Source organism: Bacteroides sp. HMSC067B03, assembly GCF_001811315.1.
GTDB lineage: Bacteria > Bacteroidota > Bacteroidia > Bacteroidales > Bacteroidaceae > Bacteroides > Bacteroides faecis.
Map to the genome: position 1 here is coordinate 1 of NZ_KV804514.1, position 82,481 is coordinate 82,481.

Here is an 82,481-nt window from a genome sequence, read left to right on the forward strand (position 1 = left end):
ATACTGTGCAGCCATATAATACTCCGAAAGAAAATCGGGTAAGTATTTGTATTGCTGAGTAAATAAGGACAAAAATAGACAATATACCCTTTCTCATGAGAGATTTTTTTCCCCACTTCTTTATATATCATTTATATAAGGTGCTCTCTCATTGGGAACCTTAAGAGGTTCGCACTTGTGAAAGTCCGTGCTTCTGCAATAACCCTTTCTTCACTTAAATGTGAAGGTTAATAGTTAGGACTAGATGAAAAAGGGAACGCTTGTGAAAGTATACTTTTTCATATATCTATTCCTAATTGGAGGATGTCTTCCTATTTCCCACAGGCATTCTCTTATATGCAAAAAGGCGGCTCATATTGAAATGAGTCGCCTTTTCTGTTACTTGATTTCGATTTCTTCCTTCATATCGATTTCCTCTCCATGTGTATCATAGAACACATATTGCAGGAAAGCGAGTTTCTGACTTGGAATAATCTTGATACCGAGTCCGTACTTCATCTGCCATTTACGTTTGAGGGAGACAAGTCCCTGATTGATAAAGGCGGCGACATACGGATGGACGTGTAACGAGAATTTCTTTACCTTCAGTTTGTTGACCAGATAATCAATTTTACTCTCTAAAGTGTCCGTAAAGAGAATGGACGATTTGATAGTACCTTTTCCGAAGCAGGTGGGGCAGATTTCGGTCGTGTTGACGTCCATTGCCGGACGCACACGTTGGCGTGTAATCTGCATCAGCCCGAATTTGCTGAGCGGCAGAATATTATGCCGTGCCCTGTCTTTCTGCATGTTGGCACACATTCGTTCATAAAGCTTCTGACGGTTTTCGGCTTCATTCATATCGATGAAGTCCACGACGATGATACCACCCATATCTCTTAATCGCAGTTGGCGAGCCAGCTCGTCGGCGGCTCCCAGATTTACTTCGAGTGCGTTACCTTCCTGCCCGTTGGCATTCTTGGTGCGGTTTCCGCTGTTCACGTCTACTACGTGAAGCGCCTCAGTGTGCTCAATAATCAGATAGGCACCACTCTTGTAAGAGACTGTTTTACCAAACGATGATTTGATCTGCTTGGTGATACCGAAATTGTCGTAAATGGGAAGTTGGCCTTTGTACAGTTTCACGATGTTTGCCCGGTCGGGTGCGATCAGTGTTACGTAGTCTTTGATTTCATTGTACACAGCCTCGTCATTGACGTGAATATTCTCAAAAGAAGGGTTGAAGAGGTCGCGTAACAAACCTACGGCGCGGCTGGTCTCTTCATAAATCAACGTCGGATACTTGGTGGCTTTCTGTACTTTCGCCATTGCATCTTCCCAATGCTTGATCAGGACTTTAAGCTCTCCGTCGAGTTCGGCTACGCGTTTGCCTTCGGCTACTGTACGGACGATGACACCAAAATTTTTAGGTTTGATGCTCATCAACAGTTGTTTCAGACGGGCGCGCTCTTCGCTCGATTTAATCTTTTGTGAAACAGAAACCTTATCATTAAAAGGGATCAGTACCAGATAGCGTCCGGCAAACGAAATTTCGGACGTCAGTCGCGGTCCCTTGGTAGAGATAGGTTCCTTAACGATTTGCACCACCACTTCTTGTCCGACCTTTAATGTGTTGGCTACAGTACCATCCTTGTCAAGGTCAGGAAGTAGGGTTGCTTTGCTGATGGAGTTCAGCTTCTTTTTGTCGCTTAAAGTCTGCTTTACAAACTTTTCGAGTGAGTTAAATTGAGGACCCAGGTCAAGATAATGAAGAAAAGCGTCTTTCTCGTAACCGACGTCTACAAAGCATGCATTCAGTCCGGGCATCAATTTCTTGATACGTCCCAAATACATATTGCCCACTGAGAAAGAAATGTTTCTTCCTTCGCTTTGAAGTTCCACCAGACTCTTGTCTTCGAGAAGGGCGATGGAGACCTCTTTGGGCTGTACGTCTATTACAATTTCACTTGTCACTGTTTTGCTTTCTTATTATTGATTGAATCTCATTTGTATGAACAACTTTTTTGACAAAATGTTCATTTTGGGTTAGCTACTTAAACAAAGAACAAACTTGAAAGACATGTAGCTTCGCAAGTTTGTTCTTTATTCTGTTTGATCAGACTTAAAAATTATTTTTTGCTTTTATGTCTGTTCTTTCTTAGTCTTTTTTTACGCTTGTGCGTAGACATTTTATGTCTTTTTTTCTTTTTTCCGCTTGGCATAGCTTCACATTTTATGGGTTAATACTCTTGTTTATTATTTCTTTACTGAAATTGTAAATGTCTTAGCCGGTTTGAAGGCCGGAATGTTGTGCTCTGGAATGATGATAGTAGTATTCTTAGAAATATTACGAGCTGTCTTTTGAGCTCTTTTCTTAACTACGAAGCTACCAAACCCGCGAAGGTATACATTCTCATCGTTAGACAATGAGTCTTTAACAGCTTCCATAAATGCTTCAACTGTTGTAAGAACTGTTGTCTTATCAATACCGGTTTTCTTTGTAATCTCGTTTACAATATCTGCTTTAGTCATTTTTCCTTAAAAAAAATATTATTACTAGGTTCTTGCTAATTTTTTGGACTGCAAATATATAGCTTTTTGGTCTCCTAAAAAAATATATTCTGCACATTTTTCTAAAAAAATGGAGGCATTAAGTTTTCTTAGAGTCAAAAGAGTTACTTTTGTACTGCTTTTGGATAGTATATACAAGATAAATGTTAGATGATAGATCGAAATCAGGAATGAATATTTTTAGTGAGGCTATAGTTGAATGGTATAAAGAATACAAGCGTGATTTGCCTTGGAGAGAATCGTCGGACCCGTATCGGATCTGGATATCGGAGATTATTCTCCAGCAGACACGGGTGGCGCAGGGATATGATTACTTTCTCCGGTTTATCAAACGTTTTCCTGATGTGAAGACATTGGCAGACGCTGACGAGGATGAAGTGATGAAATACTGGCAGGGACTGGGATATTATTCTCGTGCCCGCAACCTGCATGCCGCAGCCAAAAGCATGAATGGAGTTTTTCCGAAAACATATCCCGAAGTGCTGGCGTTGAAAGGAGTAGGGGAGTATACGGCGGCAGCTATCTGTTCTTTTGCCTACGGTATGCCTTATGCGGTGGTAGACGGAAATGTGTATCGGGTACTTTCCCGTTATTTTGGCATTGATACTCCGATTGATTCGACGGAAGGAAAGAAACTGTTTGCTGCTCTGGCGGATGAAATGCTGGATAAGAAACAGCCGGCTCTTTATAATCAGGGTATTATGGATTTCGGGGCCATACAGTGTACTCCACAGTCACCCGATTGTTTGTTTTGTCCGTTGGCGGATAGTTGTTCGGCACTTTCAACAGGAAGGGTGGCTCAGCTTCCGGTGAAACAGCACAAGACAAAGACGACAAACCGTTACTTCAATTATATGTATGTACGTGCGGGCGCGTATACCTATATAAATAAGCGGACAGAGAATGATATATGGAAAAATCTGTTTGAACTGCCATTAATAGAAACTCCGGTTTCTTTGTCGGAGGAGGAGTTTTTGTCATTGCCGGAATTCAAAGCTTTACTGGTATCGGAGGAGAATCCGGAGATACGTTTGGTTTGCAGAAATGTGAAGCATGTATTGTCTCATCGGATTATTTACGCCAATCTATATGAAGTGGTATTGCCCGAGGGTACCAAAGCTTTTGCAGACTTTCTGAAAATACGGATAGAAGATTTGGATCAGTATGCGATTTCTAAGTTGGTGCAGAAGTTGGTAATTGGTAATAAGTATTAAGTATTAACCATCCGGTCTACAGCGCAGCTTAATACCTAATACTTATTACTTAATACTTAAAATACTTGCATACTATCGTTATTCTGTTTAATTTTGGCAGCAGATTTAAATAATAGAACATAAACTTGATGCATATATGTCAGTAAATAAAGTGATATTGATAGGAAACGTAGGACAAGATCCTAGGGTGAAATATTTCGATACCGGTTCGGCAGTGGCAACTTTTCCTTTGGCTACCACTGATCGTGGCTATACATTGGCTAATGGAACCCAGATCCCCGAAAGAACGGAATGGCATAATATTGTTGCATCCAACCGTCTGGCTGAGATTGTGGACAAATATGTGCATAAAGGTGACAAGTTGTATCTGGAAGGGAAAATAAGAACCCGTTCATATACTGATCAATCAGGTGCTATGCGCTATATTACTGAAATATTTGTGGACAATATGGAAATGTTGTCTCCGAAAGGGGCTAATACAGGTGCGGGAGCTCCTCAGCCGTCTGCAATACAGGCTCAACAGCCACAGCAGATGCAACAACCGCAACAACAGGTACAGCCTTCACAGGCACAACCGATACAAGATAATCCGGCAGATGACTTGCCGTTTTAGATACTGTGATAATGTGCCAATAGGTTGATTGCTGATTGGCACATTATCTTTTGTTTAACTAAAATATATACTCTTTGGACTCAGATGGTTATTTAAGCCAATTGGCTGAAATTTTCAACGGTATTACCGTAAACACTCCTTCAATCTCTGCTATTATTGCCATAGTACTGGCAGGTGTGCTCCTGCTTGCTTCCGGCTTTGCTTCGGCTTCTGAAATAGCTTTTTTTTCACTTTCTCCTTCGGACCTGAATGATATTGACGAACACAATCATCCTGCTGATGAAAAGATCAGCGCCCTTCTTGGAGATTCCGAACGCCTTCTGGCTACGATACTGATCACTAATAATTTTGTTAATGTGACCATTATTATGCTCTGCAACTTCTTTTTCATGGATGTATTTGTGTTTCATTCTCCATTGGCAGAGTTCATTATACTGACCGTAATCCTGACTTTCCTGTTATTGCTGTTCGGAGAGATTATGCCGAAGATTTACTCGGCACAAAAGACGCTGGCATTTTGTCGTTTCTCTGCTCCGGGCATCTATTTTTTAGAAAAGTTGTTTCATCCGGTCGCTTCCATGCTGGTGCGCTCTACCACTTTTCTGAATAAGCATGTTACCAAAAAGAACCATAATATCTCTGTGGATGAATTGTCTCATGCCTTGGAGTTGACGGATAAAGCAGAAATCTCCGAAGAGAATAATATTCTGGAAGGGATTATCCGTTTTGGAGGGGAAACCGTGAAGGAAGTGATGACCTCACGTTTGGATATGGTCGATCTGGATATTCGCACACCTTTCAAAGAGGTGATGCAATGTATCATTGAAAATGCTTATTCGCGCATCCCTATCTATTCCGGTTCACGGGACAATATAAAGGGGGTGCTGTATATTAAGGACCTTTTGCCGCATGTCAACAAGGGGGATAATTTCCGTTGGCAGTCACTGATTCGTCCTGCTTATTTTGTGCCGGAAACAAAGATGATTGATGATCTTCTCCGTGATTTTCAGGCGAATAAAATTCATATTGCTATCGTTGTCGATGAATTTGGAGGAACTTCCGGACTGGTGACGATGGAGGATATTATCGAAGAAATTGTAGGTGAGATTCATGACGAGTATGATGACGAAGAACGCACGTACGTAGTACTGAACGATCATACATGGGTGTTCGAGGCAAAAACGCAGTTGACCGATTTCTATAAGATTGCAAAAGTAGATGAGGATGAGTTTGAGAAAGTGGTAGGAGATGCGGATACATTGGCCGGTATGTTACTTGAAATAAAGGGGGAGTTTCCTGCATTGCATGAGAAAGTGACTTATCATAATTATGAGTTTGAAGTGCTGGAGATGGACAGTCGGCGTATCCTGAAAGTTAAATTTACGATTCTTCCCAAGGAAACGGAGCCATCGGAGGAGAAAGAATAACTGAAGGAAGATGGGATTGTTTTTGCAACATAAAACGAAAGATATACACTGGGCTATTTGGAAGATGGAAGAGTCTCAGGAAAGCTTATTGACTCTTCTTCCTGCTTTCCGGAGAATTTCTTGTGAGCAAGAGATGCAGCGTTTTACTTCAGAACGCAGGAAAATGGAGTGGTTATCTGTTCGTGTGCTTCTATATTCCATGTTGCAGGAAGATAAAGAGATTATCTATTCATCTGAAGGGAAACCTTCTTTGGGTGATCATTCTTTTTTTATCAGTATTTCGCATACCAAAGGATATGTGGCTGTGATACTAAGTCCGATTGCTCCTGTGGGTATCGATATCGAACAATATGGTCATCGTGTAAAAAGAGTGTATGATCGTTTTATCCGTCCTGACGAACAAGTAGAACCATATTTGGGAGATGTAACCTGGAGTATGCTGTTACATTGGTCGGCAAAAGAGACGATATTCAAATCAATGGAGAATGCAGACGCTGATCTCCGGAAACTTTGTTTGTCACACTTCGTTCCTCAGAAAGAGGGGACATTTCAGGTACAGGAATATGCTACGGAACAACAACAGTCGTTTGCAGTGGGCTATCGCATCTCTCCGGATTTTGTTCTGACTTGGACTATCATCAAATAACTGAGAATTAATCAATAAAACATAGTGACGCTATCCGGTTGGTATACTGTCACTATCTCTGTAGGATGGCGTCACCATCGTCACATGATAGCGTCATTATGTTTGTTGTGCACTATTGCCGTTTCGGGACTTGTGATTGCATATTGAAAAACGGTGAATAATGAGTGGTTGTTCCCCAAATTATTCACCGTTTATATCGGATTACTTATTATCTTTTTTATTAAGCCTGTAGCTTAATGCTCCTGACGGACATTTGCTGATTTGTGCAATTAATTCTTCCGTTGTCGCATTTTCAATTTGTACCCACGGTCTTTCTTTCGGGTGATATACATTGGGTAACATTTTTACGCATATTCCGGCGTGCTGACACATTTCCGGCTGCCATATGATGGTTAATTCGCCATTTGTGTATTCTACTTTCTTTCCCATATTTTCTACTTTTATTTAATATGAATACCACGCATTACTATTCGTTTCCATTCCGGATGCTTATGGATATATCCGGCTACAAATGGGCAAAGGGGTACCAAACGTAAACCTTGTCGTTCAATATCTGACAATACTTTTTCTGCAAGTTGAGAACCAACTCCCTTGCCTCCAAGAGAGGCGGGGACTTCAGTATGAACAAGGTAAATTTCTCCATTGTTTGATTTTATATAGTCTATTTCGGCTATTTTGTCATCGATTTGAAATTCATATCGATGTTTCTCTTCGTTATCTATAAGTTTATAATCTTCTGCCATAATTTTTACGTATTAAGTTCAATTGATTATAATATAAACACTTGAGAGTTGATTTTGTTTATATGGATTATCGTCCTTGCTTATGCTGATGATTCCTTTTTGCTGCTATGATAATCGTTCTAATTGAACTGTAAAATGGCGCATGAGAGGAGCTTCCCAGACGATACGAACTCCATGAGTAATAGATTCTCTTCGTTCATATACATTTCTGAGGGCGGCGGCTATTACATTCATATGGTTGTCGGTATACACTCTGCGAGGGATGGCAAGCCGGAGTAAATCGAGTCCGTTAAAGCGATTCAGGTGAGTAACCGGGTCGCGGTCAGCAAGGATGTATCCGATTTCGCATCCACGAATGCCGGCTTCCAGATAGAGTTCGACTGTTAATGTCTGTGCCGGAAATTCTTCTTTGGGGACATGTGTCAATACTTTGGATGCATCGACAAAGATGGCGTGTCCTCCGGCGGGGCGTTGATATGGAATTCCATATTCATCCAGTTTTTTGGCCAGGTATTCTACTTGTTTGATACGTGTTTCCAGATTATCGAATTCTGTATTCTCATCCAATCCGGTGGCAAGGGCATTCATATCCCGTCCGTTCATTCCTCCGTAGGTGAGGTAGCCTTCGTATTGCACACAAAAGCCTTTGGCACCTTCGTACCACTCTTTAAGTCGGGTTGCAATGAATCCTCCCATATTGACGATGCCATCTTTCTTGGCACTCATGGTCATTCCGTCGGCAAGATCGAACATCTCCCGTGTGATTTCTTTTATTGATTTCTGCTGATAGCCGTTTTCACGCATTTTAATGAAGTAGGCATTTTCTGCGAAACGTGCGGAGTCGAAAAGTACCGGTTTGTTATATTTATCAGCAATGGTACGAACCTCACGCAGGTTTTGCATGGATACAGGTTGTCCTCCCGCTGTGTTGTTGGTAATGGTAACTATGATAAAGGGAACGTGGTCAGCATGCTCGCGTAATACTTTTTCCAGTTTTTCCGGATCAACGTTTCCTTTGAAGGGAATTTCTAGTTGAGTATCTTTGGCTGCATCGATGGTACAATCCAATGCGATGGCATGACGTCCTTCGATATGCCCTTTGGTGGTATCAAAATGTGAGTTGCCGGGTACAATGTCTCCATCGTGTACGAGATAGGAGAAAAGGACATTCTCTGCTGTTCGTCCCTGGTGGGTAGGGATTATATATTCGAATCCTGTGAGTTTCGTGATTGTATTCTTTAGGTTGAAGAAGGAGGTAGCGCCTGCATAGCTTTCGTCTCCCAGCATCATAGCTGCCCATTGGCGGTCGCTCATAGCTCCTGTTCCGGAATCAGTGATAAGGTCGATATAAACTTGTTCTGATTTGAGTTGGAAGACATTGTAATGTGCTTCTTTGATCCACTGCTCGCGTTCCTCGCGGGTACTTTTTCTGATGGGTTCTACCATCTTTATTTTCCATGATTCGGCAAAAGGTAACTCCATTGTTGTAGATTTTAGATTTTGTCCGACTAAAATAGTAAAAGTAGGTGTAATAAGCAAACTTTTGATGACTTTTTGTTAATGTAGAGCAGGGAGATCTTGTTTGAAAGATTTGGTAAGATAGATTACAAAAGTGAGTTTATGATGAAAAAAGAATCAGGCTTCATCATTTGAAGTCTGATTCTTAAAATTATGTGTTCTGTTTGATACAATCATATGTCCTGTCTAGTATGATTATACGCTCTATTGGGTAATCATTCGTTTTATTTGATATAATCGAGCGCCCGTTTGTACTCAATCAAACAGTTGTTTTAGTCTTCAATAAGAGTGATGCCATCAAGGCAGAAATAAGTAGGAGTCATGGGCCCCCAATCATTAACTTTCGTTGAGATCATTGTAAATTTTAAGCCATTGGTTTCTCCAAGTGCTGTAAGATCTACCCATTTCCATGTTGTTAGAATATTCGTTCCTTCTGCTAAGTCACATTCCACCATTTTAGTTTTGTCAAAATTGTGTATTTTTAGTTTAAATGAGTCATTAGCTTCAAATTTGTCTAGTCCACTAAAAATAGAGCTACCTTCTTTCATACTCTTGTAAGCATATACACAATTAGTTACATATAGACCTTTTACTTGATAATCTTCTGTTTTATTTGGATTTTCATTGTCTTTGAATCGTATTGATACTTCTTTGTCGCTGTTTGAACCTACTTTATATCCGGCAGCACCCACAACAACATATGTATTGCTACTTACTCCTTTTTTAGGAATTGCACGATAGTCATATACAGAGAAGTCTGGACAATCGTTTATTGTACAGTTGGTGAATGCAAATCCATCGGAACCAAATCCATAAGAGTCAGACGAAATACAATCAAATTCGAAAATCTTACTATTGTCTGTCAGGAGAGTTTGGAAATAATTAGTGGTATAAGTTGTACCTTGATCTTCATAACTACTTGACCAAGTATCAATAGGATTTTCTACATCACCTAAATCAAGAGTATGAGTTTCATAGCTTGGCAAATTTAGTACATATGTTTTAGGACCATTGTCCTTGTCATCGTCACTACATCCACAAAAAATAAATGTGGATATCGTTAAAAGTAAAAATAATTTCTTCATGTTTCTGCTTTAATTTAAATTGTTGATTATTTAGTTGATTACTTCTCAAAATGTAAATCTTCTATTGTCATGATTTCTGTTGATATTTCTCCTGTCCAGCCTACATTCTGGTTTACAGCTGTATATATTCTAATGAAATCAATTTCATCCAATGCAACTGGTCTCCCATTTTGAGTTACTGCCCAGTCGATTTTAAATTGACAATGTTCCGTATTATAAGGATGATTATCTGCATACCCCCACGGATAACAGTAGCCTACCCATGTACCTCCTTCATTTACCGCATTATCTTTCAAGCGTGTTCCACGGAAGGTTATCTCATCTTCTTCTATCCAATTCGGATAATAAGAATCTTGTTGATGGTAGGTGTTTCTATAAATATAACCTTCTCCTCCCTGATTATCGGTCCAACGGACATCTCCATTAGCCGGTTGAGGTCGGTGATAAGTTATTTCATAACCACGTGTTTCCGTATCCTTTCCATATTCGCTCCCTGCCAGTTCGTACCATTCATCATCGGGTAATCCGTTTCCGTTTACATCTTTTGAAACCAAAACGATGCCCGGTTCGGCACTTCCTCCTAGAGCTCCCGTACCGGTATTTTGATTGTAGGAAGCATTACCCAGAATCTTGAAATCATATTCCCCTTTGATATTGCGTATTGGCTGATGGAAACCTACGGTGATTGTCCCGCCGAAACCGCCTAGGGAAATAACTGATTTCTTTTTTAGCTTTTCAGTCGCACGTTCCAGGACTTGTTCGGCAGAAAAGCCGTCCTCATAAGCGGAAGTTGTAGTATTTATAAACTGTCCGGGGGCAGGCATATACTCCAATACTTTGTTGGCAAAGGCGGAAGGAGCATTCGGGTCGTCCGGAATATCACTTGCGTCGTTTTGTGAAGCTTTATCACTGAATACAATTGTATTGGGATTTAAACCTATTTCATTCAGGCGATATTGAAGTTGTCCCTGCTGGTTGAAACAGAGGACATCCCCTTTGATGGTATAATTGTAGGCTTCCGTAATATAAATATTTCCGCTGAAAGGGTTTGTCTGGATACTGAAAGGAGTTTGAATGATTGTTCCATCCGTGATGAAGTTGTCTCGTATTACAGTTCCGGTAGTGAGGTCGAAAACTTTGATAGCAGAGGCTTTTGTCTGATAGTCGTATGTGTATAGATAGGCAATGGGGCCGTCGATTGTAAAGCTTAAAGCCTTTTCATCATAAGTGTTGGTAACAACATCTGTGCGACTGTCGATTCGTACCAGATGATAATCGCCGGCTTCGATGTCGGCACCCTGTGTTACTACATATACTGCATCTTCCAGTCCCGGAAGTATTTTCCCCGGATTGGGACCGACTTCGATTTTCTTGGTTTCTTTGAAAGTCGTGATGTCAATCACTGATACGGTGTTATCCACACCCGGGCCGGAATAATCCAGGCTGCCTGAGTTGGATACATACAGTTTGTTATTTTGCACACAGATATCGTCCGGGTTTCTTCCTGCTGTAATAATGGCTTCTATTTCCAGTGAAGTAGTATCAATTCTGGCTACTGTTCCGTCAAAAGAGCATACGTATGCCTTGTCTTTATCGAAAGCTATCGAACGGGGCTGGCGAGAACTGCCGTTATCACGCAGCATTTGTATTTGACGGATTGATTTTCCGGTCGTAAAGTCTATTACTTCTACGGTACTTGATACATTGACTACGATATATATTTTATTGCCATAGATAGCCATGTCATTGGCGGTATCCCCTAATCCCCGTTGGTTGTTTGCACTGAAATAATTGCTGGTACGTTTCTGCTGATTGAAAGAATAGCGGGCCAGTGAGCTGTTGTTCTGATTGAATAGTCCTTCGCTTAGAATATACATTTCCGCTGTGCCGGTTTCGTAGACGTCTCCGCTTTCTCCGGGCACCAGGCTGGGCTTGTCCTCCAAGTCATCACAGGCGATGAGGAAGAACAATAAAAGGGATAAATATTTCCCTGATTGATATATATTATAAAGTATGCTTTCTTTCATACACAAAGTTTAATGGCTCCATTATTAATATCTGACTCCTACCGTGACTCTGAAAGATCGTCCCGGCATGGGGAAGTTCTTTACAATCTCGTAATTCTTGTTCAGTAAGTTCAGCACTTCTACGTTTAATGATGCTGTGACATTCCGCATCTTAAAATCTCTGCCGGCAGAGAGGCTGTGATCGCTATAGCTGTCCAAACGGTTATCACTGATATTCTGTCCGAGCATGTACCGTTTGCCCGAGAACAGGAAGGAATAGGACAGATTCACCCAGGGAGTTTCTATTCCGGCATGTCCGGATGCGGAAACTCTGGGGGTATAGGCTATCTGATGTTTGTAAACTCTTCCTTCAGGAGTGTTAAGATCAGAGTTGGTCACATCCAGTGCCCGTTGGTAGGTGTAGTTGCCGGAGAGGTTAATTCCGAGCTTCTGCCAAGGTTGCAGGTTGATACTGGCTGTTGCATCTATTCCTTTTATATCTACCTTGCCGAGATTGAGCATGCTCCAGGTGAATAAATTCTTGGTTGGAACAGCTATAATCTTGTCGGTCACTTTATTATGATAAGCGTCTACAGTAGCCGAAATATAAGGTATAAAGTCATTTATTTCTTTACTATAGGTGATGCCTATGTTATACTGAATGGCATTCTCCGGTTTTAAGTTGATATTTCCCGTCTGGCTGTAATATAAATCGTTGAAACTAGGCAGGCGGAAGATGTCTTTGTAGAAAAAGCGGAACCTGAGTTCTTCATTCTCAAAAGGTTTGATCGAGGCGCTGACATTGGGAGACAGTTTCCGGTGATTGCCTGCACTCCCTCCGCTTTTGGCTTTTTCATTGATGACGGTTGCCAGGGCAGAGGCAGATAATGTCACCCAGTTATTCATGTATTTTCCGGCAAAGGCAGTCAGCCATGAGTACCGGGTAGGGGAGACAAAGTTATTTAAATTGGCATTCATTGTGTTGATGCTTCCGTCGGTCGACAAGGAGAAAGAGAGATTGTCCAGCATCCGGTAAAGAGTGGAGGCAGACAGGTAGTACTCTTGCTGGTAATAGCTGTTATTGATTTCCTTTGCCGCTACGGTAGGATTCGGGTCTTGGTAGTTCTGGTAACTCCAGTTCCATTTGGCAGATGTCTGAAATACCCATTTCCTGTTGAATTCTTTCTTGTATTGGCTTTGGATAAATGTATTTTTGTCTCGTAGATGTTGCAGGGCAAAGTCGTAATACAGGGTTGTCGCATTGGGCAAGCCTCGTGAAGACTGGTAATAGTAGGCTTTCAGTTTCCACTGTTCTTTGTCGGAGAAATTGCCGTAGATGCCTACTTCTGCACGGAGATTTTGTACATCGGTGTTGTGACGTTTCTCTTTGCTGGTTTGCATGTCTTCGCCGTTTCCGTAGTGCAGGATAAATGGATAATGACCGTCTGAAGACATCCATTCTCCATTGGCAGACATGCTCCATGTATTAGTGAGTTGTCGTTCCAGTAAGAGAGAAGGGTTTACTAAGCCCCATGAACCGGTTTTGAATTCGGCTGCCATATTGGTCTGCTTGTGGGCAGAGAAATACGGAGTGGGTGTTTGTATGTTCAATAATCCGGCGGAGGCAAAGGTACGGGCAGGTTGAAAAATATTATCTCCTTGTCCGTTGTGGAGTGAAAGGCGGTCGACGTTATTTAAAGAGAAACGTCCGATGTCTATTTGTCCGGTCTGGCAGTCGCTGATAGTAATACCGTCATAGGCTACAGCGGTGTGTTGTGCTCCTAGGCTTCGTATAGATACGGTTTTCAGCCCTCCGATACCTCCATAATCTTTCACGGTGACTCCGGCGAAATGCTTTACTGCATCCGATACTTGCAGTACATGCAGATTTTTGAGTTCCTCTTTTGAGAAGATTTGTTCGGGAGTGGTGGAGCGGACTTCCCGGGTCTGATAAGGGTCGGAGACCGTTATTTCGGGGATCGAATAAATATGAGTGGTGTCTACCTTTTGCTTTTGCGCAAAAAGTGATGTAGAAAGGAGCAGGCAGCAGAGTACCGCATATATCGTTTTACAAAATGTTCTCTCTTCCATTTTATCTTTGTCGTCCACCTCGTTTTAATTAAAAATGTCCGGGCGAACTCACTTCGACCGGACATCATAATAAACTTGGCAGAGTTTATTAGTTTGTACACACTTTCTCTGAATCAGAGTGGTGAATGAAATGATGGACGAAATGTCCGGGTCATTAGACTCAACGCTTTTTCCTCGAAAGCAGTGAAACGAGTTTGCATGGTAGGTCTTCTGACTTGTTCTTATTGCGAGCGCCTTCCCGGACTTTGCTTTCCAGTGGCTAGAAGTCGTTGCTCACAACATAATATACGAACTTACAGCAGCGGGACTGTTCAGGACTTGCACCTGATTCCCTTTTAATCGCTCCCCTCGTGCATGAGAGTTGCAAACCAATGCGCGACAAAGATAGAGAGTTTATTTGTCTTTTGCAAGAAAGGAGCGATAGTAAATCCATGATCTCTAATTGTTTTCTAGAATGCCTTGAAGCCCAATACTTCGGTAGAGACTTCACCGATTGACTCTACATTCTTCAAGATGGCACTTTGCACTTTTACGAAATGGATACGATCCAGCTTCACGGAGTTGCCGTTTGAATCGATTGCATCGTCCAGATCAAACTGGTTATAGCGGTAATTGCCGTTGTCGTCTTTTGCCATATCGCTTCCCCAGTTGTCGGCATATCCTTTGCCGAAAGACTGGTTTTTCCATTTACCGCCTTCCAGTACGGTACGTGGTTCAAGCATGCTTCCGGTCAGTGTATAAGAGTCTTCTTTGATCCAGTTGGGATAATACATTTGAGCATGATATTGAGAGAGAGACTTGATGACACCTTTCTCTCCCTCGCTATCTTCCCAAGGAATGTCTCCTATTTCGTCAGGTCTGAAATAGGTAACGGAGTAATCCCGTGTCGGATTGTCGCTTCCTTTAAGTTCGTACCAGACATCGTCTGCTTTTCCGTTACCGTTAGCATCTTCCGATACCCATACGATGCCGGGTTCCGAGCTTCCGTCAAAAGGATTGCCAATGATACCAAAGTCATATCCTTTGCGGTTCTTGATCTCTTTCGGCATTTTGACGGTAATATATCCGCCAAAAGATCCGAGAGAAACATAGTTTTTCTGCTTGAAGCGTTGCTCTGCATAGGCGTTTGCTTCTTGCATCGTCTGGCAGTTGAACCCCTCGTTAATGAATTGTCCCGGTGCCGGGCAGTATTCCAATACTTTGAGTTCATTTGTTTCTTCTGTGATTTCCTCGTCTTTGTTGCACGAAGTGAATATAACAGTTGTCATTACTGCTAAGATGTACCAATGTTTTTTCATTTCCGAATATTAGTTTAGTTGTTAAATAATACGTGAGAAGGAGAACTGCTACCACAGTCTACGGAATAGTTTAAGGAGCCGTCTTTATTGTAAACGGTAATCGTATACTTCGATTCCTGGTAATAAACTACGTATAACTCTCCGGTTTGTTGATTAAGTTGTGGAGTGGTAGTAATGGAAGATTTTAATTTGTCCACTGCAATAAAGGGTTGACTCAATGAATTGTTTTCACCTATTACATATTTGTATATAGCACCATCATTGGATACAATGTAGATTATGTTTTCACTTTCAGATGCTACCATACCGATGGTAGGTGTAGAGTAAGAACTTTTTGCCGGCTGGAAAGCCAATAATGTTTTTTCTACGGTAAAATCCTTATTGATCTTCACGAGGTAATTTCCTTCACTGGTTGCTTCGAGTGTATAGGCATTGCCGTCTTTAGCCAGTACGAAATTAGTTTTCTGGTTTTGATTGATATCCAATGGTGTGGCGGTAGGTTCTTCTCCTTCTTTAGCGGCAAGCAATTCGTTTACATCGTAGGATTGTACTGGGGCGTCACCTTGATAAGTTTCATTGGATAATACTTTACCGTTGAATACTAATCCGTTATAGATGCTGAACATATACTTGTCCTTGATCTTGATATTGCTAAGTGATTTAAGATCAATGCGATGTATACCGTCTCCTGTCACTAAAGCATATTGATCGTTCAGAATGGTCAGACCGTTCAGGTTGGCACCTACTATAGCAGAATTTTCATAATAAAGCGTTTTGGCATCAACGACAAAGAACTGATCTTTATTCGATGTACTGGTCTTTACCAGAACGTAGAACTTGCCATTGTAATTACTGATATTTGCATTGTCATAACTACCCATCCCTAAAGTTTTTCCAGCGTTCAGAGAGGAATAGCAATCCTTGTAGGTAACCTTCTTTTCCGTATCGTAGAAGTTGAATGTTCCGTCAGCCAGATAAAAGAAACCTTTGGAAAAGTCATGGTTGGAACGAAAACTTGTATTCATTTCTACTTTTCCGTACTTATTTGTGATAACACAAGTCAGATCTGCCCGACATGGATTATCGACCTGATAAGTAAATGTTTGTTCAGTAGAGATCTCTTTTCCATTGAGAAGCCATGAATATGTAGCGTCTTCGGGATTAAGTAATTCCGGAGTGATTTCTAATGTTTCTCCTAGTTCCAGCACCTGGTCTTCGGTTGGGAATGTCCCTTTTAATACGTTTGGATAGTTTGCCAGATTGCCAAGATGCAGATCATCGCAATCGTCGTCATTACAGGCAGTAAACCCTACTGCAATACATGCTATTAATAAAGTTGTATATAACTTATTCATCTTGTTTCTAAGTTTTGCTATTAATTAAAAATAAAGGTAGCGGGGAAGTAGTAACCGTCGTAGGTTATTTCTGAAATCTTTTCTCCTGTTGTGGCATTGAATCGGACTATGAGATTTTTGTTATATTCGCTGGTCAGATACATTGCAAGCAATTCATTTGTTTGGGGATTTACACGGATACCTGCACCATAAAATCCATAACCGTCTTTGGTGTAAGTGGTGAGCGCTTCTGTAGGAGCAGGATTGTCAAACGTTGCCCGGTAGATTTTTCCTCCTGCGATATAGTAGAACGTGCCGTCTGAGGTCCCGCAGAAAGTCGCTTCTCTGTAGGCACCGAAAGAAGAGGGAGAGTAATCACTCCGCATCTCCTTCTTTTCGAATGTAAGGTCAGGTTTTATTTGAACTAAATTGTTTATTCCTTCTTTAGTCGTTTCTACTGTATAAAGGTTACCATCTTTACATTGTACAAAACGTGTACCGCCGTAAGTTACTATATCCAGTTGCTGACATTCTACTTTATCTGTTGGTTGTAAACCGGGAGCAAGTAAGTCATTGATATCTATTACGTGAATGTTTGGGGTACCTCCCCACCTACTGGCGTTTACATTTAAAAGTAGTTTACCATTATAGACGATGCCACTACCTGTTCCTGCATAGGTGTTTCCAACAGTTGTAAGGGTTAGCGTTTCGAAAGTTTTGAGATTAATACGAGTGAAATATCCGTTGTGAGTAATCACTCCGTAGTCTTCGTTCAGGCCGATAAATTCGTATGCCTGATAATTGGTGAGTGTACCACTACTTTTCTCTGCATATAGAGTTTTAGGATCTATTACTACTAACTGATTGTTTTGCTTGGAACAGACGTATAACTTGCCATTCCACAAAGTGGCCGATTGTGATGTTACTCCTAATTCATCGCCGAAGTTCTGATTCTTGTAGCACCAATGCTCGATGCTGTTGTTTTCGTAGTTGTAGTATGAAATACTTCCTGACTCATGTCCATACCAGCCTTCGTTAATAATGAGGCATCCTTTGGAGTAGTCAGCTCCCCGAACGGTCACTTTGTTTTCTAACGTAACTTTTCCCAGATCATTGCTAAGTTCCAGGATAACTTTTGAACGTGACGGACGTTCGGCATTGAATGTGAATGAAGGGTCTGTAGACATGTCTTCTCCATTCTGATACCACTGGTAATATATATCCAGCGGACTGCTTGCTTTGGGGGAGTATACATATTTCTCTCCGACATTAAGTGTTAGGTCTTCTTCCGGGAATGTACCGGCTTTTAAGGCAGGCAGGCCTTGTAGTTTTTCCAAGTGGTCGAGGTCACAGTCGTCTGTAGAACAAGACGCAATTACGAATGCCGCAGTTAAGAACAAAAGCGGCTTGAACAGTTGTTTTAAATTCATATTTTATTTATTTGATTAAGAGAATATTATATCACATGATATATAATGGATTTGCTTGTATGAGTAAATGGTTGATTGCATGACGTATATGGAGCTTTCATGACTTTCTACTGATCGTAGAAAGTCATGGGATAGCGTTGGAGATGATGTAAACTTAAATATCTTTCCATATTAGCTAAATTCTTTTATTCATAAAAATGTCCGGGCGAAATCGCTTCGACCGGACATACATAATAAACTTGGCAGAGTTTATTAGTTTGTACATACTTTCTCTGAATCAAAATGGTGAATGAAATGATAGACGAAGGTCCGGTTCATTAGATTCAACGCTTTTTCCTCGAAAGCAGTGAAACGAAATTACATGGCAGGTCTTCTGACTTATTCCTGTTGTGGGCGCCTTCCCGGATTTATTCTTTCCAGTGGCTGAGAGTGAATTGCTCACAACATTATCTTATTGGAACTTACAGCAGCGGGACTGTTCAGGATTTACACCTGATTCCCTTTTAATTGCTTCCCTCGTGTGAGGGGGCGCAAACCAATGCGGTGCAAAGATAGAGAGTTTATTTGTTTTCTGCAAGGAGGTGTTCTTTTTCTTTCGTATCAAGACGAAAGAAAAAGGAACGCTCAAAGAACTGCCTCCGCCTAACGCTGAACAAACGAGGCGGGGAGACTTTGCGGTGTGGGGGCGGAGGTGTTATTGGGCGTGTATGTTTTTTATTGAGCGTTCGTCATTAAATATTCTTCTATAGCTTGTGCAGTGGCGTCTTTGAGCAGGACGGTTTTCTCCTTGTTTAGGAGGTATAGGGTTGGGATGGCTTTGAGGTCATATAGTTGTTGCTCTTTTATTGCAAATTTCTTGTCGTAGCCGTTGATCCATTCTTTGGGGAATTCGCTGAGGTGTTTTCTCCATTCGTCGAGTTCTTCGTCGGGATAGACGGAGAGGAGGATGAGTTTCTTTTCTTTTAGGAGTTGGTTGATAAAGGGGGCGTTTTTCAGTCCTTCTATTGTTTCGGTGCAGGCATGGCAGCCGGGGTTGTTGATGAATAATAAGATGTAATCGGCTTTCAGTTGATACAGATTGCCTTGGGCGCCGGAGGCAAGGGTGTAGGTGAAATTCAGGGCTTTGGTACCGATACGGTTTTTCTGTGCCAGTTGCAGGCGGGCTTGAGGACGTATCTTTTCTGTTTCGTCGAGTATGGGCGAGGCTATCATGGCTTCCAGTACGGGAATGTAGTATTCTTCATTGCGCATTGGAGAGTTCGGGTCGTACAGATATTTATCCGCGAGGTCGGTGAAATAAGCGAATACTTTCTTGTCTGCATTGCTGCGGTCAATCATTTTGCGCATTGCTTCGTGTGCAGTTTCAAGTGGTACGTGGTTTAGCAAGTCGCAATAGTCTGCCCATGCTTGTTCGGTGACTTCCGGGTGATGGATATAATTGGTGTCGGCAAAGTTAACGTTGTCCCAATAGTGCTTTACAAGAAAGTCGGCACGTTGTTCCGGTGCGGTCAGCATGGGTGGGATGGTGGGCAAGGTAAATGATTTGATGGTATCTTGTGGAGTTTCACTTTTGCTCTGACTTGAGGCGTTGCCGCTTTTGCAGGCGCATAGGAGAAGGAAACATAAAGCTAACAGATAATTTATATTCGTTTTCATAATTCACGGTTTTTATGTTGGACTTGTATCTAAACACGGAAGACAAAGATAATTCCCTTTTTATTTTAATCAAAGTATTCTCCTTTTTTTCTGTTCTTCTTTTAGGAAAGATGGGAGATGAATGGGACTGCAAGAGGATTTTTTCTGAGGGCTTCTAGGGGGAAGAATGGAGGGGGATGATGTGCTATTTTTAAGATATTCATCACAAATGTTCGTTGGAAAATGATTCAACCAGAGAAGGAATTGCATAAATCAATGCAATAATATACGGGATTGTGCATAGTATTGTATGTTAGGAGAGATAATATACACATTTTACAAGCAATGTAAGGTGGCTTAAGTCGGTGTGTAAAGCGAGTTTCCTCGGTGAGTAAGGTTGGTCTCCTCGGTGAGCAACTTAATTTAGGTCGGTGGGCAAGTAGTAACAGCCGAATTTATAGCTTTGGTCAAGCTGGTTGGCGCTTGTCGGATGATCGGAAGGAAGTGATAAAAGGATTGTCGGGAAGATGTGACGAGGATGAAAAGAAAGGAATATCGACGAGACTCTTTCTTTAGGACAGGAAAATCCCATTATATGTAAATAATGGGATCTGATTGTTGCCGAATGGAGGCGTTTTTTCGTTTATCTCTGTACGACGGATGAATAAATCGCTTTCTTGCCTATTTGAATATTCCTTTTTGAAGAATGGTCGATTTTTATGCAGATCGCGTGACTATCCTATTGAGGAGGAATAAGAATAGTATGGGGATTATTTCTCTTTCGCTAATGTGAAAACAAATTCCAGACCACCGCCTTGGTTATTCTTGGCTGAGATGTTGCCGCCGTGTATGATCACGGCATTCTTTACAATGGCCAATCCCAGTCCTGTGCCGCCAAGTTTGCGTGAGCGGCCTTTGTCTACCCGGTAGAAGCGTTCGAAGAGGCGGTTCAGATGTTCCGGCGATACCCCTATCCCTGTATCTGCAAAGCTGAAATAATAGTAATTCTCGTCTTCACGGAAACAGTTGATGTTGATTTGTATATTCGATCCTGCGTAGGCGATGGCATTGTCCATCAGGTTACGGAAGATGGAATAGAGCAATGAGTAGTTACCTTTTATCTGAATACCTTTCTTGAGTGAATCGATAACGGTGATATGCTTTTCTTCCAGTTCCAGTGAAACTTCGTTGATGATGTTTCCTACCAGTACGCTGATGTCCACTCGTTCCATATCTATCATGTTGGCGGCTTCGTCCATACGGGTTAGTACGGATATGTCACGTAGCAGACGGCTGAGGCGGTTGCTCTGTGCATAGCAGCGTTCGAGGAAAGTGTTCATCTTCTCGCGGGAGATGTTTTCGTTGTTGACAATCGTTTCCAGATATCCTTGGATACTGCTTACCGGCGTTTTCAGTTCGTGGGCGATATTTTGTGTCAGCTGGCGTTTCAGTCTTACTTGTTCTTCTTCCTGGGTAACGTCGTTGATGGATATCTCGAAACTGGCATCTTGGAAAATGATACATTCTACGATAAAGTTTCGTCCGTTCTTGTTGATGGTGACAGACATACGTTTTTCGTCTTTTCCCCGTGAACGTTGTTGCTGGTTTTTGTTGATGAAGTTGATGATCTCTTTCAGTTCGCTGATAGCGAAAACTTCTTCTGTCGTTTCCAGGTTAGAGTCTGAGATCAGGTTACTGTATTGGGTAAAGAGATTGTTGACCAGAATCTCCTTCTTATCTTTAGTGAATATACCCAGTCCTTCGTGTGAAATCTGAAGGTGGGTAATCAGCTTTTCGCGTTCGATGTAAAGAGCTTCCTTGGTTTCATGCAGACGTCTGTAGATCTGGATAATGTGCTGCGAAATCTCGCCCAGCTCGTTGTGGGGAAAAGCGGATTGCATTGCCATTTCAATCGGTTCGTTCCGGTCGGCACGCATGGCAAATTCGCGTAACTGGCTGATAGAAGTGCCCAGTTTATTCGTGAATTTGTAGAAGATGATGATAAGCAGCAAAGATATGGCAGCTGTAAACCAAAGGTAATGCGGGTCTGCTTGCAGGTTATTGATCAGACTTACATTATAAGGTAGTGCCGAACGGATCATATAATCTCCGTAGCGTGTGGCGGAGTAAAAATAAGGCAATCCGGTAGTTTCAGAAGTACGACGTACATCGAATCCGTTACCCTCTTTCAGGGCTTTCTGCACTTCCGGGCGATTGAGATGGCTCTCTAGTGGCTGATTCTGATTCTTATAACTGTCATAGATCACATTTCCCTGCAGATCGATCAGTGTGACACGTAAGTCTTGTAGCGCATGCTCACGAATATATTTGCTTGTGACTTCTTCGATAGCTGCGCTATTATTCAGGCGTTCATACAGTCGGCTGTTATAATCTTGTAACTGCGTATTCAGTAACTCGATTTTATATTCTCTTTCACGCTGATACTGGTAGGCTATAAAGCAGATGGCGAATACCAGAAACAACGAAATGACCGAAAGGAAAAGCTTCCGGCTGAAAGAAAGGAAATGTTTTTGGGTGACAGGTAGGTTCATAATCGTTTATTATTCTGCTTCAAAGCAATATCCATATCCCAGGCGGGTGACAATACATTTGCCATATTCGCCTATCTTTTTCCGCAGGCGGGTGATATTTACGTCGATGGTACGGTCGAGTACGTAGACTTCATCACTCCAGATGCGGGCAAGAATATCTTCGCGTGAGAATACACGTCCTTTGTTCTGTACCAATAGAAGCAGTATCTCAAATTCTTTTTTAGTCAGCGGTACTTCTTCGTCATCTATGCTCACCTTTTTCTTGGTGATGTCAATCACGAGTGACTGGTAGACAAGTCGTTCGGGCACTTTTTCCGTTTCCGTTGTGGCTGTGCGTCTCAATACAGCTTTCACGCGGGCGATGACTTCACGCAGGGAGAAGGGTTTCGAGATATAGTCGTCTGCTCCCAGGTTGAATCCGGTCACAGTATCATTTTCTGTGTCTTTCGCCGTGATGAAGATGATAGGCACCATAGCCGTCTTTTTGTCCTTCTTCAGCATGTTCGCCATTTTGAATCCGGAGATTTCTCCCATCATCACGTCCAGGAGAATCAGGTGGTAACTGCTGATGTCCATTTTCAGCGCTTCTTCGGCAGAGTTAGCGGTATCAACCTCGTAACCTTCATTCTCAAGATTAAATTTCAGGATCTCACAGAGGTCTTCTTCATCGTCGACAACTAAAATACGGTAATCGTTCATAAGATATATGTATTAATGTGATATGACAAAGTTAAGTTTTTATTTTATTCCGAGACAAAGATGAGGAGATTTTGTTACGGGCGGATGAAACAAATGTTACAATCATATTACATTCGACGGAAAGTGGCAAGTGAGAGGGGATTTAAAAGATTTTGTTGAATACTCAAGTAAAAAACGGTTGTTATTTGTTATCTTTGTTAGCGATATAAGGTAATAATACATATATTAAGGATATAGATAATGATAAGAATAGATCTGAAACGCTATAGACGCGAAATCATAGGAGCAGTCATTGTGCTCCTTATTTTAATTGGGGGAATATCAGTCTTTAAATATTCTGCTTTTAATTCAGGTTTCGAGATAGTAGATGATTTGGGAGGGAATATCTTTCCGTCGGCTATTTTGTCGGTAGCGACCACAGATGCTCAGGTTATTACTCCTACCGATTCTATGTATCTGGGAAATCCGAAGTCATGTATTGCCATCCGCGTAAAGTCGCGGACAGCTTACAGCAGGGTCCGGATTGAAGTTGCCGAAACTCCGTTTTTCTCACGTTCCGTATCGGAATTCGTACTGAATAAACCAAGAACAGAATATACCATTTATCCGGATATCATCTGGAATTATGAAGCATTGAAGAATAATGTGCAGGCGGAACCGGTGAGCGTGGCGGTAAAAGTAGAAATGAATGGAAAAGATATGGGGCAGCGGGTGCGTACATTTTCAGTACGTAGCGTCAATGAGTGCCTGTTGGGATATGTAGCCAATGGAACGAAGTTCTATGATACCAGCATTTTCTTTGCGGCCTATGTGAATGAAGAGAATCCGATGATCGACCAGCTACTGCGTGAAGCCTTGAATACTCGTATTGTAAACCGCTTTCTGGGCTATCAAAGTACGGCAAAAGGAGCAGTAGACAAGCAGGTATATGCCCTCTGGAATGTTTTGCAGAAACGTAAATTCCGTTATAGCTCTGTTTCTAACACGAGCCTTTCCAGTAATGTCGTCTTTTCGCAGCGTGTCCGTACTTTTGATGACGCTTTGGAGTCTTCGCAGATTAATTGCGTGGATGGAAGTGTACTGTTTGCGTCGTTGCTTCGTTCGATTAATATCGAACCTATATTAGTGCGTACTCCGGGACATATGTTTGTGGGATATTACACCGACAACTCACATAAGGATATGAATTTTCTTGAAACGACGATGATCGGTGATGTCGACCTGGACGACTTCTTTCCGGACGAACAACTGGACTCTACGATGGTAGGTAAATCACAGAATGAAATGTCTTTACTGACTTTTGAGAAATCGAAACAATACGCTAATAAAAAGTATAAGGATAATGTAGAAGGAATCCATTCCGGAAAGTTGAACTACATGTTTTTGGAGATTTCCAAAGAAGTGCGGAGGAAAATACAGCCCATAGGGAAGTGAGATTCATTTTTAATTTGTATTTTTGCCAAGTAATCATTTAACGAAAAAGAATGCAAGGCAAGAAATTTATCTCTCCCGGAGCTTGGTTTTCTATAAACTATCCGTCGGACTGGAATGAGTTTGAAGATGGCGAAGGCTCTTTTCTTTTCTATAATCCCGATGTTTGGACGGGAAACTTTCGTATATCTGCATTTAAAGGGAATGCCGGTTATGGCAAAGAAGCCATTCGGCTGGAGTTGAAAGAGAACGATTCGGCTTCATTGGTGAAAATCGGACAGTTGGATTGCGCTTATAGCAAAGAGATGTTTCAGGAAGACGGCACGTATTACACTTCTCATTTATGGATCACAGGCATTGACAATATAGCTTTCGAATGTTCGTTTACCGTCCCCAAGGGAGGAGCGGTGAAAGAAGCGGAAGAGGTGATTGCTACGTTGGAGATTCGTAAGGAAGATCAGAAATATCCGGCAGAATTGATTCCCATCCGTCTTTCGGAAATCTATCTGGTGAATGAAAGTTATGAGTGGACCGTGTCGATGGTGAAACAGGAACTGAAAAAAGATTTTCAGGGAGTGGAAGAAGACTTGGAGAAACTGCAACAAGTGATTGATTCCGGCAAAATAGGACCGAAAAAGAAAGAGGAGTGGATGGCGATAGGTATCACCATTTGCGCTATCCTTGCAAATGAGATCGATGGCATGGAATGGATGACATTGATTGACGGTAATCGTGAGGCACCTTTACTCCGGTATAAAGACCGGACTATCGACCCGATGAAGTTAACATGGAGCAGAGTGAAGGCAGGAGAGCCTTGCAACGTAGTAGAGGAATATAAGAAGTGTTTGGATTAAATGGCAGTACCTTATTTACAAGTAGACAACCTGACCAAGTCTTTCGGAGATCTGGTTCTTTTTGAAAATATATCATTTGGCATTGCCGAAGGGCAGCGTGTCGGATTAATAGCAAAGAATGGTAGTGGAAAGACTACTTTATTGAATATTATCTCAGGGAAAGAAGGACATGATAGCGGTAGCATCGTTTTCCGCCGTGATCTCCGTGTAGATTATCTGGAGCAGGATCCGCAGTACCCCGAAGAACTGACCGTTCTTGAAGCTTGCTTTCATCATGGAAACAGTACTGTAGAACTGATTAAGGAATACGAGCGCTGTATGGAAACCGAAGGACATCCGGGACTGGAAGATCTTTTGGCGCGCATGGATCAGGAAAAAGCATGGGAGTACGAACAGAAAGCAAAGCAGATTCTATCTCAACTGAAAATCAGAAATTTTGATCAGAAGGTGAAGCAACTGTCCGGCGGACAATTGAAGCGTGTTGCATTGGCCAACGCCTTGATTACCGAACCCGACCTGCTGATTCTGGATGAGCCTACCAACCATTTGGATCTGGATATGACTGAATGGCTGGAAGAATATCTCCGCCGTACCAACCTTAGCCTGTTGATGGTAACGCATGACCGTTATTTCCTCGACCGTGTTTGTTCGGAGATTATTGAAATAGACAATCAGCAACTTTATCAATATAAAGGAAATTACAGCTATTACCTGGAGAAACGTGAGGAACGTATCGAAGCGAAAAGCGTGGAAATAGAACGCGCCAATAATCTTTATCGTACTGAACTCGACTGGATGCGCCGGATGCCACAGGCACGCGGTCATAAAGCCCGTTATCGTGAAGACGCTTTTTATGAATTGGAGAAAGTTGCCAAACAGCGCCAGCGTAATGATAACGTGAAACTGGAAGTAAAAGCGTCTTATATTGGAAGCAAGATATTTGAAGCTGATCATTTATCCAAGAGCTTCGGTGATCTGAAGATTCTGGACGATTTCTCATATATTTTCTCCCGTTATGAGAAAATGGGTATTGTGGGAAATAACGGTACCGGAAAATCTACTTTCATTAAAATATTAATGGGACTGGTAAAACCGGATGGAGGAACAATAGACATCGGCGAAACAGTTCGTTTCGGTTATTACTCGCAGGATGGGCTTCAGTTTGACGAGCAGATGAAGGTTATTGATGTGGTACAGGATATTGCCGAAGTAATTGAACTGGGTAATGGCAAGAAACTGACAGCCTCACAATTCCTGCAACATTTCCTGTTTACTCCGGAAACGCAGCATAGTTATGTCTATAAACTGAGTGGAGGAGAGCGCCGTCGTCTTTACTTGTGCACGGTCTTGATGCGTAATCCTAACTTTCTGGTATTGGATGAGCCTACCAACGATCTGGATATCATTACCTTGAATGTTTTGGAAGAATACCTCCAGAGTTTCAAAGGCTGTGTGATTGTTGTATCTCACGACCGCTACTTTATGGATAAGGTTGTTGATCATCTGTTGGTCTTTAACGGTCAGGGAGATATCCGGGACTTCCCCGGTAACTACAGTGATTATCGTGACTGGAAAGAAGCGAAAGCTCAGAAAGAAAAAGAAGCAGAGAAGCCGCAGGAAGAGAAAACAGCCCGTGTTCGTCTGAATGATAAACGTAAAATGAGTTTCAAGGAAAAACGTGAGTTCGAACAGCTGGAAAAAGAAATAGCACAACTGGAAGCGGAGAAGGTACAGATTGAGGAATTGCTTTGTAGTGGTACTCTTTCTGTAGATGAACTGACTGACAAGTCTAAACGTTTGCCTGAAGTGAATGAACTGATTGACGAAAAGACAATGCGTTGGTTAGAATTAAGCGAGATAGAAGGTTGATGCCGATAAAGATTAATATGAAAACCGAAATAACCAGATAAAACCTATTATGCCCAATCTGACTAATTATCATAGCCACTGTCTGTATTGTGACGGGCGAGCTAATATGGAAGATTTTATTCGTTTTGCCATAAGTGCAGGCTTTACTTCTTATGGTATTTCGTCTCACGCTCCACTGCCATTTTCTACCGCATGGACAATGGAATGGGATCGGATGGATGATTATCTTGCTGAGTTTTCCCGCCTGAAAGAGAAATATGCCGATAAGATAGAATTAATCATCGGTCTTGAAATTGATTATTTGAATGAGGAAAGCCATCCCGCTTTGCCTAGTTTTCAGAATCTGCCACTTGATTATCGGATCGGTTCCGTGCATATGCTCTATTCTCCGGAAGGAAAAGTAGTGGATATTGATACTCCGGCAGATACTTTCCGGCAGTTGGTAGATCAGCATTTTGGAGGTAATCTTGATTACGTGATTTGGTCATACTATAACAATCTGTTTCATATGTTAGATTTGGGAGGCTTTGATATTGTAGGTCATGCGGATAAAATGCATTACAATGCTTCCTGTTATCGCCCCGGCTTATTAGATGAGTTATGGTATGACAGATTGCTACATCGATATTTTACGACAATTGCCGAACATGGATATATTGTTGAAATCAATACAAAGTCCTATCATGATTTGGGGACTTTTTACCCGAATGAACGTTATTTTTCTTTGTTGAAAGAGTTAGGTGTCCGGGTACAAGTGAACAGTGATGCCCACTATCCGGAACGGATCAATAACAGCCGCGTTGAAGCGTTGACTGCTCTGAAGAAGGCCGGTTTCTCCTCTGTAGTGGAGTGGCATGGCGGTAAGTGGGAAGATGTAGCTATTGAACTTTCATAAAATATAGCCTGATTAAAAACAGAGGCTCTGATTGGTTGTAACTGAACCTCTGTTTGATATAAATAAAGCCTCTGTTGAAGACCAACAGAGGCTTTATTTTATGATGAGCCTAAAAGTGTTTTTTAGAATGTTTATTCTGTCCGCTTGCAGGCATTTGCCATGAAGAACTCATTCAATGTATCTTCATAGTTACCATGAATCATGATGTGATGGTTGCCCAACGGATTTTTCAAGAAATATTCTGCCGGGGTATTCATCCGGATACGTACCTGTGTACGGCACATATTAATATAATTGGTATTTTCGGTCAGTGTTCCTGTAGACAGATAATATTCATCCAGACATTCACCACCACATTTAATGACCGTTACATCTCCGGTGGGAAGTAGTCCTTGTATGGCTATTCCTTTTTCCGTCTCAAAATGATTACGGATGATATATCTTTCCGTTTGTTGCAGTCCTACGGTGCAATGTGCTAATATCAGTTCGTTTGTCCGGGTATTGATCATAGAAGGATTTGCCATGAAACCTTCTTTGGTTGTAAGTGCTTTGACAGCCAGAAGGGTGAAGATGGATTGAAGGTCTCCTTCACATCCTGCCATTATTCCGTCGTCATTCAATAAGGATAATGCCAGGCAACCGGTAGTGTCTATCTGCTCGATCAACTTGAAGCAACTTAAAGTCAGTGCTTCCAGCTTTTCTTCTTTACATATCTTCTTTATCGCCCGGTATAATCGCATAGCCTTGATTAAATCTTCAGGACTTCCCTCGCGACAAGCAAGAGCTTGCGAAGCAACGGCAGCACACGATGCACCTACTTCTTCATCTGTAATTTGTTGAAAATGTTCATAGACTCGTTCCAGTGGAATATCTATGTATTCGATGCCCCAGCGGCGCTTAGCCAAAAGATAGTCAACATTACTGGCAACCAACCAGGAAGAAGGAGTACCGATGACGCCTATACGTTTACCAAACAAAGAACGCTGTGCCCGGAAATTGTTATAAAGTATATGTACCCTTTGAACGATAGACGGGAGTTCACCATGAAGAATTTCGCTCTTCATTCCCCTTCCTCGCAACCAAGTTGATATTTCCAGTGCTGCAGCAAGTGAGTTCTGCATGCCGTCTGCTAACAAAATGGCAGGTCGGGGCAGACGTTCGAAATGCTGGATAACCAGTCTTTCCACTCCTCCGGTAGCGACAAAAATGATCTTGAAATCATCACTGTTCAGCTTATCCATATCTTGATAATCGATGAGCCTTACAGTATAATATTTTTCAAGCTCACTCAAAATAGCTTCGTGTGAACTACGCAACGAGGCTTGTTTATGTAGTATTGAAGCGAATGCGATAAGGTGTATGGTCATTATGATATTGTTTTAAGTTTTCTGTATTACAAATGTATAGCTTTCTTTTCAAATTACCATAAGGTTTTTAACCTTGCTAAGGTTTTTAAAGTTTTTATGTCTCTGTATTCAAATAATTGCGTACATTTGCAGCTCCAAGTTAAATAGTAAATAGTAAATTGTAAAATAGTCAATAAAATTATGCCGACCATATCCATTCGCGGAAACGAGATGCCTGCATCTCCTATCAGAAAGCTGGCTCCATTGGCAGACGCTGCCAAGCAACGGGGAGTCCATGTGTTTCACCTGAATATCGGACAGCCTGATCTGCCCACTCCTCAGGCCGCGATTGACGCGATACGCAATATTGATCGTAAAGTACTGGAATATAGCCCCAGTGCCGGAAACCGTAGCTATCGCGAGAAACTAGTAGGATATTATGCAAAGTTCAACATCAACCTGACGGCTGACGATATAATTATTACATCAGGAGGTTCGGAAGCGGTACTTTTCTCCTTCCTTTCCTGTTTGAATCCGGGTGATGAAATCATAGTTCCGGAACCTGCATACGCCAATTATATGGCATTTGCCATTTCTGCTGGAGCAAAGATCCGTACGATTGCCACGACCATTGAAGAAGGGTTTTCTCTGCCGAAAGTGGAGAAATTCGAAGAATTGATCAACGAACGTACCAAAGCGATTCTGATTTGCAACCCGAATAATCCGACAGGATATCTGTATACCCGTCGTGAAATGAATCAGATTCGGGATTTGGTGAAGAAGTATGACCTCTTCCTCTTTTCGGATGAAGTATATCGTGAATTTATTTATACCGGTTCCCCTTATATCTCTGCCTGCCATTTGGAAGGTATTGAGAATAATGTCGTACTGATCGATTCTGTTTCAAAACGTTATTCCGAATGTGGTATTCGCATCGGTGCTTTGATTACCAAGAACAAAGAGATACGTGATGCTGTTATGAAGTTCTGTCAGGCTCGTTTGAGTCCTCCTTTAATCGGACAGATAGCTGCTGAGGCCTCTCTGGATGCTCCGGAAGAATATTCACGGGAGACGTATGATGAATACGTGGAACGTCGTAAATGCCTGATTGACGGATTGAACCGTATTCCGGGTGTTTATTCTCCAATTCCGATGGGGGCTTTCTATACTGTAGCCAAACTTCCTGTAGATGATTCGGATAAGTTCTGTGCCTGGTGTCTTTCTGATTTTGAATATGAAGGGCAAACTGTATTTATGGCTCCGGCTTCTGGTTTTTATACTACCCCGGGCTCAGGTACCAATGAAGTCCGTATCGCCTACGTATTGAAGAAAGAAGATTTGAACCGTGCGCTTTTTATTTTGCAGAAGGCTTTGGAAGCGTATCCGGGAAGAACGGAATAAGGAATAGATTAATAAGTATTAAGTATTAACCGTAGACGCTGATTGGCGTATGATGTATTATAAGGTAATGTCTTAATGCTTAATAAATACTTAATTCCTAATCTCTAAATAAGCTGTGGCTAATACTTAATACCTATTACTTAATATTTAAAAGAATTGTCGTTATCTCTTTTTATAGCTCGTCGTATTTATCGCGAAAGCGATGGTGGAAAGCAGGTTTCACGTCCTGCGGTCCTCATTGCTATGGCCGGTATTGCTATCGGGCTGGCTGTTATGATTATTGCGGTGGCAGTAGTTATAGGGTTTAAAAGTGAGGTAAGGAATAAAGTGATCGGATTCGGGTCACACATTCAGATAGCGAACCTGGATGCGGTTAATTCTTATGAGACTCATCCGATAGCGGTAGGCGACAGCATGATGACTGCTCTTTCCAGCTATCCCGAAGTAAGCCATGTGCAACGTTATTCCACAAAGCCGGGGATGATAAAAACGGATGATGCTTTTCAAGGAATGGTCTTGAAAGGTGTCGGACCGGAGTTTGATCCTGGTTTTATGCAAGAGTATCTGGTGGAAGGAGAGATTCCTGTGTTCAGCGATTCGGTTTCCAGTAATCAGGTACTTATCTCCAAGGCATTGGCTACCAAAATGAAGTTGAAGCTGGGGGATAAGATATATACCTATTATATCCAGGATAATATTCGTGCCCGACGTTTGACGATTGCAGGTATTTATCAGACCAATTTTTCCGAATATGATAACCTCTTTTTATTGACGGACCTTTATTTAGTAAATCGCCTGAATGGCTGGCAGCCGGAGCAGGTGAGTGGAGTAGAGTTGCAGGTGCATAACTATGATAAGCTGGAAGATATAACTTATGAAATAGCAGTTGACACTGACAACCAGCGGGATGAGTTTGGCGGTATATATTATGTACGCAACATAGAACAACTGAATCCTCAAATATTTGAATGGTTGAATTTGCTTGATCTTAATGTATGGGTAATCCTTTTTCTGATGATTGGAGTTGCTGGCTTTACCATGATTTCCGGTTTGCTGATTATTATCATAGAACGAACTAATATGATCGGAATATTAAAGGCTCTGGGAGCTGATAATTTTACGATTCGCAAGACTTTTCTTTGGTTTGCAGTCTTTCTTATTGGTAAAGGAATGCTTTGGGGAAATGTAATTGGACTGGCATTCTGCTTTATTCAATCTCAATTTGGAATATTCAAACTTGATCCGGAGAATTATTATGTGGATACAGTATCGGTTTCTTTCAATATTTGGTTCTTCCTTTTGATTAATGCAGGTACTTTGCTGGCATCCGTCCTGATGCTGATTGGCCCTTCTTTCCTAATAACAAAGATCAATCCTGCAAGTTCCATGCGATACGAGTAATCCCTTCTTTTTCTTTTCTTTTTTTGCTGCAAAAATAATTTAGACTCTTACGTGATGTAGAGTGAATAATATGTCTATATTTGCGCCCAATTTACTTAATATCCTCTTGTAGGTTTAATTTTTAACCATTATGAATAATGTGTTAATTCTGTTGGATAATCCGGATGACTGGAAACCGTATTGTGAGACAAAAAGTATCCTGACTGTTTCCGACTATCTGAAGAACAAGCCGGTTGAAAAAGACCGGAAGTTAGTTATTAATCTTAGCAATGATTACAGCTATAATTCCGAAGGGTATTATTGTTCGTTGCTTGCCCAAACGAGAGGACAACGGGTGATTCCCGATGTTGATATCATCAATAAACTGGAGACAGGGACAGGGATCCGTATGGATCGTAGCCTGCAGGCATTGTGTTATCAGTGGATTCAGAAGAATGGGATCAAAAGTGATATCTGGTATCTGAATATCTATTTCGGGAAATGCCGTGAGAAAGGGTTGGAAAGAGTAGCCCGTTTTATTTTCGAGAATTATCCCTGTCCATTACTGAAAGTTGCCCTGAATACTCATCCTAAGAATCAGATTGAAAGTATTCAGTTTTTGCCTTTGAACCGGTTGGATGATGAGGAACAGGACTTCTTTGCTAATACACTCGATAATTTTAATAAGAAGATATGGCGTGCGCCTAAGTCGACAAAAGCTCCCAGATACAGTTTGGCAGTACTTATTGATCCGAAAGAAAAATTTCCGCCTAGTAATAAAGGGGCTTTGCATAAGCTGTCCGAAGTAGCCAAGAAGATGAATATTCATGTTGAAATGATTACGGAAGATGACGCTATGCGCTTGCTGGAGTTTGATGCGCTGTTTATCCGTACGACGACATCACTGAATCATTATACATTCCATTTGTCGCAGTTGGCTGCACAAAATGGAATGTTAGTTATTGATGATCCGTTGTCTATTATCCGGTGTACGAATAAGGTTTATCTGAAAGAACTTTTTGAGAAAGAAAAGATTTCGGCACCGAAGTCTACATTGATTTTCCAGTCCAATGAAAATTCGTTCGAACAGATAAGCGAGCAGGTAGGTGCTCCTTTCATTTTGAAGATACCGGACGGTTCTTATTCCATTGGGATGAAAAAAGTATCCAATGAAGAAGAGCTGAAAACCAGCCTTGAAGTCCTTTTCGAGAAGTCGGCTATCTTATTGGCACAGGCGTTTACGCCTACGGAGTTTGATTGGCGTGTTGGTTTGTTGAATGGAGTACCTTTGTATGCCTGCAAGTACTACATGGCAAAAGGACATTGGCAGATTTATTGCCATTATGATTCGGGAAGGAGCCGCTGTGGATTAGTGGATACGATTCCTATCTATCAAGTACCACGTGTGGTATTGGATACAGCGATAAAAGCTGCCAATCTCATAGGAAAAGGTTTGTATGGAGTAGACTTGAAAATGGTGGATGATAAGGCTTACGTTATTGAAATCAATGATAATCCGAGTATTGACCATGAATTGGAAGATGCGATTATCGGTGACGAAATGTATTATCGTCTGCTGAATCACTTTGAGCAGGCTTTGGATATGAAACATTATTAGTGATGGAACAGACCGTATACCTTCGCAAAGCAAATTTGAGGGATATTCCTGCTATTCTGGAAATAGAGCAGGAATGTTTCCGGGAAGATAGTTTCTCGCGGGAACAGTTTACCTATCTGATCGGTCGTTCAAAAGGAATCTTTTATGTGGTGGTAGAGCAAGAGCAGATTATAGCTTATATCTCGTTGTTGCTTCATGCGGGAACTCGCTATCTGAGAATATATTCGATAGCTGTCCATCCGGATTTCAGAGGTCGGAAACTGGGGCAGTTACTGATGGAACAGACGATTGCTACAGCTCATGACTGTAAGGCGGCAAAGATTACACTCGAAGTGAAAGTTACAAATACTCCTGCTATCAGGCTATATATGAAAAATGGCTTTATTCCCGTGGGAGTAAAGCCAGCCTATTATCATGATGGTTCGGATGCGATTTATATGCAGCGAACCCTGTAATCTATATGATTGCTTATCTTCTCATAAAATCTCCTTTTCTCCGGAAAGAACGGTAGAGTTTAAATCTAAGTGACTGGATGGGTTGGAGAATATCGAATACCGGCAGAGAGAAATAATATTTTCTGCCTCCGCCCATTTCTTTGGCTGTTTGATTGATGACGACTGCCTGTACAATATAACGGAATATCCATATCAATAATGCAATTCCGGCAGACAGCCAGTGTAAATGGAGGATACCGATTACAATACCCGCTATACAGACAGCGTAAAACAGTAAACGGGAGAAAGTTTCAAATCCTGATAAATAGCGTTGTATGCCGCGATAATAGCGTGCGGTAGCCATGTAGCTAATCTTTTCTTCCTTCCATTCTTTGTAGTTATATACAGGTTGTATCCGCATGGTTGCATTGATATCCGTTTCTACCCGTGTGTTTGATGGAGTCGCTATCTGGTTGATGAACAGATCATCTTCTCCGCGTTGCAGATTCAGGTAAGTGGAGTAACCTTTTCTTTGGAAGAATAATTCTTTCCGATAAGCCATGTTACGTCCGATACCCATATATGGCTTTCCTGCCAGTGCAAAACACAAATAACGCAGGGACTGGAATAAAGTGTCAAAAGCTACTCGTTTGTGTAGCCATCCTTTGGTCCGGTCGTAACCGCTATATCCCAGCACTATTTGAGTCTGTGAAGTGAAATTGCGTGCCATTAGTTTAAGCCATTGGCGACTGGCAGGCATACAATTTGTTTCTGTAAATACTAACCAGTCATGTTTACTGGCTTTGATACCTAGCGTTAAGGCTAGTTTCTTGTGGCTGATATAGCGTGCACTGTCAGGAGTAAAGCTATGGTAGAGATGGGGGTATTTCTCTTCCATAAATCCCAATACATCCTCTGTCTCATCTGTAGAAGCATCGTTGATAACAATCACTTCGAACTGCGGATAGTCTTGTTCGAGAATGGCAGGTAAGATTTTACGTAAGTTATCAGCTTCATTTCGTGCACAAAGTATTACGGAAAGTGGAGGCATTTCCTGTGTGAAATGCACTTCTTCTTTGCGTACAGCTTTATTGCGGATATGTATTCGATTATACAAGCCGAAATAATAAATGAGCTGAATGATAAAAAGAATACCTGCCGCCGATAAAAGAATCAGTTCAACAGTGTTGAATGTAAATGCTTCCATTGAATTAAAGTGTCGTTTTTACGACTGCAAAAGTACGCATTTTTTTGGTAGCTCCGTCATCTCGAAGGAAGGTTATTTCGTAAATCCAGATATTCTTTCTTGAACATGTCAACAAAGAGAAAGAATAGTGAGAGTAGTAACGGACCAAAGATAACTCCCATAAAACCGAATAGCGGCAAGCCAATTACAACTCCGAATATGGTAATCAGTGGATGGGTATCGGCCATTTTCTTTTGCAGAATAAATCGGATCAGGTTATCAGATTGTGATACGACTATTGCTCCGTAGGCAGCGAGTCCGATAGCATTGAACCAGTCTCCGGTTACAGCAAGATAAGCGGCTACGGGAAACCATATCAGGGCAGTTCCTACCATCGGAATGATGGTGGCAAAGCAGGTAAGAAATCCCAGAATTAATATGTTCGGTGCTCCGAAGATGAGATATCCTATCATGGCTACTCCTCCTTGGATGATTGCTAATAGCGGGATGCCGATAGCGTTGGAACGTACAATCATGTTAATCTCATGAATAACTTCCTGTGTGTTTGCTTCATTAAATGGCAAAATATCATTCACATAAGCCTCCATTTTTTTTCCTCCTATCAGCATAAAGTATAGTACGAATACCATGACAAACAGATTGATGGCAAGGCTGCTGATGCTTTCCATAATGATCTGTCCGATGCGGGGAAGGATGGAGACAATGAATGATATGGTATCTTTCCCTAATACATCGTAACCGGTTTTTTCTTTGATAAACTCTGCCACTTGCTGCATAGGAGCGATGAATGTTTGAGGGTCCAGATTGATATCTTGAAGTTTGCTTACCAATAGCCAGACGGTTAATCCAAGTGGTACCAAAAATACCATAACCGTTTCTGCTGTGATCAGTAATGCGGCAACACTGCGTTTTATTTTCCATCTTTCTGTCAGGTGTGCCATTTGTTTACGTACTAGAATATAAATAGTGAGTGCTCCCAACAATCCCCCTAGAAAAGGGGTGATTTGACGGAAGATGATGATTCCCATAAATAGTATGATGACGATGAGGGAATATTTCCAGTATTGTTCTTTGATGCTCATATCGTGTATTTAGTTATTCTACTTTATAAACAAAAGAACTATGAAAAAGGTTTGGATATCCGGTGTGAGGTTTAAGATAGACAAGTGTTCTTTGGGCTGACGGTATTTCAGATTCTGTCAGGCATTAGTTAATATCCAAATGAATTATGTTAAATGTTAACGAATCTGCTGCTTTTATTAAACCATGTTATAAGATGCTCCGCTCTGCTCCGGAAATTTGGAGATATGCGGAAAGTCCGTATCTTTGTAGTGTGTTTTTCATAGTATTAGATTTAAGGTTAACAAAAAGATTGGCTGTCTGGGATAGATAGCCTTTTTTTATGCCTTTTTTTGTATATTTGAGGGACTTAAAACTTGAATGAATATAATGAGAACAATCCTATTAACTCTGTTACTCTCTGTTGTGGCAATATCAGCCTTTGCACAGACAAATACTTATCCGGAATGTACAAGTCAAGTTGAAGCTATTAATAAGATGCCGTTACGGATAGCGTATCTTGTACCTGTCGATAGTTTAGGTAAATATATGTATCTGGAGTTTGCAGCTCCGAGTATGTGTGATCACTCAGATGTGGTAGCTGATATAGACTATAGGCAGGTCACAAGTTTTGCGACTTTATATTATGATGAAAAAGGAAGGGTACGCAAGACTATCAAATGGTACTCGGATGGGGGTGACCTTAATAATGTCGTTTATTATGATGAACAGGGTAATATCTTATATGCTGTTTATGCGAGCACTTCTGAAAAATATGGGAAACTGTATTCATGCAATTCACAAATTCATATAAATCATTCTTTTTCGGAACTTGACTTCAGAGAAGGATTTCATATTTGGATTAATATGACTACGGAAAACTTGGCGAATGTATATAAGTCTGATTTGAAAATGCCTGAAAATTGTAAATCTGTTACCTTTTTGCCTATAAAGATTGGTGATCGGGCTTTTCTTTGTACCAATCGTGCTTATATTTCACCCAATGGGAGATTGATAAATAAAGATGATAATATGGCAGGTGCATACTTTGGCGGACGCGTTGTTATTGATGATATTAAAGGTGATTGGTGCAAAGTGAGATATACTCTTATAACAGAATCTGACGAAACTGTTGGATATGTACGGGTTGAAGACTTAGAGATTATAAAGTAATCCAGTCTTTTCGGTTTATTTCTATGAAATCTGTTATTGTTTCTATCTGATTATTTTAGAATGATTTCATATACACGAGAACTTTCTCCCCAAGGATGCCAACAATCTCCGATATAGGTGAAGCCTAATCGTTCGTAATACGAAGTATGACTGGTACTTAAGTATAATTTCGAAAAACCGATTTTTTGTGTATCTTTCTTTGCCCGTTCTATTAAAAGACTGGCATAGTTATTTCCTCTGTACTTTTCCTCAATGAATAAGGAAACGAACCAAGGATATAAATCCATACGAGAATTAAAATCATTGCTAACAAGTCCTGCACACCCTACAATTTCATCACCATTCATAAGAAGATACCATTGAGGTATGGGATTTTCGGCTTTTAGAGAATGTCTGAAACAATCGTCATACACCATTTTCGTGTTTTCATTAGCCCATTTACTTTGGAAATAGGCAATAGCTTTTTCTAAATATTGAGGTGAGTCTTTAAGAGAAATGATATTCATGCTTTATATAAAATTACAAGGATTCAATATCGCCAAAGTTATAAAATTATTTTTGAAAATCAACTGCTGTTTCTTTAATCCGGCTAATTCCATATATTTGCAATACATACTGCATTAAAAAATATCGTGATATATGGAAAATAAAGAATTGTGTGAAAGAATGCATTCAGGGGAAATGTATAACGACTTGTCTATAGAATTGGTTCAAAGAAGAGAACGGGCTGTCTTTTTGACTAATGATTATAATTCCACTTATGGAAGACCTAAAGAAGTTCGGGAGGCATTATTACGTAAACTATTGAAACATGTCGGTAATGGTGTTCATTTTGAGCCGCATTTCCGGTGCGAGTTCGGATTCAATATCAGTATTGGAAACAATTTCTTTGCCAACTTTGATTGTATTATGTTGGATGGAAATCTCATTACGATAGGTGATAATGTATTATTAGGACCACGCGTTGGTCTATATACGGCAAATCATGCGCTCGATCCGCAAGAACGTGTTATGGGGGGATGCTATGCTTATCCGATTGTAATTGAAGATAATGTATGGATAGGTGCCGGAGTTCATATTATGGGTGGTGTTACGATCGGGAAAAATTCTGTAATCGGTGCAGGTAGTGTAATCACAAAGAATATTCCGGAGAATGTAATCGCTGCAGGAGTTCCCTGTAAAGTAATCCGGGAAATAACCGAGAAAGATAAAACGGGTTTTTTACCTTGATGTTGATTGCCATTATTTACAATCAATCCGTTCCCATTTGTCGAATAGCCACACCTCAAATCAAAAAAAAGAACAGAACAAGTAGAATATTATGGGTAAAGTGAGGATTGCTCCGCAGCTACTGAAAAATGACCTTTCTTAAAAAGTGGATATTTACACGAGTTCTAAAGAGTTCACTAAGGGGAATAGAATATCTCAATGATTTGTAAGTGTGGATTTTCTTCTTTATGTCATTGGAAGAGATAATTGAATAAATAGTAATCATTTTCTGTTGATGCCTGTTATTTGGAAAGATTAATCATTCGATTTTGTTTCTTATGTCACGTTTTGATTTCTCGATATCTATGACAAACTAGAGAAAAAATAAGCTAAAATAGCCTTTTTATAACTTTCTCATCAAGAAAAAATAGGTTCCTCGGTGAGGAACGAAGTGTTGGTTTTAAAGGAACAAGGTGTTCCTTTAAAACCAACGAGTGTTATATGAACAAGAATAGATGCATATTTTACGTAGTATTATGCAGTGTGGGCTCGCTTTTCTGTATATTATTACATTAATTTATGCAGCATATCCTGTAGTTCATTATTTTTAGAGTAACCTCCTGTTGTTATTATATTAAATTTAGAACATTTAGAGGGGAAGGCATATTTATCTTATCAATCCTATATCTTGTCTACAAACGAGGCGTGTTCGTCTCATTTGAAAAACAGGCAATACTGTATCCCTTATCTTCGTGTCGAAATAAAAAACAAAATAAGTCATGAAGATGAATAAAACTATGTTATTGGGGGAAATAGCAACCCGTTCAGGTATTCCGGCAGATGAATGTGGGATAGTACTTAAAACTTTTGAAAAAGTTCTTTGCGAAGAACTCACACGGAAACTGTATCGCTATGGGGGATGGATATTATTATTGATTGCCTTATTTGTATCAGTTACTGTTTTGGGGCAAACATCGGAACGGAAAGGCCGTCCGGTACAGACCATTCGTGGAATGGTAGTGGATGGAGACTCAAAATACCCTATACCGTATGCGACAGTGAGATTGTCTGACAAAGCAGGGATGGGGACGACAACCGATAGTTTGGGACGTTTCATTATTCCGCAGGTTCCTGTCGGGAGACATACGATAGAAGCAGCATTTATGGGGTATGAACCGGGACTTTTTAGAGAAATACTGGTAACTTCCGCCAAAGAAGTCTATCTGGAAATCCCTCTGAAGGAAAGTGTAAACGAACTGAGTGAAGTCGTAGTTCGTGCCCGAACGAACAAAGAGGAAGCGATGAATAAGATGGCGACCACTGGGGCACGTATGTTAAGTGTGGAAGAAGCGAGCCGTTATGCAGGTGGTTTTGATGATCCGGCACGCTTAGTTTCTGCTTTTGCCGGAGTAGCACCCAGTGTTTCTTCCAATGGCATCTCTATTCATGGTAATGCACCCCATCTTTTACAATGGCGACTGGAAGATGTAGAAATCCCGAATCCGAATCATTTCGCGGATATTGCCACATTGGGTGGAGGAATTCTTTCTTCTCTTAGTTCACAGGTACTCGGTAATTCTGATTTCTTTACCGGAGCTTTTCCGGCGGAATATGGAAATGCTGTGTCCGGTGTATTTGATATGAAGCTACGAAATGGTAATAATCAAAAGAATGAAAACACGATTCAAGTAGGGATTATGGGAATTGATGTTGCTTCTGAGGGTCCTTTGAGCAAGAAACATAAAGCATCGTATATCTTCAATTACCGTTACTCTACCACAGGACTACTGAATCTTGACGGTGGAACGATGGATTATCAGGATTTGAACTTCAAACTAAACTTTCCTACGCAGAAAGCCGGAACTTTCTCAGTATGGGGAACCAGCTTGGTAGACAAATTTAAGAGTGACATGGAGAGAAATCCGGAGAAATGGGAATATTGGGGTGACCGTAGTGAGTCGCGTGACAAACAGTATATGGCGGCTGGGGGTATCAGCCACCGTTATTTCTTCAATAGTGACGCATCGCTGAAAACCACCGTTGCCGCTACCTATTCACAACTGGACGGAGGCGCTTCCATGTTCAATCACGCTTTGGAATCGACTCCTTACATGGATCTTGAATCGAAGCACACCAACCTCATAGTAACCAGTACCTATAATCGTAAGTTCAGCAACCGGTTTACTAATAAAACAGGCTTTACATATACCGTTATGTTCTATGATATGAATCTTTCTATAGCGCCTTACGAAGCCCAGGTACTGGAAACCGTATCTCAGGGGGACGGCAATACAAGTCTGCTTTCTGTCTACAATAGTTCTTCTGTCGGTTTGAGTGACCGTTGGACTCTCAATGCCGGCATCTACGGGCAATATTTGACATTGAATAATAAATGGTCGGTTGAACCCCGTGCCGGTTTGAAATGGCAAGCTAGCCCGAAAGCTACTTTTGCCTTAGCTTACGGAATGTACAGTCGGATGGAGAAAATGGACGTCTACTTTGTAAAAACAAAAAATACAGGAAATCAATCTGTTAACAAGAATCTGGATTTTACCAAAGCACAGCATATCATGTTATCTTTCAGCTACAAAATTACAGACCGCATGAATCTGAAAATAGAACCCTATGTACAGTTTCTGCATGATGTACCTGTGATGGCGGACAGTTCCTATTCTGTGCTCAATCGCTCTGATTTTTACGTAGAGGATGCCCTTATCAATAAGGGGAGAGGCTGCAATATTGGAATTGACATTACTCTCGAACGTTTTCTGGAGAAAGGGCTTTATTATATGGTTTCCGGTTCGTTGTTTGACTCTCGTTACCGTGGTGGAGACGGTGTGTGGTATGATACGAAGTTTAACCGGAACTACGTCATCAATGGACTTATCGGCAAGGAATGGATGTTGGGGCGAAACAGGGAGAATATCCTTAGTGTCAATCTGAAACTGACATTACAGGGAGGGGATCGGTATTCCCCGATTGATGTAGAAGCGACCCTGAAACACCCGGACAAGGAAGTGCAATATGACGAAACGAGAGCATTCTCCAAACAATATTCACCCATGTTTATCGGTAATTATACTGTCAGCTACCGTATCAATAAGAAGAAAGTATCTCATGAATTTGCTGTAAAAGGATTGAATTTCATGGCTACGAAAGAGCACTACGGACATGAATATAATGTGAAAACCGGAAAAATAGATGCAACTGACGGTTCCACGGTTCTGACGAATGTGAGCTATAAACTTGAATTTTAGATATCCGGATAGAAATCTTGAAGGAAAAAGTTTTATCTTCGTACCCAATGAAGCATATGGCAACTGAAACAGCTACAGCAGGCAACGAATCTGCGATTTTATATAGATTACTTGTTAGTCCTGAATTTCGATGGATACGGTATCTGATACTTGTCATGGTGCTGGGCACTATCTCTTTCAATCAGGTGTTCATCATTTTTATGGACTACCGGGATATATTGGGGGGATGGATTTATGTGTTCACTTTTATATACTTGCTTACTTATGTGGGTGTTATCTGCCTGAATCTTTTTTGGTTATTCCCAAGATATTTGTTGAAAAGGCATTATATGGTGTATTTATCATTATTGTCTGTGGCAATGATCGTTGCACTGTTGATACAGATGATTATAGAATATCTGGCTTATTCCTATTGGCCACAGCTTCATGCACGGGGATCGTATTTCTCGGTTCCCATGCTGATGGACTACATATCTTCTTTTATGCTGTCAATGCTTTGTATGATAGGGGGAACGATGACTGTGCTCCTGAAAGAATGGATGATAGAAAACCGACGTGTTTCACAGATGGAAAAGGCACATGTACTTTCTGAAGTAGAGCAGCTGAAAGAGCAGGTCAGTCCCGAACTTCTTTTCAAAACTTTGCATCATTCGGGAGAACTGACATTGACTGAACCGGAAAAGGCTTCGAAGATGTTGATGAAATTGAGCCAGTTACTACGTTATCAGTTATACGATTGCAGCAGGCACAAAGTATTACTTAGCGGTGAAGTTGCTTTCCTTACAAATTATCTGACATTGGAACAGAGTTCCCAGCCGCAATTCAGCTATCAATTTATTTCGGAAGGGGAGGTAAACCGGATGTTGGTTCCACCTTTGCTTTTTATTCCTTTCGTACAGCATATTATGAAGCTGATGCACGAACAGCAGATCGTTCTTCCTGTTTCTCTGAGTATTCATCTGAAAGTTGAAAAAGGCATGATTGTATTCATTTGCATGTGTCCGCAACTTAATCTCTCTGAAGACAGAGGGCTGGAACGAATCAGGCAAAGGCTGGACTTATTGTATGGTGACCGTTACGGATTGTTGTTAACTACTGAATGTATAAGACTGGAATTGAATGGAGGTGAACAATGATAATAAATATAGAAGATAGAAGTACGGTTGATAGAAATCCGTATGATGGAACTATGGATGACAGAGGTGTGACCGCTTTTCTGATAAGCTCTCATTACAGAATATACAGGCATATCTTGTTGCAACTGGTTGTTTTGCTGATTACCATCAATGTCTTTTGGTACGAGCCTTTGCAGACTGTCTCTTTCTGGCGACGCTTGGGAGGGTGTCTGGCATATTTCTTGTCTATGGATGCGGTGATTTATACGAACCTGCACGTGCTGGTTCCCCGTTTTCTATTAAAGAATCGTTTGGGTAGTTATGTTTTGGCAGCTATCATCACCAATCTGGTGGTAATCACTTTTCTTTCAGTTACGCAAGGATTGCTTTTTGAGGTTATTTTGCCTGTCAGGAACCCCGATGGATTTGCTACTTTCATCAATGCCTTTTCGGGCATACTTACTATGGGGTTTGTTACCGCAGGTTCGGCGGCAATTTCATTGTTCACTCATTGGCTGCGTTATAATCTGCGTATTGATAAACTTGAATCTACCACTTTGCAATCTGAACTGAAGTTCCTTAAAAATCAGATAAACCCGCACTTCCTGTTCAATATGCTGAATAATGCCAATGTGCTGATTAAGAGGAATCCGGAAGAGGCTTCCAAAGTTCTTTTTAAGCTGGAAGATTTACTGCGGTATCAGATTAATGACAGTTCGCGCGAAAGGGTCTCTTTAGCTTCGGATATTCGTTTTCTGAATGACTATCTGAATCTGGAAAAAATACGTAGGGATCATTTTCAGTTTACAGTGGAGCAGGAGGGAGACATTGACTCCATTTGGATTCAGCCGTTATTGTTTATTCCGTTTGTGGAGAATGCGGTGAAACATAGTTTTGATAGTGAGCATCCTTCGTCCGTACATCTTTCTTTTAAGGTAGAAGAAAACCGGTTGGAATTTCGTTGTGAAAATTCCACGCCGGCGGTTGCTGTCAGTAACAAGGTAGGAGGTATTGGGCTGGCAAATATTCAGCGTAGATTGGGGCTGTTATATCCCGATCGTTATGAACTGGAACAGATAGAGAATGAAAATCGGTATATTGTAATTTTATGTATAACGCTATGAATTGTATTATTGTAGATGATGAACCATTGGCACGTGAGGCAATGAAATTACTGATAGAGGAGGCGGAATGTCTTCAGTTGGTGGGAAGCTTTAATAGTGCTGCCACAGCTTCTGACTTTATGGAGCAGCATGTAGTAGACCTTGTATTTCTGGATATTCAGATGCCGGGTATTACGGGAATTGAGTTTGCCCGAACTATCTCCAAACGAACATTGGTAATCTTCACTACCGCTTATACAGAATACGCATTAGATAGTTATGAGGTGGATGCGATTGATTATCTGATAAAGCCGGTGGAGGCGGAACGCTTTCAGAAAGCGATTGAGAAAGCGCAGTCTTATCATTCCTTATTGTTGCAAGAGGAAAAGGAAGCGATTGAAACGATTGCGGCTGCCGAATATTTCTTTGTAAAGGCGGAACGCAGATATTTCAAAGTCAACTTCTCTGATATCCTCTTTGTCGAAGGATTGAAAGATTATGTGATCTTGCAATTAGGCGAACAACGTATCATTACCCGTATGAGTCTGAAAGCCGTTTTTGATTTATTACCGAAGGAGTCTTTTTTACGGGTCAATAAGTCGTATATAGTCAATACAGCCCATATCGATTCGTTTGATAACAATGATATATTTATCAAATCGTACGAGATTGCAATTGGAAATAGTTATCGGGATGATTTCTTTGAAGGCTTCGTGATGAAGCAACAAAGATGGTGATATTTCATGTGATGTTTTACACTGCAACCAGGTATTCTAATCACAATGGGACTGTTTTACATACCCCTTCAATTGTTTACCCATTTGAAAATAACGGATGAAGCCCAGAATGAACAAGATAACTCCGGTTGCGACACATACCCATGCGAGACCGTCCAGACGGGATATACTTTCGATCTGAAATATTCCGATTCCGGCAGTAAGAAGATAGAGTGAAGTACGGATATAAGAGAACAAGGTTCGTACATTGGCCAACTTTGTTCTTTCAATAGCCAGATAATCGCGGAGTATTAACTCCTCATTCTTGAATTTGTCGGTAGATTCCTGCATAAAATGATACTGTTTTTTTATTTTCCTTCGGATATTTCCGAGAATAGCAACTCTTTTATTATTATAACGGAAAATAGGTATAAATAGTTTGTGAAGCATTTTTTTTACCGGCTATTGATTTTCAGACACTATTGATTCTATAAAGTCACAAAAATTGTCTGTAGATTGTTCGGAACGAATCTTTTCGCCTAACTCTCCTGCATTCTTTTTATATACAGGATTAGCCACTAAATCATATATCTTTTCTTTTAATTCCCTGTCGGAATCTTTACCTATTTTAATTCGTTCCGGTCCTATCTTTAATTGCTGTACACGATAGGTCCATAAGGCTGGTCGATGATAAGCGGCATGATCACCTGTGGTTTGCCGGTGCGAGCTACACTATGTGTTGTGCCTGCCCCTCCGTGATGCATCACCGCATCGCAGTGGGGAAATCTCAGACTATGGGGAATCGTATGTGTCAGTAGGAAAACGTCTTTCTCGTTTGCTAACGTGTGTATCTTCGAACTCATCGAACGAAAGGAACTTCTTGTGCGTTTGGTTTTCATTTTATGATTAGCTTAAATTTTGGGTATATCATTTTTTATTCCTCTGGCAATGTCCTCATATCATCAAGTGCTCTCGGCAGATATTTTATTTCACTAAAATCCCCGGTAAATCCGTTCCCACGCGATCCGTGTACAGCAAACCCTACTTTAATTTACCAGTAGTATTGAGGTTGAAGTTTCGTACCATAGACCAGTTTTTATTGTCCGGGGAATAAAAAAATGAGTACTCAGAGCCTCTCTTTACGATTGCCATATACGCATAGTCACCGGCTGGCATTGAATTACAGTCATCTGAAAACGTACGAGTCACAACAGATACAATTGTCGGCATAAGATTGACAGAGTTCTCGTAACAGAACTTGGCCCAAGTCTCGTCATCCTGATAGACAACAAGTGCCGCCACATCATAAACAGCTTTTAGTTTGCCTGTTACTTTGGCACTAATAGTGAAATTCGCTTCCGGTTCAAAGAGTATAAGCGGAGCATTTACCACTTTGAGCTTGCCGGAAGGACTATTGAAAAGGTTAGTCTTCCTGCTGGCGGTCATACTGATTGAGTTTCCTTTTATTTTGTAATCAACAGGCTGATTGTGTATTAGTAAGTTATGTGGAATAGTGGAAATCTGCTCTGTTGGAAGCGGTTTCTGTGCTGATGTGGAAACAGCTAAAAGCAAGACAAAGATGGAGGTAATAATCGATTTCATAAATGTATTATATTGATTCCTGAACAAATGTATGTAAAATATTCGAATCTTGTATCGCTTTGATAGACACAATATTACCTTTTTTCTGTCAGATATATCTGTTGTTCTTCAATCTGATACCATATCGGAAAACATAAGAGTGGTTTATATACAATTAGCCCTCTATTAACCTTAAAGTACTAATAGAGGGCAACTACTTATCAAGAAAAAAGTTGAAGTTAGTTTATTTAGCTTCGTTGTTCTGTTTTAAAAGAAATTCGTCAATTGCTTTTTTTAGTTGGTCTTTCGGCAGCGCTCCTTGTGAAATTCTCGGCTCTTCCTTCATAGGGATCATCAGCAGGGTTGGAATACTGCGGATGCCGAATGCGGCAGCCAATTCCTTTTCTTTATCTACATCGATCTGATAGATATCTACTTTACCACTGTACTCCTTGCTAAGTTCTTCGAGAACGAGGTGAAGTGCTTTACACGGACCGCACCAGGTTGCGTAAAAATCAACGATTGCAGGTCTGCTTCCTTCAAACTTCCACTCTTTCGGGTTGGCTTCATAGTTATATACTTTCTTCAAGAAATCGGCTTTATTTAATGATACTACTTCCATTTTATTTTCCTCCTTTGTTGGTTCGTTACTCTTTTTATTTTCTCCGCTGTTTCCTGCGCAAGCTGTGCTTGCCAGTACAATAGCGAAAGCACTCATTAAGTTTTTTATTAGTTTCATATTCTTTTTCTTTCTATTTGTTATTTCTGATGCAAAGATAGGGTGATTGTAGCACTTGAGAAATGGCAATTTGGCTGGAACACTTGGCTAAATTTCCCACAGACAGTTACTGAACGCTAAAATTTGTCTTTTATTCTTTGGAAGGGATGAAAATTAGCATTGTTTTGGTCGCTCTAAAATAGGGCATTCAAACATGGTGACGCTATCCTGTTGTTATAGCGTCACTATGTATATAGGATAGCGTCACTATATCAACAGGATAGCGTCACTATAATTCTGTTCTCATTTTCAGGAGATTAACTGAAGATATAAACGATAATTCCGGTAATTACCACATAAGCCAGTGCATACGGGATAGCGGCTTTTAGAATTTCTCCTTCCTTTCCTTGTTGGTTTCCGGCAGAAGTTGCGATAGCAATACTTTGCGGAGAAATAATTTTACCACCTGTAGCACCTACTGTATTTGCAGCTGATAACCAGTCCGGACTGACATGGATCTGTCCGGCGACACTGGCCTGTAATTTTCCGAAAAGGATGTTGGATGATGTATCACTTCCCGTGATAAAGGTTCCTAAACATCCGATGACCGGAGCAAACAGCGGATACAAACTTCCGGTGGCGGTAGCCAACGCCGAAGCAATAATAGCAATCATTCCCGAAGCATCCATAATGGTGGATAACCCGACGAGACAAATTACTGTAATGAAGGTTTTCTTCAATTGTTTTACGGTATTCCAAAGTACAATGAACAGTTCTTTAACTTTCGCTCCCTGTATTAAGCCGCCGATAAAAGTACCAAGGAAAAGTAGTACACCTGCATGAGTCAGCCAAGAGATAGTATAGTTCACAGTGGAAGCATTGATAGGCAAGCTGATTCTTGTAATCCAGTTATTTTCTAATGTACTTCTCAATTCCGGGAAAAGCGGACTGGTGAGGATAATCAGGAATAAAATCAGTAAATAGATGCTCCATGCATTGAGTATGTCTTTGGTTCTCAGCGTACTTTTTCGTTCTTTTTCTTCTTTGGACGCAGTCAGCTTCCCATAGAGGACAATGACAATGATCGAAAGAATACTTCCGATGATGGCAGGTGACTCTGCTCCCATGTATCTGGCAGCCAGATATTGTCCGGCCAGAGAAACACCTCCGACTAATAAAGCCAGAAATATATTCTTAGGAAGAGCCTTTAATTTAGGATTAGTGAGGAAAAGCAAAACTAAAGGAATAAGGAACATAAGTACTGATAATTGCAATACGACATTGGTACTAAGATGCAGTACGTCCAGATTTGTTTCCTTTGCCAATACTAATACCGGAGTTCCGATTGCTCCGAAAGCTGTTGCTACGCTGTTGGCTATCAGGCTGACTGTAGCCGAGAATATCGGCTTAAATCCCAGACTGATAAGAATCGCTGCCGGGATGGCAACCGCCGTTCCGAATCCTGCCATCGCCTCCAGTAATCCTCCGAATCCCCATGTCAGTAATAACACCTGAATGCTTTTGTCTGTAGAGATAGAAGTGAACTGCTGTTTGATGATCTCCATTTTTTCTGTTTTCAGCAATACGTTGTAACTGAAAATAGCCATCAGGATAATGATTAAAATAGGAGAGACTGCTTTTAGCGCTCCATATAAAAAGGAATAAAACAGGTTATCTACGGAAAAAGCAAAGCCGAAAAGAGCGATTAACATAGTTACAATTAACGAGATAATACTACTTTTGTCTCCGGACATTTTGAAGAACGCCATCAATACAATCAATAGCAATACCGGAATAATAGCAAGGATTAGTGTCATAATTCTAAATTTTAAATAGTCAACTCCTGGTGAATATCTATATAACAAAACAAAATGCGGTTTTGATGGATGAATGACTAATCATTTTATACAAAAAACGGATTGTCGACCAGACAACCCGTTTTTTATTTGTTTTTAATGCGAACTCTTTTGCTACTTGCTCATTTTCATATTCATGATTTGTTGCAACTGCTTTAAATTGGCTTGGGCAGCTTCATTTCCTAGTTTGGCAGCTTGTTCGAATGCTGCCATAGCACGTTGGATGTCTCCATTTAAGAAATTATACACTCCCGTATTGTTGAGGAACTCAGCAGTGGTATGGTCTGCTTTTTCCATATATTTTAATGCGGTATTGATATCTTTCTGTGAAAGGGCGACAGCTGCTGCATTCAGATTGGCTACTGCATCGGTCGGATACATGCGTACAGCAATATCAAATACATCTACAAAGTCTTTGCTGCCTTTCGGATAACTATTGGCGACCTGGTACATCTCATTCAGACTCAGATATTTCGGATTTTCCCGGATGATGATACGTCCTTGTTCTACATCGAAGTTAACTACTGTATAGTCAATCTTGCAATTCACTTTACGCAATCCCGGATAAATTTCTTTCAGCATGGTGCGATAAGGAGCTCCCCCGCCTACTTTCATGATTTCCTGTTTGCGTTTCACATCGTTCGTAGTATTTTTGATAATATTCAGGAATGTTTCTTTATCCTTCATAGAAGAAGATTCGAGTGCTTTCACTAGTCCATCCCAGTTTTCACCGCCAAAAGTCACCTTATACAGTTTGGCGGGTGCCTTTTCCTTCTTAACGAGATAATCTTTCAGAGCTTCCGCACGTTTTTTGGATAGCTGTTCGTTGAAGGCCAGTGGTCCTTCGGGAGAAGCAAATCCTTCAATGCTGATACTTTGTACAGTCAGATTCTTGTCATTCTGAATTTTGTCAAACATAGAATGAATGTTCACCAGTTCGGAGTGGTTGTTCATGAAGTCAGTAAGGATAACAGATTTATTGACAGGGAAATCCAGATGCGCTTCATATTGTTCGCTACGGTTTTTTACCACCTCTATTGTAGGCTGAATATAAGCCACAATAGGCGACATGGCACTCAATCGTTTGGCTTCGGTTGATACGTCATTGGTTATCAGTTCCTGTGCATTCATTTCCTGATAATTGCCGCATCCGCATAGATTCTCAACAAGTTGTAAAGAAGCGTTTGCCATCCACGGTTGGTAAGGTATGACTTGCGTATAATTAAATGTTTCTCTTTTGTTATAAGGAACAATGATAGCGGTAGGTTCCTCTTTGCTGATTGCCAATCCACGGATGTATGCTTTTTCACGTCTTTTCCCATTGACAATAATTTCTTGAAGCGGAACATTATGCTGTCCGTCCGTCAGTAGGGGGATAAGGCTTAAACTGCGTGCCGAGCCTATAGTCAGGTCTTTCATATCAACCGTCATGCCGACATAAAGAGAGTTTCCTTGTTGCCATAAAGATACATTCGAAAGTGTGAGCGCATCATTCAGAAATTTCTGTGCATGAGTCGGAAGTATGGTGGCTGCAAGAGCTATAAATAGATAGATAAATTTTCTTTTCATCATTGTAAGTTTTAGAAAGTTCGATTATTTGATGACATAAATGAAACTGAGGCCGATTTTGGTCGGACCGAAATAATTGCGGCTATTGTGCCCGAGTTTTTCACCTCCGTCTCCACGGGCATATTTATCATATTTCAGGCGGGCGTAGCCAACGCCGATGGTTGCTTCCATGCTCCAGCGTTTACTGATAATCCATTGGTATCCGTAAGAGATACCGGCTCCATACAGACTGCCGTCATAACGGTCATGTCCCATTCCGAATATATTCAGATTGCTGACATTCATTTCTCCATAATGTCCGTGCAAGCCGAAGAAGCTTCCGTTGAAACGTTCGCAGAGCCAGTAGCGCAATTCCGGTTGAACGAGCCAGTGTTTGATCTGGCGGTCGTCGCCAAATTTCCACGGATTATAGTTACCGGATACATCAAGAGTGATTTTCTTTGCCAGCCCGACTTCGAATCCCAGATTAGGAGTGGTGGTTGCCCAATAAAGGGCATTAGTCTTGATGGCGAATTTGGGTAGATAGGTTTCATTCCGTTGTACTTGGGCATGCACGCTTGTACCCAATACGAGCAGGAAACCGGCTGCTAATAAAAGTTTAATTGTTCTCATTTTTGTTAGGGTCTAGGTTTTATTAAAATGATATGCGATAAACACATGATTGTGTGACTTTGTTGTGGAAACCCGAAAAAAATAATAATAGGCCGCATCCGCCATAAAGATGTTTAAGGGCATAAATGCTAACAAATTCAGCAAATGATACGTTTACTATATAAAAAGACCTTTGTGTAATCAATATGACAACAATTTAATTTATTACTGCTTATTTTTACACATAACATTTATACAAACAGCCTATGAAAGAGCTTATCAAGAACCTGGAAGAACTGAACAGGAAAGCTGAAAAGGGTGGTGGAGACGCCCGGATCGAAAAACAGCACTCTGTGGGCAAGCTGACCGCCCGTGAACGCATTGATTTACTTTTGGAGAAAGGATCGTTTATCGAACTTGATAAACTGGTAACTCATCGGTGTACCGATTTCGGTATGGAGAAACAGAAATTTTCCGGTGACGGGGTGGTGACCGGTTACGGAATGATCGGCAAACGGCTGGTCTATGTTTTTGCACAGGATTTCACAGTGTTTGGCGGAGCTCTCTCGGAGACACATGCCAAGAAAATCTGTAAAGTGATGGATATGGCAATGCAAATGGGGGCCCCCATTATCGGACTGAATGACTCCGGCGGTGCCCGTATTCAGGAAGGAGTCCGTTCATTGGCAGGATATGCAGAGATTTTCCTGCGCAATTCCATGGCTTCGGGAGTAATTCCCCAGATCAGTGCTATTATGGGGCCGTGTGCCGGTGGCGCAGTTTATTCTCCTGCGTTGACCGATTTTATTCTGATGGTAAAAAAATCCGGTTATATGTTTATCACCGGTCCCGATGTAGTAAAGAGTGTGACACAGGAAGAAGTAAGTAAAGAAGAGTTAGGCGGGGTAGGTATCCACATGACAAAATCGGGTGTGGCGCATCTGTCTGCTGAGAATGATATCGAATGTATCAATTACATCCGTGAACTTATTTCCTATCTGCCGGGAAACAATATGGAAGAGCCACCTTTCGTTGTTACCAACGATTCGCCGACTCGCCTGATACCGGAACTTTCTGACTTGGTGCCTGCCAATCCAAATCAGCCCTATAATATAAAGGAGATGATAGAAGCAGTTGCCGACGATAACAACTTCTTTGAACTTCAGTCTGAATTTGCTGCGAATATCGTTACCGGATATATCCGTCTGAACGGAAAGACGATTGGTGTAGTGGCCAATCAGCCGCTGGTGCTGGCAGGGACACTGGATATCAACGCTTCTATAAAAGCCGCCCGTTTTGTCCGTTTCTGTGATGCTTTTAATATACCTCTTCTGACTCTGGTCGATGTGCCGGGATTCCTTCCGGGAGTTGATCAGGAATATGGCGGTATCATTCGTAATGGTGCGAAACTGCTTTATGCTTATTGCGAAGCCACCGTACCGAAAGTTACTGTTATCACTCGTAAGGCCTATGGAGGTGCTTATGATGTCATGAGTTCCAAGCATATTCGTGGTGATGTCAATCTGGCTTTCCCGACTGCCGAAATCGCTGTGATGGGACCGGATGGAGCAGTGAATATTCTTTTCAAGAAAGACATCGAGAAGTCACAAACTCCCGAAGAAAGGCGAAAAGAACTTCAGAGTGATTATCGTGAAAAGTTTGCGAATCCTTACCGTGCAGCGGAATTGGGATATGTGGATGAAGTGATTGATCCTGCCGTGACCCGTTTGCGTCTGATACGTAGCTTCGAAATGCTGGCCAACAAACGTCAGTCAAATCCACCTAAGAAACACTCGAATATTCCACTTTAAGAAAAACAAGTTATGATAAAGAAAATATTAGTTGCCAATCGTGGAGAAATAGCCATGCGCATCTTCCGTACATGCCGGGTGATGAATATTTCGACAGTGGCCGTTTACACACATGTAGATCGGGGAGCCTTGCATGTCCGCTATGCGGAAGAGGCTTATTGCATCTCCGGCTCGCCCGAGGATACTTCTTATCTGAAACCGGAGTTGATACTTTCCATTGCCAAGAAGACCGGTGCGGCTATTCACCCGGGATATGGGTTCTTATCAGAGAATGCCGACTTTGCCCGCCGTTGTGAAGAAGAAGGAGTGATATTTATCGGTCCCGGTGCCGACATTATTGCTAAGATGGGAATCAAGACCGAAGCACGCAAAATAATGCGTGAAGCAGGACTGCCTATTGTACCCGGAACCGAAACTCCTGTGCAAGGCATTGAAGAAGTAAAAAAAGTAGCCAAGGAAGTGGGCTATCCCATCATGCTGAAAGCGCTTGCCGGAGGAGGTGGAAAAGGAATGCGCCTGGTCCGCACCGAAGAAGAAGTAGAAACAGCCCTTCGTTTGTCCCAATCCGAAGCAGGTACTTCGTTCGGTAATGATGCGGTTTATATAGAGAAATATATAGAGAATCCGCACCATATTGAGGTGCAGATTATGGGAGATAAATACGGTAATGTGGTCCATCTGGGCGAACGCGAATGTTCCATTCAACGGCGTAACCAGAAAGTGATTGAAGAATCTCCGTCTCCGTTTGTGAAAGAAGAAACCCGTAAGAAAATGCTGAAGGTAGCTGTGGAGGCGTGTAAGCGAATCGGTTATTATAGTGCCGGAACATTGGAATTTATGATGGACAAGGATCAGAATTTCTATTTTCTGGAGATGAATACCCGTTTGCAGGTAGAACATCCTGTGACGGAGGAATGTACAGGTGTCGATTTGGTACGTGACATGATAATGGTAGCTGCAGGCAATCCATTACCATATAAACAAGAAGATATTAAATTCAGCGGAGCTGCTATCGAATGTCGTATTTATGCGGAAGACCCGGAGAATAATTTTATGCCTTCTCCCGGGGTGATTACTGTTCGTGAAGCTCCCGAAGGCCGTAATCTCCGTTTGGATAGCGCTGCCTATGCCGGATTTGAAGTCTCCCTGCATTATGACCCGATGATCGCCAAGCTCTGTTGCTGGGGACGTACCCGCGAATCTGCTATCTCCAACATGGCACGTGCCTTGCGTGAGTATAAGATTCTAGGCATTAAGACAACGATTCCTTTCCACCAGCGTGTGTTGAAGAATGCAGCCTTTCTGGAAGGAAAATATGATACGACATTCATTGACACCCGTTTTGATAAAGAAGATTTGAAACGCCGTCAGAATACCGATCCGACAGTTGCCGTGATTGCTGCCGCTGTGAGACATTATGAGAGGGAGAAGGAGGCTGCATCCCGTGCAACCACGCTTCCTGTTGTAGGTGAATCTCTCTGGAAATATTACGGCAAGTTGCAGATGACTGCGAATAACTATTAAAATATAAATATATGAGTACATCATTAGCGACTTATTATGCCAAACTTCTGGATATGCCGGATAGTGAATATAAGGTAGAGATTCTGGAAGACGGACCGATCAAGAAGATAGCGGTCAACGGTAAGATATACGAGGTCGATTACAATATGGGAGGCGACTCTATTCATTCGATTATCATCGATCATCACTCTCATGGAGTGCAGATATCTCCTTCTTCCAATAATTCCTATACGATCATGAATAAGGGAGAACTTTATCAGATAGAGTTACAGGGAGAGATGGAGAAAATACATAATGCCCGTGCCGGTACGGAAGCTGTGGGACGACAAGTGGTACAGGCTCCGATGCCGGGAGTCATCCTGAAGATATATGTAAAGAAGGGGGATACAGTGAAACGGGGAGATCCGCTTTGTGTATTGGTAGCAATGAAAATGGAAAACGAAATTCGTTCGACCACAGACGGAGTAGTGAAAGAAGTCTTTGTAGAAGATAATATGAAGGTCGCTTTGAATGACCGGGTTATGGTGATTGAATGATTCTTTTAAAAATAAAGGTGTTTTACGTACTTATCTCAAAACTTTTCTTTACTTTTGGCAGATAAGTACGTATTTACATCTTGATGTCTTATGGATAGCGAACAAACAAAAGAAGCATTAGAAGAAGAATTAGAGTTACTCAGAAAAGAAAATGAGCAACTGAAGCGACAACTTCTATCTCTTGAACAGAAAAAACAGACAGAAGAATGCACTGCCAGTTTTCAGGAAAGGTATGCTGTCAGAATCTTGAATTCTTTACCGGATATGTTAACTGTCTTCAACAACGACGAAGTAGGGATTCAAGTGGTGTCCAATGAAGAAACCAATCATGTCGGAATATCCAACAAAGACTTTGAAGGAATGCGTATGTGTGACATGGTACCTCTGGAAGCTTATCAGAATATCCACTCGAATATGCAGAAAGTGATTGCTACAAGAACTGTTTCGGCAGCGCATCACGATCTGGATTTCAATGGCTCCCATCATTATTACGAGAACCGTATCTTTCCGTTGGATGAAGAACATGTACTGATCATGTGTCGTGATATCACAGAGCGGGTGGCTACCCAGCGACAGTTGGAGGTGTTCAAGAGTGTACTCGACAAGGTTAGTGATAGTATTCTTGCCGTATCGAGTGATGGAACTTTAGTATATGCCAATAAACAATTTATAGAAGAGTATGGTGTCACCCAGCAAATGGGTACACAAAAGATATATGACCTGCCTGTCTCCATGCGTACACCGGAGCTTTGGGAAGCCAAGCTGAAAGATATACGCGATAATGGTGGCAGTTTTTCGTATCGCGCGGCGTATGTGCGTAAAGGTGAAGAGAAAGAAAGGGTGCATCAGGTTTCTACCTATTTGACCAAAGAAGACGATATGGAACTTATTTGGTTTTTTACTCAGGACATTACAGATGTCATCAAGAAACGGGATGACCTTCGGGAATTAAATCTATTGTTGGACGGCATTCTGAATAATATCCCGGTTTATCTGTTTGTGAAAGATCCCGAAGACGACTTCAAGTATCTGTATTGGAATAAAGCTTTTGCCGAACATTCCAAGATTCCGACATCCCGGGCCATCGGGCATACGGACTTTGAAATCTTTCCTGAACGTGCGGATGCCGAAAGATTTCGCAGAGACGATCTGGAGCTGATTCGTACGCATGAACGAATCGAAATGCAGGAGACTTATGTGGCAGCTACCGGAGAGACTCGTATCGTGCAGACTTTGAAAGCACTCGTACCTATGGAAGGGCGTGAACCGCTTTTGATAGGCATATCCTGGGATATCACTAATTTCCAGAATATCGAGCAGGAATTGATTAAGGCACGTATCAAGGCTGAGCAGTCCGACAGGCTGAAAACTGCTTTTCTGGCAAATATGAGTCATGAAATCCGGACACCTCTGAATGCGATTGTAGGTTTCTCTAATCTGTTGCCTTCTGCCGAAAATGTGGAGGAGGAGAAGCTTTATTCCCGTATCATCAATCAGAATTCAGAGATATTGTTGCAGCTAATCAATGATATTCTGGACTTGTCGAAAATAGAAGCGGGCACGCTGGAATATGTCAAACAGCCCATGAATCTGGGGGAAGTATGCCGCAATATTTATGAGATTCATAAAGGACGTGTACAAGAAGGAGTTACCCTTATTCTGGATAATAAAGAAGATGATCTGATTATTGAAGAAGATCGGAATCGTATTATGCAGGTTATTACTAATTTTATAACCAATGCCACTAAATTTACTTATGCAGGTGAAATCCGCTTCGGCTTTAAAATAGAGAATCATTGTATTCATGTTTATGTGAAGGATACAGGCATCGGGATAGAGGCGAGTAAAGTGGATCATATCTTTGACCGTTTTGTCAAATTGAATTCTTTTGCACAGGGTACGGGCTTGGGTCTCGCCATTTGCCGGATGATAATAGAAAAAATAGGAGGGGAGATTGGAGTCACTTCGGAAACAGGGAAAGGGTCGACTTTCTTCTTCACCATACCGTATAAGGAGAATTCGGATGAGCATATAACTTTTTCCGATGCTTTTGAAACGAAATATATCAGCCATACTATAAAGAGAATGCAGAAAATCAAAAAGATTCTGGTGGCTGAAGATGTGGACAGTAATTTTGTATTAGTCAAAAACATGATTGGGAAAGAGTATACTTTGCTGTGGGCCAAAGATGGTTTTGAAGCTGTAGAAATGTATAAACGATATCAGCCGGATTTGATTCTGATGGATATCAAAATGCCTCGTATGGATGGTTTGGAGGCTACCCGTATCATTCGTTCGTATTCAAAGGAAATCCCTGTCATAGCACTGACTGCTTATGCCTTTGAGACCGATAAGGAGCAGGCTTTTGAGGCCGGTTGCACTGATTTTGTTACGAAACCGGTATCACGGGAGGCATTGGAAAAAGCGCTGGGAAAATATTCAAATTTAACCATGTAGAATACGGAGACAGAAAACTTTAAAAAGAAACTGCTATTCTATAAAGAAGAATGAATCAGCCTTCTTAAAAAATACCAGTTTCTTTTTCTCAAAACAATATCTATTCTTTTATTTCAGGAACTAATAAAAACTTCGTATCCGGAAAGTATTTTTCCAGCCAAGTCCGGATAAAGTTCATTGTATCATTTTGAATCGTTTTATCTTCCACTGTTGGATAGAGATTATAAAGTACTGTATCCAGAACAATCCCCCGTTTCTGTATGGCTTCAAGGCTCAAAAGTGTATGATTGATGCTTCCCAGTTTGCCGGAAGTAACGAAAATGAGTGGATATTTCTCCTGTGCGATATAATCAATCGTTAAAAGTTTCGTAGTCAGAGGGACCATAAGACCTCCTGCCCCTTCAAGTAAGACATAATCATATCGTTCGCTCAGTATTTCAGTAGATCGTTTGATTTTATCAAAGTTGATAGGTCGATTATCTAATTCGGAAGCCAGATGGGGTGAAGCTGGGTAAGAATATATCTCCGGCATGGTAAGCCCTTCCCGGTCTTCTTCAGTGAAGGGGATTCCCATGATATGACGATGGAGGTCTATGTCTTCGGAGTGACCCACATTCCCGGTTTGGATGAACTTTTGGGTAATTGTCCTTTTGCCATGTTGGTTCCATTCACGTGCCAAGTAGCCGGTCGCATAACTTTTTCCTGCATCAGTATCGATGCCGCTTACAAAATATACATTCTGTTTCATACTTTTTTCTTTTTTGCTATGATATAAATAGGGTGATATGTCAAAGACACAGAAGTGCCTTGTGTAAATTCTTGCGTGTAACGTTCGCAAAAATACTGTAGATCACGACGGGTCCAAGCCTGTCTCTTTTGCTTTGGATAGAAAGAAGAATGTGCTGATAAACTATTTACACCTGTCTGTTTCAGATGATACAATACCTTCATCGGATTTTCGAAAGAGAGGAGAATCAGCTCTTCTTCTGAGTACAGTATATCAAAATGAGGAGACAGGGCAGCTTCAAGTTCTTCTTTTGAACGATAGGGAAGACCTGTTCCGGTAAGCTCACGTATTTCCTTCATATTCTTCTTCCCGAAAGTGCTGAAAGCAAAATAACCTTGACTATGAAGTAGTGTATTGCATCTTTTGAAAAAGTTCTCCGGCGACTCAAACCATTGCAAAGCAGAACAGGAAGTAATTAAAGTACTTTTATCCGGAAAAGGAATCGTTTCTGCATCTCCGGAAAGAAAAGAGACTTGCTTCTCCTTTAATAAATCTTCGCAGCAATATCTCATTTCCGGACACAGATCGTTCAGCAATAACTCTTCCGGACGAAGGGTACGGAGCAGCATTCGGGAATAAACACCTGTGCCGCATCCAAACTCAATCACTTTCGGGCAGGGAGAGAGGATATATTTTTTAAGCAGACGGATCATTTTGTCTGCTATCTGCCGTTGTACGTTTGCTTCACGGGGGTAGGTGGCGATGGCTTTTGAGAAACGTTCCGCAATAATTGTCTTATTCATGATCGATGGTTACTTGATGTTCATAATTACCTCATAAAAAAGTTCCTGCTGATAGTGAGCGGCTTCGACATTTACAAGGGAATCTACTTTATTTCTCCATGCTGTCTCTTGATACTCCGGAAGGAAAATCCGGTCATTTTTCCCTACGATGGCTTTATGCCAGATGAAGTCTGAAGATACCGATGACAGGCATTGTTGCCGGATGGCAGCAAGTTCTTCTTTTAACTCTTCAACCGGACGCTTGGGAGCTATTGTTTGAAAAGCTTTGTAATCGGTGGAAGAGTTACACATTCTTCGCTGGAACTTCTGTAGCGTTTGTTCATTCAATCCTTGCAGGGTACCTTCAAAGACAGATGGCATAATTCCTTTCGTTGCATGTATGGGATAAAGTGTTCCGTTGATGGCGATACTTTGGGAAACAGGCAGGGAAGGATGCTGCTTCATTATCTGCGAGGCAGCCCAAACTCCCATCGACCATGCAATCAGAGTTATTTCGGAATATGCTTGCATCAAAGTAGTATCGAACTCTAACGAGCGATAGTCATAACAAATCATCCAATCACATCCTGCAGGCTGGATGTGAAGAAATGGTGTTTCATCCATTCCCCAGCCGGCAAAGAATAATAGTAGCTGTTTTTGACTGTTATTGATGATAAAATGCTGTTTCATTGGTTTATTATTTCTATTAGTCTGTCGATTTCATTTTCTGTGATGTCCGCTGTCAATGAGAAACGGATACGGGAAGTCCCTTCGGGCACTGTAGGCGGGCGTACAGGCAAAGCGTAGAACCCTTTGCGTTGCAATTCTTCTGCTTTCTTTATGGTATCTTCGCTTGCTCCGACCACCATCGGTACAATGTGGCTGACAGAAGGACACTGATACCCTTTATCGGACAGTGCTTCTTTCAGTTGCCGACTGATTTGCAGCAGATGTTCTCTTTTCTTCCGGAAATCGGTGAGGTGCTTCAGTACCCATGAAGTCCATTGAATCTGGATAGGAGGAAGTGCTGTTGTGAAGATAAATGTACGCATCTTATTGATCAGATACTCCCGGATGATTTGTCGGCAGATGATATATGCTCCGGCAGATGCCGCTGCTTTTCCGAAAGTTCCTATCAGAAAGTCTATGTCGTTGATGCAATTTTGTTCTTCGGCACATCCTAAGCCTTTTTTGCCTCGTGCTCCGAAAGCGTGGGCTTCGTCTACATAAAGAAGAACGTTAGAGTAATTGTGTTTCAATCGTACCAATGCTTGTAAATCGGCTTCATCTCCGTCCATACTGAAGATACTTTCGGTAACGATTATGATCTTCTCATACATACTGTGGTTTTCTTCAAGAAGACGTTGGAGCTGGGGTAAATCATTATGGCGATACCGGATACATTTGGCAGATGATAATCTGATTCCGTCTATCAGGCTTGCATGTACAAGTTTATCCGCAAGTATTAATGTCCGGGCATCGCTGACTGCCGGAAGAATACCTGTATTGGCATGGTATCCACTATTGAATACGAGGGCGCTTTCTGCTCCGAACATAGTGCTTAATTGTTGTTCCAGCTCCTCATAGACAGTGTAGTTGCCTGTCAATAGGCGGGAAGAAGAGGAAGTGGGCAGAAATGATTCAGGGGTGAGGTTCTTTAAGAATTCCTCTCTTAAAGACAAATCATTGGCTAACCCCAGATAATCATTGGATGAAAGGTTCAGCATTCGTTGTCCGTTTACTATCACATCTCTTCCCTCATGAGTCAACTGCGGAAGGGAACGGTAATTCTTCTTTTCTTTTAAAATCAGAAGTTCTTGATTTATGTTGTCTAAAATCATACTTTATACAATGATAAAAAATAAGTTACATCTCGCTTACTATCTTGAGCACTCTGGTAGTTAGTTTACTTAACTGCTCCGGAGCAATGATGAACGGAGGCATCAGATAAACCAATTTTCCAAAAGGGCGTACCCAGATACCTTCTTCTACAAAGCGGCGTTGCATATATGCCATGTTTACTGAGCGTTTTGTTTCGATGACTCCTATGGCTCCTAATATCCGTACATCCGCTACTTGCGCTAACTTGCGGGCAGGAGCCAGTTCCTCCTTTAGCTGAGTTTCAATTCGTTTCACGTTCTCTGCCCAGCAGGAATCGAGCAAGAGCCGGACGGAAGCGCATGCTACTGCGCAAGCGAGCGGATTACCCATAAAAGTGGGACCGTGCATAAAAGCTCCCGGTGCATGATTGGAGATCGTATCTGCTATCCGGTTGCTTGCCAGTACAGCAGACAGCGTCATGTATCCTCCGGTCAGTGCTTTTCCTATACACATGATATCCGGTTCTACTCCGGCATGTTCCCAGGCAAAGAGTTTGCCGGTACGTCCGAATCCTGTTGCTATTTCGTCAAATATCAGGAGAATATCATATTCTTTGCAGAGTTTTTCCGCTTCACGCAGATATTGCGGATGATAAAACCACATACCGCCTGCCCCTTGAACAATAGGTTCGAGGATAAGTGCCGCTAGTTCTTTAGAGTGTTTCTCTATGGTCTCCTGCAAGGGGATGATATCTTCCGGATGCCATTCTCCGTCAAATCGGGAAGAGGGTGCCGGAACAAAATAACGGACAGGAAGCGATGAACCGAAAAGGCTGTGCATTCCTGTTACGGGATCGCATACGGACATTGCATTCCAAGTGTCACCGTGATAACCGGAGCGGATGGTTACGAAATTATTTTTTTCAGGTTTTCCGGCTGCATACCAGTATTGTACGGCCATTTTTAAGGCAACCTCTACTGCTACCGAACCGGAATCCGCATAAAAAATCTTTTGCATGGACGGGGGAACCAATGGCAATAGTAGCTTACCTAATTCGATGGCCGGATCATGCGTCAGTCCTCCAAACATGATATGTGACATCTTATCTAGCTGGTCTTTTGCTGCCTGATTCAGTGTCGGGTGGTTGTATCCGTGCACTGCACACCACCAGGATGACATTCCTTCAATCAATGTCCGTCCATCTTCGAGGGTAATTGTTGCTCCGTCTGCCCGTTTCACTTTATAAACAGGTAATGGATCGGTCGTAGAGGTATAAGGATGCCACAAATGTTCACGATCAAATTGAGAATCCGCGAAATGGTATCCTTCTTCCAGAATCATCTTTTTGTCATCTGAAACCTTCGAACCGAGCGTTGTCAGCAGATCGCCCACAATAGCGGAATTGATGCCGATGAATAGTGCTTTGTGCATGGCTTCGGGAGTGAGTTGTGAACGACCTCCGGCGAAACGCAGGAAAGCGGTGGGATTGATAAAGCGGAACAGGGCAACAGTTCTCAGAATTTCTTCTTCACTCAAGGGCTTTTCACCTTCTAATGGGGTTCCGGGTATCGGACTTAACAAGTTGATGGGAATAGACTGTACATTCAGTTCTGCCAGTGTGAAAGCAAATTCGATACGCTGTTCCATCGTTTCTCCCATACCGATAATTCCACCGCAGCAGATATCCATACCTACCCGGCGGGCAGCATCGAGAGTTGCCAGTTTCTGCTCTTGTGTATGTGTGGAGCAGAGTTTGGGAAAAAAGGAAGGGGCTGTTTCGAGGTTACAGTGGTAGCGGGTGATTCCGGCATCGTGTAGTGAGCGGAGTTCTTCTTCGTTGAGTAATCCCAATGATGCGCAAAGCTGAATTGACGAATGATTCCGCATGAGGCGGACTGTGTCGCAAAGTTGTGTTATCTGTTTGGAAGAAGGTTTTCGTCCGCTGGTGACGAGGGAGAAACGGTTGATGTCTTGACTTTCGTTGTATTTTGCCTGTCGGAGACACTCTTCAGCGGGCAGGAGATCGTAAATCTTGGCTTGGGTCTTGTAGTGAGAGGATTGTGCACACCATTTGCAATTCTCCGGACACCGGCCGGACTTGGCGTTAATGATGGAACACATGTCGAATTCGTGCGAAGCACATGCGATGGTAATCTCGTGCGCGGCGGCATATAGCGCCTCGCTGTCGGCCATGTTGGCCAGCCAAGCGGCTTGGTCGGGCGATATGTCAATGCCTGCCAATACTTGGTCTTTGATTTCTTGAAGTGTCATAAATGTATGATAAGGGATAGTTTGTGCAGCATTCTGCTTGCGAAGAGCCACAGCTACCACATTCGTATGCAGGTGACCGATTTGGAATTCACGTCCCATACTCGCAAAAGCGGCATAGTTCTTTCTGCCCCAATAGCGGAAGCGGGAAAGAAGGGAACGTGTGGTCTGTATGTGGCGTTGTTTCTTCATCAGGTTCTTGTTTTTGAAGTAAAGAACGGGGCAAATGTACAAAGATTCTTTGGATAAGCAAGCAAGTTAATGATTTCTGCTGTATCTGCTTCTACTTCTTTTTTCTGTATTCCTTGCGTAAATTGAGATTGAATCCGACATATACCTGAAGCGTTCCGAATCCATTATCCAGTGAGAAATTATTCCGGTGGTAATTGTAGTTTTTGCCGACAAATGAGGTACCGACGAAATATTTTCCGTTATTATAGACTACTCCCGCACGAATCAGAAAGTCGAGATTAAAATTGCCGTACCATGTCTTTCCTTCGTGGGTTTCTGCATCTACATCGGAAGCTTTATAGGCTATGGCGGGAGTGAGAGACAGGCATGCCAGGCAGTTACGGGCAAATACCCAGTTATAGGCATAGCCAAAACTGATATTGGCATTGGTGTATTTTATATTGTTGACTTTCATGCCGGGATTCATTGTTTCCAGTATGAAATCGGGAAGTTCTGTATAATCAAACTCAAGATTGTGTTTTGAAATGGAAAAACCTGCGATAAACGAACCTGCATTCCGGCGTTGATTGGTTGACTGGCTGAAAGCGGCAGGGTAGGAGAATTTGCGGTTGTTAAAGATATAGTATAGGTTCAGTCCTCTGATATCGACCTTTATTCCGTTGAAGTTCTCGGAGTAATTGGCGGGGATGTCTTCCGGGAAACCGTTGATCTTATGAATTTTGTAGTTATTACCCGTACGACGATAGAAAATGTCTACTCCCAGTTTGGAACTGTATAAGCTTAAGTCAAATTCTGTTCCTTTGTTCCTCCGGTTCGTTTTCCGGTAAATATCGTCCACGTCTACGGACCATCCCAGAAAAATCCATCGCCAGCCAAAGTACAATCCTATTTTGTTATGTGGATTGGGGGAGAAACTCAGCTTTTGTGGTTGTGGCAGATTGCTGGTAACAGAATAATATTCAAAGTTGCTGAAATGTGTCGTCATTAATGCGTAGTTATACCGGTTGGGACTGATGTAAAGTGTGTCGAAGTCACTGAAATTCATGAATTTCTTAATGGCTCTTTTGAAAGCGCTCGGTTGGGCCGGCACCACAGAATCAGCTTGCAGACTATCGTTCATTAGGGTATCTCTCCCTTCAGTTTGAGCCTGTAAGGAGAGTGACAGAAACAGAAAAAGAGATAGAACAATTTGTTTCATCCTGTGATTTTTCGTTGCTATGATTGATACTGTTCGTTTCACGAATGTACTACCTTTCGTTGATTTATACTAATAATCGTCTAAAAAAATGTTTCGTTTCCTAAACAAATGAGATATGTATTCTGTTAGTTAGAACAAGCAAATAAATCCTAAGCCACAAAATTATGAGAATCTATTTACGTTTATTAGTGGCGTTTCTATTGCTTTCTGCCGGCAATATAGTGTATGCAGAAGCACAACAAGAGAAACGCGTGACGGGTACTGTGACTTCTGAAGGAGAGCCTTTACCCGGTGTTTCCGTACAAGTGAAAGGCGCCTCTTCCGGCACCATTACAGATATTGATGGAAACTATTCAATTGAAGCTCCCGCCAATGGGACTATCGTTTTCCGCTTTGTAGGAATGCGGACGGTGGAACAATCGGTGAATAACCGCAATGTAATCAATGTTACTTTAGAATCGGAGAGCAAAGAGCTGGACGAAGTGATGGTAGTTGCTTATGTCACTGCCAAGAAATATAGTTTTACCGGAGCTGCTTCGACAATGAAAGCCGGAGAAATAGAGAAGTTGCAGACTTCCAGCGTATCACGTGTGCTCGAAGGCACGGTATCCGGGGTACAGGCTAGTGCTGCCAGCGGTCAGCCGGGTACGGATGCGGAAATTCGTATTCGTGGTATCGGTTCTATTAATGCTTCCAGTGCACCGTTATATGTTGTAGACGGTGTTCCGTTTGATGGTAGTGTAAACTCTATCAATCCGGATGATATTTCTTCGATGACTGTATTGAAAGATGCTGCATCTGCCGCCTTATACGGTTCTCGTGGTGCCAATGGGGTTATTATCATTACGACGAAACAAGGGGAACAGGACTCAAAGGCGACAGTCAAAGTAAAAGCCTCTTTAGGAGGTTCCAATCGTGCAGTACGTGATTATGACCGGGTAAGTACCAATCAATATTTTGAACTTTATTGGGAAGCACTCCGGAACCAGTATGCTAAAAGTTCGGATTATACTCCGGAAACTGCTGCGGCACAGGCTTCCAAAGATCTGGTTACTAAATTGATGGGCGGCGGTCCGAATCCATATGGAACGCAGTATCCGCAGCCTGTCGGTACGGATGGAAAATTGCTGGATGGTGCCCGCCCTTTATGGAACTCCGACTGGAGCGATGCTATGGAACAGCAAGCACTCCGCACGGAACTGAACCTGAGTGTTTCCGGTGGTGGCAAGTCCAACCAGTATTTCTTTTCTGCCGGATATTTGAATGATAAAGGGATCGCACTGGAATCCGGTTACCAGCGTTTTAATCTTCGCTCGAATGTGACGAGTGAAATGACTTCCTGGCTGAAAGGAAGCATTAACCTGAGTTTTGCGCATTCCATGCAGAATTATCCGGTGTCTTCTGACTCTAAAACCAGCAATGTAATTACGGCTGGCCGTACTATGCCCGGCTTTTATCCTATTTATGAAATGAATACGGATGGCAGCTATAAACTGAATGAAGATGGTAGCCGTATCTATGATTTCGGTTCTTATCGTCCCTCCGGTTCTATGGCAAACTGGAACTTGCCTGCTACATTGCCTTTAGATAAATCGGAACGAATGAAAGATGAATTTTCCGGTCGTACTTATCTTGAAGCTACGATCATCGAAGGACTGAAGTTTAAGACAAGTTTCAATTTCGACTTGATCAACTATAACACGCTGGATTATACCAATCCCAAAATAGGTCCGGCTTTGGAAAACGGAGGTGGTTCCAGTCGTTTGAACTCGCGTACTTTCTCTTGGACATGGAATAATATCGCATCGTATGATAAAACCATCGGCGATCATCACTTCAATGTGCTGGCCGGAATGGAGGCTTATTCTTACCGTTATGATGAACTGACTGCTTCGCGCACCAAAATGGCTCAGCCTGACATGCCCGAACTGGTAGTCGGCTCACAATTGACAGGTGGCTCAGGCTATCGTATCGATTATGCTTTGGTGGGTTATCTGACCCAATTGTTATATGATTATCAGGATAAATACTTCTTCTCCGCATCGTATCGCCGTGACGGTTCTTCCCGTTTTGCACCGGAGACTCGCTGGGGTAACTTCTGGTCTTTGGGAACTTCCTGGCGTATTGACCGTGAAGAGTTTATGGCAAGTACTTCCGACTGGCTATCTGCCTTAACTTTGAAAATGAGTTATGGTGCACAGGGAAATGATAATCTGGGAACCTATTATGCAAGCAAGGGACTTTATACGATTGTTTCCAATTTGGGAGAGAATGCTTTGGTTTCCGACCGTATGGCTACTCCCAACCTGAAATGGGAGACGAACCTGAACTTTAATGTTGGAGTTGACTTTTCGCTGTTTAATAACCGTTTTTCCGGTTCGTTCGACTTCTTTACACGTCGTTCGAAAGACTTGCTTTATTCCCGTCCGATAGCTCCTTCCTTAGGATATGGTTCTATTGATGAGAATGTAGGTGCACTGAAAAATACAGGTATTGAAATGGTGTTGAACGGGACAATAATTAACCAGAATGGATGGGTATGGAAACTAGGTATGAACCTGACACATTATAAGAATAAGGTAACGGAACTTCCATTGAAAGATATGCCGCAAAGTGGCGTGAATAAACTACAGGTGGGACGGTCTGTTTATGACTTCTACATGAAAGAGTGGGCAGGTGTAGACCCCGACAATGGAAATCCGTTGTGGTATATGGACGAGGTAGACGCCAATGATAACCCGACAGGGAAACGTGTTACTACAAGTGATTATGCTTCGGCAAATTATTATTACGTCAACAAATCTTCCCTTCCCAAAGTATATGGTGGTTTTAACACTTCGCTTTCATGGAAAGGATTCGATCTTTCCGCAATCTTTGCTTATAGCATTGGCGGATATATCTACAACCGTGATATTACGATGATTTTGCACAACGGTAGTCTGGAAGGTCGTGACTGGTCGACAGAGATACTGAGAAGATGGACACCGGAAAACCGTTATACGGATGTGCCGGCTTTGAGTACTACTTCCAATAACTGGAACTCTGCTTCCACCCGTTTCTTGCAGAACAACTCGTATATGCGACTGAAAAATCTGACTCTTTCTTACAATTTGCCGAAACAGTTGATCAGTAAATTGGCATTAAGCAGCGTGCAGGTGTTTGTACAAGGTGATAATCTTTTCACTGTTCACAGGAATCAGGGACTTGACCCGGAACAGGGAATTACAGGCATCACTTATTATCGTTATCCGGCTATGCGAACCATTTCCGGAGGTATTAATCTATCTTTCTAAAATTACACGATATATATATGAAAAAGATAAAAATACAATCTATGCTGACTGCTGTTGCCGGATTACTATTGGCGACAAGTTGTAGCAGTAGCTTTCTGGATACAGAGCCCACGGATGCAGTAAGCTCCGATCAGGTGGCAGTAGCCGGAAACGCGGAACGTCTCTTCAACGGAGCTTGGTATAACCTGTTCGAGTACGGAACAACTTATGCCAATATTGGCTATCGGGCACTTCAATGTCAGGATGATATGATGGCAAGCGATGTGGTTTCCCGTCCGAAATATGGTTTCAATTCTTCGTATCAGTTCAATGACATAGCGATTCCATCTGACGGAAGAACTTCATTTGCCTGGTATCTGATATATAAAACAATAGATAATTGTAATACTGCGATTTCCATTAAAGGGGACTCCGAGGAACTTCGACAGGCACAGGGGCAGGCATTGGCTTTGCGTGCTTTTTGTTATTTACATCTGGTACAGCATTATCAGTTTACCTATCTGAAAGATAAGGATGCCCTTTGTGTACCTATTTATACAGAACCGACTACGAGCACTACCGAGCCAAAAGGAAAATCAACGGTAGCACAAGTTTATCAGCGTATTTTTGATGATTTGAATCTTGCACAAGAGTATTTGGAAGGCTATGTCCGCAAAGGAGACGCCCAGAAATTCAAACCGAATGCAGATGTTGTCAACGGTCTTTTGGCACGTGCGTACTTATTGACCGGACAATGGGGAGAGGCTGCAAAAGCTGCCGAAGCTGCCCGCAAAGGATACTCACTGATGACTACCACTGCCGAATATGAAGGCTTTAATAATATTTCCAACAAGGAATGGATCTGGGGATCTCCTCAAACACTTTCCCAGTCGGATGCAAGTTACAACTTCTATTATCTGGATGCGACTTATGTCGGAGCTTATAGTAGTTTCATGGCAGATCCTCATTTGAAAGATACTTTTATAGAAGGAGACATCCGCTTGCCTCTGTTCCAATGGATGCGCGAAGGATATCTGGGGTATAAAAAGTTTCACATGCGCTCAGATGATACAGCCGACCTGGTGTTGATGCGTTCTTCAGAAATGTATCTGATAGAAGCGGAAGCGAAAGTTCGTGACGGTGTAGCGTTAGATCAGGCTGTAATCCCTTTGAATACTTTACGCAATGCTCGTGGGGTAGGAAATTATGATGTGACAGGAAAGACAAACGAAGCGGTCATTGATGAAATACTGATGGAGCGTCGTCGTGAACTTTGGGGAGAAGGCTTTGGTATCACTGATATTCTCCGTACCCAGAAAACGGTAGAACGTACGGCCTTATCCGAAGAAGTGCAGAAAACGGAAGTAGACTGCTGGCAGGAGGGAGGTAGCTTTGCAAAGAGAAATCCATTGGGACATTGGTTCCTCAGCTTCCCGAATGGCAAAGCGTTTAGTGAAAACAGTAGCTATTACCTGTATGCGATCCCTGAGAAGGAAATGAATGCAAACCCTAACTTATAATAAATAGCTCTCTTAATTTTTTGACTTTGACCTTAACTTGTGAGCCGGTATACGTCGTGATGACGCATACCGGCTGTTTTTATGCTGCTTTTTGCTTTTTCAAATTAGGTAAAAAGAAAGTGACTAATCCCAGCAGCGGCATATATGCACAGACATTATATACATATTCAATACTGGTTTTATCAGCCAAGTTGCCAAGAACGGCAGAAGCGACACCTGCAACTCCGAAGGCGAATCCGAAGAAAAGCCCTGATACTAATCCTAATTTGGTGGGCAGCAGTTCTTGCGCATAGAGCAGTATGGCAGGAAAGGCGGAGGAAAGCATTAACCCTACACAGAAGCTAAGCACAATGGTCCAAGTAAGATTAGCATGAGGCATAAGTAAAGCGAAAGGTGCTGCTCCCAGAATGGAAGCCCAGATAACATATTTCCGTCCGACGCGGTCGCCTATCGGACCGCCGATCAATGTTCCGATGGCAGTGGCAACTAAGAAAATAAATAAATATAGCTGCGATTCTTGTACGGTTACATTAAATTTATGAATCAGATAGAAAGTATAATAGCTGGTAAGACTTGCCATATAGATATATTTAGAGAAAATCAATATTAATAATATACCGATAGTGATAGCCGTCTTATCCATAGGCAGTGGGAGATGCACTGGCTTTCTGAGACTTACTATTTGCGCTTTCATCCGGTTTAGATAAGATTTGTACCATTTGCATATCGGATACATCACCCCAATAGCCGCTAAAGCGACAAATGAGAAAATGAAAAGATGGTCTCTGCCATAAGGAGCTACCAGTAAGGCTACCAATAATGGGCCTAATGAACCTCCGAAATTACCGCCAACCTGAAACAAGGATTGTGCGAGTCCACGTTTTCCACCCGAAGCGAGGAAAGTGATTCGGGACGCTTCCGGATGCAGTACGGAAGAACCGATACCAATTAAAAATACGGATAATAATATCCAGGGAAGATTGTCGGAGAATGCCAGACTGGTAAGTCCGACCATTGTAAAGCTCATTCCGATAGGCAAAGACCATGCAATGGGATACTTGTCAAAGATAATTCCGGTAATCGGCTGAAAAACAGATGCGGAAAGTTGATAAACTAATGTGATCAGTCCGATTTGCGCGAAGCTTAATCCCAAATCATCCTTGAACAATGGGTAAGCTGCCGAAACTACAGACTGCAAAAGGTCGTTGAGGCAGTGTGAAAGACTTAATGCAATTAAGATAGAGAACGTAATTTTCCCTACAGGCTGTTCTTGATTCTGTACCATAATACCTATTTCTATTGAAGTGTTCCTGAAAAAATTGCCTGCAAAGGTACGTAAACTTCCCGTTTCTCAATATATTTGCTACGATTAATTCTGTACGATATGAAGAAAGTGGTAGTAGCGATGGATTCTTTCAAAGGTTGTCTTTCCTCCACAGAGGCGGAAAAGGCTGCCGAAGAAGGCGTAAAACAAGTTTGTCCGGACTGTGAGGTCGTTTGTTTTCCGATAGCCGACGGAGGTGAAGGGATGCTCGATGTTTTGGTGGAAGCAACCGAAGGTGCATATCAAAAGGTAATTGCCGGTGATCCTTTGATGCGTCCGATAGAAACAGCTTATGGAGTTTCGGGCGATAAACGTATTGCCTTTATCGAAATGGCTGCAGTGAACGGGCTGCCATTATTATCGGCAACGGAACGGAATCCGATGCTGACTACTACTTATGGAACCGGTGAATTGATATTGCACGCGATTGAACATGGATACCGGGAATTTATAATTGGTATCGGAGGGAGTGCGACAAACGATGCCGGACTGGGTATGTTACAGGCATTAGGTTTCCGTTTTTACGATCAGAATGGAGAAATTTTGGGGAAGGGAGGTCAAATCTTGGATCAGATTGTCGCTATTGATTTTTCTTCTGTCCATCCGGCATTGAAAGATGCCCGTTTTACGATAGCATGTGATGTGCGAAATCCCTTTAGTGGTCCGGAAGGTGCCGCATACGTTTTTGCCCGCCAAAAAGGAGCTGACGGTGCTATGATTGAAAAACTGGATGCAGGTATGAAGAGGTTTTCCCGATTGATTCATTCAACTACCGGAAGAGAAATCACAGAGGTTGCCGGAGCGGGAGCCGCCGGTGGTTTGGGAGGAGCATTTCTGGCTTTTCTGAATGCGGAGTTGAAGCCGGGAATCGAATTATTGCTCCGGACATTGAAGTTTGATGAGAAAATAAAAGATGCCGATTTGATAATAACCGGAGAGGGAAGGGTAGACCGCCAATCTGTGATGGGAAAAGTTCCGTTCGGAATATTAGAAGAAGCGAACAAACAAGGCATACCGGTCATTGTTGTAGCAGGTAGCATAGCAGATACGGAAGTTTTGAATAAGGCCGGTTTTCGAGGTATCTTTTCCATTGTTCCTTCGCCTATGTCTTTGGAAGTAGCGATGAAACCGGAAGCCGCTAAGAATAATATTAGCCGGACTGTTGCTCAGATTATTTCTTTAGCAACCTTATAACTGTTCATATCTGTGTTATGCCATAAATAACCTCCTGCCTTTAATCAATTACTGTCTCGCTATGTTATTCTTGTTTCGTTCTACGTGGGTTATCTTTTAGTTCCACCTAGGTAGAACGAAAAAGAATAAGTATAAAAAAAGAATCGAAGATACTGTTCAACGGAATAACGTATGAAAGCCCCTTTATAGAAAAGAGAACGATCTAAGAAACAAGTTCCTGTCTGGATAGAAGGGGAGCTTCGGTCGTAAAAGTTCCTTTGAATAAAGTCTTAAAACTAAGGATTGTAAATTGTAGTTAATTCATTTTTGCCCTACCGAACTATTCTCTACACCTACTGTTGTTAAATAAAAAAAGGAGGATAAAATGGGCTTTATTTGGTATATTATTATTGGTATTGTGGCTGGGTTCCTCGCAGGTAAAATAATGCGCGGCGGAGGTTTTGGCCTTATTATAAATTTGTTACTTGGTATTCTCGGAGGAGTGCTGGGTGGTTGGGTATTTGCCCTTTTCGGACTGGCAGCTTCGGGATTGATCGGGAGTTTGATTACTTCTACTGTGGGGGCTATTCTGGTGTTATGGATTGCTTCTTTATTCTCGAAATCTAAATAATAATTTTATATAATTTATTTTTAATCTAAAAACAGAACTTAATTATGGAATGTAGACATGGAAATTTCTGGATTGGACTTGGAATTGGTTCAATTCTTGGTGCAGTAGCTTATCGTCTTTCACGTACAGCTAAAGCTAAACAGTTGGAAAGTGATATTTATAACGCTATTCACCGTATCGGTCGTGACGCTGAAATAGCAGCAGCTGAAGCAGAAAGAAAAGCAATGAATCTGGGCCTGAAAGCTGTTGAAACAGGAGCTAAAGTTGCAGATAAAGTAGCTGAAGAAGCTGACAAGGTAGTTGGAAAGGCAAAAGACAAATGGGAAAAATAATAGCCCTTGAAAGTGGTAATCGATTTTAATAGAACTGGTTACCACTTTCGATTTGTTCTGTTCTTCCTATTATTAAAGGCCTTTTTCACTTATTAAGAGTGATGTGTGCCCGTACACATTTTGCTTCTCATATACCTCTTTTCCATTCTTTCTGCAGATAAAAAGCTCTTCTTGCATGATACTTATTACTTTTCTAATAGATGTTTTATAGCTTTTCTGCTTAATATCTTATGTTTAACAACATGTGTGCACTTTGTGGTATTGCTTTAAATCGTTGATTTATAGTATTATATTAATAGTTTGTTATGATGTGTGTGCGCACACACTTTTGTTTAATTCAATAATTCATTTTACTTTTGTCGTTGAAAAACAAGATACTTATCAGTAAATGGATAAAGAATTCTCAAATATTCGTATTGTGGACATCGCCAAGATGGCGGGAGTCTCTGTCGGTACAGTAGACAGGGTAATTCATAATCGTGGACGGGTATCGGAAGAAAACAAGAAGAAAGTGCAGGCCATTCTGGAAATGGTTCATTATCAGCCGAACTTGATGGCACGTTCGTTGGCATCTAAAAAACAATACCATTTTGTTGCTATCATTCCCTCGTTCACTCACGGTGAATATTGGGAGGCTATTTCCGAAGGAATTGATAAAGCGGCTTCGGAAATGGAGTCGTATAATATAATTGTAACCAAGCTTTTCTTCGATCAATATAATAATAAAGCTTTTGATGATACTGTCCGTAATCTGCTGGACGGAAAAGTGGATGGAGTATTGATTGCTACGCTGTTTGCCGATTCTGTAATTCGTCTTTCTCAGGAGCTCGATAATAATGAGATCCCCTATGTGTATGTTGACTCTAATATTAAGGGGCAACATCAGCTTGCATATTTTGGAACGGAATCTTATGATGCCGGAGTGATTGCGGCCAGATTATTGACGGACAGACTCTCTTCCTCTTCTGACATTCTGATGGCACGAATTATCCATAGCGGAAAGAATGACTCCAATCAAGGAAAAAACAGGCGTGAAGGTTTCTGTCATTATCTGAAAGAAATAGGATTTGGTGGGAAGTTACACGAAGTAGAGTTGAAAATCAATGATTCTGTATATAACTTCATTAAACTTGACGAGCTTTTTGAAGCTAACTCTTCTATAAAAGGTGGTATTATTTTCAATTCAACCTGTTATATCTTGGGAAATTATCTGAAGGCACGGGGGATGAAGTCTGTTAAGCTGGTTGGCTACGACCTGATCGAAAGGAACACACAACTGCTTTCCGAAGGCGTCATTACCGCATTAGTAGCACAACGCCCCGAACGACAAGGATATGATGGCATCAAGTCATTGTGCAATCATCTGTTATTTAAGCAGAATCCTGAAAAAGTGAACCTGATGCCGATTGATATTCTTTTGAAAGAGAATCTGAAATATTATCTGAACAATAAATTATAAACCATATAAATAAAAAAAGAACCATGAACGAATTATTTAACGTAAAAGACAAAGTCGTTGTTATCACCGGTGGAGCCGGAATCTTGGGTAAAGGTATTGCTGCATATCTTGCAAAAGAAGGCGCGAAAGTTGTTGTGCTCGATAGAAGCGAAGAGGCTGGTAAAGCATTGGTAGAAAGTATCAAGGCAGAAGGTAATGAAGCGATGTTCCTGTACACTGACGTGATGGACAAAGAAGTGCTGGAAGGCAATAAAGTGGAAATAATGAAAGCCTATGGACGTATCGATGTATTGCTGAACGCCGCCGGAGGTAATATGGCAGGTGCAACCATCGCTCCGGACAAAACTTTCTTTGACTTACAGATCGATGCCTTTAAAAAGGTGGTAGACTTGAACCTGTTTGGTACAGTATTGCCCACAATGGTATTTGCCGAAATCATGGTAGAGCAAAAGAAAGGTTCTATCGTAAACTTCTGTTCAGAATCAGCTCTTCGTCCGTTGACCCGTGTAGTGGGTTACGGTGCTGCAAAAGCTGCTATCGCTAACTTTACTAAATATATGGCCGGTGAACTGGCTTTGAAATTCGGAAATGGTCTGCGCGTAAATGCCATTGCTCCGGGATTCTTCCTGACTGACCAGAACCGTACTTTATTGACGAATCCGGATGGCTCTCTGACCGACCGTTCTAAGACAATTCTGGCTCATACTCCATTTAACCGTTTCGGCGAACCGGAAGATCTTTATGGAACTATCCATTACCTGATCAGTGATGCTTCTAACTTCGTAACAGGCACAGTAGCTGTTATCGATGGCGGTTTCGATGCATTTTCTATCTAATACTTAATACTTCTTAATACTTATCATTATGTATTTATGTGAACAAACTTGGCGCTGGTATGGTCCGAATGACCCTGTAAGCTTGTGGGATATCAAACAGGCAGGCGCTACCGGTATAGTAAACGCTCTTCATCATATTCCGAATGGCGAAGTGTGGACAGTAGAAGAAATCATGAAGCGTAAGCAAATGATTGAAGAAGTGGGATTGACTTGGTCGGTGGTAGAAAGTGTACCTGTACACGAACATATTAAAACACAGACCGGTGATTTCATGAGATATATCGAAAATTATAAGGAAAGTATCCGCAATCTGGCTAAATGTGGTGTAATGGTAGTTACTTACAACTTTATGCCTGTATTGGACTGGACCCGTACAGACCTTGCCTATACAATGCCTGATGGCTCTAAAGCTCTTCGTTTTGAAAAAGCGGCTTTCGTTGCTTTCGATCTTTTCATCCTGAAACGTCCGAATGCGGAAAAAGACTATACTCCGGAAGAGATAGCTAAAGCAAAAGCTCGTTTCGAACAAATGAGTGAAGACGATAAGAATTTGTTGGTTCGTAATATGATTGCCGGACTTCCGGGATCAGAAGAAAGTTTCACTGTAGCACAGTTTCAGGAAGCACTAGATCGCTATAACGATATTGATGCAGAGAAACTTCGTGCGAATCTGATTTTCTTCTTGAAAGAGATAGCTCCTGTAGCTGATGAAGTAGGGGTGAAGCTGGTGATCCATCCGGACGATCCTCCTTATACAATCTTAGGCTTACCGCGTATCTTGAGTACGGAAGAAGACTTTAGGAAACTGATTGAAGCCGTTCCTAACGAGTCTAACGGCCTCTGCTTATGTACCGGTTCTTTCGGTGTCCGTGCTGACAATGACCTTGCAGGTATGATGGAGCGTTTTGGCGACCGTGTGAATTTTGTACACTTACGTAGCACGCAGCGTGACGAAGAAGGCAACTTCTACGAAGCAAACCATCTGGAAGGAAATGTGGATATGTACAATGTGATGAAGAGTTTGATTCTTCTGCAACAACGTCGTAAATGTTCTATTGCTATGCGTCCTGACCATGGCCATCAGATGATCGACGATTTGAAGAAGAAAACGAATCCGGGATATTCCTGCTTAGGTCGTCTTCGTGGACTGGCAGAACTTCGTGGTTTGGAAATGGGTATAGCCAAGTCTATACTTTAATCAGGATTTATAATTAGCACTGTATTATAAAGGCACTGCGGCTGTTATTGATTGTAATAAGGGCTGTAGTGTCTTTTATTTTGTTTACCTGATATCATTTATAGATTAAAACAGGCTTCCGGTGTGCAGGTCAACTTTAACCTTTTTCGGTTCGGGAATGATAAGAAGCGCTATCTGTGCACACGCTTCGGCATCAGCCAAAGCGTGGTGGTGATTGGTCAAATCATATCCGCACCGTGCTGCTACCGTGTGCAACTGATGATTGGGAAGTTCTTTCCCAAATACTTTTCGTGAAGTACGGCAGGTACAGTAAAACTTATAATTGGGATAAGTCATCTCGTATAACTCATGAACTGCTTTGAGGCAGCCTTCATCAAAAGGACTGTTGTGGGCAACAAGTGGCAAACCGTCTATGAGCGGCTTAATTTCAGCCCATACTTCCGGAAAGTCTTCCGCTTCTTCTGTATCACTGTAAGTCAGTCCATGAACAGCTGTGGTCCATTGAGTATAGTAATTGGGGCGGGGACGGATCAGTCGATAGATTTTGTTTATAATTTTTCCATTCCTTACAATAACAATTCCTACACTACATACACTGGTGCGTTTATCGTTGGCTGTTTCAAAGTCGATAGCTGCGAAGTTTTTCATTATTAACGATAAAAAAGGACGAGTTTCCCCGCCCTAAATGTTTTCACAACGGAATAATCCTTATTGCGATTTGCTTCAAATTAGTTTTGCAAAACTAACTAAATATATTTAGAAAACCAATAGTTTTATACAAAAAAAATAGTAGCTTTGGGAAAAATAATAATACGATGAAAAAAATATTAGGATTAGATTTGGGAACCAATAGTATAGGTTGGGCTGTGTTAAATGCTGCAGATGATAACTCTTTAAAATATATAGAAGCAGCTGGCAGTAGAATTATTCCGATGGATGCAGCTATATTAGGTGATTTTGATAGAGGTAATTCAATTTCTCAAACGGCAGAGCGAACAAGAATTCGTGGAATGCGTCATTTACGAGAACGATATTTGCTTCGTCGAGCAAGATTACATAGAATTCTGAATTTGTTAGGCTTCTTACCCTTTCATTATGCGCAAGACATAGATCGATATGGTAACTTTTCAGCTGATATGGAACCTAAAATAGCTTGGCGTAAAAATCTAGAAGGAGAATTAGAGTTTATTTTTATAGAATCATTTAATGAAATGCTGGAAGACTTTAGGAAAAATCAGCCCGAATTAGTCGCAGATAATAAGAAAGTACCTTATGATTGGGTGATTTATTATCTTCGTAAAAAGGCATTAGAAAAGAAAATATCTAAAGAAGAATTAGCTTGGATTCTTTTAAACTTTAATCAAAAGCGTGGATACTATCAATTACGTGGTGAAGATGACGATGAATCTATGAAAACTGCCAAGACACGGCAGTACTTTGATAAGCAAATTATTAAAAATATAATTGATACTAATCAGACTTATAAAGGGCAAAGAATACTTATTGTTGAGCTACAAAATGGAGATAAAGGTAAAATCTTTAAAAAAGAAATTCCAGACTGGATAGGGCAAGAAAAAAATATTATCGTTACTGTAGATATTGATAAAGATGGGAATGATAAATATGAGGAATCTGGGAGCTTGTCGTGTCGATTTAAAATTCCAACAGACGCAGAATGGGAATCCGAGTGGAAACTTATAAAGATGAAAACCCAAAAAGATTTGGATGAATCTAATAAAACAGTTGGTACTTATATATATGATTCGATTTTGCAAAATCCGACGCAGAAAGTACGTGGAAAATTAGTGCGTACAATTGAACGGAAATACTATAAAGCAGAACTTAAGCAAATATTGGAAAAACAAACTGAATTTCATTCGGAATTGCAGGATAAGGATTTATATATTGAGTGCTTGAACGAATTGTATTCTAATAATGATACCCATCGGAACGCGATTACTGACCGAGACTTTGTTTATTTGTTTATGAATGATATATTATTCTATCAGCGTCCACTTAAGAGTAAAAAGTCTTTAATTGATAACTGTCCATATGAAAGAAATATATATATAGATAAGGAGACGGGAGAGATAAAATATTCACCTATTAAATGTATTGCTAAATCACATCCGTTGTTTCAAGAGTTTCGTTTATGGAAATTTATATCTAGTATTAGAATTTATCAAAGAGAAAGTGTTGTTGAAGTTGTTGATAAACAGTTAGATTTATTTTCTTCACAATCAACTTCTGTTCAGAAATTAGTCACAGATGTAGATGTTACTGATAAATTTTTAACATGTGAGAATGATTATGTGGCTCTTTTTGAATGGCTGAATAAGAAGAAGATTATAGATCAAAAAGAATTTTTGAAATATCGTCCGTTTGGTCTAAAGGGAGATATAGATAATTATCGGTGGAATTATGTGGAAGATAAATCATATCCTTGTAATGAAACACATGCAATGATTTTGACTTATTTTGCAAAAGCAGGTATTTCAGAAGATATTCTAACTAAGGAAATGGAAGAAGCGCTATGGCATATTTTGTATTCTGTAGAAGACAGACAAGAAATTACGAAAGCTTTAAGAACCTTTGCTTCCAAGTATCATTTAAGTGATTCTTTTGTGAAGGTATTTAGCAATATTCCTCCTTTTAAAAAAGAGTATGGTTCTTATTCTGCTAAAGCGATAAAGAAATTACTTTCTTTAATGCGAATGGGAAAATATTGGAGTGAAGATGCTATTGATGTGAATACAAGAGAGCGCATAGATAAGATTGTAACGGGTGAATATGATGAGAAAATTAGAGATAGAGTAAGGGAGAAAACTATCCGATTGAATGATATCAGGCATTTCCGTGCATTACCGGATTGGTTGGCATGCTATGTTGTATACGACCGTCATTCGGAAACTAGAGAAATAACTGAATGGAAATCTCCAGAAGAAATAGATGAATATATACGGAATTTTAAACAGCATTCACTAAGAAATCCGATAGTAGAGCAGGTGATCACAGAAACATTGCGTACTGTGCGTGACATCTGGAAACAGGTAGGTTGTATTGACGAAATTCACGTGGAATTAGGCCGTGAAATGAAGAACCCTGCTGATAAAAGAAAGAGAATTACATCACAGATAATCGAAAATGAGAATGCAAATTTACGAGTGAAAGCTTTGCTTACAGAGTTTGTGAATCCTGAGTTTGAGATAGAAAATGTACGCCCTTATTCGTTGAGCCAGCAGGATATTTTACGTATTTATGAGGATGGAGTATTAAACAGTGTAGCGGAAGTACCTGGCGATATAGCGGGAATATTGAAAAAGTTCAATGAGAATGATGCAAAGAAGCGTCCTACAACAAGTGAAATTCTTCGCTATAAACTATGGCTTGAGCAAAAATATCGTTCGCCTTATACTGGTGAAATGATTCCTCTCAGTAAATTGTTTACATCAGCTTACGAGATTGAGCACGTTATTCCACAATCGCGATATTTCGACGATTCTTTTAGTAATAAGGTAATTTGTGAAGCGGAGGTAAATAAACTTAAAGACAATGCGTTGGGTTATGAGTTTATAAAGAAACATCATGGGGAAAAAGTAGAATTGGGATTTGGTAAGATAGTAGAAATATTTTCAGTTAGTGTATATGAACAATTTGTGAAGGATAATTATTCGCGAAATCGTGGGAAAATGAAAAAACTATTGATGGATGAAATACCGGAGCAATTTATAGAACGTCAATTGAACGACAGTCGTTATATTAGTAAAGTTGTTAAGACATTATTATCCAATGTTGTTCGTGAAAAGGCGGAGCAGGAAGCTGTTTCGAAGAATGTTATTGTTTGTACAGGAGGTGTAACTGATCGCTTAAAGAAAGATTGGGGAATAAATGATGTTTGGAATAAAATAGTGTTACCTCGTTTCCTGCGTTTGAATGAGTTGACAAATTCGACTAATTTTACAGCGAAAAATGCTGCTGGTAATGAGATTCCTGCGATGCCGCTTGAATTACAAAAAGGATTTAATAAAAAAAGAATAGATCATCGACATCATGCGATGGATGCTATTGTGATTGCATGTGCTAATCGTAATATTGTTAATTATTTGAATAATGAATCTGCAAGTAGAAAGGCTAAGATAAGCCGTCATGACTTACAAGCTATTCTATGTGATAAGGTGAGGACAGATGATAAAGGAAATTATCAATGGAGGGTTAAAAAGCCATGGGATACATTTACACAGGATGTATATGTTGCATTGGAAAATATAATTGTTAGTTTTAAACAAAATCTACGTGTTATAAATAAAACGAGTAATTATTATTGGCATTACGAGAACGGAAAGAAAGTTCTAGTAAAACAAGTAAAAGGTGATAGTTGGGCTATTCGTAAAACAATGCATAAAGACACTGTATTTGGAGAGGTGAATTTGCGTAAAGTGAAATCGGTATCTTTAAATGAGGCGCTTAAGAATCCACAGTTTATTGTGGAAAAGGACTTAAAAAGACAATTGTTATCTTTACTTCAACAGAATTTTGATATAAAGAAAATAAAAAAATACTTTGAGGAGCATAAAGATATATGGAGTGATATATCTTTGTCTAAGATGAATATATACTATTTTACAAAAGAAACTAAGGACCGGTATTTTGCAACTCGCAAACCTTTGGATGCAAGTTTTGATAAAAAGAAAATAGAAAGTTGCATCACAGATACTGGAATCCAGCAAATATTACTTCGTCATTTAGAATTAAAAGAAAATGATCCGGAGCGAGCTTTTTCACCAGATGGCATTGACGAAATGAATCGCAATATTATTCAACTGAATAAAGGTAAAGGTCATCATCCCATAGCTAAAGTTCGCGTTTATGAAAAGGCTGATAAGTTTGAGGTAGGACAGCGAGGCAACAAATCTTCTAAATTTGTGGAAGCAGCAAAAGGGACAAATTTATTCTTTGCTGTGTATGAAACTGAATATCCGGATGAAAAAACGAATTCTATTGTACGTAAAAGAAATTATGCAACAATACCTTTGAATATTGCTATTGAAAGACAGAAAAGAGGATTATCTACAGCTCCAGAAGATGAGAAAGGAAATGTCCCCTCTTTTGTCTTATCACCTAATGATTTAGTTTATCTTCCTACTTCTGAAGATATCGTGAATGGTCATATTACTCAACCGATAGATAAAAGTAGGATTTATAAAATGGTCTCTTCTTCTGGAAGTCAATGTTTTTTTATAAAGCATAATATAGCTAATATAATTGTTGATAAATACGAATTTTCACCTCTTAATAAAATGGAAAGGGCAATCTCCAATGAGATGATTAAGGAGATTTGTATTCCTGTTAAAGTTGATAGGTTGGGAAATATTGTCAAATTAGGTAAATCTGAATAGTGTTAGTTCTTAATTTTGAAATGATCTAAATAGTAAGCTTATATTCAATGGAAGAAAACAAGAAAGGTGAGATACTTTTATATCAAACAATAGATGGAGTTTCTAAAATAGAAGTGACTGTATATAATGATATAGTATGGTTGCTAGATCAGGTGGCAGAGCTATTTCAACGTAATAAGTCAACAATATCGCTTCATATTAAAAATATATTTGATTGTGGTGAACTACAGATAGATTCAACTGTTGCAAAATTTGCAACAGTTCAAAAAGAAGGTTTGTATAAAGTAGCATTTGTTTTAGGTAGAAATTCATTTTATTGAAAATTAAAAAAAGAGCGAAAAAAAATGAAGATATAGGATACGTTATAATTATTATACTATTTAACGCTGTATTCAATGGCTCAAAGATACTAATTTGAAAGCAAATCACAACACCTAAGGTTCTTACAACTGCCATAATTTGCTGTATTCAATGGCTCAAAGATACTAATTTGAAAGCAAATCACAACTACCCTTTATTGCTCCGCGTGGATGTTTCTGCTGTATTCAATGGCTCAAAGATACTAATTTGAAAGCAAATCACAACTGAGTGTTATTGTTGCTTTTGTCGCATCTGGCTGTATTCAATGGCTCAAAGATACTAATTTGAAAGCAAATCACAACTAATACCTATATTTATCTATGCATCAATGCGCTGTATTCAATGGCTCAAAGATACTAATTTGAAAGCAAATCACAACACATTAAGGTGGTTCGTAATCTTGATACCGCTGTATTCAATGGCTCAAAGATACTAATTTGA

The 82,481-nt window shown here is 41.1% G+C and carries 64 protein-coding genes, 1 pseudogene, 1 CRISPR repeat array and 2 riboswitches; of the genes and pseudogenes, 32 read left to right on the forward strand and 33 right to left on the reverse strand.

Annotated elements, in window-relative coordinates; genetic code table 11:
• Positions 1 to 378: 378 nt before the first annotated feature.
• Together HMPREF2794_RS27010 and HMPREF2794_RS27015 are read right to left on the reverse strand one after the other, a co-directional pair.
• Positions 379 to 1,953, reverse strand: a complete 1,575-nt coding sequence (locus HMPREF2794_RS27010; RefSeq protein ID WP_010538750.1) for an Rne/Rng family ribonuclease — start codon at positions 1,951 to 1,953, stop codon at positions 379 to 381.
• A gap of 282 nt (positions 1,954 to 2,235) precedes the next feature.
• Positions 2,236 to 2,511, reverse strand: a complete 276-nt coding sequence (locus HMPREF2794_RS27015; RefSeq protein WP_008762277.1) for an HU family DNA-binding protein — start codon at positions 2,509 to 2,511, stop codon at positions 2,236 to 2,238.
• A 209-nt stretch (positions 2,512 to 2,720) separates the two neighbouring features.
• Between HMPREF2794_RS27015 and mutY the strand changes: the two genes are divergently transcribed.
• The 4 genes from mutY to HMPREF2794_RS27035 all read left to right on the forward strand — a co-directional run bounded on the left by mutY (position 2,721) and on the right by HMPREF2794_RS27035 (position 6,450).
• The gene (gene mutY, locus HMPREF2794_RS27020) at positions 2,721 to 3,764 is read left to right on the forward strand and encodes an A/G-specific adenine glycosylase (RefSeq protein ID WP_010538749.1); all 1,044 of its coding nucleotides are present in this window, start codon (positions 2,721 to 2,723) and stop codon (positions 3,762 to 3,764) included.
• A 136-nt stretch (positions 3,765 to 3,900) separates the two neighbouring features.
• Positions 3,901 to 4,377 carry a single-stranded DNA-binding protein gene (locus tag HMPREF2794_RS27025; RefSeq protein WP_055269028.1) on the forward strand — a complete coding sequence of 159 codons (477 nt, stop codon included), beginning with the start codon at positions 3,901 to 3,903 and terminating at the stop codon, positions 4,375 to 4,377.
• Between the two features lie 74 nt (positions 4,378 to 4,451).
• Positions 4,452 to 5,804, forward strand: a complete 1,353-nt coding sequence (locus HMPREF2794_RS27030; protein ID WP_055269027.1) for a gliding motility-associated protein GldE — start codon at positions 4,452 to 4,454, stop codon at positions 5,802 to 5,804.
• A gap of 10 nt (positions 5,805 to 5,814) precedes the next feature.
• The gene (locus HMPREF2794_RS27035) at positions 5,815 to 6,450 is read left to right on the forward strand and encodes a 4'-phosphopantetheinyl transferase family protein (protein ID WP_055269026.1); all 636 of its coding nucleotides are present in this window, start codon (positions 5,815 to 5,817) and stop codon (positions 6,448 to 6,450) included.
• 201 nt (positions 6,451 to 6,651) lie between these two features.
• Here the strand turns inward: HMPREF2794_RS27035 and HMPREF2794_RS27040 are convergent, their stop codons facing one another.
• The 12 genes from HMPREF2794_RS27040 to HMPREF2794_RS27095 all read right to left on the reverse strand — a co-directional run bounded on the left by HMPREF2794_RS27040 (position 6,652) and on the right by HMPREF2794_RS27095 (position 22,841).
• A complete protein-coding gene (locus HMPREF2794_RS27040) occupies positions 6,652 to 6,879 on the reverse strand; it encodes a (4Fe-4S)-binding protein (protein ID WP_022301516.1) in 228 nt (75 codons plus the stop codon).
• An 11-nt stretch (positions 6,880 to 6,890) separates the two neighbouring features.
• A complete protein-coding gene (locus HMPREF2794_RS27045) occupies positions 6,891 to 7,193 on the reverse strand; it encodes a GNAT family N-acetyltransferase (protein ID WP_010538744.1) in 303 nt (100 codons plus the stop codon).
• A gap of 105 nt (positions 7,194 to 7,298) precedes the next feature.
• A complete protein-coding gene (locus tag HMPREF2794_RS27050) occupies positions 7,299 to 8,675 on the reverse strand; it encodes a tryptophanase TnaA (protein WP_070753215.1) in 1,377 nt (458 codons plus the stop codon).
• A gap of 308 nt (positions 8,676 to 8,983) precedes the next feature.
• Complete coding sequence (locus tag HMPREF2794_RS27055; protein ID WP_055269025.1) at positions 8,984 to 9,796, reverse strand: DUF4465 domain-containing protein; 813 nt, start codon at positions 9,794 to 9,796, stop codon at positions 8,984 to 8,986.
• Between the two features lie 38 nt (positions 9,797 to 9,834).
• Entirely contained in the window at positions 9,835 to 11,823 is a 1,989-nt protein-coding gene (locus HMPREF2794_RS27060) for a YncE family protein (RefSeq protein WP_055269024.1), read from the reverse strand.
• 24 nt (positions 11,824 to 11,847) lie between these two features.
• Positions 11,848 to 13,893: a TonB-dependent receptor plug domain-containing protein gene (locus tag HMPREF2794_RS27065; RefSeq protein WP_070753247.1), complete on the reverse strand. Its 2,046-nt coding sequence runs from the start codon at positions 13,891 to 13,893 to the stop codon at positions 11,848 to 11,850.
• A 182-nt stretch (positions 13,894 to 14,075) separates the two neighbouring features.
• Positions 14,076 to 14,281, reverse strand: a riboswitch (cobalamin riboswitch).
• Positions 14,282 to 14,342: 61 nt separating this feature from the next.
• Entirely contained in the window at positions 14,343 to 15,191 is an 849-nt protein-coding gene (locus HMPREF2794_RS27070) for a hypothetical protein (protein ID WP_029425626.1), read from the reverse strand.
• 14 nt (positions 15,192 to 15,205) lie between these two features.
• Complete coding sequence (locus HMPREF2794_RS27075; RefSeq protein WP_010538738.1) at positions 15,206 to 16,546, reverse strand: DUF5074 domain-containing protein; 1,341 nt, start codon at positions 16,544 to 16,546, stop codon at positions 15,206 to 15,208.
• A 20-nt stretch (positions 16,547 to 16,566) separates the two neighbouring features.
• Entirely contained in the window at positions 16,567 to 17,955 is a 1,389-nt protein-coding gene (locus HMPREF2794_RS27080) for a DUF5074 domain-containing protein (RefSeq protein ID WP_010538737.1), read from the reverse strand.
• Positions 17,956 to 18,300: 345 nt separating this feature from the next.
• Positions 18,301 to 18,510, reverse strand: a riboswitch (cobalamin riboswitch).
• A gap of 159 nt (positions 18,511 to 18,669) precedes the next feature.
• Entirely contained in the window at positions 18,670 to 19,611 is a 942-nt protein-coding gene (locus HMPREF2794_RS27085; RefSeq protein WP_010538736.1) for a DUF5106 domain-containing protein, read from the reverse strand.
• A 749-nt stretch (positions 19,612 to 20,360) separates the two neighbouring features.
• Positions 20,361 to 22,142, reverse strand: coding sequence for a sensor histidine kinase (locus tag HMPREF2794_RS27090; RefSeq protein ID WP_010538735.1), 1,782 nt, complete (start codon positions 22,140 to 22,142; stop codon positions 20,361 to 20,363).
• 9 nt (positions 22,143 to 22,151) lie between these two features.
• Positions 22,152 to 22,841 (reverse strand): response regulator transcription factor, encoded by a 690-nt coding sequence (locus HMPREF2794_RS27095; RefSeq protein WP_010538734.1) that lies wholly within the window; start codon positions 22,839 to 22,841, stop codon positions 22,152 to 22,154.
• A 240-nt stretch (positions 22,842 to 23,081) separates the two neighbouring features.
• Between HMPREF2794_RS27095 and HMPREF2794_RS27100 the strand changes: the two genes are divergently transcribed.
• From HMPREF2794_RS27100 to HMPREF2794_RS27115, 4 genes are read left to right on the forward strand one after another with little or no spacing between them, the layout of a single operon-like run.
• Complete coding sequence (locus HMPREF2794_RS27100) at positions 23,082 to 24,275, forward strand: hypothetical protein (RefSeq protein WP_010538733.1); 1,194 nt, start codon at positions 23,082 to 23,084, stop codon at positions 24,273 to 24,275.
• A 50-nt stretch (positions 24,276 to 24,325) separates the two neighbouring features.
• The gene (locus HMPREF2794_RS27105) at positions 24,326 to 25,126 is read left to right on the forward strand and encodes a DUF3805 domain-containing protein (protein ID WP_010538732.1); all 801 of its coding nucleotides are present in this window, start codon (positions 24,326 to 24,328) and stop codon (positions 25,124 to 25,126) included.
• Positions 25,127 to 26,995, forward strand: a complete 1,869-nt coding sequence (locus tag HMPREF2794_RS27110; RefSeq protein WP_070753217.1) for an ABC-F family ATP-binding cassette domain-containing protein — start codon at positions 25,127 to 25,129, stop codon at positions 26,993 to 26,995.
• Between the two features lie 49 nt (positions 26,996 to 27,044).
• Positions 27,045 to 27,890, forward strand: coding sequence for a histidinol-phosphatase (locus tag HMPREF2794_RS27115; protein WP_010538730.1), 846 nt, complete (start codon positions 27,045 to 27,047; stop codon positions 27,888 to 27,890).
• A gap of 131 nt (positions 27,891 to 28,021) precedes the next feature.
• On the opposite strand, the gene HMPREF2794_RS27120 is transcribed toward HMPREF2794_RS27115, so the two are convergent.
• Positions 28,022 to 29,257 carry a fucose isomerase gene (locus HMPREF2794_RS27120; protein ID WP_010538729.1) on the reverse strand — a complete coding sequence of 412 codons (1,236 nt, stop codon included), beginning with the start codon at positions 29,255 to 29,257 and terminating at the stop codon, positions 28,022 to 28,024.
• A gap of 180 nt (positions 29,258 to 29,437) precedes the next feature.
• On the opposite strand from HMPREF2794_RS27120, the gene HMPREF2794_RS27125 reads away from it, so the two are divergent.
• The 4 genes from HMPREF2794_RS27125 (at position 29,438) to rimI (ending at position 34,090) form a co-directional block, all read left to right on the forward strand.
• Positions 29,438 to 30,637: a pyridoxal phosphate-dependent aminotransferase gene (locus HMPREF2794_RS27125; RefSeq protein WP_022301816.1), complete on the forward strand. Its 1,200-nt coding sequence runs from the start codon at positions 29,438 to 29,440 to the stop codon at positions 30,635 to 30,637.
• Between the two features lie 156 nt (positions 30,638 to 30,793).
• A complete protein-coding gene (locus HMPREF2794_RS27130) occupies positions 30,794 to 32,038 on the forward strand; it encodes an ABC transporter permease (RefSeq protein WP_010538727.1) in 1,245 nt (414 codons plus the stop codon).
• A 130-nt stretch (positions 32,039 to 32,168) separates the two neighbouring features.
• Positions 32,169 to 33,635, forward strand: coding sequence for a RimK family protein (locus tag HMPREF2794_RS27135; RefSeq protein WP_070753219.1), 1,467 nt, complete (start codon positions 32,169 to 32,171; stop codon positions 33,633 to 33,635).
• A 2-nt stretch (positions 33,636 to 33,637) separates the two neighbouring features.
• Complete coding sequence (gene rimI, locus HMPREF2794_RS27140; protein ID WP_070753221.1) at positions 33,638 to 34,090, forward strand: ribosomal protein S18-alanine N-acetyltransferase; 453 nt, start codon at positions 33,638 to 33,640, stop codon at positions 34,088 to 34,090.
• Positions 34,091 to 34,103: 13 nt separating this feature from the next.
• On the opposite strand, the gene HMPREF2794_RS27145 is transcribed toward rimI, so the two are convergent.
• Both HMPREF2794_RS27145 and HMPREF2794_RS27150 read right to left on the reverse strand, forming a co-directional pair.
• Positions 34,104 to 35,276 (reverse strand): glycosyltransferase, encoded by a 1,173-nt coding sequence (locus HMPREF2794_RS27145; RefSeq protein ID WP_070753223.1) that lies wholly within the window; start codon positions 35,274 to 35,276, stop codon positions 34,104 to 34,106.
• A gap of 56 nt (positions 35,277 to 35,332) precedes the next feature.
• Positions 35,333 to 36,358: an AI-2E family transporter gene (locus tag HMPREF2794_RS27150; protein ID WP_010538723.1), complete on the reverse strand. Its 1,026-nt coding sequence runs from the start codon at positions 36,356 to 36,358 to the stop codon at positions 35,333 to 35,335.
• Between the two features lie 367 nt (positions 36,359 to 36,725).
• Between HMPREF2794_RS27150 and HMPREF2794_RS27155 the strand changes: the two genes are divergently transcribed.
• Positions 36,726 to 37,508 (forward strand): hypothetical protein, encoded by a 783-nt coding sequence (locus tag HMPREF2794_RS27155; protein WP_224207195.1) that lies wholly within the window; start codon positions 36,726 to 36,728, stop codon positions 37,506 to 37,508.
• A gap of 50 nt (positions 37,509 to 37,558) precedes the next feature.
• On the opposite strand, the gene HMPREF2794_RS27160 is transcribed toward HMPREF2794_RS27155, so the two are convergent.
• The gene (locus tag HMPREF2794_RS27160; protein ID WP_010538721.1) at positions 37,559 to 38,014 is read right to left on the reverse strand and encodes a GNAT family N-acetyltransferase; all 456 of its coding nucleotides are present in this window, start codon (positions 38,012 to 38,014) and stop codon (positions 37,559 to 37,561) included.
• Between the two features lie 133 nt (positions 38,015 to 38,147).
• Here HMPREF2794_RS27160 and HMPREF2794_RS27165 point away from each other — a divergent pair, with 133 nt between their 5' ends.
• From HMPREF2794_RS27165 to HMPREF2794_RS27185, 5 genes are all read left to right on the forward strand, one after another.
• Positions 38,148 to 38,738, forward strand: a complete 591-nt coding sequence (locus HMPREF2794_RS27165) for a sugar O-acetyltransferase (protein ID WP_010538720.1) — start codon at positions 38,148 to 38,150, stop codon at positions 38,736 to 38,738.
• A gap of 758 nt (positions 38,739 to 39,496) precedes the next feature.
• On the forward strand, positions 39,497 to 41,974 hold the full coding sequence (locus HMPREF2794_RS27170; protein ID WP_070753225.1) for a TonB-dependent receptor: 2,478 nt from the start codon (positions 39,497 to 39,499) through the stop codon (positions 41,972 to 41,974).
• A gap of 56 nt (positions 41,975 to 42,030) precedes the next feature.
• Positions 42,031 to 43,110, forward strand: coding sequence for a sensor histidine kinase (locus tag HMPREF2794_RS27175; protein ID WP_070753251.1), 1,080 nt, complete (start codon positions 42,031 to 42,033; stop codon positions 43,108 to 43,110).
• A 53-nt stretch (positions 43,111 to 43,163) separates the two neighbouring features.
• Positions 43,164 to 44,213, forward strand: coding sequence for a sensor histidine kinase (locus tag HMPREF2794_RS27180; RefSeq protein WP_371491451.1), 1,050 nt, complete (start codon positions 43,164 to 43,166; stop codon positions 44,211 to 44,213).
• Entirely contained in the window at positions 44,210 to 44,929 is a 720-nt protein-coding gene (locus HMPREF2794_RS27185; RefSeq protein ID WP_070753249.1) for a LytR/AlgR family response regulator transcription factor, read from the forward strand. The genes HMPREF2794_RS27180 and HMPREF2794_RS27185 overlap by 4 nt, the downstream gene beginning before the upstream one ends.
• A 36-nt stretch (positions 44,930 to 44,965) precedes the next feature.
• Here the strand turns inward: HMPREF2794_RS27185 and HMPREF2794_RS27190 are convergent, their stop codons facing one another.
• The 7 genes from HMPREF2794_RS27190 to HMPREF2794_RS27215 all read right to left on the reverse strand — a co-directional run bounded on the left by HMPREF2794_RS27190 (position 44,966) and on the right by HMPREF2794_RS27215 (position 51,244).
• Positions 44,966 to 45,259, reverse strand: coding sequence for a YidH family protein (locus HMPREF2794_RS27190; RefSeq protein WP_022301824.1), 294 nt, complete (start codon positions 45,257 to 45,259; stop codon positions 44,966 to 44,968).
• A 299-nt stretch (positions 45,260 to 45,558) separates the two neighbouring features.
• Positions 45,559 to 45,807, reverse strand: a complete 249-nt coding sequence (locus HMPREF2794_RS29765; RefSeq protein ID WP_229099327.1) for a glycosyltransferase — start codon at positions 45,805 to 45,807, stop codon at positions 45,559 to 45,561.
• A gap of 142 nt (positions 45,808 to 45,949) precedes the next feature.
• Positions 45,950 to 46,510 (reverse strand): DUF1349 domain-containing protein, encoded by a 561-nt coding sequence (locus HMPREF2794_RS27195; RefSeq protein ID WP_227034935.1) that lies wholly within the window; start codon positions 46,508 to 46,510, stop codon positions 45,950 to 45,952.
• A 223-nt stretch (positions 46,511 to 46,733) separates the two neighbouring features.
• Positions 46,734 to 47,228, reverse strand: coding sequence for a thioredoxin (trxA, locus tag HMPREF2794_RS27200; protein WP_070753227.1), 495 nt, complete (start codon positions 47,226 to 47,228; stop codon positions 46,734 to 46,736).
• Positions 47,229 to 47,524: 296 nt separating this feature from the next.
• Positions 47,525 to 49,024 (reverse strand): L-lactate permease, encoded by a 1,500-nt coding sequence (locus HMPREF2794_RS27205; protein WP_010538712.1) that lies wholly within the window; start codon positions 49,022 to 49,024, stop codon positions 47,525 to 47,527.
• A 153-nt stretch (positions 49,025 to 49,177) separates the two neighbouring features.
• Positions 49,178 to 50,632 carry a DUF3868 domain-containing protein gene (locus HMPREF2794_RS27210; RefSeq protein WP_070753253.1) on the reverse strand — a complete coding sequence of 485 codons (1,455 nt, stop codon included), beginning with the start codon at positions 50,630 to 50,632 and terminating at the stop codon, positions 49,178 to 49,180.
• Between the two features lie 24 nt (positions 50,633 to 50,656).
• Positions 50,657 to 51,244: a DUF3575 domain-containing protein gene (locus HMPREF2794_RS27215; protein ID WP_070753229.1), complete on the reverse strand. Its 588-nt coding sequence runs from the start codon at positions 51,242 to 51,244 to the stop codon at positions 50,657 to 50,659.
• A gap of 245 nt (positions 51,245 to 51,489) precedes the next feature.
• Between HMPREF2794_RS27215 and HMPREF2794_RS27220 the strand changes: the two genes are divergently transcribed.
• The 4 genes from HMPREF2794_RS27220 (at position 51,490) to HMPREF2794_RS27235 (ending at position 57,551) form a co-directional block, all read left to right on the forward strand.
• Complete coding sequence (locus tag HMPREF2794_RS27220) at positions 51,490 to 53,034, forward strand: acyl-CoA carboxylase subunit beta (RefSeq protein ID WP_070753231.1); 1,545 nt, start codon at positions 51,490 to 51,492, stop codon at positions 53,032 to 53,034.
• A gap of 12 nt (positions 53,035 to 53,046) precedes the next feature.
• Complete coding sequence (gene accC / locus HMPREF2794_RS27225) at positions 53,047 to 54,558, forward strand: acetyl-CoA carboxylase biotin carboxylase subunit (protein WP_070753233.1); 1,512 nt, start codon at positions 53,047 to 53,049, stop codon at positions 54,556 to 54,558.
• Positions 54,559 to 54,569: 11 nt separating this feature from the next.
• Positions 54,570 to 55,094, forward strand: a complete 525-nt coding sequence (locus HMPREF2794_RS27230; RefSeq protein ID WP_070753235.1) for an acyl-CoA carboxylase biotin carboxyl carrier protein subunit — start codon at positions 54,570 to 54,572, stop codon at positions 55,092 to 55,094.
• 90 nt (positions 55,095 to 55,184) lie between these two features.
• Positions 55,185 to 57,551 (forward strand): PAS domain-containing protein, encoded by a 2,367-nt coding sequence (locus HMPREF2794_RS27235; protein WP_070753237.1) that lies wholly within the window; start codon positions 55,185 to 55,187, stop codon positions 57,549 to 57,551.
• Between the two features lie 100 nt (positions 57,552 to 57,651).
• Here the strand turns inward: HMPREF2794_RS27235 and bioD are convergent, their stop codons facing one another.
• The 6 genes from bioD to HMPREF2794_RS27265 form a co-directional block, all read right to left on the reverse strand.
• The gene (gene bioD, locus HMPREF2794_RS27240) at positions 57,652 to 58,299 is read right to left on the reverse strand and encodes a dethiobiotin synthase (protein WP_010538705.1); all 648 of its coding nucleotides are present in this window, start codon (positions 58,297 to 58,299) and stop codon (positions 57,652 to 57,654) included.
• Positions 58,296 to 59,081 (reverse strand): malonyl-ACP O-methyltransferase BioC, encoded by a 786-nt coding sequence (bioC, locus tag HMPREF2794_RS27245; protein ID WP_010538704.1) that lies wholly within the window; start codon positions 59,079 to 59,081, stop codon positions 58,296 to 58,298. Before bioC ends, bioD begins: the two co-directional genes overlap by 4 nt.
• 9 nt (positions 59,082 to 59,090) lie before the next feature.
• Entirely contained in the window at positions 59,091 to 59,750 is a 660-nt protein-coding gene (locus HMPREF2794_RS27250; protein WP_010538703.1) for a DUF452 family protein, read from the reverse strand.
• Positions 59,747 to 60,901 (reverse strand): 8-amino-7-oxononanoate synthase, encoded by a 1,155-nt coding sequence (locus HMPREF2794_RS27255; RefSeq protein ID WP_010538702.1) that lies wholly within the window; start codon positions 60,899 to 60,901, stop codon positions 59,747 to 59,749. Before HMPREF2794_RS27255 ends, HMPREF2794_RS27250 begins: the two co-directional genes overlap by 4 nt.
• A gap of 25 nt (positions 60,902 to 60,926) precedes the next feature.
• Positions 60,927 to 63,341, reverse strand: coding sequence for an adenosylmethionine--8-amino-7-oxononanoate transaminase (bioA, locus tag HMPREF2794_RS27260; protein WP_055269006.1), 2,415 nt, complete (start codon positions 63,339 to 63,341; stop codon positions 60,927 to 60,929).
• A 91-nt stretch (positions 63,342 to 63,432) separates the two neighbouring features.
• Entirely contained in the window at positions 63,433 to 64,539 is a 1,107-nt protein-coding gene (locus HMPREF2794_RS27265) for a DUF4421 domain-containing protein (RefSeq protein ID WP_055269005.1), read from the reverse strand.
• A gap of 164 nt (positions 64,540 to 64,703) precedes the next feature.
• On the opposite strand from HMPREF2794_RS27265, the gene HMPREF2794_RS27270 reads away from it, so the two are divergent.
• Both HMPREF2794_RS27270 and HMPREF2794_RS27275 read left to right on the forward strand, forming a co-directional pair.
• A complete protein-coding gene (locus tag HMPREF2794_RS27270; RefSeq protein ID WP_070753239.1) occupies positions 64,704 to 67,832 on the forward strand; it encodes a SusC/RagA family TonB-linked outer membrane protein in 3,129 nt (1,042 codons plus the stop codon).
• 17 nt (positions 67,833 to 67,849) lie between these two features.
• Positions 67,850 to 69,331 (forward strand): RagB/SusD family nutrient uptake outer membrane protein, encoded by a 1,482-nt coding sequence (locus tag HMPREF2794_RS27275; RefSeq protein WP_055269003.1) that lies wholly within the window; start codon positions 67,850 to 67,852, stop codon positions 69,329 to 69,331.
• Between the two features lie 79 nt (positions 69,332 to 69,410).
• On the opposite strand, the gene HMPREF2794_RS27280 is transcribed toward HMPREF2794_RS27275, so the two are convergent.
• Positions 69,411 to 70,616, reverse strand: a complete 1,206-nt coding sequence (locus tag HMPREF2794_RS27280) for an MFS transporter (RefSeq protein ID WP_055269002.1) — start codon at positions 70,614 to 70,616, stop codon at positions 69,411 to 69,413.
• 99 nt (positions 70,617 to 70,715) lie between these two features.
• On the opposite strand from HMPREF2794_RS27280, the gene HMPREF2794_RS27285 reads away from it, so the two are divergent.
• The 6 genes from HMPREF2794_RS27285 to uxuA all read left to right on the forward strand — a co-directional run bounded on the left by HMPREF2794_RS27285 (position 70,716) and on the right by uxuA (position 76,284).
• Positions 70,716 to 71,849: a glycerate kinase gene (locus HMPREF2794_RS27285; RefSeq protein ID WP_055269001.1), complete on the forward strand. Its 1,134-nt coding sequence runs from the start codon at positions 70,716 to 70,718 to the stop codon at positions 71,847 to 71,849.
• Positions 71,850 to 72,213: 364 nt separating this feature from the next.
• Positions 72,214 to 72,459 carry a GlsB/YeaQ/YmgE family stress response membrane protein gene (locus tag HMPREF2794_RS27290; protein WP_010538695.1) on the forward strand — a complete coding sequence of 82 codons (246 nt, stop codon included), beginning with the start codon at positions 72,214 to 72,216 and terminating at the stop codon, positions 72,457 to 72,459.
• 44 nt (positions 72,460 to 72,503) lie between these two features.
• Entirely contained in the window at positions 72,504 to 72,791 is a 288-nt protein-coding gene (locus HMPREF2794_RS27295; RefSeq protein WP_010538694.1) for a YtxH domain-containing protein, read from the forward strand.
• Positions 72,792 to 73,179: 388 nt separating this feature from the next.
• A complete protein-coding gene (locus HMPREF2794_RS27300; protein WP_055269000.1) occupies positions 73,180 to 74,250 on the forward strand; it encodes a LacI family DNA-binding transcriptional regulator in 1,071 nt (356 codons plus the stop codon).
• Between the two features lie 23 nt (positions 74,251 to 74,273).
• On the forward strand, positions 74,274 to 75,086 hold the full coding sequence (locus HMPREF2794_RS27305; protein ID WP_055268999.1) for an SDR family oxidoreductase: 813 nt from the start codon (positions 74,274 to 74,276) through the stop codon (positions 75,084 to 75,086).
• Between the two features lie 28 nt (positions 75,087 to 75,114).
• Entirely contained in the window at positions 75,115 to 76,284 is a 1,170-nt protein-coding gene (gene uxuA / locus HMPREF2794_RS27310) for a mannonate dehydratase (protein ID WP_010538691.1), read from the forward strand.
• A gap of 105 nt (positions 76,285 to 76,389) precedes the next feature.
• Here uxuA and HMPREF2794_RS27315 read toward each other — a convergent pair whose 3' ends face one another.
• Positions 76,390 to 76,932, reverse strand: a complete 543-nt coding sequence (locus HMPREF2794_RS27315; RefSeq protein ID WP_055268998.1) for a 3'-5' exonuclease — start codon at positions 76,930 to 76,932, stop codon at positions 76,390 to 76,392.
• Between the two features lie 167 nt (positions 76,933 to 77,099).
• Here HMPREF2794_RS27315 and cas9 point away from each other — a divergent pair, with 167 nt between their 5' ends.
• Together cas9 and HMPREF2794_RS27325 are read left to right on the forward strand one after the other, a co-directional pair.
• A complete protein-coding gene (cas9, locus tag HMPREF2794_RS27320) occupies positions 77,100 to 81,680 on the forward strand; it encodes a type II CRISPR RNA-guided endonuclease Cas9 (RefSeq protein WP_070753241.1) in 4,581 nt (1,526 codons plus the stop codon).
• Positions 81,681 to 81,727: 47 nt separating this feature from the next.
• A pseudogene (locus tag HMPREF2794_RS27325) lies at positions 81,728 to 81,973 on the forward strand (death-on-curing protein); the annotation flags it as partial.
• A 92-nt stretch (positions 81,974 to 82,065) separates the two neighbouring features.
• Positions 82,066 to 82,480: direct repeats of the CRISPR family, unit length 32 nt; unit sequence GCTGTATTCAATGGCTCAAAGATACTAATTTG.
• Position 82,481 lies beyond the last annotated feature (1 nt).

Excerpts from the sequence above, each read along its gene's own strand:
- bioC (WP_010538704.1), bottom strand. The coding sequence starts at position 59,081 with ATGAATAAGACAATTATTGCGGAACGTTTCTCAAAAGCCATCGCCACC.
- HMPREF2794_RS27150 (WP_010538723.1), bottom strand. The coding sequence starts at position 36,358 with ATGAGCATCAAAGAACAATACTGGAAATATTCCCTCATCGTCATCATA.
- HMPREF2794_RS27295 (WP_010538694.1), top strand. The coding sequence starts at position 72,504 with ATGGAATGTAGACATGGAAATTTCTGGATTGGACTTGGAATTGGTTCA.
- HMPREF2794_RS27120 (WP_010538729.1), bottom strand. The coding sequence starts at position 29,257 with ATGACCATACACCTTATCGCATTCGCTTCAATACTACATAAACAAGCC.
- HMPREF2794_RS27265 (WP_055269005.1), bottom strand. The coding sequence starts at position 64,539 with ATGAAACAAATTGTTCTATCTCTTTTTCTGTTTCTGTCACTCTCCTTA.
- HMPREF2794_RS27270 (WP_070753239.1), top strand. The coding sequence starts at position 64,704 with ATGAGAATCTATTTACGTTTATTAGTGGCGTTTCTATTGCTTTCTGCC.
- HMPREF2794_RS27085 (WP_010538736.1), bottom strand. The coding sequence starts at position 19,611 with ATGAAAACGAATATAAATTATCTGTTAGCTTTATGTTTCCTTCTCCTA.
- HMPREF2794_RS27035 (WP_055269026.1), top strand. The coding sequence starts at position 5,815 with ATGGGATTGTTTTTGCAACATAAAACGAAAGATATACACTGGGCTATT.
- HMPREF2794_RS27195 (WP_227034935.1), bottom strand. The coding sequence starts at position 46,510 with ATGAAATCGATTATTACCTCCATCTTTGTCTTGCTTTTAGCTGTTTCC.
- HMPREF2794_RS27305 (WP_055268999.1), top strand. The coding sequence starts at position 74,274 with ATGAACGAATTATTTAACGTAAAAGACAAAGTCGTTGTTATCACCGGT.
- HMPREF2794_RS27210 (WP_070753253.1), bottom strand. The coding sequence starts at position 50,632 with ATGAAAAGAAAATTTATCTATCTATTTATAGCTCTTGCAGCCACCATA.
- HMPREF2794_RS27090 (WP_010538735.1), bottom strand. The coding sequence starts at position 22,142 with ATGAACCTACCTGTCACCCAAAAACATTTCCTTTCTTTCAGCCGGAAG.
- HMPREF2794_RS27230 (WP_070753235.1), top strand. The coding sequence starts at position 54,570 with ATGAGTACATCATTAGCGACTTATTATGCCAAACTTCTGGATATGCCG.
- HMPREF2794_RS27125 (WP_022301816.1), top strand. The coding sequence starts at position 29,438 with ATGCCGACCATATCCATTCGCGGAAACGAGATGCCTGCATCTCCTATC.
- HMPREF2794_RS27070 (WP_029425626.1), bottom strand. The coding sequence starts at position 15,191 with ATGAAAAAACATTGGTACATCTTAGCAGTAATGACAACTGTTATATTC.
- cas9 (WP_070753241.1), top strand. The coding sequence starts at position 77,100 with ATGAAAAAAATATTAGGATTAGATTTGGGAACCAATAGTATAGGTTGG.
- HMPREF2794_RS27115 (WP_010538730.1), top strand. The coding sequence starts at position 27,045 with ATGCCCAATCTGACTAATTATCATAGCCACTGTCTGTATTGTGACGGG.
- HMPREF2794_RS27160 (WP_010538721.1), bottom strand. The coding sequence starts at position 38,014 with ATGAATATCATTTCTCTTAAAGACTCACCTCAATATTTAGAAAAAGCT.
- HMPREF2794_RS27290 (WP_010538695.1), top strand. The coding sequence starts at position 72,214 with ATGGGCTTTATTTGGTATATTATTATTGGTATTGTGGCTGGGTTCCTC.
- bioD (WP_010538705.1), bottom strand. The coding sequence starts at position 58,299 with ATGAAACAGAATGTATATTTTGTAAGCGGCATCGATACTGATGCAGGA.
- HMPREF2794_RS27040 (WP_022301516.1), bottom strand. The coding sequence starts at position 6,879 with ATGGGAAAGAAAGTAGAATACACAAATGGCGAATTAACCATCATATGG.
- HMPREF2794_RS27095 (WP_010538734.1), bottom strand. The coding sequence starts at position 22,841 with ATGAACGATTACCGTATTTTAGTTGTCGACGATGAAGAAGACCTCTGT.
- mutY (WP_010538749.1), top strand. The coding sequence starts at position 2,721 with ATGAATATTTTTAGTGAGGCTATAGTTGAATGGTATAAAGAATACAAG.
- HMPREF2794_RS27235 (WP_070753237.1), top strand. The coding sequence starts at position 55,185 with ATGGATAGCGAACAAACAAAAGAAGCATTAGAAGAAGAATTAGAGTTA.
- HMPREF2794_RS27110 (WP_070753217.1), top strand. The coding sequence starts at position 25,127 with ATGGCAGTACCTTATTTACAAGTAGACAACCTGACCAAGTCTTTCGGA.
- HMPREF2794_RS27165 (WP_010538720.1), top strand. The coding sequence starts at position 38,148 with ATGGAAAATAAAGAATTGTGTGAAAGAATGCATTCAGGGGAAATGTAT.
- HMPREF2794_RS27170 (WP_070753225.1), top strand. The coding sequence starts at position 39,497 with ATGAAGATGAATAAAACTATGTTATTGGGGGAAATAGCAACCCGTTCA.
- HMPREF2794_RS27255 (WP_010538702.1), bottom strand. The coding sequence starts at position 60,901 with ATGATTTTAGACAACATAAATCAAGAACTTCTGATTTTAAAAGAAAAG.
- HMPREF2794_RS27055 (WP_055269025.1), bottom strand. The coding sequence starts at position 9,796 with ATGAAGAAATTATTTTTACTTTTAACGATATCCACATTTATTTTTTGT.
- HMPREF2794_RS27135 (WP_070753219.1), top strand. The coding sequence starts at position 32,169 with ATGAATAATGTGTTAATTCTGTTGGATAATCCGGATGACTGGAAACCG.
- HMPREF2794_RS27280 (WP_055269002.1), bottom strand. The coding sequence starts at position 70,616 with ATGGTACAGAATCAAGAACAGCCTGTAGGGAAAATTACGTTCTCTATC.
- trxA (WP_070753227.1), bottom strand. The coding sequence starts at position 47,228 with ATGAAACTAATAAAAAACTTAATGAGTGCTTTCGCTATTGTACTGGCA.
- HMPREF2794_RS27205 (WP_010538712.1), bottom strand. The coding sequence starts at position 49,024 with ATGACACTAATCCTTGCTATTATTCCGGTATTGCTATTGATTGTATTG.
- HMPREF2794_RS27145 (WP_070753223.1), bottom strand. The coding sequence starts at position 35,276 with ATGGAAGCATTTACATTCAACACTGTTGAACTGATTCTTTTATCGGCG.
- HMPREF2794_RS27215 (WP_070753229.1), bottom strand. The coding sequence starts at position 51,244 with ATGAGAACAATTAAACTTTTATTAGCAGCCGGTTTCCTGCTCGTATTG.
- HMPREF2794_RS27045 (WP_010538744.1), bottom strand. The coding sequence starts at position 7,193 with ATGGCAGAAGATTATAAACTTATAGATAACGAAGAGAAACATCGATAT.
- HMPREF2794_RS27100 (WP_010538733.1), top strand. The coding sequence starts at position 23,082 with ATGATAAGAATAGATCTGAAACGCTATAGACGCGAAATCATAGGAGCA.
- rimI (WP_070753221.1), top strand. The coding sequence starts at position 33,638 with ATGGAACAGACCGTATACCTTCGCAAAGCAAATTTGAGGGATATTCCT.
- HMPREF2794_RS27185 (WP_070753249.1), top strand. The coding sequence starts at position 44,210 with ATGAATTGTATTATTGTAGATGATGAACCATTGGCACGTGAGGCAATG.
- HMPREF2794_RS27155 (WP_224207195.1), top strand. The coding sequence starts at position 36,726 with ATGAGAACAATCCTATTAACTCTGTTACTCTCTGTTGTGGCAATATCA.
- HMPREF2794_RS27050 (WP_070753215.1), bottom strand. The coding sequence starts at position 8,675 with ATGGAGTTACCTTTTGCCGAATCATGGAAAATAAAGATGGTAGAACCC.
- bioA (WP_055269006.1), bottom strand. The coding sequence starts at position 63,341 with ATGAAGAAACAACGCCACATACAGACCACACGTTCCCTTCTTTCCCGC.
- HMPREF2794_RS27220 (WP_070753231.1), top strand. The coding sequence starts at position 51,490 with ATGAAAGAGCTTATCAAGAACCTGGAAGAACTGAACAGGAAAGCTGAA.
- HMPREF2794_RS27015 (WP_008762277.1), bottom strand. The coding sequence starts at position 2,511 with ATGACTAAAGCAGATATTGTAAACGAGATTACAAAGAAAACCGGTATT.
- HMPREF2794_RS27080 (WP_010538737.1), bottom strand. The coding sequence starts at position 17,955 with ATGAATTTAAAACAACTGTTCAAGCCGCTTTTGTTCTTAACTGCGGCA.
- HMPREF2794_RS27060 (WP_055269024.1), bottom strand. The coding sequence starts at position 11,823 with ATGAAAGAAAGCATACTTTATAATATATATCAATCAGGGAAATATTTA.
- HMPREF2794_RS27250 (WP_010538703.1), bottom strand. The coding sequence starts at position 59,750 with ATGAAACAGCATTTTATCATCAATAACAGTCAAAAACAGCTACTATTA.
- HMPREF2794_RS29765 (WP_229099327.1), bottom strand. The coding sequence starts at position 45,807 with ATGAAAACCAAACGCACAAGAAGTTCCTTTCGTTCGATGAGTTCGAAG.
- HMPREF2794_RS27190 (WP_022301824.1), bottom strand. The coding sequence starts at position 45,259 with ATGCAGGAATCTACCGACAAATTCAAGAATGAGGAGTTAATACTCCGC.
- HMPREF2794_RS27175 (WP_070753251.1), top strand. The coding sequence starts at position 42,031 with ATGGCAACTGAAACAGCTACAGCAGGCAACGAATCTGCGATTTTATAT.
- HMPREF2794_RS27285 (WP_055269001.1), top strand. The coding sequence starts at position 70,716 with ATGAAGAAAGTGGTAGTAGCGATGGATTCTTTCAAAGGTTGTCTTTCC.
- HMPREF2794_RS27180 (WP_371491451.1), top strand. The coding sequence starts at position 43,164 with ATGGATGACAGAGGTGTGACCGCTTTTCTGATAAGCTCTCATTACAGA.
- accC (WP_070753233.1), top strand. The coding sequence starts at position 53,047 with ATGATAAAGAAAATATTAGTTGCCAATCGTGGAGAAATAGCCATGCGC.
- HMPREF2794_RS27065 (WP_070753247.1), bottom strand. The coding sequence starts at position 13,893 with ATGGAAGAGAGAACATTTTGTAAAACGATATATGCGGTACTCTGCTGC.
- HMPREF2794_RS27315 (WP_055268998.1), bottom strand. The coding sequence starts at position 76,932 with ATGAAAAACTTCGCAGCTATCGACTTTGAAACAGCCAACGATAAACGC.
- HMPREF2794_RS27025 (WP_055269028.1), top strand. The coding sequence starts at position 3,901 with ATGTCAGTAAATAAAGTGATATTGATAGGAAACGTAGGACAAGATCCT.
- HMPREF2794_RS27105 (WP_010538732.1), top strand. The coding sequence starts at position 24,326 with ATGCAAGGCAAGAAATTTATCTCTCCCGGAGCTTGGTTTTCTATAAAC.
- uxuA (WP_010538691.1), top strand. The coding sequence starts at position 75,115 with ATGTATTTATGTGAACAAACTTGGCGCTGGTATGGTCCGAATGACCCT.
- HMPREF2794_RS27075 (WP_010538738.1), bottom strand. The coding sequence starts at position 16,546 with ATGAATAAGTTATATACAACTTTATTAATAGCATGTATTGCAGTAGGG.
- HMPREF2794_RS27275 (WP_055269003.1), top strand. The coding sequence starts at position 67,850 with ATGAAAAAGATAAAAATACAATCTATGCTGACTGCTGTTGCCGGATTA.
- HMPREF2794_RS27300 (WP_055269000.1), top strand. The coding sequence starts at position 73,180 with ATGGATAAAGAATTCTCAAATATTCGTATTGTGGACATCGCCAAGATG.